The sequence below is a fragment of the Salinisphaera shabanensis E1L3A genome (assembly GCF_000215955.2).
GTDB classification, from domain to species: domain Bacteria; phylum Pseudomonadota; class Gammaproteobacteria; order Nevskiales; family Salinisphaeraceae; genus Salinisphaera; species Salinisphaera shabanensis.
On sequence record NZ_AFNV02000005.1, the window covers coordinates 57,672 to 157,202 of the forward strand.

Annotated in this window: 94 protein-coding genes; 39 read left to right on the forward strand and 55 right to left on the reverse strand. The window is 62.1% G+C overall.

The window, feature by feature from the left end; genetic code table 11:
• Positions 1–90 precede the first annotated feature (90 nt).
• The 3 genes from SSPSH_RS04315 (at position 91) to SSPSH_RS18680 (ending at position 2,557) form a co-directional block, all read left to right on the forward strand.
• The gene (locus SSPSH_RS04315) at positions 91–1,716 is read left to right on the forward strand and encodes an alkaline phosphatase family protein (protein WP_021031408.1); all 1,626 of its coding nucleotides are present in this window, start codon (positions 91–93) and stop codon (positions 1,714–1,716) included.
• Positions 1,717–1,988: 272 nt separating this feature from the next.
• Complete coding sequence (locus tag SSPSH_RS04320; RefSeq protein ID WP_006913883.1) at positions 1,989–2,252, forward strand: ArsR/SmtB family transcription factor; 264 nt, start codon at positions 1,989–1,991, stop codon at positions 2,250–2,252.
• A 44-nt stretch (positions 2,253–2,296) separates the two neighbouring features.
• On the forward strand, positions 2,297–2,557 hold the full coding sequence (locus SSPSH_RS18680) for a hypothetical protein (RefSeq protein WP_021031409.1): 261 nt from the start codon (positions 2,297–2,299) through the stop codon (positions 2,555–2,557).
• Between the two features lie 169 nt (positions 2,558–2,726).
• On the opposite strand, the gene SSPSH_RS04325 is transcribed toward SSPSH_RS18680, so the two are convergent.
• The 3 genes from SSPSH_RS04325 to SSPSH_RS04335 all read right to left on the reverse strand — a co-directional run bounded on the left by SSPSH_RS04325 (position 2,727) and on the right by SSPSH_RS04335 (position 5,590).
• Positions 2,727–4,613: a TonB-dependent receptor plug domain-containing protein gene (locus tag SSPSH_RS04325; RefSeq protein ID WP_006913884.1), complete on the reverse strand. Its 1,887-nt coding sequence runs from the start codon at positions 4,611–4,613 to the stop codon at positions 2,727–2,729.
• Positions 4,610–4,855 carry a hypothetical protein gene (locus tag SSPSH_RS19150; protein WP_006913885.1) on the reverse strand — a complete coding sequence of 82 codons (246 nt, stop codon included), beginning with the start codon at positions 4,853–4,855 and terminating at the stop codon, positions 4,610–4,612. The genes SSPSH_RS04325 and SSPSH_RS19150 overlap by 4 nt, the downstream gene beginning before the upstream one ends.
• A 132-nt stretch (positions 4,856–4,987) precedes the next feature.
• Entirely contained in the window at positions 4,988–5,590 is a 603-nt protein-coding gene (locus SSPSH_RS04335) for a TetR/AcrR family transcriptional regulator (protein ID WP_006913886.1), read from the reverse strand.
• 95 nt (positions 5,591–5,685) lie between these two features.
• Here SSPSH_RS04335 and SSPSH_RS04340 point away from each other — a divergent pair, with 95 nt between their 5' ends.
• Together SSPSH_RS04340 and SSPSH_RS18945 are read left to right on the forward strand one after the other, a co-directional pair.
• Positions 5,686–6,018: a DMT family transporter gene (locus SSPSH_RS04340; protein ID WP_006913887.1), complete on the forward strand. Its 333-nt coding sequence runs from the start codon at positions 5,686–5,688 to the stop codon at positions 6,016–6,018.
• Complete coding sequence (locus tag SSPSH_RS18945; RefSeq protein WP_006913888.1) at positions 6,015–6,329, forward strand: DMT family transporter; 315 nt, start codon at positions 6,015–6,017, stop codon at positions 6,327–6,329. Before SSPSH_RS04340 ends, SSPSH_RS18945 begins: the two co-directional genes overlap by 4 nt.
• 36 nt (positions 6,330–6,365) lie before the next feature.
• Here SSPSH_RS18945 and SSPSH_RS04350 read toward each other — a convergent pair whose 3' ends face one another.
• On the reverse strand, positions 6,366–7,916 hold the full coding sequence (locus tag SSPSH_RS04350) for a methyl-accepting chemotaxis protein (protein WP_006913889.1): 1,551 nt from the start codon (positions 7,914–7,916) through the stop codon (positions 6,366–6,368).
• Between the two features lie 172 nt (positions 7,917–8,088).
• On the opposite strand from SSPSH_RS04350, the gene SSPSH_RS04355 reads away from it, so the two are divergent.
• The 4 genes from SSPSH_RS04355 to sat all read left to right on the forward strand — a co-directional run bounded on the left by SSPSH_RS04355 (position 8,089) and on the right by sat (position 11,672).
• A complete protein-coding gene (locus SSPSH_RS04355) occupies positions 8,089–8,343 on the forward strand; it encodes a Trm112 family protein (RefSeq protein WP_006913890.1) in 255 nt (84 codons plus the stop codon).
• Between the two features lie 77 nt (positions 8,344–8,420).
• The gene (locus tag SSPSH_RS04360) at positions 8,421–9,767 is read left to right on the forward strand and encodes a dihydroorotase (protein WP_006913891.1); all 1,347 of its coding nucleotides are present in this window, start codon (positions 8,421–8,423) and stop codon (positions 9,765–9,767) included.
• A gap of 88 nt (positions 9,768–9,855) precedes the next feature.
• The gene (fur, locus tag SSPSH_RS04365) at positions 9,856–10,290 is read left to right on the forward strand and encodes a ferric iron uptake transcriptional regulator (RefSeq protein ID WP_006913892.1); all 435 of its coding nucleotides are present in this window, start codon (positions 9,856–9,858) and stop codon (positions 10,288–10,290) included.
• Positions 10,291–10,487: 197 nt separating this feature from the next.
• Positions 10,488–11,672 carry a sulfate adenylyltransferase gene (gene sat, locus SSPSH_RS04370; RefSeq protein ID WP_006913893.1) on the forward strand — a complete coding sequence of 395 codons (1,185 nt, stop codon included), beginning with the start codon at positions 10,488–10,490 and terminating at the stop codon, positions 11,670–11,672.
• A 115-nt stretch (positions 11,673–11,787) separates the two neighbouring features.
• Here sat and SSPSH_RS04375 read toward each other — a convergent pair whose 3' ends face one another.
• From SSPSH_RS04375 to SSPSH_RS04390, 4 genes are read right to left on the reverse strand one after another with little or no spacing between them, the layout of a single operon-like run.
• The gene (locus tag SSPSH_RS04375) at positions 11,788–12,000 is read right to left on the reverse strand and encodes a hypothetical protein (RefSeq protein ID WP_006913894.1); all 213 of its coding nucleotides are present in this window, start codon (positions 11,998–12,000) and stop codon (positions 11,788–11,790) included.
• Positions 11,975–12,349: a DUF488 domain-containing protein gene (locus SSPSH_RS04380; RefSeq protein WP_006913895.1), complete on the reverse strand. Its 375-nt coding sequence runs from the start codon at positions 12,347–12,349 to the stop codon at positions 11,975–11,977. The genes SSPSH_RS04375 and SSPSH_RS04380 overlap by 26 nt, the downstream gene beginning before the upstream one ends.
• Positions 12,350–12,385: 36 nt before the next feature.
• Positions 12,386–13,345 carry a cation diffusion facilitator family transporter gene (locus SSPSH_RS04385; protein WP_006913896.1) on the reverse strand — a complete coding sequence of 320 codons (960 nt, stop codon included), beginning with the start codon at positions 13,343–13,345 and terminating at the stop codon, positions 12,386–12,388.
• 5 nt (positions 13,346–13,350) lie between these two features.
• Positions 13,351–13,665 carry an ArsR/SmtB family transcription factor gene (locus SSPSH_RS04390; protein ID WP_006913898.1) on the reverse strand — a complete coding sequence of 105 codons (315 nt, stop codon included), beginning with the start codon at positions 13,663–13,665 and terminating at the stop codon, positions 13,351–13,353.
• 85 nt (positions 13,666–13,750) lie between these two features.
• Between SSPSH_RS04390 and SSPSH_RS17745 the strand changes: the two genes are divergently transcribed.
• Positions 13,751–14,440, forward strand: coding sequence for an HAD family hydrolase (locus SSPSH_RS17745; protein WP_161627802.1), 690 nt, complete (start codon positions 13,751–13,753; stop codon positions 14,438–14,440).
• Between the two features lie 10 nt (positions 14,441–14,450).
• Here SSPSH_RS17745 and gltX read toward each other — a convergent pair whose 3' ends face one another.
• The gene (gene gltX, locus SSPSH_RS04400; RefSeq protein ID WP_006913900.1) at positions 14,451–15,881 is read right to left on the reverse strand and encodes a glutamate--tRNA ligase; all 1,431 of its coding nucleotides are present in this window, start codon (positions 15,879–15,881) and stop codon (positions 14,451–14,453) included.
• A gap of 147 nt (positions 15,882–16,028) precedes the next feature.
• On the opposite strand from gltX, the gene SSPSH_RS04405 reads away from it, so the two are divergent.
• The 3 genes from SSPSH_RS04405 to SSPSH_RS04415 are packed head-to-tail and all read left to right on the forward strand — an operon-like array spanning position 16,029 to position 17,702.
• Positions 16,029–16,466 carry a MarR family winged helix-turn-helix transcriptional regulator gene (locus SSPSH_RS04405; RefSeq protein WP_006913901.1) on the forward strand — a complete coding sequence of 146 codons (438 nt, stop codon included), beginning with the start codon at positions 16,029–16,031 and terminating at the stop codon, positions 16,464–16,466.
• Positions 16,463–17,209, forward strand: coding sequence for a siderophore-interacting protein (locus tag SSPSH_RS04410; protein WP_006913902.1), 747 nt, complete (start codon positions 16,463–16,465; stop codon positions 17,207–17,209). The genes SSPSH_RS04405 and SSPSH_RS04410 overlap by 4 nt, the downstream gene beginning before the upstream one ends.
• Positions 17,210–17,231: 22 nt before the next feature.
• Entirely contained in the window at positions 17,232–17,702 is a 471-nt protein-coding gene (locus tag SSPSH_RS04415) for a GNAT family N-acetyltransferase (protein ID WP_006913903.1), read from the forward strand.
• A gap of 9 nt (positions 17,703–17,711) precedes the next feature.
• Here the strand turns inward: SSPSH_RS04415 and SSPSH_RS04420 are convergent, their stop codons facing one another.
• Positions 17,712–18,587 carry a LysR family transcriptional regulator gene (locus SSPSH_RS04420; RefSeq protein WP_006913904.1) on the reverse strand — a complete coding sequence of 292 codons (876 nt, stop codon included), beginning with the start codon at positions 18,585–18,587 and terminating at the stop codon, positions 17,712–17,714.
• Positions 18,588–18,675: 88 nt separating this feature from the next.
• Here SSPSH_RS04420 and SSPSH_RS04425 point away from each other — a divergent pair, with 88 nt between their 5' ends.
• The 8 genes from SSPSH_RS04425 to SSPSH_RS04465 all read left to right on the forward strand — a co-directional run bounded on the left by SSPSH_RS04425 (position 18,676) and on the right by SSPSH_RS04465 (position 29,923).
• Positions 18,676–19,422: an NAD(P)H-dependent oxidoreductase gene (locus tag SSPSH_RS04425; RefSeq protein ID WP_006913905.1), complete on the forward strand. Its 747-nt coding sequence runs from the start codon at positions 18,676–18,678 to the stop codon at positions 19,420–19,422.
• An 87-nt stretch (positions 19,423–19,509) separates the two neighbouring features.
• Positions 19,510–21,066 carry a class I SAM-dependent DNA methyltransferase gene (locus SSPSH_RS04430; protein ID WP_006913906.1) on the forward strand — a complete coding sequence of 519 codons (1,557 nt, stop codon included), beginning with the start codon at positions 19,510–19,512 and terminating at the stop codon, positions 21,064–21,066.
• A 98-nt stretch (positions 21,067–21,164) separates the two neighbouring features.
• Positions 21,165–22,370 (forward strand): restriction endonuclease subunit S, encoded by a 1,206-nt coding sequence (locus SSPSH_RS18950; protein WP_202962122.1) that lies wholly within the window; start codon positions 21,165–21,167, stop codon positions 22,368–22,370.
• Positions 22,367–23,506, forward strand: a complete 1,140-nt coding sequence (locus SSPSH_RS04445) for an XRE family transcriptional regulator (protein WP_021031415.1) — start codon at positions 22,367–22,369, stop codon at positions 23,504–23,506. The genes SSPSH_RS18950 and SSPSH_RS04445 overlap by 4 nt, the downstream gene beginning before the upstream one ends.
• Before the next feature lie 81 nt (positions 23,507–23,587).
• Entirely contained in the window at positions 23,588–25,351 is a 1,764-nt protein-coding gene (locus tag SSPSH_RS04450; RefSeq protein WP_006913909.1) for a GmrSD restriction endonuclease domain-containing protein, read from the forward strand.
• A complete protein-coding gene (locus SSPSH_RS04455) occupies positions 25,351–28,563 on the forward strand; it encodes a type I restriction endonuclease subunit R (protein ID WP_006913910.1) in 3,213 nt (1,070 codons plus the stop codon). Before SSPSH_RS04450 ends, SSPSH_RS04455 begins: the two co-directional genes overlap by 1 nt.
• 24 nt (positions 28,564–28,587) lie before the next feature.
• Complete coding sequence (locus SSPSH_RS04460) at positions 28,588–29,217, forward strand: hypothetical protein (protein WP_202962123.1); 630 nt, start codon at positions 28,588–28,590, stop codon at positions 29,215–29,217.
• Between the two features lies 1 nt (position 29,218).
• Entirely contained in the window at positions 29,219–29,923 is a 705-nt protein-coding gene (locus SSPSH_RS04465) for a hypothetical protein (protein ID WP_006913912.1), read from the forward strand.
• A 166-nt stretch (positions 29,924–30,089) separates the two neighbouring features.
• Here the strand turns inward: SSPSH_RS04465 and metE are convergent, their stop codons facing one another.
• On the reverse strand, positions 30,090–32,363 hold the full coding sequence (gene metE / locus SSPSH_RS04470; RefSeq protein WP_006913913.1) for a 5-methyltetrahydropteroyltriglutamate--homocysteine S-methyltransferase: 2,274 nt from the start codon (positions 32,361–32,363) through the stop codon (positions 30,090–30,092).
• A gap of 143 nt (positions 32,364–32,506) precedes the next feature.
• On the opposite strand from metE, the gene SSPSH_RS04475 reads away from it, so the two are divergent.
• Positions 32,507–33,424 carry a LysR family transcriptional regulator gene (locus SSPSH_RS04475; protein ID WP_006913914.1) on the forward strand — a complete coding sequence of 306 codons (918 nt, stop codon included), beginning with the start codon at positions 32,507–32,509 and terminating at the stop codon, positions 33,422–33,424.
• Positions 33,425–34,546: 1,122 nt separating this feature from the next.
• Here the strand turns inward: SSPSH_RS04475 and SSPSH_RS04480 are convergent.
• From SSPSH_RS04480 to SSPSH_RS04555, 16 genes are all read right to left on the reverse strand, one after another.
• Positions 34,547–34,810, reverse strand: coding sequence for a type B 50S ribosomal protein L31 (locus SSPSH_RS04480; protein ID WP_006913829.1), 264 nt, complete (start codon positions 34,808–34,810; stop codon positions 34,547–34,549).
• Between the two features lie 58 nt (positions 34,811–34,868).
• Positions 34,869–38,054, reverse strand: coding sequence for an isoleucine--tRNA ligase (gene ileS, locus SSPSH_RS04485; protein ID WP_006913828.1), 3,186 nt, complete (start codon positions 38,052–38,054; stop codon positions 34,869–34,871).
• A gap of 88 nt (positions 38,055–38,142) precedes the next feature.
• Positions 38,143–38,421, reverse strand: a complete 279-nt coding sequence (gene yidD, locus SSPSH_RS04490; RefSeq protein ID WP_006913827.1) for a membrane protein insertion efficiency factor YidD — start codon at positions 38,419–38,421, stop codon at positions 38,143–38,145.
• Between the two features lie 12 nt (positions 38,422–38,433).
• On the reverse strand, positions 38,434–39,774 hold the full coding sequence (locus SSPSH_RS04495) for a histidine kinase (protein WP_161627803.1): 1,341 nt from the start codon (positions 39,772–39,774) through the stop codon (positions 38,434–38,436).
• A gap of 215 nt (positions 39,775–39,989) precedes the next feature.
• Complete coding sequence (locus tag SSPSH_RS04500) at positions 39,990–40,928, reverse strand: YncE family protein (protein ID WP_006913825.1); 939 nt, start codon at positions 40,926–40,928, stop codon at positions 39,990–39,992.
• Positions 40,928–41,491, reverse strand: a complete 564-nt coding sequence (locus tag SSPSH_RS04505) for an SRPBCC family protein (protein WP_006913824.1) — start codon at positions 41,489–41,491, stop codon at positions 40,928–40,930. The genes SSPSH_RS04500 and SSPSH_RS04505 overlap by 1 nt, the downstream gene beginning before the upstream one ends.
• Positions 41,488–42,570 (reverse strand): vWA domain-containing protein, encoded by a 1,083-nt coding sequence (locus tag SSPSH_RS04510; protein ID WP_006913823.1) that lies wholly within the window; start codon positions 42,568–42,570, stop codon positions 41,488–41,490. Before SSPSH_RS04510 ends, SSPSH_RS04505 begins: the two co-directional genes overlap by 4 nt.
• Positions 42,567–43,145 carry a hypothetical protein gene (locus SSPSH_RS17750; RefSeq protein WP_006913822.1) on the reverse strand — a complete coding sequence of 193 codons (579 nt, stop codon included), beginning with the start codon at positions 43,143–43,145 and terminating at the stop codon, positions 42,567–42,569. Before SSPSH_RS17750 ends, SSPSH_RS04510 begins: the two co-directional genes overlap by 4 nt.
• Positions 43,142–44,128 (reverse strand): vWA domain-containing protein, encoded by a 987-nt coding sequence (locus tag SSPSH_RS04520; RefSeq protein WP_006913821.1) that lies wholly within the window; start codon positions 44,126–44,128, stop codon positions 43,142–43,144. Before SSPSH_RS04520 ends, SSPSH_RS17750 begins: the two co-directional genes overlap by 4 nt.
• Positions 44,125–45,054, reverse strand: a complete 930-nt coding sequence (locus tag SSPSH_RS04525; protein ID WP_006913820.1) for a hypothetical protein — start codon at positions 45,052–45,054, stop codon at positions 44,125–44,127. The genes SSPSH_RS04520 and SSPSH_RS04525 overlap by 4 nt, the downstream gene beginning before the upstream one ends.
• Positions 45,051–45,935 carry a DUF58 domain-containing protein gene (locus tag SSPSH_RS04530; protein WP_006913819.1) on the reverse strand — a complete coding sequence of 295 codons (885 nt, stop codon included), beginning with the start codon at positions 45,933–45,935 and terminating at the stop codon, positions 45,051–45,053. Before SSPSH_RS04530 ends, SSPSH_RS04525 begins: the two co-directional genes overlap by 4 nt.
• Complete coding sequence (locus SSPSH_RS04535) at positions 45,932–46,951, reverse strand: AAA family ATPase (protein WP_006913818.1); 1,020 nt, start codon at positions 46,949–46,951, stop codon at positions 45,932–45,934. Before SSPSH_RS04535 ends, SSPSH_RS04530 begins: the two co-directional genes overlap by 4 nt.
• Positions 46,952–47,052: 101 nt before the next feature.
• Positions 47,053–47,382, reverse strand: coding sequence for a methanol dehydrogenase [cytochrome c] subunit (locus SSPSH_RS04540; RefSeq protein ID WP_006913817.1), 330 nt, complete (start codon positions 47,380–47,382; stop codon positions 47,053–47,055).
• A 51-nt stretch (positions 47,383–47,433) separates the two neighbouring features.
• Complete coding sequence (moxG, locus tag SSPSH_RS04545) at positions 47,434–47,979, reverse strand: cytochrome c(L), periplasmic (RefSeq protein WP_021031417.1); 546 nt, start codon at positions 47,977–47,979, stop codon at positions 47,434–47,436.
• Positions 47,979–48,857: a methanol oxidation system protein MoxJ gene (gene moxJ / locus SSPSH_RS04550; RefSeq protein WP_006913815.1), complete on the reverse strand. Its 879-nt coding sequence runs from the start codon at positions 48,855–48,857 to the stop codon at positions 47,979–47,981. The genes moxG and moxJ overlap by 1 nt, the downstream gene beginning before the upstream one ends.
• 77 nt (positions 48,858–48,934) lie before the next feature.
• A complete protein-coding gene (locus SSPSH_RS04555; RefSeq protein ID WP_021031418.1) occupies positions 48,935–50,866 on the reverse strand; it encodes a methanol/ethanol family PQQ-dependent dehydrogenase in 1,932 nt (643 codons plus the stop codon).
• Between the two features lie 411 nt (positions 50,867–51,277).
• Between SSPSH_RS04555 and SSPSH_RS04560 the strand changes: the two genes are divergently transcribed.
• The 3 genes from SSPSH_RS04560 to SSPSH_RS04570 all read left to right on the forward strand — a co-directional run bounded on the left by SSPSH_RS04560 (position 51,278) and on the right by SSPSH_RS04570 (position 53,308).
• The gene (locus SSPSH_RS04560) at positions 51,278–51,973 is read left to right on the forward strand and encodes a response regulator (protein WP_006913813.1); all 696 of its coding nucleotides are present in this window, start codon (positions 51,278–51,280) and stop codon (positions 51,971–51,973) included.
• 59 nt (positions 51,974–52,032) lie between these two features.
• The gene (locus tag SSPSH_RS04565; RefSeq protein WP_006913812.1) at positions 52,033–52,449 is read left to right on the forward strand and encodes a SufE family protein; all 417 of its coding nucleotides are present in this window, start codon (positions 52,033–52,035) and stop codon (positions 52,447–52,449) included.
• Positions 52,450–52,537: 88 nt separating this feature from the next.
• Positions 52,538–53,308, forward strand: a complete 771-nt coding sequence (locus SSPSH_RS04570; protein WP_006913811.1) for an SDR family NAD(P)-dependent oxidoreductase — start codon at positions 52,538–52,540, stop codon at positions 53,306–53,308.
• A 4-nt stretch (positions 53,309–53,312) separates the two neighbouring features.
• On the opposite strand, the gene SSPSH_RS04575 is transcribed toward SSPSH_RS04570, so the two are convergent.
• The 4 genes from SSPSH_RS04575 to SSPSH_RS04590 all read right to left on the reverse strand — a co-directional run bounded on the left by SSPSH_RS04575 (position 53,313) and on the right by SSPSH_RS04590 (position 56,825).
• Positions 53,313–54,488, reverse strand: a complete 1,176-nt coding sequence (locus tag SSPSH_RS04575; RefSeq protein WP_006913810.1) for an alpha-hydroxy-acid oxidizing protein — start codon at positions 54,486–54,488, stop codon at positions 53,313–53,315.
• Positions 54,489–54,622: 134 nt separating this feature from the next.
• Positions 54,623–55,321 carry a Z-ring associated ZapG family protein gene (locus SSPSH_RS04580; RefSeq protein WP_006913809.1) on the reverse strand — a complete coding sequence of 233 codons (699 nt, stop codon included), beginning with the start codon at positions 55,319–55,321 and terminating at the stop codon, positions 54,623–54,625.
• Positions 55,322–55,559: 238 nt separating this feature from the next.
• Complete coding sequence (locus SSPSH_RS04585) at positions 55,560–55,973, reverse strand: CoA-binding protein (protein ID WP_021031419.1); 414 nt, start codon at positions 55,971–55,973, stop codon at positions 55,560–55,562.
• A gap of 9 nt (positions 55,974–55,982) precedes the next feature.
• Positions 55,983–56,825 (reverse strand): hypothetical protein, encoded by an 843-nt coding sequence (locus SSPSH_RS04590; RefSeq protein WP_006913807.1) that lies wholly within the window; start codon positions 56,823–56,825, stop codon positions 55,983–55,985.
• Positions 56,826–56,878: 53 nt separating this feature from the next.
• On the opposite strand from SSPSH_RS04590, the gene SSPSH_RS04595 reads away from it, so the two are divergent.
• The gene (locus SSPSH_RS04595; protein ID WP_021031420.1) at positions 56,879–57,382 is read left to right on the forward strand and encodes a hypothetical protein; all 504 of its coding nucleotides are present in this window, start codon (positions 56,879–56,881) and stop codon (positions 57,380–57,382) included.
• A gap of 61 nt (positions 57,383–57,443) precedes the next feature.
• On the opposite strand, the gene gpmA is transcribed toward SSPSH_RS04595, so the two are convergent.
• Genes gpmA through gorA form a run of 4 tightly spaced genes read right to left on the reverse strand, consistent with a single transcriptional unit; the run spans position 57,444 to position 60,935 of the window.
• A complete protein-coding gene (gene gpmA / locus SSPSH_RS04600; protein ID WP_006913805.1) occupies positions 57,444–58,205 on the reverse strand; it encodes a 2,3-diphosphoglycerate-dependent phosphoglycerate mutase in 762 nt (253 codons plus the stop codon).
• A 50-nt stretch (positions 58,206–58,255) separates the two neighbouring features.
• Complete coding sequence (locus SSPSH_RS04605; RefSeq protein WP_021031421.1) at positions 58,256–58,666, reverse strand: 3D domain-containing protein; 411 nt, start codon at positions 58,664–58,666, stop codon at positions 58,256–58,258.
• 47 nt (positions 58,667–58,713) lie between these two features.
• Positions 58,714–59,556 (reverse strand): alpha/beta hydrolase, encoded by an 843-nt coding sequence (locus SSPSH_RS04610; RefSeq protein ID WP_006913803.1) that lies wholly within the window; start codon positions 59,554–59,556, stop codon positions 58,714–58,716.
• Positions 59,557–59,588: 32 nt separating this feature from the next.
• A complete protein-coding gene (gene gorA / locus SSPSH_RS04615) occupies positions 59,589–60,935 on the reverse strand; it encodes a glutathione-disulfide reductase (protein WP_006913802.1) in 1,347 nt (448 codons plus the stop codon).
• 148 nt (positions 60,936–61,083) lie between these two features.
• Here gorA and SSPSH_RS04620 point away from each other — a divergent pair, with 148 nt between their 5' ends.
• Positions 61,084–63,156, forward strand: a complete 2,073-nt coding sequence (locus tag SSPSH_RS04620) for a M3 family metallopeptidase (RefSeq protein ID WP_021031422.1) — start codon at positions 61,084–61,086, stop codon at positions 63,154–63,156.
• Between the two features lie 12 nt (positions 63,157–63,168).
• Here the strand turns inward: SSPSH_RS04620 and SSPSH_RS04625 are convergent, their stop codons facing one another.
• Complete coding sequence (locus SSPSH_RS04625; RefSeq protein ID WP_152522735.1) at positions 63,169–63,639, reverse strand: DUF1499 domain-containing protein; 471 nt, start codon at positions 63,637–63,639, stop codon at positions 63,169–63,171.
• Between the two features lie 80 nt (positions 63,640–63,719).
• Here SSPSH_RS04625 and xth point away from each other — a divergent pair, with 80 nt between their 5' ends.
• Positions 63,720–64,493, forward strand: coding sequence for an exodeoxyribonuclease III (xth, locus tag SSPSH_RS04630; protein WP_006913799.1), 774 nt, complete (start codon positions 63,720–63,722; stop codon positions 64,491–64,493).
• 1 nt (position 64,494) lies between these two features.
• Here the strand turns inward: xth and SSPSH_RS04635 are convergent, their stop codons facing one another.
• Both SSPSH_RS04635 and SSPSH_RS04640 read right to left on the reverse strand, forming a co-directional pair.
• Positions 64,495–65,364, reverse strand: a complete 870-nt coding sequence (locus SSPSH_RS04635; RefSeq protein WP_006913798.1) for a bile acid:sodium symporter family protein — start codon at positions 65,362–65,364, stop codon at positions 64,495–64,497.
• A 168-nt stretch (positions 65,365–65,532) separates the two neighbouring features.
• The gene (locus SSPSH_RS04640) at positions 65,533–66,486 is read right to left on the reverse strand and encodes a Gfo/Idh/MocA family protein (protein ID WP_021031423.1); all 954 of its coding nucleotides are present in this window, start codon (positions 66,484–66,486) and stop codon (positions 65,533–65,535) included.
• A gap of 309 nt (positions 66,487–66,795) precedes the next feature.
• Between SSPSH_RS04640 and SSPSH_RS04645 the strand changes: the two genes are divergently transcribed.
• The 4 genes from SSPSH_RS04645 to SSPSH_RS04660 all read left to right on the forward strand — a co-directional run bounded on the left by SSPSH_RS04645 (position 66,796) and on the right by SSPSH_RS04660 (position 70,800).
• On the forward strand, positions 66,796–67,236 hold the full coding sequence (locus tag SSPSH_RS04645) for a DUF411 domain-containing protein (protein WP_006913796.1): 441 nt from the start codon (positions 66,796–66,798) through the stop codon (positions 67,234–67,236).
• Between the two features lie 176 nt (positions 67,237–67,412).
• Entirely contained in the window at positions 67,413–67,832 is a 420-nt protein-coding gene (locus SSPSH_RS04650) for a MerR family transcriptional regulator (RefSeq protein WP_006913795.1), read from the forward strand.
• Positions 67,825–70,245 carry a heavy metal translocating P-type ATPase gene (locus SSPSH_RS04655; RefSeq protein ID WP_006913794.1) on the forward strand — a complete coding sequence of 807 codons (2,421 nt, stop codon included), beginning with the start codon at positions 67,825–67,827 and terminating at the stop codon, positions 70,243–70,245. The genes SSPSH_RS04650 and SSPSH_RS04655 overlap by 8 nt, the downstream gene beginning before the upstream one ends.
• Positions 70,246–70,410: 165 nt before the next feature.
• On the forward strand, positions 70,411–70,800 hold the full coding sequence (locus SSPSH_RS04660) for a DUF2267 domain-containing protein (RefSeq protein WP_006913793.1): 390 nt from the start codon (positions 70,411–70,413) through the stop codon (positions 70,798–70,800).
• 58 nt (positions 70,801–70,858) lie between these two features.
• On the opposite strand, the gene SSPSH_RS04665 is transcribed toward SSPSH_RS04660, so the two are convergent.
• On the reverse strand, positions 70,859–72,100 hold the full coding sequence (locus SSPSH_RS04665) for an MFS transporter (RefSeq protein WP_006913792.1): 1,242 nt from the start codon (positions 72,098–72,100) through the stop codon (positions 70,859–70,861).
• A 292-nt stretch (positions 72,101–72,392) separates the two neighbouring features.
• Here SSPSH_RS04665 and SSPSH_RS04670 point away from each other — a divergent pair, with 292 nt between their 5' ends.
• From SSPSH_RS04670 to SSPSH_RS04680, 3 genes are all read left to right on the forward strand, one after another.
• Positions 72,393–73,793 carry a bifunctional diguanylate cyclase/phosphodiesterase gene (locus tag SSPSH_RS04670; protein ID WP_006913791.1) on the forward strand — a complete coding sequence of 467 codons (1,401 nt, stop codon included), beginning with the start codon at positions 72,393–72,395 and terminating at the stop codon, positions 73,791–73,793.
• Positions 73,794–73,917: 124 nt separating this feature from the next.
• Entirely contained in the window at positions 73,918–75,534 is a 1,617-nt protein-coding gene (locus tag SSPSH_RS04675) for a putative bifunctional diguanylate cyclase/phosphodiesterase (RefSeq protein ID WP_006913790.1), read from the forward strand.
• 14 nt (positions 75,535–75,548) lie between these two features.
• The gene (locus SSPSH_RS04680) at positions 75,549–75,977 is read left to right on the forward strand and encodes a BLUF domain-containing protein (RefSeq protein ID WP_006913789.1); all 429 of its coding nucleotides are present in this window, start codon (positions 75,549–75,551) and stop codon (positions 75,975–75,977) included.
• 44 nt (positions 75,978–76,021) lie between these two features.
• Here SSPSH_RS04680 and SSPSH_RS04685 read toward each other — a convergent pair whose 3' ends face one another.
• The 16 genes from SSPSH_RS04685 to SSPSH_RS04760 all read right to left on the reverse strand — a co-directional run bounded on the left by SSPSH_RS04685 (position 76,022) and on the right by SSPSH_RS04760 (position 93,854).
• Entirely contained in the window at positions 76,022–77,056 is a 1,035-nt protein-coding gene (locus tag SSPSH_RS04685; RefSeq protein WP_006913788.1) for an oligopeptide/dipeptide ABC transporter ATP-binding protein, read from the reverse strand.
• Positions 77,057–77,061: 5 nt separating this feature from the next.
• Positions 77,062–78,030, reverse strand: coding sequence for an ABC transporter ATP-binding protein (locus SSPSH_RS04690; RefSeq protein ID WP_006913787.1), 969 nt, complete (start codon positions 78,028–78,030; stop codon positions 77,062–77,064).
• Positions 78,027–78,878 carry an ABC transporter permease gene (locus SSPSH_RS04695; protein ID WP_006913786.1) on the reverse strand — a complete coding sequence of 284 codons (852 nt, stop codon included), beginning with the start codon at positions 78,876–78,878 and terminating at the stop codon, positions 78,027–78,029. The genes SSPSH_RS04690 and SSPSH_RS04695 overlap by 4 nt, the downstream gene beginning before the upstream one ends.
• A complete protein-coding gene (locus tag SSPSH_RS04700; protein WP_006913785.1) occupies positions 78,878–79,897 on the reverse strand; it encodes an ABC transporter permease in 1,020 nt (339 codons plus the stop codon). The genes SSPSH_RS04695 and SSPSH_RS04700 overlap by 1 nt, the downstream gene beginning before the upstream one ends.
• A gap of 3 nt (positions 79,898–79,900) precedes the next feature.
• Positions 79,901–81,520, reverse strand: a complete 1,620-nt coding sequence (locus tag SSPSH_RS04705; protein WP_006913784.1) for an ABC transporter substrate-binding protein — start codon at positions 81,518–81,520, stop codon at positions 79,901–79,903.
• 321 nt (positions 81,521–81,841) lie between these two features.
• Positions 81,842–82,663, reverse strand: a complete 822-nt coding sequence (locus tag SSPSH_RS04710; protein ID WP_006913783.1) for an ABC transporter substrate-binding protein — start codon at positions 82,661–82,663, stop codon at positions 81,842–81,844.
• Between the two features lie 3 nt (positions 82,664–82,666).
• A complete protein-coding gene (locus tag SSPSH_RS04715; RefSeq protein WP_006913782.1) occupies positions 82,667–84,313 on the reverse strand; it encodes an amino acid ABC transporter permease/ATP-binding protein in 1,647 nt (548 codons plus the stop codon).
• Between the two features lie 245 nt (positions 84,314–84,558).
• Positions 84,559–85,668, reverse strand: a complete 1,110-nt coding sequence (locus SSPSH_RS04720; protein WP_021031427.1) for an oxamate carbamoyltransferase subunit AllG family protein — start codon at positions 85,666–85,668, stop codon at positions 84,559–84,561.
• Positions 85,665–86,309, reverse strand: coding sequence for an SRPBCC family protein (locus SSPSH_RS04725; protein ID WP_006913780.1), 645 nt, complete (start codon positions 86,307–86,309; stop codon positions 85,665–85,667). Before SSPSH_RS04725 ends, SSPSH_RS04720 begins: the two co-directional genes overlap by 4 nt.
• Positions 86,299–86,817, reverse strand: coding sequence for a (2Fe-2S)-binding protein (locus SSPSH_RS04730; protein ID WP_006913779.1), 519 nt, complete (start codon positions 86,815–86,817; stop codon positions 86,299–86,301). Before SSPSH_RS04730 ends, SSPSH_RS04725 begins: the two co-directional genes overlap by 11 nt.
• Positions 86,814–87,629: an FAD binding domain-containing protein gene (locus SSPSH_RS04735; RefSeq protein ID WP_006913778.1), complete on the reverse strand. Its 816-nt coding sequence runs from the start codon at positions 87,627–87,629 to the stop codon at positions 86,814–86,816. The genes SSPSH_RS04730 and SSPSH_RS04735 overlap by 4 nt, the downstream gene beginning before the upstream one ends.
• Positions 87,616–89,973, reverse strand: coding sequence for a xanthine dehydrogenase family protein molybdopterin-binding subunit (locus SSPSH_RS04740; RefSeq protein WP_006913777.1), 2,358 nt, complete (start codon positions 89,971–89,973; stop codon positions 87,616–87,618). The genes SSPSH_RS04735 and SSPSH_RS04740 overlap by 14 nt, the downstream gene beginning before the upstream one ends.
• A complete protein-coding gene (locus SSPSH_RS04745; RefSeq protein ID WP_006913776.1) occupies positions 89,970–91,241 on the reverse strand; it encodes an amidohydrolase/deacetylase family metallohydrolase in 1,272 nt (423 codons plus the stop codon). The genes SSPSH_RS04740 and SSPSH_RS04745 overlap by 4 nt, the downstream gene beginning before the upstream one ends.
• Before the next feature lie 359 nt (positions 91,242–91,600).
• Complete coding sequence (locus tag SSPSH_RS04750; protein WP_006913775.1) at positions 91,601–92,101, reverse strand: MarR family winged helix-turn-helix transcriptional regulator; 501 nt, start codon at positions 92,099–92,101, stop codon at positions 91,601–91,603.
• 140 nt (positions 92,102–92,241) lie between these two features.
• Positions 92,242–92,643, reverse strand: a complete 402-nt coding sequence (hpxZ, locus tag SSPSH_RS04755; RefSeq protein WP_006913774.1) for an oxalurate catabolism protein HpxZ — start codon at positions 92,641–92,643, stop codon at positions 92,242–92,244.
• Entirely contained in the window at positions 92,640–93,854 is a 1,215-nt protein-coding gene (locus SSPSH_RS04760) for an amidase (RefSeq protein ID WP_006913773.1), read from the reverse strand. Before SSPSH_RS04760 ends, hpxZ begins: the two co-directional genes overlap by 4 nt.
• A 366-nt stretch (positions 93,855–94,220) precedes the next feature.
• Between SSPSH_RS04760 and SSPSH_RS04765 the strand changes: the two genes are divergently transcribed.
• From SSPSH_RS04765 to SSPSH_RS04780, 4 genes are all read left to right on the forward strand, one after another.
• Entirely contained in the window at positions 94,221–95,804 is a 1,584-nt protein-coding gene (locus tag SSPSH_RS04765; protein WP_006913772.1) for a gamma-glutamyltransferase family protein, read from the forward strand.
• Between the two features lie 65 nt (positions 95,805–95,869).
• Entirely contained in the window at positions 95,870–96,691 is an 822-nt protein-coding gene (murI, locus tag SSPSH_RS04770; protein ID WP_006913771.1) for a glutamate racemase, read from the forward strand.
• Between the two features lie 425 nt (positions 96,692–97,116).
• Positions 97,117–98,175, forward strand: a complete 1,059-nt coding sequence (locus SSPSH_RS04775) for a ferredoxin reductase (protein WP_006913770.1) — start codon at positions 97,117–97,119, stop codon at positions 98,173–98,175.
• A 50-nt stretch (positions 98,176–98,225) separates the two neighbouring features.
• A complete protein-coding gene (locus tag SSPSH_RS04780; protein WP_006913769.1) occupies positions 98,226–99,398 on the forward strand; it encodes a fatty acid desaturase family protein in 1,173 nt (390 codons plus the stop codon).
• The last annotated feature ends 133 nt before the right edge of the window (positions 99,399–99,531 follow it).

Sequence of the window (99,531 nt, forward strand, 5' to 3'; positions counted from 1 at the left end):
CGCACCGTTGTCGAAATCACCCCGCACCAGCTACCCGCCCGGGTAAGCTCGCAACCGTCCAGTGACTGCCATTAACCGGGACGTATCGTTTTGCCTGTTTCTCGTTTGACCACCGCCGTCCGCGTACTGGTCGCGCCACTGCTGCTTTATGCGCTGGCCGCCCTGCCGCTGCGCCCGGGTGGCAGCGTTACCTGCATGCCCATCGAGCCGGCGCTGGTACTGGCCGCCATGCTATGTGTGCCGCGCCGTGCCGAACGGGGGCTGCGCGTGCTCGTCGTTCTGGGGTATGGCCTGTTACTGGCGCTCACGGCCGCGGACTGGGGCACCGGGCTTGCCTTCGGTCGTTCGTTCGAGCTGGCCCGCGATTACCGCCTGCCCGTCTTCGGCTGGAATGTGTTCGCCCATGTCGTGGGTTACGGGCTGGCCGTGGTGGCGCTCGTTGCGGCAATCGTTGTTATCGGCCTGCTGCTCTACCTGCTGTTTCGTGGCCTCGCGGTCTGGACGCGTACAGCCGGGCCGCACCGCCTGCGCTACGCAGCGCTCGTCGCGGCATTGCTGATTGCGCCACTGACAGTCAGCCTGACGCGTTCGCAAACCGCTGCCCCGGTTTACGAGCGCATCGCCCTGCATGCGCATCAGTACCTTGCGCGTCGCACCGAGCGCCGGGCGTTCCAGCGCAGCCTGCAAACGCCAGCAGTAGACGCCGGTACCGACCTCGCCCGGCTCGCCGGCAAAAACGTATTGTTCGTTTTCGTGGAGTCCTACGGGCGTACGGTCTTCGAGCGCGCACTCTATGCCGAGACCATCGGCCCGCGGCTGCGCGCCTTCGAACACACCATTGCCGCCGCCGGATTTCGCGCACGCAGCGGCTGGCTCACCTCGCCGACGGTCGGGGGCCAGAGCTGGCTGGCCCATGCCACGCTGTTGTCCGGTCTCTGGATCGACAGCCAGCCGCGCTACGAGGCGCTGATCGCCAGCGATCGCATCTCGCTGAACCGACGCTTTCGTCAGGCCGGCTGGCGCACGGTCGCGGTCATGCCCGCCATTACCCGTGCCTGGCCGGAGTCCGCCTGGTTCAGCTACGACCGCGTCTATGCCAGCGACGATCTGGGCTATGAAGGCGAGCCGTTCAACTGGGTGACTATGCCCGACCAATACACCTTGGCCGCGTTGCAGCGCGCCGAACTCGATCCGGCCGGCACACAGCCGGTGATGATCGAAGCCGCACTGATTTCCAGCCATGCGCCCTGGGTGCCAATTCCACCACTAATGGAGTGGTCGCGTATCGGCAACGGCGCGGTTTTCAACGACTACGCACGCGCGGGCGATCCGCCGGTGGAAGTATGGAAAGACGCCGACCGGGTGCGCACGCAATACCGCAAGGCCATCGATTATTCGCTGGCAACGCTGGCCTCGTTCATTGCCGAACGCGCCGACGACAATCTGGTGCTGGTGATTCTGGGCGATCATCAGCCGGCGCCGATCATCACCGGCAACAACGCCTCACGCGACGTCCCGATGCATATCGTATCGGCGGATCCTGCAGTGCTTGAGGCAGTCGAGGGTTGGGGCTGGAAACACGGCATGACACCGGATGCCAATACACCGGTCTGGCGGATGGATACCTTCTACGACCGATTTTTGAGCGCTTTCGATAGCAATGCCGACGCCGGTCAACCTCCATCCCCGGCCGGAACGCCAGCTCAGCCCAAGTAGAACGCGCCCTGCGAACACGCGGCATCGGTCGGCGCGATACGCCGCAGCGCAATGCGGCGAGTGCCGCGCCGGCAGGCTATTCACCGCGGGTGGGGAATAGCCAGCTGGAATATCGGAAGCGCTTGCACATGGCGCAAGCTGGATCTATCATTCTTTCATTTCATGGAATGACAGAATAAACGATGCCTTCAGCGCACAGCCCATGTGAACACTCGACCGATCCAAAGCCGCCGCGACTACCGGCGGACGCTGACCTGTCGCTAGCCGCGGAGATGTTCAAGGCGCTCGCCGACCCGGACCGCCTGCGCCTGCTCGCACGGCTGGCCGACGGCGAAACCTGTGTCACCGAGCTCGCCGCGCTGGAAGATCAGAAGGTGACCACCGTCTCGGCCCGACTGAAGCTGCTGCTTACCGCACGACTGGTCAGCCGCCGACGCGAAGCCAAGCATATGTATTACCGCCTGACCGACGATCACGTACTGCAGATCGTCATCACTGCCCTCGAACATTCAGCCGAGGATGCCCTCTCGCGTTGAACGCGCAGATGTCTCCATCACTATCCAACCCAAGGAGCCACACAATGAGCGAATGCAATCACGACCATCATCAGCCCCATCCGCATACCCATGGCCCGGAGTGCGACCACACTTTTTTCGGATGCAAACAGGCCGGCTATGTTGATCGAATATTGAGCCATGGCCGGCAGACCGGCACGAAAATAGCGCGCGCCGGCTACCCAGCGCGCCAGGACGACGGATTGCCGCCCTTTCCGGACTTTCCAAGCCTGCTCTTTTCAAGCCGTAATACCCTTCAAAAACAAAACCAACGCGCTGCGACCTGAAAAAATCGCGATCGTGGCTCGCAGCGATCCGCGCGGCGTGCACACATACGACTTCGTGGATACGTCCGAATGACGGCATCCGCGGCAAGAGCCATAGCCAACACAACCATGCCGCTTGCCCAAAGTAGCGCGCTGCCGTAATCGCACCCGCGCCGTCTTGAACCGTCGATCAACCCCCGAATGGAATACGCGCGGTCAGCCGGATATCGCGACCGGGCGAGAGCGCGTAGCCTTTATAGGTATCCAGAAAACCGCGATAGTCGGTATCGAGCAGGTTGTGTACGGCCGCATCCAGATGCACGGTCTGGCCAGCGATCTGCGGCGAGAAGCCGGCGCCGAGATCGACCAGAAAATAGCCGTCGGTCGAGGCGGTGCCGAACGGCGCGCCATCGAACTGCGCGAACAGTTCACCCGGTGCGGCGTCCTTGGCAGCGTAGTAGCGCACCGTCACCGAGCCGCGCGGGGCGCGAAGCCAGCCATCGCTGGCTGGCGTGAACGTCGCGCCCAGACGTACGTTGTCGGCCGGCAATAGCGGCAATTCGTCGTCGTTATCGCGCCGCTCGCCGTTGACGGTCTCGGCCGCGGCGTTGAGCGTCAGCCAGGCGTTAACGTCTTTTTCGATCGACAGTTCGGCGCCAATCAGCTCGGCGTCGGCCTGATCGTAGGCCAGTACCGGCAAGCCGTTCATGGCCTGGCCGGTATCCCGCAGGAAGGTATAGTTGTCGATCACGTTGCGATAAATCGTGGCCTTGGCCCGCAGCGATTCCGAGACCCAGCGCAGCGACAGATCGGTGTTCAGCGAGGTCTCTTCTTCGAGGCTCGAATCGCCGCGCTGGAATGCAGCCACACCGCCATGCTGACCGGCCACATACAGCTCGAACAAAGTGGGCGCGCGAAAACCGCGCCCCACGTTAGCCGCAACCGAGAGCCGATCGGTCAGGCTATAGATGCCGCCGAGCGACCCGGTGACCACATCGAAATGATGCGGCTCCGCGTCGATCACGCTTTGCGAAGGATTAGCCGTTTTGGAGGCCTCGCCTTCAATTTCGTGATGGTCATAGCGCAGTCCCGCTTGCAACAACAGGCCGCCGAGCTGTTTCTCCTCGAAAGCAAAGATCGCCGCGTTGTCGATCGTACCGCCGGGCGACAACTGCGTGGTGCCGCGCGATACCTGGTCCTTGGTCACATACTCGATACCGACCGTACCGCCATCGAGCCCCAGCACCGGCCCGTGCTGGGCTTCCAGGCGTGCCGTGTACTGATCGAACTCGATATCGATCGCGTGATCGAAGCCCGCGACTCGCGGCGTGCCAGCAGCATTCGAACGCCGACGGTTGTTCTGCCAGAGCAGGTTCGGCTTCCAGGTGATATTGCCGGCTTGTTTTTCGCCTGCAAGTTCGATCTGTTCGTTATCGATGTATTGACCGATACCCTCTTCGCCGGCGGCCGGCGGTAGGTTACCGCCCGGCGGTGGCAACAGAAAATTATGTTCGTCGCTGTAGCGCGCGTAACGGGCGGTCCATTCGCCGCCCGAGTCGTCACGATAGCCCAGAGCAAAGTCGCCGTTGACCTGTTCGAAGCCGGTAAAGCCGAGACGGCCGGTATAAGCCGGGGCATCCCGGAACTGTTCAGCCGGCGGCGGCGGGAAATAGGTCGGCTCGTCGGGCGTTTCGATATTGCCCGCGCTACGCCGTATAATGCCGAAGGAATAACCCAGCGTGCCATTGCCGCCAGAGGCCTTGACGCCGGGATCCCACTGGCCGTTGTTGGTCGAATAACGCGTGAGCGTTTCGCCCTCGAGCGGCCTACCCCAAGCAATCCCGGGCGGCAGAAGATTGATCGCGCCGCCCAGCGCGCTCGAACCATAGAGCACGCTGGAAGCGCCGCGTACAACCTCGGCACGATCGATCAGAAACGTATCGGTGGTCGGCATATGGCGCACGCCGTACTGCTGGTGGTCCACGCCCACGCCGTTCGACAGGATCTTGATACGTTCACCCGACAGCCCGCGTATCACCGGCTTGCCCACACTGTTGCCGGTGCTGATCGAATTCACCCCGCAAGGGCGTCGAGCGCCTCGCCCAGATTGGTCGCCCCCTTGGCTTCGATTGCGTCGGAGTCGACCACATCGACATCGGCTGCCTGGGATAGCGGACTGCCGGGCAATGGCACTCCGGTTACCGAAATCGCCCCAAGCTCATGCCTTGCCCTATCGGCCGGCAACGATAACGTTTCGACATCGCTGTACTGCGCGAATGCCGACAGCGGCAGGCACAACGCGACGACGCCCCACGGCACGCCCCGATATTGCCCCGTCGTACTGCAAGACCGACGCCGTTCAGTATTCCGGTTTTCAAACGCATTCATGGCTCTATTAATATTATGTAATAACATTAATAGAGCATTCGCGTCAAGAGCCTTCAGGCCATTTCAAGCGTCGACGTGAACCAGACCCGCCCAGAACACCCGCCAGCTCGACGCCAAGCGGCGTTCGTACTCGGCGTGAGAATAGATGAAACGCTGGCTATAGAGCCCGTCCATTAGGCAATAGAACGCATCGAGGAAAGCGCGTTCGTCGAGCCTATGCCAATAGCCTTCGTTACGCCCCTGGATATACAGCGCGCGCAGCGCCTCGTCGATCCGGGCTTCGTTCTGGGCATTGATGGCACGTATCTGGGCATCGAGCGGTTCGGGGGGGAACAACAGACAACGTTTGTAGAACGCGCCCTGCGACTCGGTAAAAATAAACGTACTCAGGTCCTCGACCAGTGCGTGCAGGCGTTCTTCCGTACACGCCAACTCATAGCGCGCCAGGCTCGCATCCTGGATCGCGAAAAACGCGGCTTCGACCTGTCCGACGAGATACAGGAACAGGCTTTCCTTGCTCTCTATATGGTTGTAGAGCGAAGGTTTTCGAATGCCAACACCCTCGGCGATCTGCGCAAGAGTAGTTGCTTCGTAGCCCTGACGCGCGAACAGCGCGAGGGCCGTCGTTTCAATACGTTCGGCGGTAGAAGCAGCGGCGTCATTCATCGTTCCCATTCTAGCGCGGCCGGCGTGGCCAGGCCTGCCTTGCAGTCCAACCGTATTCGCTTATACTAACGACCGTTAGTTAGTAGGACCGCATCATGTGGAACATTGCCTGGCTGATTCTGGCTGCGGCCGCTGAAGTCGGCTGGATTTCGGGCCTTAACGCCGCCGACAGTCCGCTCGACTGGTGCGCGACCGCGGTTTGTGTGATCGCCAGTTTCAGCCTAGCGCTGGTTGCTGCCCGTCGGCTGCCGGCAACCACGGTCTATATCCTGTTTGTCGGCCTCGGCACGGCCGGCACTGCCCTGCTCGACCATCTGCTGTTCGATATGGGGTTGGAGCCCACCGCCATGGCCTGGCTGGCGCTGCTGCTTGCCGCGATCTTCGGGCTCAAGCTCACAGCCACGTCGGCGCCGAGCGCGTCGTCGTGAACTGGCTCGTTCTGATCTGTGCCGGCGGCTTCGAAATCGTGGGCGTGGCCGGTTTCGAGCGACTGACACGGAGGATTTATATCTCCGGTCTGCTGCTCGGCGTGGGCGGTTTCGGGCTGGGACTGGCCTGCTTGCACTACGCCATGCAAAGCATTCCGATGGCAGTCGCCTACGGCGTTTTTACCGGTGTCGGCGCGGTGGGCAGCACGGCATTGGGCATCTTTTTCTGGGGCGATTCGGCACGCCCCGCGCGCCTGTTTTGTATTGCCCTGATCGTAATCGCGGTCATCGGACTCAAAACCAGCTACTGACCGCAGGCGGCTTCGAACGACACTAGCTATCGCCGCTTAGGTCGGCAGCACACCCTGGCGCACCGACTCCGTTACCGATTCCTTGGGTGGACGCTGGCGATGTCGGCGTTCGCGTGGCCCGGCGGGGCCGGCAGTGTCGGTGGAGGCGGCTGTTTCGATACGAAAATAGCCGATGGCTTCGCCCAGCATATCGGCCTCATGGTTCAAGCGATCAGCGACTTCACGCGTACTTTCAATCGATTGCGCCGATAACGCCAGCGCGTGCTGCATGGCGAGAATGCCCTCGTTGAGAATCTCGATGCCCTGATGCTGTTGCTGGCTCGATGTGCTGATTTCGAGCATGCGCATCTGGATCTGCTCGAATACCGCGACGACCTCCTGCATCCGTTGTGCCGCGCTCTCGACATCAGCCACACCGGTTTCGACATGACCGATCGAGCGCTCGACACGATCGCGAATCGCCTTGGCGATAGCGGTACTGCGCTGCGACAGGGCGCGTACCTCGCCGGCAACCACCGCAAAGCCGCGGCCTTGTTCGCCCGCACGGGCTGCCTCGACCGAGGCATTGAGCGCGAGCAGGTTGGTCTGAAAGCTGATTTCGTCGATCTCGCCGAGCAGGCGCGCGATATCGCGCGCGCTCTCATCGACCCGTGCCATCGTATCGTCCAGGCGCTGAACGCTCTGCGCGCTTTGATCAAGCGCGCCACCCACGGTCAGTGCCAGTTCACGGGTTCGTTCGGCTTCGGCGGCGCTCTGCCGTGTCGTACTGGATAGCTGTTCCGCGCTGCTTACGATTCGTTCGATCTGCTCACCGCTGCGCTCGGCCTGCGACTGCAACTGCTGTTGCGCCTGCGCGGTATCGCCTCCGAGCCGGCGTATCGCATGCGCCGCCTTGCGGGCGTCGGCGAGCACGCCGGACAGTCGGGTCTGTAATCGCGCGACCGCCGCAATCGCCGGTCGCGCAAGGCGTGCGGGCGAAAACATATGGTCCAGACCGCCACGCTCCGCTCTTTCGGCAAAGGCCTGGATATCGAGGCTGTCCACAACCTGCCGACGCAGCGACTCGGCCAGATAGACGAGCACTATTGCCTGGCCCACAACCGCGCCTGCATGCATGCCCAGACAAGCCAGCAACATGGCCGGGTCGGCCGGTATTTGCGCTGACTGCGCATACAATTCGACTACGCCGAGATACTGCAGATAAGTGAATACGGCGTGATGAACCGCAATGATCGCCGCACCGGCAACATTGACCCGCCAGTCGCAGTACAGAATGAGGGCCGACAGCATGATAAATATGCTGAAATGCGCCTCGACCAACCCGCCGGTCTGCTCGATGAGCAACGCCGATAGCGTCATGAACTGCGCAGCCATGGCGATCGCGCTTGCGATAGTTCCAGGGGCCAGACGTGTCACGAGCGCAGTTGCGCCGGCCGCCAGCACGATCACGCCGACCGCCAAAAACCAGCCGCCGGTGAATAAACCCACCCCCAGACACAGCAACATATGCACAATCGCCGGGCGCCACATGAGCCTGTCGATACGCTGCCGATAGGTGGTGGTGATCGTGCCGGTCGATTCTTTCATGCCGTGGTTCTCGTCGCGCCATAACCAAGACACGCGAAGCGTGTTATCGCCTTGATCGAAGCGTTATATGCTGAGAACGAATAGCGGCAGGAGGTCGGCATTCTTGAGCAACGCGCGGCGTACCGGGCGGCGATGCTAGACTTCGCGCACTGGATTGCAACGAGTGGCGTTCGTGGACAAGAAACTGCTGGATATTCTGGTCTGCCCGGTTTCGGGTTCGGCCGTGACACTCGCTGACCAAGACACGCTGACCCAGCTTAACGAGCGCGTGAGCGCCGGAAAGGCTCGTTATGCGGATGAAAGTACGGTCGACGCCCCGCTCGAACAGGCATTGATCACTGCCGATCGTCATACCGCCTATCGTGTCGACGACGGCATCCCGGTCATGCTGCCCGAGCGCGGAATCGACCTGTCGAGCCCCGCTTAAACGCCTCGAAGGCTGCATGTACTTCACGTCGCGCCGCGAACGACTAGACTAGGCGCAAATTCATACCGCGCCGACGCATGACCGATTACCTGATTGCGAACGCCCGTCTCGTTAACGAAGGCCAGCGCAGCGAAGCCGATGTGCTGATCCGCGACGGGCGTATCGAAAAGATCGCCCGCCATATCGCTGCCCCGTCCGATGTCGAAGTCATCGATGCCCAAGGGCACTACCTGTTGCCCGGCATGATCGACGATCAGGTGCATTTTCGTGAGCCGGGCCTGACTGACAAGGCCGATCTGGCCAGCGAATCGGCCGCAGCCGTGGCCGGGGGCATCACCAGCTTCATGGACATGCCCAACGTCAAGCCGCCGACCGTCGACCACGACGCGATGGTGGCCAAGCACGCGCTGGCGAAGGGCCGCTGTACGGCGAACTACGGTTTTCACTTCGGCGCGACCAACGACAACATCGAAGAAATCAAGAAGCTCGATACGCGCCTGTCGGCTGGCGTGAAGATCTTCATGGGCGCCTCGACAGGCCGCATGCTCGTCGACGACGACACCGCGCTCGAACAGATCTTCGAACATTCGCCGTTGACGATCCTTACGCACTGTGAGGACACGCCGATGATCGAGGCCAACGCACAGCGTGCGCGCGATCTGTACGGCGACGATGTGCCGATGAGCGAACATCCCATTATCCGCTCACGCGAAGCCTGCTATGCCTCATCGTCCAAGGCGATCGATCTCGCCCGGCGCCACGGCGCGCGACTGCATATCCTGCATATCACCACCGCCGACGAACTGGATCTGTTCGAAGCCGGTGTGATGGGCCCCAAGCAGATCACCGCCGAGGCCTGTGCGCATCATCTATTCTTTGAAGACAGCGATTACGCGGCGCGCGGCACGCTGATCAAGTGCAATCCGGCCATCAAGACCCATGCCGATCGCATGGCCCTGTTGAAAGCCGTCGCCGACGACCGCATCGATGTATTGGCCACGGATCATGCCCCGCATCAGCTATCGGAGAAGGATCAGCCTTATTTCGCGGCGCCGGCCGGCTTGCCGCTGGTTCAGCATGCCATGCCCTCGCTGCTCGACCACGTGAGCGCCGGGCATTTCAGCTTGGAACAGCTGGTTACCAAGAGCGCGCACAACGTGGCGGATCGTTTCGATATCGCCGAGCGGGGTTATATTCGGGAAGGCTACTGGGCCGATCTGGTGATTGCGGATATCAGCGGCCAGACGGTGGTCGACCACGAACCGATCCTGGCCAAATGCGGCTGGTCGCCGTTCGCCGGCTATACGTTCCAAAGCCGCATCATGAGCACTTTCGTGTCTGGCCAACTGGCCTATCATGAAGGTAAACTTAGCCAAGGCTGTATCGGCCGAGCGCTGACCTACGATCGCGATTACGCGCGCTAGGCTGCGCCCCGACCGGGCTGAATCATTCAGCGCCCGGACGGTCCCAATCAACAGCGGGCCGTTCTGCGATCTATCGAGGTGCCGACGCATGGAAACCAGCGATCTACGCAAAGCCGGACTCAAGGCGACACTGCCCCGCCTGAAGATCCTGGAAGTGCTGCAAAACAATCGAGAGGATCACCTCTCGGCCGAAGACGTCTATCGTCGGCTCATGGCCGAGGACGAGGACATCGGCCTGGCCACGATTTATCGCGTACTGTCCCAGTTCGAGGACGCGGGCTTGGTGATTCGCCACCATTTCGAGGACGGCCATGCCCTGTTCGAACTCGAGCAGGGCCCGCATGACCACCTGATCTGTGTGAAATGCGGCAAGATCGAGGAATTCTTCGATACCGAGATCCAGGAGCGCCAGCGCGACGTGGCCCAGAAGTCCGGCTTCGACCTCTCCAAGCACACGCTCGTGCTCTACGGCGAATGCCGCGCGGACAACTGCGAAAACGACACCAGCAAGAAGAGCTCGTAGTCACGACCGCCCGCGCATAGCGTGCGCTCGTATCGCGATCTACCCTTGCATCGCGGGAGTTACGTCCGCAATACGTTAGAATCTGCAAAATTCTGAATAGCGAAAACGCGTCAAGCAGCCGCGTTTTCTATTGCGCGTGGCACGCGTACCGAGCCACGCGATCTGTTTTGCCATTCGACAACGCAAGGCGCGACGACATGATCAAACCGCACGGTTCCGATACGCTCAACCCGCTGTATGTGGCCGATGAGGCCGATCGCGAGCAACTCATGCAGGAAGCCCGCGAACTGCCGGCCATCACGGTGAGTTCGGCCGCCGCGGCCAATGCCGTGATGCTGGGCGCGGGCTATTTCAACCCGCTGACCGGCTTCATGAGCAAGGCCGACGCGCTATCCGTGGGCGAAAACCTGCGCACCGCTGACGGCCTGTTCTGGCCGGTGCCGGTGCTCAACCTCGTCGACGATATCGAGCCGATCAAAGGGGCGGCCCGTATCGCCCTGCGCGACCCGAACGTCGAGGGCAACCCGGTGATCGCGGTGCAGGATATCGAGGGCGTCGATGAATTCAGCGACGATGAGCTGAACACCCTGCTCGAGCAGATCTTCACCACGACCGACGACGAACACCCCGGCGTGGCGACGTTCAAATCGCTCGGCCGTCATGTCATCCACGGGCCGATCCAGGTTCTGAACTTCAGCTATTTCGAGAAGGACTTCCCCGACACCTTCCGCACTGCGCAGTCGATTCGCGACGAGTTCGCCGAACGCGGTTGGGAAAAGGTCGTCGCCTTTCAGACGCGCAACCCCATGCACCGCGCGCATGAAGAGCTTTGCAAGATGGCCATGGAAGCCACCGGCGCCGACGGCATCCTGGTGCACATGCTGCTGGGCAAGCTCAAGCCGGGCGATATTCCGGCCAACGTGCGCGATGCCGCCATCCGTACGATGGTAGACCACTATTTCCCGAAGAATTCGGTGATGATCACCGGCTACGGCTTCGACATGCTTTATGCCGGCCCCCGAGAGGCCGTGCTGCATGCCGTATTCCGCCAGAACGCCGGCTGCTCCTATCTCATCGTCGGCCGCGACCATGCCGGCGTAGGCGATTATTTCGGCCCCTTCGATGCGCAAACGATCTTCGAGGAACGCGTACCTGACGACGCGCTGGATATCGAGATCTTCGCCGCCGACCACACCGCCTTTTCGAAAAAGCTCGGCAAGGTGGTGATGATGCGCGACGTGCCCGATCATACCAAGGAAGACTTCGTCATTCTGTCCGGCACCAAGGTGCGCGAAATGCTGGGCAACGGTATCGCCCCGCCAGAAGAGTTCTCGCGTCCCGAAGTGGCCGAGATTCTCATGCAGTACTACCAGAGCAAATAGCTCGGCCGGCAGGTCACGCCTACATCAAGGCCCGGGCGCATGGCGCGACCCGGGCTTTTTTATACCCGCTGTTTGCCACGCCGACAGCACGTGCGGGCATCGAAATGACAGGGCGTTACCGAGCGGGATCTGCTTCGCCGTCAGGCGACGCCTGGCCGTCGGCGATCACTTCGGCCAGGTCGAGCCGTCGTATCGAACTGATGGCCATTTCCAGCGCGCCTTCACCGCATAACCCCGCGATCGCCGCCTCCTCATAGCCGGCCAGCGCCGCTTCTATGCAGGCCGCCCGAATGCGTTCGGCTTCATCGATGGGCCGCGCTTCGCTCATGTGCCCCCTCCAGCCAAGACTTGAGTACGACCGCGTGATTGCACTCGGTATCACGGGCCGCGAAAAGCAGCGTTACGTCCTGGTCGGCGACGATCTCGCGTAGCGCCACGAGATCGTCATTGTCGGATGCGTCGAGTTCGGCGCGATAACAGTCGCAGAATTTCTTCCAGCGGTCGCGATCATGCCCGAACCAGCGCCGCAAATCGCTCGACGGGGCCACCGATTTGTACCAGTCGTCCAAAGCCGCATCGGCCTTTTTTACGCCACGCGGCCACATGCCGTCGACCAGCACGCGCCGCCCGTCGTTATCGGCTACCGGATCGTAGATACGCTTGAGTTGTATCGACATAGCCAACCTCTGCCCGTTCTCTCCCGGGCACTGTCTTCAAGTGGCCACGCCGCAGTCCGAATCCATCGCACAGGTCATGGCGGTCTGACGGTCTTCCGGCTGCAGCGTGGTATGCGTGATCGAGAATCGTTCGGCCAACAGCGCCTGCAGACGCGGCAGAATCGTCTGCCAGTCGCTCATCCGACCGATCTCGATATGCGCAGCCAAGGCGCGCTGGCTCGATGACAGACTCCAGATATGCAGATCGTGCACCGAATGCACGCCTTCGACGCCGGCGAGCTCGTCGCTGACTTTTGCTGCATCCACGCCCTTGGGCACGCCTTCCATGAGCACGTGGACCACCTCCTTAAGCAATCGCCACGCGGAAACCAGGATCAGCGCGCTCACCGCTAGTGACAGCAGCGGATCGATCGGCATCCAGCCAGTCAGAAGAATGACCGCGCCGGCCACGATCGCCGCAACGGAGCCGAGCAGATCCCCGAGCACATGAATCAGCGCGCCGCGTACGTTCATGGTCTGTTCGCCGCGCATGAGAATGGCGGCCACCACAATATTCATCACCAGACCGATGGTGGCGATCACCATCACCGGCACGCCCGCGACCTCACGCGGTTCGGCAAAACGCTGTATCGCCGAAAAGGCAATCGCCACTACAACGACGATCATCAGCACGGCGTTGATGAGCGCGCCCAGCACCTCGGCGCGCTGCAGACCGAAGGAATGCACCTTGGAGGCTGGCCGCTTGGCCATCCAGGCAGCAAGTGCGCCGATCGCCAGCGACGAACTGTCGGTGAGCATATGTCCGGCGTCGGACATCAACGCCAGCGAGTCGGCCCACCAACCGCCGATGGCTTCGACAAACGCAAAGGCGAGTGTCAGACAAAGCGAGAAGACGAGCGCCCGTCCCGTACCGCCATGGTGATGACCACCCAACCCATGATCGTGACTGTGATCATGATTGTGGTCAGCATGCGAATGATCGTGCATATGGACCATGGCAGCTACTCCTGGGCGCTGTGTTCGACCATGTCGCGCAGCACGCGTTGTACATGGGCATCGGCGGCGACATAGAACACCTGTTTGCCACGCCGCTCGGCGCGCAGCAGACGTGCCGCGCGCAGCAAGCGCAGATGGTGGCTCGCCAGCGACATGGAGATATCGATATCGGCCGCCAGCGTCTGCACGCTCTGCGGCTCTTCCAGGCAGGCATAGACAAGCGACAGCCGGTTCGGCTCACCGAGCAGGCGGAACATCTCGGCCAGGCGCGAGGTCTGGCCCGTGCTCAGAACCTGCAGTTCAAGATAGGTGGTGGTCATGCGAACCTCGACAATTGAACAAGCATTGTATCGAGCACGCGGCTGTTATGGTATTTCGCACCATACGAACCCTGCGAAACGTCCGTTGCGATCGCGATACAAGCTGCTCAGCTTCGACGGCGATATGACGCTGTGGGACTTCGAGGCCGGCATGCGCGCCGCGCTCCACAACACTCGTACGTTGCTGATCGAGCGCCGGCCGCATATGGCGACATCGCTTGCCGATATCGAACCGATGATCGCCGTGCGCGATCGTATCCTCGCCGAACCAAGTGCGGCAGATCTGTCGTTTGCCGAAATTCGCCGCCGTGCGTTTCATACGCTGCTCGCCGAGCATGACCAGCCCGACGACGCGCTCGCCAACGAGCTGTACGCCGCCTATCTACAGCATCGACTCAACGCGACTGCGTTGTATGCCGATGCGGCCCCGCTTTTCGCCAGCCTTGATCCGACGCTGCGGCTCGCCCTGCTCTCGAACGGCAATACCCATCCAGAGCATTTAGGTATTGCCGATCGCTTCGACGTGATCGCGTTCGCGGGCGACGACTATCGTGCCAAACCGGCACCCGACTTATTCGCGCAGGCACTGGGACATACCGATTGCCGCGCGGCCGACATGATCCATGTCGGCGACGCGCTGGAAACCGACGTTGCCGGCGCCAATGCCATCGGCGCCACCTCGGTCTGGCTCAATCGCGATCACCGACCCAATGAGACGGCAATCGTCCCGGATTACACAATCAGCACGCTGACCGAGCTGGACACTCTGCTTTAGCCGTTCGCGTTTAGCCCGGTTCCGAGGCAAACGCAGCGACCGCCGCATCCAGGCGTGCCAACGTTTCGTCGCGGCCCAACAACACGAGGGTATCGTCAATCGACGGCGACACCGGCCCGCCGGTTACCGCGATACGAATCGGCTGGGCGACCTTACCCATGCCGACTTCGTTATCCGCCGATACCTGCTTGACCACCGCACTCGCGGCTTCGCCGGTCCATTCATCCAGCTTTGCCAGGCCATCGCGTACCTGCGCGAGCAGATCGGGCGTGGCGGCCTTGACATGTTTCTTGACCGCCTTGGGTTCGTATTCGGTGACCGGCTGGAACACAAACAGTGTCTGCTCGGCCATTTCCAGTACCGTTTTGCAACGGCCTTTCTGGATCGCGGCAATTTCGGCCAGACGCGTATCGTCCACGTCTTCAATGCCAAGCCGCGCGAGATGCCAACGCAACTCGCCGACCAGATCCTCAGGCGCGGCCATCTTCAGGTGTTCCTGATTCACCCACAGCAGCTTGTCGGGGTCGAAGGTCGAAGCCCCGCCCTGGACATGCTCAATATCGAAGTGCTCGAGCATCTGTTCGCGAGTGAAGATTTCCTGATCGCCGTGTGCCCAGCCCAGACGCACCAGGTAGTTGAGCAGCGCTTCGGGCAGAAAGCCTTCTTCGCGGTAGCGCATCACGCCTACCGCGCCATGGCGCTTGGACAGGCGCTTGCCGTCGGGCCCTAGGATCATGGGCACATGGGCATAAACCGGCAGCTCTGCGAAATCGCCGATCAACGCCTTGAGAATATTGATCTGACGCGGCGTGTTGTTGACGTGATCGTCGCCGCGAATGATATGACTGATCGCCATGTCCATATCGTCGACGACTACACAGAAGTTGTAGGTCGGCGTGCCGTCGGCGCGGGCAATCACCAGATCGTCCAGCTCGGTATTCGAGATGGTGATATCACCCTTGACCAGGTCGTGGATAACGGTCTCACCGTCCAGCGGCGTGGCAAAGCGGATGACCGGATCAACGCCTTCCGGCGGCTCCGGCAGCGTCTTGCCCGGCATCGGCCGCCAGGTGCCGTCGTACTTCGGCTTCTCGCCCTTGGCCCGCGCGGCTTCACGCATGGCTTCGACTTCCTCGGCGGTCGAATAACAGCGATAGGCCTTGCCTTCGGCCAGCAGCCAGTCGATGACTTCGGCGTATCGATCGAAGCGCTTCGTCTGATAATAGATCTCGCCGTCGTGCTCGAGATCCAGCCATTCCATGGCATCCAGAATCGCCTGCACGGCTTCGTCGGTCGAGCGCTCGCGGTCGGTGTCTTCGATACGCAGTACGAAGCGACCACCACTGGCTTTCGCATGCAGCCAGGAATACAGCGCGGTACGCGCGCCACCGATATGCAGATAACCGGTCGGCGAAGGCGCAAAACGGGTGGTGATGGTCATAGGAGCAGGCCGAGCAGGGAATGACAGGCGGCGTAGTTTAACAATCCGCCAAGCTGGGGGTGGCAAGACTAAGCGCTGCGGCCCAATTAGTTGACTAAATCAACCAACACGACGACCATTAGTTGCCTCAGTCAACTACCACGCGTCATGCATACTCCGATCGGCGAGACTCTGCACCGGCTTTTGCACGCCTACAAACGCGCCATGCGCGACGGCTACACAACCGCCGGCATCGAGCTCACCGGTGCCCAGATCCGCATGATCAAAGGCATTGCCAGCGATCCCGATGCCTCGGCCCAGGCTATCGCCAAGCGCACACGCCAGGACAAGGGCCATATCGCGCGCCTGATCAAGGATCTGGAAGGCGAAGACCTCATCACACGACGTCCGCACCCGAGCGACAGTCGCTACCGCCAACTCAAACTGACGGCAGCGGGTCATGCCCTGGCCACGCGTATTGCCGAGGTCGAAGCCGAAGCCGGCGCGCGCATGGCCCGCCACCTGCCCGATCCCGATATCGAACGCTTCGTCGAACTGGCCGAAGCGATGATCGCCAACCTCGAGTCCAGCGAGAACCCTCTATGAGCCGTCGCGCCCCGCCCCGCACCTTCACCGTTCTGGATAAAACCGAACTTACGCCGAACATGCTGCGCATCACGCTCGGCGGCGAGGCCATGAACGATTTTCCCGCCGACCAGCCCAGCGCCTATGTGAAGCTCCATCTCACCGATCCGACGCGCGAGCGACCGCTGCTACGCACCTACACCATTCGTGCCCAGCGCCCGGACTCGGTCGATATCGACTTCGTCCGTCATAGCGACGACGGCCCGGCCGCGCGCTGGGCCGAACACGCACAAGCCGGCGACACCATCGATCTCAGCGGCCCTGGGCCGAAGAAACGCGTCGATGCCAGCGCCGACTGGCTGCTGCTCATCGGCGACATGACCGCGCTGCCGGCCATCGGCGCCAACCTCGAACAGCTGCCGGCAGACAGTCGTGGTCATGCAGTGATCGAAGTGCTCGACGAACGCGATATTCAGCCGTTGGCCGCGCCGCCACACCTGCAACTGCACTGGGTGATCAACCCCGCCCCCGGCGAAAACAGCGACGCCCTTTTCGATGCCGTCCGCGCAATCGACTGGCTCGAAGGCCGGGTAGCGGTATGGTGTGCCTGCGAATTCCAGACCATGCGCCGGCTGCGCACCCACCTCAAGCAGGAACGCGAGGTTGCCCGCGAAGACATGTACATCTCCAGCTACTGGCAACACGGGGCAAACGAAGAAAGCCACAAACAGGCCAAGAGCGCCGATGCCGAGCGCACAGGCTGACCGCTTTCAACAAATACAGGGAATGACCATGGCCGACCCCGTTTTTCGTACGGCCCGGGCCGAGGATCTCGACGCGCTCGTGCAGCTGCTTGCCGACGATGCGCTGGGCGCTACACGCGAATGCCCTTCCTATCCTTTGCCGACGAGCTACAACCGGGCGTTTGCGGCGATCGACGCCGACGCCAACAACGAGCTCATCGTCGCCGAGCAGGACGGCGAGATCGCGGGCATGCTGCAGCTGACGTATATCCCTTATCTCACGTATCGAGGCAGCTGGCGCGCACTTGTCGAAGGCGTGCGGGTCGCCGACAGCCGGCGCGGCCAGGGCCTGGGCCGAAAGCTGTTCGAATGGGCGATCGAACGTTCAAGGGAACGCGGCTGCCGACTGATACAGCTGACCACCGACAAGCAGCGCCCCGATGCCCTGCGCTTTTATGAAAGCCTGGGTTTCGTCGCGTCCCATGAAGGGCTTAAACGCACGCTCGCAAACTGAATCGGCCGCCTATCCGCCCGCCAGTCGCGAACGCACACTCGCCGTATCGAATGCATCGATAAGCGCCTGTCTAAGCGCACGCACACGCGCCGTGCGCCGCATGTCCGGATGCACCAGCAGCCAGACCGGCGTCGCCAATGCCGGTATGACCGTGCCAACACGCACGAGCTGAGGATCCGTATCGGCGAGATAACAGGGCAACAACGCATCACCCATGCCATCAGCCGCGGCCCGCTGCATGGCCACCAGGCTGTCGACGCGCAGCGCGTAGTCGCTGTTATCAACGTGGGCCGCCATCCAGCGGTGCAAGGCGGTAAACGGCACCGTTTCGCTCAAGCCGATCCAGGCACTCGGTAGCGACACCGACGCGGCCGCGCGATAGCGGGCCATGGCGATGTCGCCGAGCGCGTGAGCGATCAGCGGGTCCGGCGGTTCGGCCGCTGCACGAATCGCAAGATCGGCATCGCGACGTGCCAGATCGAGCGGCGCATGCGATATACGCAAGTCCAGGTCGATTGCCGGAAAGCGCTCGCGAAACGTCGCCAGCATCGACGATACCAGCCCCTGCAGCAGCGTATCGGCCAGGGTCAGCTGAACCGTGCCCGCTGGCATGAAATCACGACCGGCAATCCGCCGGCTCGCATCGGCAACTGCGCCGTCCATATCGTCGGCCACCGCCACCCACTCCGCGCCGGCTGCGGTCGGCACATGGTGGCCCCGGTCGCGCTCGAACAGCCGCACGCCCAGACTGCGTTCGCAGGCGATCAGGCGGCGATAGACCGTCGCGTGGTGAAGGCCAAGCGTGCGCCCCGCGCCGGCCAGCGTTTGTGCACGTGCGATGGCCAGGACAAGGCGTAGATCGTCCCAGGCGACATTCGTTTGCATGAATGCAAAATCTCATTGCTCGTATGTCTATTTATTGACGATAACGCAAACCCCAGACTGGCGACCTGACTTCCTACCGACATATGCAATGCACGCCCATATCGTATTCGCCCATCCCGAGGCTCGATCGTTCAACGGCGCACTTGCCGATATCGCCGAGGAAACGCTTGCCGCGCAAGGGATAACGGTTACCCGCTCGGACCTGTACGGCGAGCTCTTCGATACAGTCGAAGGGCCGGCTCACTATGGCGAGCGGGCGGACGAGGCCTATTTCTCGGCGCTGGCCGAACAACGCCACGCCGGCAATGCGCGCACGCGCCCGGCCGACGTACAGCGCGAGATCGATCGCCTGACCGCAGCCGATCTGGTCATTCTGCAATTCCCGTTGTGGTGGCATGCCCAGCCGGCCATCCTCAAGGGCTGGTTCGACCGCGTATTCGTCTACGGCGAACTTTATACCGGGCGTCGGCGCTACGACGAAGGCCATTTTCGTGGCAAACGCGCGTTGCTGTCCGTAACGACGGGCGGCCCGGCTGCCACGTTTTCGCCCTACGGGCGCGGCGGGCCAATCGAACGACTGCTCTGGCCTATCCACTACTCTTTGCACTACATGGGCTTCGACGTATTGCCGCCGTTCGTCGCCCACGGTATTCAGGGCGGCGGCATCGCCTATGAACAACGCGACGTGTTCGAACAGCATCTCGACGGCCTGAAACGGGGCTGGGCCGAGCGCCTCAACACGCTCGACTCGGCCCGACCGATCCCGTTCACCGGCTGGCAGGATTGGGACGACCACGGCGTACTACGCGCCGATCATCCGCTGCGCTGGGCCTAAGACAGTGACGTAACCTCGGCCGAACGGATGCGTTCACCCGACGTTATCGGCGATAGTAGCGGCCTGCGACTTATCTCCAGGTAGACGATGGCAAAACGCACACCCACCGGCGGCGGCGATCTCGGCTTCGAAGCCGAGTTATTCCAGGCCGCCGACAAGCTGCGCAGCAACATGGAGCCCAGCGATTACAAGCACATCGTACTCGGGCTGATCTTCCTCAAGCATATTTCCGACGGCTTCATGGCCAAGCGCGCGGAACTGGAAGCCGATTATCCCGAAGAAGTCGAAGACGAAGACGCCTACCGCCAGGACAACGTGTTCTGGGTACCCAAGGCCGCACGCTGGCCGGCGCTTAAGGCCAACGCCAAGCAATCGAACATCGGCAAGCGCATCGACGATGCCATGCTCGAAATCGAGAAGGTCAATCCGTCGCTCAAGGGGGTACTGCCCAAGGACTATGCCCGCCCGGCGCTGGACCCGACCAATCTGGGCGAGCTGATCGACCTGATCTCCGGCATCGGCTTCAAGACCGACGACGGCTCAAGCCGCGACGTGCTCGGGCGCGTGTATGAATACTTCCTCGCCGAGTTCGCCGGCGCGGAGGGCAAACGCGGCGGCGAGTTCTATACGCCGCGCTCGGTCGTACGCACCATGGTGGAAATGCTCGAACCCTACGAAGGGCGTGTTTACGACCCCTGCTGCGGCTCCGGCGGCATGTTCGTGCAATCCGAAAAATTCGTGGAAAACCACGGCGGGCGTTTAGGGGATATCGCCATCTACGGCCAGGAGTCCAACCACACCACGTGGCGGCTGTGCATGATGAACCTCGCCGTGCGCGGTATCGATGCCGACATTAAGTGGAACACGGAAGGCAGCTTCCACCGCGACGAACACCCGGACCTGCGCGCGCATACGATACTGGCCAACCCGCCCTTCAACGTCTCCGACTGGGGCGGCAAGCGCCTGCGCGAAGACCAACGCTGGCAGTACGGCACCCCGCCCGCCGGTAACGCCAACTTCGCCTGGTTGCAACATATTCTCCACCACTTGTCGCCCACCGGCACGGCCGGCGTGGTACTGGCCAACGGCTCCATGTCCTCCACCCAAAGCGGCGAAGGCCAGATTCGCCAAGCCATGGTCGAGGGCGACGTGGTCGACTGCCTTATCGCCATGCCCGGCCAGCTCTTCTACTCCACACAGATCCCGGTCTGTCTCTGGTTTCTGGCCAAGGACAAGGCCAACGGCCTGGCCGGCGATACGCGCCTGCGCGACCGACGCGGGGAAATTCTGTTCATCGACGCCCGCAAGCTCGGGCATATGGTCGATCGGACGCGGCGTGAGTTTTCGGACGAGGACATCGCGCGAATCGCCGATACGTATCACGCGTGGCGCGAAGGCAGAGGCTACGAGGACACGCCGGGTTTTGCTTATTCAGCTAACCATGAGGAGGTCGCGCAACACGGCTATGTTTTGACGCCAGGGCGCTACGTGGGAGCCGAACAAACGGTGGACGACGATATGCCGTTTACTGAAAGAGTTGCGTCTTTAACAGCTAAACTCGATGAGCAATTTAGTGAAAGCGATAAATTAGCCAACGTTATTCGGAAAAGCATTTCCAGTCTTATCATCAAAGAGGAGGGCTAATGAGACCCCTCCGGCTTGGCAATTACTGTTGGAAAATTGGCAGCGGTGCGACACCTCGCGGTGGTAGAGACACTTATTTAGCGAGCGGACCCTACTCGTTGATACGCAGTCAAAACGTATACAACGATCGATTCTCTAAAGATGGACTCGTTTATATTTCGGAGCATCAAGCTGCAGCACTGGCTAACGTCAACGTTGAATGTGGCGACGTGTTGGTGAATATAACTGGCGATAGCGTAGCGCGCGCCTGCCAAGTTAATTCGGAAGTCTTGCCGGCGCGAGTAAACCAGCATGTCGCAATTATTCGGCCTGACCCCGAAGTAATTGATCCCGGTTATTTACGCTACTGGCTCATAACCGAACAGACACAGAATCATTTACTAGCTTTAGCGTCCGCAGGTGCGACTCGTCCGGCGCTCACGAAAGGAATGCTCGAAACGCTTTCGTTCCCAGACGTTAATATCGCTTCACAACGAGCGATTGCCCGTACTCTCGCCGCGCTCGACAATAAGATCGAGCTAAACCGCCAGATGAACGAAACGCTGGAAGCGAGCGCACGGGCGCTGTTTCGCGACTGGTTCGTCGACTTCGGGCCGACGAAAGCCAAGATGGCCGGTGACGCGCCCTATCTTGCCCCTGACCTGTGGTCCCTTTTCCCTCACCGGCTCGACGACAATGGGGTGCCAGAAGGTTGGGCCACCGGAGCCCTCAAAGACACCACAGAGTTGCAAAGTGGCTTCGCGTTTAAAAGTAAAGACTGGCGAGACAGTGGCATACCAGTAATAAAAATTGGCTCGGTAAAACCACAAATGGTAGACATGTCACAAGTCAGTTATGTTGCGAAAGAGATAGCAGAAGCAAGTTCGCGCTTCGAGCTTTGTCCGGGAGATATGGTTGTAGGAATGACGGGATACGTCGGCGAGACTGGCCGCATTCCTCCTACTTCACACCGCCCCTTGCTCAATCAGCGCGTGGGGCGATTTAAGCCCAAAAAACATTTTTCTAGCTATGTTTTTGCTTGCGTCAGAGGAGAACAATTCAAGAACTTCGCCATATCTAAGGCGCATGGGTCAGCGCAACCTAACGTAAGCGCCAAAAGCCTGTTGGAATGCCCAGTGATCATCCCATCTGAAGGTGTTTTAAAAGACTTCGATGCATTAACGTCAAAATATTGGCAGCTGTCGCTAGCCAACATGGCTAACAACCACACACTCGCCCAAACTCGCGACCTTCTTCTCCCCAAACTCATCTCCGGCGAAATCCGCGTCGGCGATGCCGAACAGGCCGTAAGTAAAGCCGTATGAATCGAGCACCCGTGCAACCCGAACTGCTGATCTGGGCGCGTGAGCGTGCGGGGATGGCGTCGGCTGATCTGGCGCATCGCTTTCCAAGGATTGGCGAATGGGAAGCCGGCGAAGTCGCGCCGACACTCAAGCAGTTGCAGTCCTTCGCGAACGCGGTGCATGTGCCGATCGGCTATCTGTTCCTGCCGAAGCCACCGGAAGAGGCACTGCCGATTCCGGACTTTCGTACGATGGATGGCGCGGGTGTTCAACGCCCCAGCCCGGACCTTCTGGACGTGATCTACAGTTGTCAGGAGCGCCAGGGCTGGTATCGCGAGTATGCGCGCGCCCACCGGTTGCCGGACCTCGGTTTCGTCGGCAGTGCGAGTACGGACGATGCGCCGGACACCGTTGCGGCCACCATCGCCGCGACGCTTGGCGTCGACGTTGCGGCACGTGCGGCCTGCCGGAACTGGGAAGAAGCCCGTCGGCAGATGATCGCCCAGGCCGAAGAGGCTGGCGTACTGGTGATGGTCAGCGGCGTGGTGCTATCCAACAACAACCGCAAGCTCGACCCGGGAGAATTCCGTGGCTTTGCCCTGGCCGATACGAGGGCACCGCTGGTGTTCATCAACGGCGCGGATAGCAAATCCGCTCAGATGTTCACACTCGCCCACGAACTGGCGCATCTCTGGCTGGGCGCAACGGCCGTGTCCGACGCAGGGGCCGCGCCCGTGCCGAATGCCCGGCGGGAAGAAGTCTGGTGCAACGCCGTGGCCGCCGAACTGCTGGTACCGCTCGCCGCAATCGAAAGCGACCTAACCACCGACGAGGACTTGCCCGGGCTCACCGCACGACTGACGCGCAAGTACAAGGTGAGCACGCTCGTCATTCTGCGCCGCCTGCTGGATGCGGAGTGGCTCAGCCGTGACGAGTTCGCCCGTGCCTGGGCCGCGGAGCGTGCTCGCCTTCGGCAGTTGGCCGAGCGCAGTGCGAGTGACGGCGGCAATTTCTACTACACCACGCTCACGCGTGTGAGCCGCCGCTTCGCTCGTGCGCTGGTCGAAAGCACGCTGGAAGGCCAGACGCTGTATCGAGACGCGTACCGCATGCTGGGCTCGCATAATGCTGCGATATTTGAGCGACCCACGCAGTAAACGATCAGTTATACGGGCTCCGGCGAAGAGTACCTACGACTATATTTCGATATTAAATTAAGGCTTCGAGGGGAACGCGGGATGAGCGATTTGAAGACATGCTTCAAACGCGTCGATTACGACCTATCGAGTTTGTTGCATTTCATCGATGTCGGCGATATCGGCCTGCCCGATATTCAGCGACCATTTGTATGGAAAAACGCAAAAGTCCGCGATCTATTCGACTCGATGTATCGAGGCTTCCCGGTGGGCTATCTTCTGTTCTGGGAAAACGTCGCCCAGAACGGCTCGAAACAGATCGGCACGGATAATAAGCAACGCGAGGTACCTGCGCGTCTCATCGTCGATGGCCAGCAACGGCTGACTTCACTGTATGCCGTGTTCCGTGGAAAAACCGTACTTGATGCCAATTACGTGGAACGACAGATCGAAATTGCGTTTCGTCCACGCGACGGAAAGTTCGATGTCGCAGACGCTGCAATTCGTCGTGACCCGGAATGGATTCCAAACATTTCGGATTTATGGTGCTCAGGTGCGTCTAGCTGGCGAATGGTCAATAATTTCATCGCTAAACTCGAGGAGAAAACCGCTCTCTCAGAGGAAGACGAAGAGCGTATTGCGCATAACCTAGACCGACTTTTTGACTTACAGAAGTACCCGTTTACAGCCCTTGAGATCGCGCAGTCGGTCGACGAGGAACAGGTCGCCGATATATTCGTACGCATCAACAGTGAAGGGGTAACGCTCAATCAGGCCGACTTCATCCTGACGCTTCTATCCGTTTTCTGGGATGAAGGTCGCGCGCAGCTTGAGCGCTTCTGTAGAGACGCGAGGGTACCCTCCAAAGGTTGGGCGGCCTCGCCGTACAATCATTTCCTCGAACCGGATCCGGATCAGCTACTCCGCGTTGCGGTAGCACTCGCTTTCAATCGCGGTCGACTGAAAAGCGTCTATCAGATCCTGCGCGGCAAGGACCCCGAGACAAACGAATATGACGCCGAGCGCCGCACCCAGCAATTCGAGCGCCTTAAGGTAGCGCAAGAGCAGGTGCTCGATATCACCCACTGGCATCAGTTCTTCAAAGCGCTTATTGGCGCAGGGTTCCGTAGCGGAGAATTGGTGTCTTCAAACAACGCACTGCTTTTTGCTTACGCGTTTTATCTCATCGGAAGGGTTCGGTTCGATATTTCCGAGCACTCCTTACAAAAAGCGATCGGGCGTTGGTTCTTTTTCTCGACGCTGACTGGCCGCTACACGAGTTCACCGGAAACCGTTATGGATGGCGACCTGGCTCGAATTCGGAGTTTGCAAACGGGCGACGCGTTCGTCAGTTGGCTTGACTCAGAGATGGCGAGCGTCCTCACCAACGATTTTTGGCAAATCACATTGCCAACAGAGTTTGATAGCTCATCAGCGCGCAACCCGCAGCTATTCGCATTCTTCGCCGCACAGAGCAGACTCGGCGCGCCGGCATTATTCTCGGACCGAAGCGTAGCCGATATGCTCGATCCGACAGTAAAAGCGAAGAAAAAAGCTCTGGAGCGCCACCATCTCTTTCCTAAAGCCTGGCTAGAAGCACAAGGTGTTGTTGATCAGCGAACGCGTAATCAGATGGCTAACTATGCGCTGGTTGAATGGCCCGACAACATCGATATCAGCAATAAGGCACCCGATGTTTATGTGCCCGAGATCCGGTCTCGGTTCGACGAAAATGACTGGCAACGCATGCTGTATCTCCACGCCCTTCCGCATGGTTGGGAAAACATGGCATACGACCAATTTCTTGATAAGCGGCGCGAGGCCATGGCGCAAATCGTGCGAGAAGGATTTGAGAAACTCAGCTAATGACTGGACTCTCCGAATCCCACGTCGAAGAAGCCGCGCTCGAATGGCTAGAGGCGCTGGGCTGGACAGTCACTGCCGGCATCGACGCCGCACCGGATGGCAACGCACCGCTGCGCGCCGCCTATGTGGACGTGATTCTGGAAGATCGCCTGCGTGCGGCGATCGCCCGATTGAACCCGCACTTGCCGGCCGAACCGCGCGACGAGGCATTGCGGCGTGTACTGGCCAGCGAAACGCCGGCACTCGTCGAGGAGAACCGGCGGCTGCATAAATATCTCGTGGACGGCGTTCCGGTGGAATTTCACGATGGCGAATCGGTGCGTGGCGATTCGGTTGCGCTCGCCGATTTCGACGCGATCGAGAACAACGACTGGTCGGCGGTCAACCAGTTTACGGTGGTCGAGAACGGGCATACGCGCCGGCCGGATATCGTGCTGTTCGTCAACGGTCTCCCGCTGGGCGTGGTCGAGCTGAAAAACCCCGGCAGCGAAAATGCCACGCTGCATTCGGCCTATAACCAGGTGCAAAACTACAAGGCACAAATTCCCTCGCTGTTTCGCACCAATGCGCTGCTGGTGACCTCGGATGGCATCAAGGCACGGGTGGGCTCGCTCACGGCGGATGAAGAACGCTTCATGCCCTGGCGTTCGACCGATGGCGACACCATCGCACCCGCCGGCGATCCGCAGCTGGAGACTCTGTTAAACGGCGTATTCGATCGCGCCACACTGCTGCGCTTAATACGCGATTTCACCGTCTTCGCCAACAACGGGCGCGATATCGCCAAGATCGTAGCTGGTTATCATCAATTCTATGCCGCACAGAACGCGCTCGCGGCAACGCTGCATGCCCTGCCCTATGCCGGCGCCCGAGCCTCGAGCACGACATCGGCCGTGGCCGAAGACCCGCGCCAATACGGCCTGAAAAGCGCTCGGGATCATAGCGCGGGCGACAAACGCATTGGCGTGATCTGGCATACGCAGGGTTCGGGCAAGAGCCTGCTCATGGCGTTCTACGCAGGCTTGCTGGTGCGCGAGCCAAGGCTCGAAAATCCCACCATCGTCGTGCTGACCGATCGCAACGATCTGGACGACCAGCTTTTCGGCACCTTTGCCAGTTGTCGCGACCTGATCCGCCAGACGCCGGTGCAGGCCGAAAGCCGCGACGACCTGCGCGCCCAGCTTGATCGCGCGTCAGGCGGGGTGATCTTCACCACGATTCAGAAGTTCGCGGCCACGGACGAAGACCACGCCGCGTCGGTCAGTGAACGCGAGAACATTGTGGTGATCGCCGACGAGGCGCATCGCTCCCAGTACGGCTTCAAGGCGCGTATCGACAAGAATACGGGCCAACTCAGCTATGGCCACGCGAAGTATCTGCGCGATGCGTTGCCCAACGCCTCGTTCATCGGCTTTACCGGCACGCCAATCGAACAGGACGACGTCAACACGCCGGCCGTGTTCGGCCATTACGTGGATATCTACGACATCAGCCGTGCGGTCGAAGACGGCGCCACGGTGCCGATCTATTACGAAAGCCGACTGGCGCGCATTGAGCTATCCGACGAGGCGCTGCCCGAAATCGACAGCGAAATCGACGCGCTGACCGAAGACGAAGACGCCACTGAACAGGAAAAACTCAAGGCGCGCTGGGCGGCCACCGAGCGACTGGTGGGCTCGAAGAAGCGGCTGGCGATGGTGGCTGCCGATCTGGTCGAACATCTGGAACGCCGTATCGAAGCGCTGGACGGCCGGGCGATGGCGATCTGCATGAGCCGACGCATTTGTGTGGCGCTCTACGACGAAATTATCGCGCAACGGCCGAACTGGCATTCGCAGGATGATGCCGCGGGTGCCGTGAAGATCGTGATGACCGGCAGCGCCTCGGACCCGGAAAGCTGGCAGCCGCATATCGGCGGCAAAGCCCGCCGTGACGCCTTGGCAAAACGAGCCAAGGCGCCGGACGACCCGCTCAAACTCGTAATCGTTTGTGACATGTGGCTGACCGGTTTCGACGCCCCGCCGATGCACACCCTGTATATCGACAAACCCATGCGCGGGCATGGGTTGATGCAGGCCATTGCACGCGTGAACCGTGTTTTCCGGGACAAGGAAGCCGGGCTTGTGGTGGACTACATCGGCATCGCCCAGAACCTGAAAGCCGCGCTCGGCGTTTATTCGCCGTCCGACCAGGCCCAGACCGGCATCGACAAAAAATTGGCCATCCGGCTGATGCTGGAGAAGTTCGACATCGTGCAATCCATGTTCGATGGCTTCGATTGCACGCCAGGTGTATCGGGGACGCCGGGCCAGCGCCTGAAATGTCTGGCGAACGCGATTCAGTGGATACTCGAACGCCAGCATGCCGAGGCCCAGCGCCAGGAAACGGATGACGCCAAAAAAGCTGCGCGAAGACGTTTTCAGGACGCAGTGCTTGCACTGAGTAAGGCGTTCGCATTGGCCGCTGCGAGCGACGAGGCCAGGGCGATACGCGACGAAGTGGCGTCCTACCAGACTGTACGCGCCGCATTGGTCAAAAGTAGCGCGCGGAACATTTCGAAGCGCGAGCGCGAGTTCGCGGTGCAGCAACTTATCGACCGCGCCGTGGTATCGACCGATATCGTGGATATCCTCAAAGCCGCGGGGATGAAAAGTCCGGATATTTCCATTCTTTCGGACGAGTTTTTGGCCGAGATCAAGGACAGCCAGCGCCCCAATCTCGCTCTGGAAGCGCTGAAAAAACTGCTCAACGATCGTATCCGTGCCCGCTCGCAGGCGCATATGGTGGAAAGCCGCAAATATTCCGAACGGCTGGCCGATGCAATTGCCCGCTATCACGCCAATGCGATCAGCACGCTCGAGGTCATTCAGGAGCTGATTGATCTCGCGAAGGACATGCAGGCGCGAATATTGGCCGGCGAGCAGGAAGGGCTGTCCTCCGAAGAAATTGCGTTCTATCGCGCCTTGGCCGAAAACGAGAGCGCGGTGGATGTAATGGGCGATGCCAACCTCAAGGTGATTGCGGCAGAGCTGGTGAACCAACTGCGCGCGAACGCGACCGTGGACTGGGCGCACCGTGAATCGGCGCGAGCGCGCATGCGTGTGCTCGTCAAACGCACCTTGCGCAGATATGGTTACCCCCCCGATCTCCAAGACGCTGCAGTGCGTACAGTCATCGAACAGGCGGAGCGGCTTGCCGCTGGATGGCAATAGCCTCGGCAAATATAGCCTGGGACCGTGGGTCTTCATTGTAGTCAGCTTTGCATCGCGGCGAGCTCTGCTTGCGAGGTCAATAAATTATCGACTATATTCGTAATTCGCGAATCGCGAATTACGAATATGATATTAAAACCACAAGATGTTTTGATCACGCTCAAGCTGGTCGCCTCGGGCAAAGCCATCCAATGGCGTTTCAACGATCTCGCAATCGAACTGGATATGAGCGTGTCCGAGACCCACGCGGGCGTGAAGCGCGCTCAACGGGCTGGCTTGGTACACGTTTTTGACGGTCGACTGCAGGTCAGCCTTCGTGCGCTTGAGGAATTTCTCCTACACGGTTTGCGCTATGTATTCGTGCCAGACCGCGGCGAAATAACACGCGGGCTGCCGACCGCGCACGCCGCACGGCCGATCGCCTCGCACGTCGTGACAAATGAAGAACCGCCGCCCGTATGGCCCTCTAGCGAGGGTCCCGTGCGTGGCTTGGCCTTCTCCCCGCTATACAAGTCTGCGCCGCAGGCGGCGCTTCGGGACGCAACACTTTACGAATTACTGGTGATCGTCGATACGCTGCGCGGTGGGCGCGCGCGCGAACGAAAGATCGCCGCCTCCGAATTGAGCCGGCGCCTGGCCGACTACGAGCGATAACATGCATCCCAACCGACGTATCCTTGAAGAAACCGTCCTGCATCTTGGCCCTTTGGCCGACGACATGGTTTTCCTCGGCGGTTGTGCGACCAATCTTCTAATCACCGATCCAGCTGCGGCGGACGTACGCCAAACTTTCGATGTCGATGTGATTACCGAAGTGGCGGGCTACCTGGAGTACCACTCATTGGGTGAAAAGCTTCGCGTGCAGGGCTTTCGCGAAGATCCCGGCGACGGCGAGACCGCAGTCATATGCCGTTGGCGGCGTGGCCCGCTAATCCTTGATGTCATGCCCACCGACGAACAGGTTTTAGGCTTCGGCAACCAATGGTATGCACCAGCTGCTCACGCCGCGATGCCCTATGCGCTGACGCCGGATCGCACAATACGGCTTATCGCACCTGCTCATTTCCTGGCAACCAAACTGGAAGCATTTGATGGACGCGGCGAGGGCGATTTCCTGGCAAGCCACGATATCGAGGATATTGTGTCTGTGCTCGACGGCCGGTCAACACTACCTACGGAAGTCGCGACCGCCGATCTGTCTCTTCGCCGCTACCTAGCCGAGCGCTTCTACGCGCTCCTCGAAACGCCGGACTTCATCGCGGCAACAGCCGGGCATTTACCACCCGATTCCACGAACCAAGAACGCGTAGCGCTTGTCATCCAGCGTATGCGCGATCTAGTGGAGGCGGGGAACGCGTAATGGCCATTCCGTGGCGACAACATACGCTTGAAGCTTTACCGGCAGACGACGTCCTCGACGCCAGGCCTCCACGGTGCTAGCCGCCCCCACCCTAAAAACCGCCCCGGCGAACCGGGGCGGGGGCCACTACGGCTGACCAAGGCCGCAGCGACGGGGAAAATCTTATTCAGGCGGCCTTGGCGCGCAGTTCGCGGGCGGCATCGACCATATGCTCGAGCGCGGGCCGCACTTCGGCCCAGCCGCGGGTCTTGAGGCCGCAATCGGGGTTCACCCAGATACGCTCGGGCGGTAGCACTTCGGTCGCTTTTTCCAGCAGCGCGATCATCTCGGCCTTGGCCGGCACGCGCGGGCTGTGAATGTCGTACACGCCGGGGCCGATCTCGTTCGGGTACTGGAATTTCACGAAGGCATCGAGCAGCTCCATCTGCGAGCGCGAGGTTTCGATCGAAATACAGTCGGCGTCCATCGCCGCGATCGCCTCGATGATGTCGTTGAACTCCGAATAGCACATATGGGTATGCACCTGGGTGTCGTCGGCGACCCCGCCTGCGGTCAGGCGAAAGCTCGCGCTCGCCCAGTCCAGATACTCGGCCCAGTCGGAGCGGCGTAGCGGCAGGCCTTCACGAAAAGCGGCCTCGTCGACCTGGATGGCGGCCAGTCCGGCGGCTTCCAGGTCGCAGACTTCGTCGCGAATGGCCAGGGCCACCTGTTTGACCGTTTCGGATCGCGGCTGGTCGTCGCGCACGAACGCCCACTGCACCATGGTGACCGGGCCGGTGAGCATGCCTTTCATGGGTTTGTCGGTGAGCGACTGGGCATATTGCGACCATTTCACGGTCATGGGTTCGGGCCGCGACACATCCCCGAAGATGATCGGCGGCTTCACATAGCGCGAGCCATAGCTTTGTACCCAGCCGAACTTGGTGAAGGCATAGCCGGCGAGCTTTTCGCCGAAATATTCCACCATGTCGTTACGCTCGAATTCGCCGTGCACGAGCATGTCGAACCCCATGGCCTCCTGCATTTGCACGGCCTCGGCGATCTGCTTTTTGAGAAAGGCATCGTATTGGGCATCCGTCAGATCACCGCGTTTGTGGGCCGCGCGCTGTTTGCGCACTTCGGCGGTCTGTGGAAACGAGCCGATCGTGGTGGTCGGAAAAGCCGGCAGGTCGAGCTTGGCCTGCTGCTTCGTGGCCCGTTCGGGATAGGCGGAAAAACGTTTGTAGTCGGCCTCACTCACGCCGGACACCCGACTTTTGACCGCGCTGTCGTGAATACGCGCGGAGTTGGCGCGATCGGCCATCGCAGCGCCATTGGCGGCCAGCATTTCCTTGTCGAGGTCGTTGTCCATGGCCCGCGCCAGGAACACGATTTCGTCGAGCTTTTCTTCCGCAAAGGCCAGCCAGTTAAGAAACTCGTCGTCGAGCTTGCGTTCGCTGCGCAGCGTGACCGGGCAGTGCAGCAGGGAGCAACTCGGGGCTACGATCAAACGTTCGCTGCCCAGCTCGCCCAGCACGGGTTGCAGCGTGTCGATCGCCCGTGTGAGATCGGTTTTCCAGATATTACGGCCGTCGACGATGCCGACCGAGAGCTGCTTGTCGTCGGACAAACGCGTTGCCACCGCCTCGATTTCTTCGCGAGCGCGTACGCCATCGATATGCAGGGCGGCGACCGGCAGCGAAGTAAACAGCTCACGGTTGTCGGCCAGCGCACCGAAATAGTTGGCCACCATGATCTTGATGCCCCGCACACCGGCCAGGGCGTCGTAGGCCTTGCGAATGACTTCGCGTTGGACGTCGTCCAGATCCAGCGAGAATATCGGCTCGTCGATCTGCAGCCATTCGGCACCCTGCGCGGCTAGCCGTTCGGCGATCTGGACATAAACCTTAATCAGCTCGTCGGCCAGATCGAACTTGTTCAAATCCGAGCCGTCTGTGACCTTGCCGAGGGTCAGATACGTCCCCGGACCCACGATCACCGGCTTGGTGATAATCCCCTGGGCCTTGGCTTCTTCGAACTCGTCGAAGATTTTCGTGCCGACCAGCGCGAACGCCGTGTCGCGCGTGAATTCCGGCACGATGTAGTGGTAGTTGGTATCGAACCACTTGGTCATTTCGCAGGCGATGGCTGTATCGGTGCCGCGGGCCATGTCGAAGGCCACATCGATGTTCATGTCGCCGCCGTTCCAGCCGAAGCGTTCGGGCACGTTGCCAATCAGGCAGGACAGCCCCAGCACCTGATCGTAGAAAGAGAAATCGTTCGACGGGATCAAGTCGATGCCGGCGGCCTGCTGCTTGGCCCAGTTGGCGCGACGCAGCTCGGCCCCGGTGGCTTCCAGCCCGGCGTAATCCAGATCGCCTTTCCAGTAGGCCTCGGTGGCCTTCTTGAGTTCGCGGCGTTCGCCGATACGCGGGAAACCGAGGTTCTGGGAAATCGTCATGGTCGCTCCGATTGGGTGTGGGCAGGCTTACGACAACACGCAGGCTGCACACAGGGATTCGAGGCCGGAAACTCTATAGCGCCTTTTCGATGAATAAAATTGGTATATTTGCATTAACCAATTCATTTAATTCATATAATGCAATGATCGAGCGTATTCACCTGAGCATTCTTCGAGCGATCGACCGGGAAGGGTCGCTTACCGCGGCCGCCCGGACCCTGCACTTGAGCCAATCCGCCCTGAGTCATGCGATCCGCAAGCTCGAACGGCGCTCGGGTACCGCGATCTGGAGCCGGGAGGGTCGGCGGGTGCGGCTTACCGCCGCCGGCGAACACCTGCTGGCCGCCGCCAACCGGCTATTGCCCCAACTCGAACGGGTAGACGACATGCTGGCCGACTATGCCAGCGGCACGTATGGCTCGCTGCGTATCGGTATGGAATGCCACCCCTGCTATCGCTGGCTGCTCAAGGTGGTCGAGCCCTATCTGAGCGTGTGGCCGGGGGTGGATGTCGACGTGGTCCAGCAGTTCCAGTTCGGCGGCATGGCCGCTCTGTTCAACCACGAGATCGATATCCTGGTCACGCCCGACCCGCTCAAGAAGAAAGGCGTGCAGTTCGAGCCGGTGTTCGACTACGAGCAGGTGCTGGCCGTTTCGGCCGATCATCCGCTGGCGTCGCACGACGCGGTACAGGCCGAAGATCTGGCCGGGGAGACGTTGCTGTCCTATCCCGTCGACCCGAGCCGGCTGGATGTGTACGTATCGCTGCTCACCCCGGCCGGCGTTACGCCGCATCGCCACAAGACGGTCGAGTCGACTGACATCATGCTGCAGATGGTGGCCGCCAGGCGTGGCGTGGCGGCCCTGCCGCGCTGGCTGATCGAGGAATACCAACCCCAGCTTGCGATCGTTGCGCGGCCACTGGGCGATTCCGGCATTGCCAAGCAGATTCATCTGGGCGTTCGGCGTGGTGATCGCGGACTGCCGGCACTCGAGGGGTTTCTTGAGCTTGCCGCTGCGCACAGGGGAGGGTTTGATTGGGGGGCCGCCCTAAAGAGCTAAACCTTCGGCCCTCGACGCGAATTAAAGAAGGGAAAGGTTCGAGCTATCGGGCTTTCGGCGCTCACGAGTTCGTCGGACCTTTGGTTTCGCACTGCTGTGCGAAAACCCAAGCCAAAATTCACCTGCTCGGTTCATCCAGGAAACGAGCGGTTCGAGCCATAAGCCTTTCAGCACTCACGAGTTTATCGAACCCCTGGTTTCGCACTGCTGTGCGACTCCCTTTCGTTTGCTCGTCCAAACGAAAGGAAGCAAAGGAAAAGACGCCCGGGTTGCGCGTCGGCGCGAAGCGCGCCGAACCACTGCGATGCGCGGGCCGAAGGGTGCGGCCCTAGTCAATCAATATGGCTCGGATCGCTTTGGCGATCCTCAGACAGCCTGGCCACACCGGCGCTGTGCGCCGGAAACCCTTCGGCCCTGTGCTTCTCGTTCGCTTCACACGGGGCCGGAATACAGCAGGTAGCCCATAGCCGTGAGTCGGTGCAGCTACATACCGGAACCGAGGCCGTTGGCTGCGTTCTTGTCGGCTTACGCTTCGCTAGGCGACCTACACAAATCGTGACCTTGAGCGAGCGCCAGCGAGCTTGCCTGTATTCGGCCCCTTGGGCGTAGCGCCGAGCAGCACGAATCGTGAGCGGAATAAGACGGCCGGATGTTTGAGCGCAGCGAGTTTCCGGCCGGCCCGCTCGCGATTCGTGATGGGAGGGAACCGATGCGTAGCATCGGCGCAAGACAGGGTGTCCTTTGCTTTGGTTACTTTCATTTGGACAAGCAAATGAAAGTCACTCGCGCTGCAGCGCGAAACCCCAAGCCGAAATTCACCCGTGCAGTTGATTCAGACAGCGAACGATTTGAGCCACACGTCTTTCAATACTCACGAGTTTATCGAACCCTCGGTTTCGCACTGCTGTGCGACTCCCTTTCGTTTGCTCGTCCAAACGAAAGGAAGCAAAGGAAAACACGCCCGGGTGGGGGCCATGCGTTGACACAACCCAGGCCACCCAAGTGGCCATCTAAAAACGCGAATGGCGGACACGCAAAAGCCGGCCGGCGTATTTCACGCCGGCCGGCTTGAATGCATCACGCGCCGCGCCCGAATGCGATCGAACGCGGGGGCCAGAAGCCTTACTGCTTCTTGGCGCCCTTCATCATGCCAAAGCGGCGGTTGAAGCGCTCGACCTTGCCGGTCGTGTCCATGATGTTCTGCTTGCCGGTATAGAACGGGTGCGTCGCACTCGTGACTTCCAGCTTCACGAGCGGGTACTCGTTGCCATCTTCCCATTCGATGGTTTCGTTGGACTCGATGGTCGAGCGCGTGAGAAACGCGAAATCGCCGCCCATATCCTTGAATACGACGGGGCGATAGTTGGGGTGGATGTCTTTCTGCATGGCCTGCTGTCTCGACTGTCGATCGTTAAAAAGTAAAACCGTTGCGATTCGCGCGTTGTTAAACGCGCGCCAGGGCTAGCGTGATCTGCGCGCCGTCGATATCGAAGGCCTGTTCGACCTCGCCCGACGGCTGCGCGTTCGGTTCGTACGCTTCGGCCAGGGTTTCACGTGCGATCACCGTCCTGTGGCTTTCGATCGCCTTCGCCAGTTCGTCGTCGGCGCGATATTGCACGCGAATCCGATCGGCGACATGAAAATCAGCCTGTTTGCGCAACCGCTGTACGCGATTGATCACTTCGCGCGCCAGCCCGCGTTCGCGTAGTGAATCCGTCAGTGTACTATCAAGTGCGACCGTAACGCCATCTTCTCGCCCAACGAGCCAGCCTTCCACGCCTTCGGCGGATACCAGCAGGTCGCCTTCGCCGAGTTCGATGTCTTCGCCGTCGGCGGTAACGATGAGCCGCATATCGCGCATATAGCGGGCAATGGCCTCGTCGTCGAGCGCCGCGACCGCGCCGGCAACCGCCTTCATCTTCTTGCCCAGACGCTTGCCCAGGGTCTTGAAGTTGGGCTTGGCGCTGCGCTTGACCAGGTCACCCTCGCCGGCCACGAATTCGATGGCATCGACGTTGATCTCGTCGCGCACGATGGCGGCAATGGCATCGACATCGGCGCGTGCTACGTCGGCTTCTTCCACCACCAGAATACGCGCCAGCGGCTGGCGCACATTCAACCCGGCTTCGTTACGCAAGGCGAGTGCGTTGGCCACGATCGCGCGTGCCAGCGCCATGCGCCGTTCCAGGTCGGCATCGATGAGCGCGGCGTCGGCGGCGGGGAAATCAGCCAGATGGACCGAGGCGCGGGCGCCGCTTTCGTTGACCAGCTGGCCGTAGAGCCAGTCGGCAAAGAAGGGCGCAATCGGCGCCATCATGGCTGCGACATCGCGCAGACAGGTCAGCGTGGTGTGATAGGCCGCGCGCTTGTCCGCAACTTCCGCTTCACTGGCATCGCCACCGGCATCGGCGCGCGCGCCGGCCCAGAAACGGGCCCGCGAACGGCGGATATACCAGTTCGACAAGGCATCGATAAAACGCTCGACCGCACGTGCCGCACGCGTGGGGTTGTATTCGTCCAGCGCGGCCGAGGCTTCGGCAGCCGTGGATTGCAGCCGGGAAAGAATCCAGCGATCCAGTTCGGGACGCTCTGCCACGGCCGGTGCCGGCGTATCGGCGGTGAAACCGTCGATATTGGCGTAGGTGGCAAAGAACGAATAGACGTTTTCCAGCGTACCGAACACCTTGGTGCGTGTTTCGCGCAGACCACGATCGGCGTATTTGGTGTTATCCCACGGCGGGCTGTTGGCCAGCATGTACCAACGGATGACGTCGGCGCCGTGTTCATCCAGGGCTTCGAACGGGTCGACCGTATTGCCCTTCGACTTGGACATCTTCTCGCCGTTGGCATCCAGCAGCAGGCCGTTGACGACCACGTTCTTGTAGGCCGGCGAGTCCTTGATGAGCGTGCCGATGGCATGCAGCGAATAGAACCAGCCACGGGTCTGATCGACGCCTTCGCAGATGAAATCGGCGGGGAAGTTGGCTTCGAAGCGCTCCTGGTTTTCGAACGGGTAATGCCACTGGGCGAACGGCATGGCGCCCGAGTCGAACCAGACGTCGATGATTTCCGGAACACGGCGCATGGTGCCGCCGTCTTCGGCTGTCCAGGTGATGGCATCGACCTGCGGCTTGTGCAGATCCAGGGTGTCGTCGTCGGCGACCTGATCGCCCGCGTACTCGCGCAGCTCGGCGATGGAGCCGATGACCACGATCTCGTCCGGGTTGTTGTCGTTGACCCAAATGGGCAGCGGCGTGCCCCAGAAGCGATGCCGGGACAGCGCCCAGTCGACGTTGTTTTCCAGCCAGTCGCCGAAGCGACCGGTGCCGACATGGGCCGGGAACCAGTTGATACGGTCGTTGTAGGCGACCAGCTTGTCCTTGTTCTGCTGGGTGGCGACGAACCAGGACTCGACCGGGTAGTTCATCAAGGGGGTGCCCTTGCGCCAGTCGTGCGGGTAGTTGTGCACGGTCACCTGTTGCGAGAACAGCAGGCCGCGATCCTTGAGATCGCGTGCGACCGGCTTGTCGGCGTCCTTGAACCACAGCCCGCCGACCAACGGGAAGTCGGCCTGAAAATGGCCATTGCGCTCGATCGGGTTGAATACCGGCATGCCTTCAGCCGACGTCACACGGAAATCGTCCGCACCGAAGGCCGGGGCTTCGTGGGCAATGCCGGTGCCGTCGTCGGTGGTGATGAAATCGGCCGCGATCACGCGCCAGGCCTGATCGGCCTCGGGATGATCGGCAAAACAGTCGTAGGGGGGCTTGTAGCGCTTGCCGATGAGGGCATCGGCGCCAAAGGTTTCGAGGATTTCGGCGTTCTCGCCCAGCGTGGCGGCCACACAGGCCTTGGCCACGATGTAGACCGAGCCGTCTTCGGCGCGTGCCTTGGCATATTCGATATTCGGGCCGACCGCGAGGGCTACGTTCGAGGGCATGGTCCAGGGCGTGGTGGTCCACGCGAGTATCGCCACGTCCGGCTCGTCTTCGAGGAAGAACTTCACCGTGATCGACGGATCTTGTACTTCCTTGTAGCCGAGGCTGACCTCGTGCGAGGACAGCACCGTGCCCGAGCCCGGTGAATACCAGTGAATCTTGTGGCCCTTGTAGAGCAGACCCTGCTCGTGGAGCTGCTTGAGCAGCCACCAGACCGATTCGATATATTCGTTGGAGAAGGTGACGTAGGGCGCATCCAGATCGGCCCAGAAGCCGATCCGCCGGGTCAGATCGTCCCACTGGGTCTTGTAGCGCAGCACCGATTCGCGACAGGCCGCATTGTATTCGGCGATGCCGTAGTTCTCGATATCCTCGCGCGACTTCAGGCCCAGTTCCTTCTCGACCTCGATCTCGACCGGCAGGCCGTGGGTATCCCAGCCGGCCTTGCGATCGACCCGATAGCCGCACATCGTCTTGTAGCGACAGAAGGTGTCCTTGATCGTGCGCCCGAGCACATGATGAATACCCGGCCGGCCGTTGGCCGTGGGCGGGCCTTCATAGAAGGTGAAGGTCGGGCCATCGGCACGCGCGGCGGTGCTGGCCTCGAATACCTCCTCCTGATCCCACCAGCGGCGGATATCGCCGTCCAGTGCAGACAGGTCAAGCGGCTTGTGTTCGGTGAAACCGGTCATGGGCGTGACGTCGATCCAGGCAGGCGTGGCAATCAAAGCGCGACATCATAAACCCTGCGTGCGCCCCACGCATCGGGCTCGGGCTTTGTCAACGCTTGTCGCGAGCCGGTGGCACCGGGTCGAAACCGCCTTCGCGCAGCGGATGACAGCGCGTGATGCGTCGAAACGCCAGCCAAGAGCCGCGAATCGGCCCGTGTACTTGCAGCGCTTCCAGCGCATAGGCCGAACAACTGGGCATGTAGCGACAGCGCGGGCCCAGCAGGGGCGAGAGCGTATAGCGATATATCACGATCGGCAGCTGCAATAGCCGGACGAACAACCAGCGTATGGCCGCACGAATCGATGTCATAGCGCTCTGCTGTGTCATGGCGTATCCAGTCTAGCGTGCGTCGATCTCTGCCGGCGACGCGACCAGCGGTACGAACAGCGACAACGTCACGCCGCGACCAGCGTTTCGCAACAATCTGAAGCGTCCGCCGAGCGCAGCGACGCGTTCCTGCAGCCCCGTCAGCCCCAGCCCGAGCGGCGTGTCTTCGCCCATGCCACGACCATCGTCCACAACCTCGATCGCCAGACCGCGATCGCCCCCCGCACCGACCACCTGCAGGCTTATCTGCACGCATCGCGCCTGGGCATGGCGCGCGACATTGGTCAGACATTCCTGTACAGCGCGATAGACCGTCACGCGCACGGCGTCATCCAGATCGTCGTCCAGCCCGTCCATATCGAGCTGCCAGTCGATCTCGGGCAGACGGGTTTGCCAGTCCTCGACCAGATAAGACAACGAATCGCGCAGGCCGAAGTCGTCGAGCACGGCCGGGCGCAGGCGATTGAGCAAACGCTTGATACGCTGCTGAAGCAGGCCCACATGCGCCTGAATCGCGGTCACACGCTGCAGGGCACTGTCCTTGTCGTCGCGCCCGAGCGCCCAGGTGATCGCCTGCACATCACTGCGAATGCCAAACAGATAGGGCGCCATCTCGTCATGCAACTCGCGCGCGATCGCACGGCGTTCTTCTTCCTGCATGCCGACCAGTTTCTGGGTGAGCAGCCGCCGCTGTCGGGTGGCATCGCGCAACACAGCCACTACATGATTGAACTTGACCTGCGTATCCGCGAGTTCGGCCACGGCCGGGCCACAGACCGGCGCACTGAAGTCCCCTGCTTCGAGGCGCTCGAAACCGGCATGCAGATCGCGCAATGGCTTGAGTCCGAACCATAGTCCCAGATAGGTCAGCACACAGACACTCGCGAGAATCCAGACCGCGAGCCAGAACAGATCGAAGACATCGCGCCACACCTCGGCGATTTCGTCTTCGATGCGGGCAGTAATACGGATACGCCCGAGGTCGCTGCCGCTGGCAAAAAGAATGGTGGCGAATTCATGGGTCGGCGGCACGATGAGCCGCTCGAACCAGTCCGGCGCAGGATCCGCTGGCATGGTGGGTGTGAGCGTGTGCCATTGGCCCGCGTCCGTTTCGATCTCGACCTGGACATGGCGCAAATCCTCGAACGCACGAGACAAGACCGCCAGCGCATCCGATGTGCGCGGACCGCTCAGATCGGCCATGAGAAAGCCGACCAGGCGCTGACTGAAATCCAGATTGGCCTGGATCTCCTCGACCGTGGCCTGGCGTGCGTTATGCAGAATAATGGCTGCGCCGCCCACCAGGCCCAGGCCCAGAATGCCGACAACGATCGCCAGAAGTCGTCCTTTCAAGGAAATACGCCGGGTACGGATCACGCTGGCCCCCTATGACTCGAATGCGCACGAGGCCTGCTGACCGGCCCGTCTGCGCCTGCAAGCAAACATGCCGGCCAGCCGGCGCCCAATCCTCGCACGCACAACAGTCGACGCAAACGTCTGCCGCGTCGGGCGGCCATGCGCGCAGGCCCGGCACCTGCGCGCATGCACGAGCGCGAGTGCGTGCCGTATCAATGGATGAAGCGGCCAAAGCCGCGTGGTCCCGAGCCGACGTCAAGCACGATCTGCTCGTTCGTGTCGGCCAGATCGACCACCGAGACGGTATCGTCAAACCAGTTCGCGACCACGGCCCGGCCGGTCTGCGAATCGACCGCGACACCATCCGGCTGGCGGCCCACTTCGGCCTCGCCCAGACGCCTGCCCGTGGCCACATCGAAGCGTGCCAGCACGCCCGCTCTCTGCTCGCTGACCAGCAAGCTGCGCCCGTCGTCTGCCAGTGCCAGACCGTAAGGAAAAAGGCCGGTCGCGATACGTGCGGTGGTCGCGCCCGCGGCGATATCGATCACGCTGATATCGTCGCTACGCACGTTAGCTACATAGGCGCGTTTGCCCTGCGGGCCGACGATCAGTGCAAATGGTGCCGTGCCCACATCGACAGTGGCATGTACCGTATTCGTGGCTGTATCGATGATCGACACGCTATCGCTTTCCCGATTGGCGGTGAGCAAATGGCCGCCATCCGGCGTGACCGCGACCCCGGCCGGCGCCGTGCCGACCGCCACGCGGGCGATGCGCTCGCCCTGTGCCGCGTCATAGACATCGACACAATCGGCTGCCCAGTCGGCCACATAGACACGACCGCTGGCCGGCGCAAGGGCCACGCCAAACGGCTCGCCGCCTATCGACCACACATCGACGACCGCGTCGCGGCTGCTGTCGATGACGGTCAACTGGCCGCTTTCCGGGTGCGTCACATAGACGTTATCTGTACCCACGGCCACGCCCACCGGCCCGTCCGCCACCGCGATCCGGGCCGCGATACGGCGTGTTTGCGTATCGATACGCACCACGGTGTTGGCAACCTGCACGGTCATCCAGGCATCGGCGGCCCATAACGGGCCGGGCAGCAACACCCCGGCAGCAAGCACCAGCGCCGCGATCACGCGCATCAGCCGTTACCTTCGACCTGGGCTTTCAGCGCTTGCAGGCCTTGCTTGAAAAAGTCGTGGATGGCTTTTTGGGCGGCCTCGTCGTTCTGATCCTCAGCCGGAAAATTACCGGTATCGCCGCGATAAAAACGCGCCAGCCAAGTCACATCGCTACCGCCGTCAGCCGCGGTGATATCGATGGTGGCGGTATAGAAACTGACCGGGAAAACCGCTGGATCTTCCTTGAGCAGACGATAGCCGAGATAGTGTTCCTCGGGCTTGTATTCATCCATGCTTTCGGTGATCTCGCCGCCGCCGTCGGCGAATACAAGCACGCGCTCGGCGCCGACCTTATCGGCGATTTCGTCATTGCCTTCGCTGGCCTGTACGGCCGAGAGTTGCGGCTGCCAGTCGGCGAAGGCGGATATGTCGCCCACCACTTTCCACACCTCGGCCGGCGCGGCGTCGATATGGATCGTCTCCTGGGCCTTTTGTGGCGTCGGCCCATGCGCCAGGGCCGCGATCGGAAACGCCAGAGCCAATACGACCAACAGGCCATGCAGCAATTGTTTGGATCGAATCATCGGTCATTCCTTCTCTTCGTTTGAGTCAGGGTTCTGAAAAAGCGGGCAGAGCGCGGGCGCCGGCGCAGATCGCCCACCAGCGTGGCCAGCGGTACGCATACCGCCAGTACCAGCGCGGCGACGCCGAACAGCCAGCGGACATCACTCGCGCGGGTCTGGATCTCGGCCCAGTCGGGCGGCGTGATCAATGGGTACAACGCCGAATCGGCGTCGAGATGGACATAGCCGAAATCGGCTTTTTCGGCCATGTCCTGCAGGTGTGTTTCACGCACCGCCGACAAATGTTCGGTGCCGTTCTTGGCCGCTCGCCCCCACGGCGCGTTGCGGGGCACATAGCCTTCGATGGCTTCGGGGTTGGCCGGCTGGCCGAAGTTGGCGGCCTGCGGGACGTCGTCCTCGTCGTAAACGCCTATCCGTTCGCCCTCGGGGCTGTACTTGGGAATCGGCACCGGCGTATAGCCGCCCACACCCACGATCAGGCCATGCAACGGCGCGCTGTCGGCCGGTGGCGCGCCCGGTTCGTCTTTTTTCTTGCCGGGCACCAGCAACGCCGGGTCCGGCTCGTAGCGCGAATTCACCGGCGGCGCTTCATGGCCGTCCGTGAGCATGACCAGGCTGGTGGTGTCGTCGATTCCGGCCTGGCCGCGCAATGCCCGCAGCTTTTCCATGCCGTCCACCAGCGCCCGATTGACGTTGCTGTCGGCCGCCCAGGCCATGCGCCAATCGATCTGGTCGATGCTGGCTTGCAGACTGTTGAAATGGGCACAGACCTCGAGCGGCATCAGGGTGATATTGACCGTGCGCTCGGTAAACAACGCCAACCCGGCCTGCGAGCCACAGGGCAGACGCGCAATCGTTGCGGCCACCGCGGCCTTGGCCTGGGCCAGACGCGTCACCGGCTCGCCTGCTACCCGGTAGTCGGCGACATTCATGCTGCGGGTGATATCGATCACGAACAGCGTGCTGTAGACCCGCTGCTGCAACGGCCAGCGCGGCACCACGAAGGTAGCCGTGGCCAGCGCCAAGGCACACAGCAGCGCCCAGAAGCGCCAATCCGCCAGACACGCCCGCTCGATCACGGCAACCCTCGTGGAAAGCCGGGCATCTGCGACCACACATCCGGCTTGGCCTCGGGGTCAGTCGACGCTTCGCCATCATGCGTCGGCAAGTCACGCACGAGCCGCTGCGCCGCTTCGAAATTGTGTTTTGCCGGCCAGTAGTCCGGCGCGGCGCGTAGCGCATCGCGATAGGCCTGCTTGGCCAACTCGGCCATGGTGCGTGCGCTGTCGATGTCATAACTCTCGGCTGCAGCCACGGAACGCCGCGCATAGAGATTGCCCAGGTTATAGCGGCTACGCGCGGCCAGCCCGTCCGGGTCGCTCCCATCGGCGCCGTAAGTCCGATTCCAGACCGCCCTATATGCGGCGCTTGCCTCGCGATAACGCTGCAACCGCGCCTGGCCGTAGCCCCGAGCAAACAGTACCCGGAGCCCGGTGTCCGGCGTGATCGCAACCTCCTGGTGCGCCAACGCCGCCGTAATGCGGCGTTGATCGCGTGCATGGTCATACCAGATCATCCCCTGCCAGACGGCAACGCCGACAGCGCAGCTCGCCACCGTCAACGCCAGCCATCGCAACTTACGCAGCCGGCTCATACGGCGAGCCTGCGTTCCGCGGCCTTGGCGAATACCCCGACCAGCAGCAATACGGCGGCCGCGCCATACGCCCAGCCACTCAGATCCCAGCGCGGAATACGTTCGCTATAGACCAGCGGCTGGGTTTCCAGACGGTCGATATCGGCAATCGCCTGCGCCAGGGCGGCCGGATTGTCGGCCTCGTATGGCGTATACGGCACCTGCAGTGTCTGGAAGAACTTGTGCAGATAGCGCTCGGGCATCGCCTTGGCGTTGTCGTTACGGGCGTCCTTGGGCTTATCGAAAAGCCCAGGACTGCCGGCAGTGCGCAGAAATATCCAGTACAGCGATGCGTCGTATGTGGCGAACTGGGCACGCAGCCGTTCCGCGCTACGGAAATCGATTTCAGCCGCCCCATCGGAGATGAGCACGATCGCGCGCGATGCGCTGGCGCGCCGCTCGCTGAAATACGACAGCGCCATGAACAGCCCCTCGGCCACATTCGTGAACGCCAACCCCGGCGTGGCCGCGGCTTCGACCGCAGCCCGGGCTGCGACCCGGTCGTCGGACAGCGGCACCACCGCCATCGGCCGGGTACTGAAAGCCACCACGCCGAACAGATCATGCTCGCGTTCATCGATGAACGCGCTCAGCAGACGGCGCGCGGTTTCGCTCTTGGACGCGTCGCCGCCGCGCGGGTTACGCCCGGCAAAGGTCTGATCCATGCTCAGGCTGCGATCGAGCGTGAGCACGATATGCGCACCGCGCGCGACCTTTTCGACGCGCTGTGCGCCGATGAACGGGCGGGCGAGCGCGAACACCAACGCCGCGATCGCCAACGAGGCCAAGGCACGCAGTGCCCAATCCAATAGCACAGACACACGATCGGCCGGCAGCATGGCCAACGATGCCGCCTCGCTGTCGGCCAGCGGCTGGCGCCACCATGGCAGTAGCGCCAACACCAGCGCCAACAGCACGACCGGCATATCGACACCGATATTCATGCGTTGAGCTCACGCTTTCGACAGCGCCGAACCAGGCGTTCGAGACCTGCCAGCAGTTCGCCGTTATCACAATCTGCAGGCTGTGTCGCGGCAAAGAAATAACGGCGCGAAAAATCGAAGAACGTGGCGATGTCGTCGACCAGATCGGCAAAGACCGGGTGCGCAGCGATAAACGCGTCGAGATCGTCGGCGAATACAGCCTGGCCGGCCGTTTCGTCGAAGGCCCTGTGTACCGTGCGCAGGGCTTGGGCCGCGGCCGGCGCACGGCGCTGGCGGCGCAGGCTCAGCCACGCTTTGGCAAACGGCCCGCGTGCACGTGCCGACAGATACCCGGCCGCCCAGGCCCAAATCAGCAGCGCCGATAACGCGATCGTCAGGCCGGCAAAGGTCGCCCACCGCGGCCCGGCCACGGCTGGACGCATGGGCACGGCATCGGCAAGCAACAGGTCATTTTCGGCATCGCCGAACCGGGCATCCGGGTTCAGTTCCAGAATGGGCGACATGGTGAACACGAACGCCGGCACGCTGCGCGTGATGCGTTCACCCCCGGTATTGACGGCCGCCAGATCTAGGCCCGGCAACTCGCGACGCGTGGCCTGCAACGGTGCATAGAACAATTGATAGTCGAGACGCACGCTGACCGCACCGCCAGACGCTTGCGCCGTGCGAATATCCACGGCGGCCAGATCGAGCCAGTACGACTGCTCGCCGCTCCGGGGCAGCGATGCGCGTTCGAGCCGAAACCCAGGCGGCAACTGCAAATGCAGCGCCCGCTGGACACGATCGCCCACGACATGCCCATAAGCGCGCGGCTCGTCGATGGATAGCCCGATCTCGGGCCTTGTTTGAGCAGCGACATCGCCCCAAATCAACAGCGCACAAATCAGCGACAGCACGCCAACGATCGAACGCTGCCGAACGCTCATGCCGTGCGCAGGAAGTAATCGGTAAACGTGCTGGCGACAAAGTGCGGGCCGGCAAAAAGCGGTGGGCGCCCGCTACGGGTAAAACGCCGAGTGAGCTCGGCTCGGCGGCCGGCATAGGCCGCGCGCCATTGTTCGGCCAAGGCCTGACGCATCCATAGCGTACGGCGACGGCCCGTTTCGGGATCGACCAGATGCACCAAGCCACGCCGCGGCAAATCGGCATATTCGCGTGCATCCCATACCACCACCGGCACCACATCGTGGCGCGCCAGATGCGCGAGAATGCGCGCGAGGCGTCCTGTCGGCCAATGAAAATCCGACACCAGAAACACCAGCGCGCGACGCTGCGGCAACCGTTCGGCCAGGGCGGGCTCGTCGTCCACGGTGCCGCCCAGCGGTAACGGATCGGCCAGCCGGCGCAGCAGGTCGTCGACCCCACCGCGGCGAAAACTCGCGGGCAAATAGAACGCATCGCGACGGTTACGATCGTCGCTTGTGCCACGCATGCTGCCCTGGCCTATACCGATAAACCCGAAGGCATCACCGCCGCCATGCGCCGAGCGCGCCACGGCCGCGACACAGTCGCTCAGAAAGCGTTGCTTGTCGGCAAAACGCATCGAGGCGGACAGATCCGCCACCATGATCACGTTGATCGCACTACGCTGGCGATACACTCGCGTATACAGCATGCCAAACGGGTCGCGCACACTGGCGCGCACGTCCAGGCGACGCGGATCCGGATAATCCAGCAACGAGGCATAGCCCGAAAACAGCTGGCCCATGCCGGCACGGCGACTGGTATGCATGCCGGGGCGCATGCCGCGTGCCGGCCAGGACACCCGGTAGATGAACTCTTCTGCGCGCTGGCAGGAATCGCTCACGGCGCAGCCACACGCGCGACGGCGGCCTCGATCAGCCGGCCAATGATTTCGTCGCGACGGATTTCATAGACCGGATTGAAGAAGATGCGATGACCGGTGGTTTCGAGCAAGACGGCCCGAATATCCTCCGGCACGACCATGTCGCGCTCGGCCAGCCAGGCGTTCACCCGCGCAGCGCGAACCATCATGCTCATACCGCGCGGGCTGCCGCCGCCGGCGACCAGCGCCTCGATGTCCACATCGTCGAGCTCGATACCGTGGGCTGCCGGTGCGCGTACCACCTGCCACAGATCAAGCGCATAGTTCTGCAGGGTCTCGCTGACCGTTACCGAATCCTGGAGCGTCTGCGAGAACGCGTTCAGTGCGGTGTAGTCGACCAAGCCCGGTTCGACCTGGTCGATCAGCGTATCGGCATCGTGATAGCGGGTATCGAACATGAGCGACCGCAGTGCGTCACGCTCGGTCGGTGCAGCGATACCGATTTCCATGAAAAAACGATCGCGCGCGGCTGCCGGCAGCTCGAAGGTTTCTTCGCGCTCGATCCGGTTGCGGTCGGCAAACACGAGCAAATGCGGGAAACGGTATTCGCGATTGAAGGCATGCATGGTGCGCTCGGCCATGAGCCGTAGCAGCAGCGAATGCACCTGCGGGCGGGCACGGTTGATCTCGTTGAAAAAGAAGGTCGCCAGCGCCTCACCATGGCGTAGCACCGGCCCCGGCTCGACGCGTGGGCGCCCTTGTTCATCGATGAAGGTGTGATAAGCCATGTCCGACGGCATCAGGTCGACGGTGCCTTCGAGACGTTCGTAGCCACCGCCCAGACCACGTGCCATCGCCCTTAACAACGTGGTCTTGCCTACGCCGACGTCGCCTTCGAGCAATACATGGCCACGTGCGAACACGGCGATGAGCATCAGGTGAACCGCGCGCTGCTGGCCCACCATGACCGAATTGACCTGGTGGGCCAGACGCAGCGCACGCGCACGCCAGTCGGCGAGCTGGTTGTCGTTATCCATCACTAGCGTTCCAATACGCAGCGGCGGCGCCCCGCAACTGTCAGAAAGTCGCCGCACCCGCCGGTCTTGTCGAAGGCTGCGGCTCGGTCATAGACGTCACGCTAGCTCTGCTCGTCTTCGCTCATCGCTTGCTGGAGTTCCAACTCATCCGTGTCGTTGACCCATTCGCCGGTTTTCTTGAAATGCTCGACGCGCATGGCGTTGCGTTTCTCCATGCCCTGAATGGACTCCTGCTGCTTGTTGAGCTCGCTATCGCTGTGCTTCGGGTCGTACTTGCTGCCTTCGATCTTGTCCGGATACCCGGGCTTGGGCTCCCAGCACACACCGGGCTCACTGCAGTTCGTGCCGTCGTAGGCAAGGGCGGCGCCCGCCCCCATTCCGCCGCCGATTGTTACGAGCACCGTGCCGATGATCAGATTGCGTTTACGCATGTTGATATCTCCTTTGTTATCGCCTTGGCTTTTTGTTGTTATGCGCCTTGATCAGCCCGCGTCGTCGCCGGCGTCGGGTTTTGCCTTGCGCTTTTTGAGCAATGCCTTCTTTTCTTCCAACGTCAGCCACTTGGCCTTGGAAGCCTTGCCTTCATAGATGCTGCGGATATAGGCCATCGACTCGAGCATTTCGGTCTTGGTCATCGACATGTAGTGCGGACCCATCTGGGCCCGGGCGCCACCGAAGATGGTGGAAAACAGGCCGGCATCGGTCATGTTGGTTTCGTAGGTCCAATAGTCGTCGACGAGCGACGGGCCGATCTTGCCCTTGCCGTAATGACCATGGCAGCCGGCACAGGCGACCAGAAATTCATCCTTGCCTTTCTGCACGGCCGCTTCGTCGCCGTTGAGCGGGTTCTTGCCGGTCTTTTCGAACTGCTTGACCGCATCCGGGTTTTCGCCCACTTCGGCCTTGGAAAGATCGAGAACCTCGCCGTTGAGCGTGTTACGAAACGTTTCCGCCGCCCCAGCGAGTGTCGCGATCGAGGCCAACACCAGCGCTGCCACAGCAAGATTCCTAGGTTTGCCATACCGCATCAGGACGATTCTCCGTTGGCTCGAGACTCGCTCTGCGCCGAGGCCGCCGCCTTCTGGCCAACTAACGGAAAGCCCTCCTCTTCCAATACCGCTTGAATCTCGTCGCGACGGGCCGTCAAGGCCTTGTCGAGCGCATCGCGAAGCTCTGTGTCGTCGCTGCGCGTTGCCATGGCCTGGGCATAGCTGAACTCCAGCGTTTCGTCGCGGCGCGTGCGTGTATCCGGCACGCTGTTCATGGTCAGCGGTTCATCGCTGGCCTCGACATAACGGGCCGCCTCCGGACCCCAGAGAATGGCGATATCGGCTTCGCCATCGACGACCTCGGAAATCATTTTCTCGGGGTCGTAACGCACGTATTCGTTTCGTCGCGACTTGAAGCCAATTAGCGAATACATGTAGTTGAGGTTGTCGTCCCACTTGTTCATGTCGCGCAGCTTCGGCTCGACCGGGCTGTATGGCGATACCGCAAAGCGCGTCATCTTGGCCAGATCGGGACTGTCCCAATCGGTGACGGTCACGTCCTCATCCGCGGGATAGATGAACACATAGCTCGAGCGGTAATAGGCCTCGGTGGTGGCCACACGTGGGTCGCCCGAATCCACCCCGGTGATCACATCGCACTTGTCTTCCTTGAGATAGTTGGGCACCAGATAGATGCCCGGGTCGTCGGCCCATACGAATTCGGCCTCACGGCCCATTTCATCTGCCACGATCCGGGCAATATGGTTTTCGAAACCACTGCCGTCACTCGCGGAAAAGGGCAATTCGTTCTTGGCCGCACAGATACGCAGCGGCTCGGCCGCGGATACCTGCGCGGACGCTGTGACCACGATGGCGGACGCCGCGGCCAGACTCAGCAACTTGCCTGTAGCTGTCATGCTCGAAAACTCCGATCGATAAGAGATAAAGACGGCGGGCTGTGTAGCCCGCCGCCCCGATAGTCATCGGGCCAGAATCAGTTGCTGGCTTGTCGATCGTTGCCGGCAGAAGCACTCTGGGACTGGTACTCGCCAGTCTGGATGTCCTTCGTATACGGGCTCTCGCCGTCGAGCGAGAAGGCAATGAAGCCGCCGCCCATCTGGGTATGGTTGGCCAGTTCCTTGAACGCGCCCACCGCACCGAGACCGGCCGACGGGTCGTTCAGATCGAAGACCAGGCCCACACCCGGCCAGCCGCCGACGCCGTAGTTGATGCCGACGTACTGAGTGCCGTCATGCATGTAGGTAATCGGGTGCCCGATCACGCCGGACGGCAGCTTGAACTTCCATAGCAGTTCGCCGGTACGCGAGTCGCGCGCCTTGATGAAGCCATCCAGCGTGCCGTAGAACACGAGGTTGCCAGCGGTCGCCGTAGTGCCGCCCCAGACCGCAAAGCGCTCCATGACTTCCCATTTGAAGTCGCCGGTCTTGGCGTCATACGCCTTGACCTGCCCCGAACCGGTGCCTTCTTCGCGATTGCCCTTCGGGCCCGGATAGGTCCACACATTGGCGCCCACGAAGAACTGACCGGCACGGTAGGGCAGCATGTAGGGCTCCCAGTCCATGCACAGGTGGTTCATGCCGATGAAGAACAGCTGCTGATTGGGGTCGTAGGAGTCTACGCCCTGGTTGTGATAGCCCATCGCCGAGGGGCAGATATCCTTCGAGCGATGATCCATACGGGTGCCGTATTCCGGGTCGCGTACCGGCTGGCCGGATTCCATATCGACATGCTTCACCCAGTTGACGGTATCGTCCATCTTGTCGGCACGCACCAGGTCGCCGTTGGTCCGGTCGAGGCTATAGAGAATGCCGTTGCGATCCGGATGGGTCAGCAGCTTGCGCTTCTCGCCGTCGATCTCCTGTTCGGAGAGCATCATCACGTTGACGCCGGCATAGTCCCATTCGTCGTGTGGCGTCTTCTGATAGCCGAACTTCGCTTCGCCGGTTTCCAGATCGCGACCGAAAATGGTCATCGTCCACTTGTTGTCGCCCGGACGCATGGTCTCGTTCCAGGGCGCCGGGTTGCCGGAACCGTAATAGAACAGCTCTTCTTCCGGATCATAGGCGTACCAGCCCCAGTTGGTGCCGCCGCCGATCTTCCAGGCGTCGCCTTCCCAGGTCTTGGTGCCGAGGCCCTCCTGACCATATTGGGGATTATTGATGTTGAAATCGTCGGCAAGCAGCAGATCCTCGTCCGGGCCGGTGGCATAGGCACGCCACTCCTGTTCGCCGGTTTTGACGTTAAAAGCTGTGACCACGCCGCGAACACCGAGCTCCGCGCCGGAGGAACCGACGATCACCTTGTCCTTGACCACATACGGCGACTGGGTGAGCGTCTGGCCGACCGACGGGTCCATGACTTCCAGCTTCCAATACTGCTCGCCGGTCTCGGCGTTGAGGGCCAGCAGATGGCCGTCGAGCAGCGTTTCGATCACCAGCGGCGGCGTATCGCCGTCGCCCGGATAGTAGGCCAACCCGCGGTTGACCACGTCACAGCAGGCCACCGAGCGTGCGGCCGGATCCTGCTTGGGCTTGTACTGCCATACGATCCGGTTGGGGTCGTCCAGGTCAAGCGCGAACACGTTGTTCGGATACGGCCCGTTGATGTACATCATGCCGTCGACAACGATCGGCGCGCCTTCATGGCCGTTGAGCACACCGGTGGAAAACGACCAGGCCGGCGTCAGATTCTGAACGTTCTCTGCGTTGACCTGGGTGGATTCGCTGAAATGGTTGCAGTCGTAGTTCTTACACTGCATGACCCAGTTTTCTTCGCTCTGGGACAGTTCGTTTAGCTTGTCGCCTTGGCTTTGCTGTGCTGTCGCGGGTACCGCCGCCAGACAGACTGAAACCGTAGCCAGAGCAAAACAACCCTGACGTATCGACGTACGCCTTGCTCGTGCCATGTGCTGATCTCCTCTTTGCGCTTATTGTTTTGTTTTGTTTTTTTCATCTCGCGATGACCGCGACGACGCTCTAATAGGTATAGAGCAACACCCGATTCGCCGATACGGCCGAAAACCACCGATCTACTTGAGTCGTTTCCCATTTCTCGCGTCTTTATTTCTTGCACGATTGGGACATATTCCCGACTGGAGCCGGCACGCAAAGGCTGCGGAGGCAATACGGCAGCCGACGCAGGCCGATATCGGGCGAGGATAAATCCGACGCACGGGTTTACCGCCCGGACAGCACCGCAACATCGGGATCGCGCAGCGACTTCATTACGGGAGAAAGTCCCGGCGACCTATTGGCTAGCATTGTGGCCAACAGACGTAGCCGCGACGGCTACCCTCACTGCAACCCGAAGTTCGCCTATGAATACATCGATACTGCTGGTGGACGACCACGAAATCGTGCGGCGTGGGTGCCGCGAACTGCTCGCGCACGGCGACTACCACGTAACCCATGAAGCCGCGTCCGGCGAAAAGGCATGGCGGCTGTTCCTGTCCGAGTCCCCGCGCGTGATCGTGCTGGATCTGTCGATGGACAATATGGGTGGTCTCGAAATCGTCCGACGCGTACACGCCCACGACACGCGTACCGCGGTGCTGGTGTTCACCATGCACGATGATCCAACCTATGCCACGCGTGCGCTCAAGGCCGGCGCCATGGGCTATATCACCAAGACCAGCCCGCCGGAGAGCCTGCTGGAAGGCATCGAGAAAGTACTCAAGGGCTCGATCTATCTCAGCCAGGACATCGCCCAGGCGATCGCGTTGAGCGAGCTGTCGATACACGACAACCCCGTCAAGGCGCTTTCGGCACGCGAGTTCGAGGTATTCCAGCTTCTTGTCGACGGCCACAGCAATCCGCAGATTGCGCAGACCTTGTCGTTAAGCCATAAGTCGGTATCGAACTACGTGCTTCGCATAAAGCACAAGCTGGCGGCCGACAGCATTGCCGACCTCGTGCGACTGGCCATCAATCAGGGGCTGACCAAGCATAACGTGGTGCCCGACCGACGCCCGAGCCGGTCGCGTTCCGGGCGCCACCCTTCATCCATGGCTTGACTGAACGCCGTGCAGACCCAACCTTGGGAATAACACTCATACCGGCGCGCCCCAAGGCCATGGATACACAGATCGAGCAACTCAAGGCCACGTTCGAGATGCTGCCCGACTGGGAGGAACGCTATCGCTTCATCATCGATCTGGGTCGCAAGCTCGAGCCGCTAGACGACGAAGAGCGCAACGAGGCCACCCGTGTGCGCGGCTGCATGAGCCAGGTATGGCTCGTGGCCGACGAAAGCGAGGACGACCGGCTGCATTTTCGCGGCGACTCGGATGCGCATATCGTGCGCGGCCTGATCGGCGTTCTGTTGATGATCTATTCCGACAAGACGCCGCGCGAGATCGCCGAGATCGATATCAACCAGATATTCACCGATCTCAATCTCGAACAGCACATCACCATGAACCGGCGCAACGGCCTTTATTCGATGGTAGAAACCATCCAGCGTACCGCCAATCGGCAGCTCGATTCCTAATCTTCGCTACGATCGGCTATGCTGCGGCGTCGATTCACGCCGCGCCTTGTTCTAGGCTTTCATGCGCGGCCTGCGCAGGAAATAGGCCATGTCCAAGAATCGCCCCGTCGCTCTGATTACCGGCTCGTCTTCCGGCATTGGTGCGGCCACCGCCCGCCTGCTCGCCGAACGCGGCTACAACGTGGTCATCAACTATTCACGCAGCGCGGATGCCGCCGAACAGGTCGCCAAAGAATGCGAAGCGCTGGGCGCCGACACGATCGTGCAGCAGGCCAATGTCGCCGAAGATGCAGACTGTCGTGCGCTGGCCCAGAGCGCGCTCGATCGCTGGGGCCGTATCGATGCGCTGGTCAACAATGCTGGCACGACACGTTTTTGCGCGCACGAAAATCTCGAAGGCCTGAGCGCCGAAGATTTCCATACACTCTACGGCGTCAATACCATCGGCGCGTTTCAAATGGTGCGCGCGGTGACACCTACGATGCAGCAATCCGGCCAGGGCAGCATCGTAAATGTCGCATCCATTGCCGGCGTAATGGGCTTCGGCAGCTCGATCGCCTATGCCGCTTCCAAGGGCGCGCTGATCACGATGACCAAATCGCTGGCCCGCGCGCTTGGCCCGGCCATTCGCGTGAATGCGGTATGTCCCGGTTTCGTGCGCGGCAGCTGGCTCGCCGAAGGCCTGGGTGAAAAGCGCTATAACGCGATGATCGCGCGCTTGGAAGCCAATACGCCGCTCGCGCGCGTGTGTACACCGGAAGATGTCGCTGAATCGATCGCCTATTTCACAACAGGCGCCGGCATCACAACCGGGGAAACACTACTGCTGGACGGCGGCACCCATCTTGGCCGAATGTAAGCGCCTAATAACGCGTTGACGCCAATGCAGCGCGTGTAAGCCTGTCGATACGGTCATGACCGGTCAGCGCCAGGGTGAGATCAATATCGGCGAGCAGACGGCGTAGTACCTCGGCCACGCCTTGTTCGCCGGCACAGGCCAGCCCCCAAGCGAATGGCCGCCCGACGAGCACTGCATCCGCGCCGAGGGCAACGGCCTTGAGCACGTCCGCGCCGCGCCGAATGCCGCTATCGAAGAGCACGCTCATATGGTCGCCCACGGCATCGACCACGCCAGCCAACGCGTCGATGGCGGCAATACTGCCGTCGACCTGACGCCCGCCGTGATTCGATACGATCACACCGTCCATGCCGGCCCGCCGCGCGGCCAGCGCGTCTTCGGGGTGCAACACGCCCTTGAGAATGAGCGGCAGGTTGGTGGCGGCACGCAGTTTGGCCAGATCCGACCAGCTGCGTTCGGGCGAGGCATAGACCTGGGACCAGTGCTTGACGGTGGCCACCACGTCTTCATCCGGCGCTTTGTCGAGCCCGGCACAGAACACCGGATCGCTGGTGTAGTTGGCCAACCCCTTGCCCTGTAAAAACGGCAGGTAAGCGCCTTCGAGATCGCGCTCACGCCAGGCTAGCATCTTGGTATCCAGCGTGATGACAATCGCTTCGTAACCGGCCTTCTCGGCGCGTTGTACGAGGCTGGTCGCCAGCTCGTCGTCGTTGGGCCAGTACAGCTGATACCAGCCGGTGGTATCACCCAGTTCGCTCTTGACCTGCTCCATCGGATACGACGACACCGTGGACAGAGTCATCGGCACACCGACGTCGGCCGCGGCGCGCGCGACCGCAAGCTCGGCATCCGGGTGCAGTATTTCCTGTACGCCCAGCGGCGCGAGCATCAGCGGGGTTGCGTGCTTCTTGCCGAGAACCGTCGTACTCAGATCCCGTTCGCTGACGTCGGTAAGCATGCGCGGAAACAGCGGGTAACGATCAAAGCTGTGGCGGTTGGCCGCCATCGACGCCTCGCCTGCGCCGCCGGCCACATACCAGTACGCCGCCGGGTCGAGCACTTCGCGCGCCCGCGCTTCCAGATCTTCATAACGCAACGGCAAGATGGGCAATTCGCCCTTGAGCCCGGCGCTGTAAATACCGAACTGATGATTGCCGTAAGGGGTGTTCGTCCGATCCACCGGCGTGCTCCTCGATCATTGTTTTATTTCGTATGCACCGGCCGTTCCATACAAAAACAGCCGGCACAAGGCCGGCTGAATCAGAACAGCATTTCGTTTTTCACGCAAGCGCGCAGCGCGCCTGCGTGAGGCAGCTATTCGAGGCCGTAGCGCTTGCCGTCCTTTCCTTTCTGTTCCTTATTCCAGGGTCGGTCGTTGGAGGAATCACTGTTCATCACGGTAGCGCGATTGGGCGCGTCCTTAGCCTCGGCTTTTGCGGCTTCACCAGCTTTATCATCAGCCTTTACCTGGGTACCGGCGGCCCCAGCTTTATCGCTGGTTTTGGCCTGAGTGCCAGCGGCTTCAGCCGTCTTTGCCGGCTCCGACGGTTGCGTGTCGGCCGGGGTGGCGCGCTGACCCGTACTCTCGGCCGCCGCAGCCGCCGGCTTCGCTTCGGCCGTGCTTTTGGCGCTTTTATCGCCACCCTGCTTGGATTGCGCTGCCTGCGTATTTGTCGACGACTTGTCGACCGAGGTGTCGCGCGTAATCGCTTCCGGGGCGGGCGGCGGGGTCACGAGCTTCTCGGGATGCATCTCCGCGAGTTTTTCGGCGCCATCCGCCATGTGCTGATACATATCGCGATAGTCATCGACCATGCGGGACATGATCGCCGACGTCTGCTCGAAGTGCTCACGCACGTCGTTCTTGTAGCTGTCGTGCTTTTCCGTGGCCTCCTTCATGGCGACGGATTTCTTGCCACCGAAACGGCTACCGAGGAAGTAACCAACGATGAGCGCAACGACGGCGCACACGACAACGATCAGAATGAATGCGATAGGGCTCAGATTGGCCATGAAGCGGTTTCTCCCGGTGCAAAGCGTAAATCGTACTTGCGCCCATACTGTGTCGTCGCGCCGCTAACGGCAAGTCATCGCCATGCAACCTTGGTCGGGGTTCAGCGGTGGACACAACATGACTTTCCATAGCGGGACCCGTTAAATGCGGGCGCGTCGCAGGCAGGACGCAAGCCCACCGCTGCACGCCGATTGAGCGCCAGCGATGGGCCTGTTTCAGTCGGGGCGTTGCGGCATATCAGCCCAACAGGCGGCGGTATTCCTTGAGCATGCAGCGGTCCATGACCACCTCGATGCCGGCGTCCACGGCCTTCTGCGCGGCTTCGTGGTGAATCACGCCTTCCTGGAGCCAGAGCGTGCGCACCCCACGTTCGATGCAGGCATCCACGATCTGGGGCACATGCTCAGACGCGCGAAACACATCGACCACGTCGACCATGCCGGTCACGTGCCTCAAGTCCGGAAATGCATTCTCGCCAAGTACCTTGTCTTCGTTCGGATTGACCGGAACGATATCGAAGCCTTCGCTCTGCAATGCCTCGGCAACACCATACGACGCTCGATCGGGATTGGAGGACAGGCCAATCACAGCCACGCGCCGCGTCTGCGTCAGGATCTCTCGGATACGGCTATCTTCAGTGATTATCGACATCGGGTTGAACTAGGAAGCGGAATTGAAGTTGTCGGTCACCCGATCGCTGGCCGCGGCCAACGTATCGATGATCGCTTTCTTGAGCGCCTGGTTGGTCCAGATCAGTTCAGGCTGGCCCTGGAGTGCCGCGTATTCACTCAGCGTGCTGTCCTCGACATTGCGATAGACGAACAACAGCATCAGCGGCACGCGCTGCTCCAGTTTGGCCGAAATATTGGTGCGCGTTTCTGCCACCATCTGTTCGACACGGCTGTTCTCGACCTGGTACTCGGCGGCCGAGGCCGCGTTGCGCGCACGAATCATGGCTTCGAGCAGGGTGACGTTGAACTCGGTCTGCAACTGGACCACCTGCATGTTCTCGGCCAGCAGATCGATCTGCCGCAACCGCTGTTTGCGGTCGTCGGTCGCGGGCTGATCGACGAACGCCTTGAAGTTGTCAGCGAAGTTCGGATCACCCGTGGCCGATTCCAAACCGATCATGCGTGTAGCCAGCGGTGTGTGCAGGGCATCGGCCGCTACCGTCAGCGACCGCTGCTGGTCGTCTTCGGCCGCTGCGTCCCGCAGACGGTCGAGCACATCCTGCTGCAGCGTTTGCGGATCGTAGGCTTCGTAGACCGCGTCGCGTAGCGCGCTGCGCGTCGCGGTGTCCACGTCCTCGGGCAGATTCTGATTGAGCGACTGGGTCACGGCCGGCGCGGCCTGCGCAAGCAGGTCCGGCACGTCATACGCAGCCATGACACGGTCGGCGGCGCTTTCCTGCGCGGCTCTGTCGGCCGGGCCGGTCGCACAACCGGCCAACACGGCAGCAGTCATCAATACGCCAATAAGATAGGATTTCGCTTGCGGTTTCACGTTTCACCTGTGCATTGAGCAATTTGCATACTGTACGCCAAAGCCCCGACCCCGTGCCCGTAACGCAAGGCGTGCTCGCTGTCGAAGCGCTGGGTTTCGACACTCTTGGCTCGTTTTTCGCCCGCCTGGGTCTGACCCTTGCGCGTGTAAATCCCGGCCAAAGTATCCCCGGCAGCTTCTGGGGCGACGAGGAAGCCGGCCTGATCGGCGACACGATCTACGTGCGCGACGACACGCCGGTCCACTCGGCCATGCATGAGGCCGGCCACTATGTGTGTATGGACCAGACGCGACGCGACGGCCTGCATACCAACGCCGGCGGCACCTACGACGAGGAAAACGCGGTTTGCTATTGGCAGATCCTTGCCAGCGCGCATCTCGACGGTATGGACCACGAGCGCATGTGTGCCGATATGGATCGCTGGGGCTATACGTTTCGTCTGGGCAGCGCCGCCGCTTGGTTTGCGCAAGACGCCGAAGACGCGCACGCCTGGCTCGTATCCGCCGGCCTGATCGATGCCGAGAGCGGCGCGCTCATTATTGGCGTACGCCACTGAGCGCGCGTAAGAAGCTCTGATCTATCCATACAAAGCGCCGGCGTAACCGGAGGCGAATAGATCAGAGGTTCCCCAACTTCGACTTCGCCTGATCAGCCACCGCTTTCGCGGCCGCCTCGGCCGCGTCGGCGTCGCCGAGGTAACGCGACTCGATGACGTTGAGTTCGCCGTCGAGCGTGTACAGCTGCGGAATACCGGTCGGGATGTTCACGCCGGTGATCACATCGTCGGCGATGCCGTCGAGATACTTCACCAGCGCGCGCAGGCTGTTGCCGTGCGCCGTGACCAGTACCGTTTCGCCCGCCTTCAGGCGCGGCGCGATCGCGTCGTGCCAGTACGGGAGCACCCGCTCAAGCGTGAGCGCGAGCGATTCGGTGCCGGGCAGTACGCGTGCGTCCAGATGCCGATAGCGCACGTCGTTGCGCGGATGGCCCGGATCGTCAGCGGCCATTTCCGGCGGCGGAATATCGTAGCTGCGGCGCCAGATATGCACCTGCTCCTCGCCGTGCTTGGCCGCGGTTTCGGCCTTGTCGAGGCCTTGCAGACCGCCGTAGTGGCGTTCATTCAAGCGCCAGTGGCGGACCACATCGACCCACGGCTGCTCCAGCTCTTCGAGCGCAAGCCACATCGTCTTGATCGCGCGCTGAAGCATCGACGTGAACACGATATCGAACCGAATACCTTCTTCGGCGAGCAGTCGACCGGCGGCACGCGCCTCGGCCCGGCCTTGGTCAGTGAGATCAACGTCGACCCAGCCGGTGAATCGATTTTCGAGGTTCCACTGGCTCTGGCCGTGGCGTAGCAGTACGAGCTTGCCGGGCATCGTTTCTCCTTGTTCTGGTCGGCCGGCGCCCAACCGACGCCGGGGAACGATCAGCTGCCCGGTTCGGCCCAGCTGATCCGAAGATCGTGTTGTATCCCGAATTCACGGGCGGCGTCGATATCCTTGCCCATATAGATATCGATCTTGTTGCTCCAACGGCTGTTCATTTTGTCGCGTACAACATAGACGCCGGGCATGCCTTCGATCTTAACGCGAGCGCCATGAGTCAGCCCTTGCCGGATCAAATCACGAGAGACAGCAATGGCGCGCATCCCTGGGCGCAGTTCATCGCCCCATGCAGCGATCGACGGCTTCTTGGCCGTTGTCTGCCAAGGCACGGAATTATACGCTGTAGCCGACACGCTCAGCTCTTTCCATTCGACCGATTCGGCCGCGGCTGTAGAGAGTGACGCGCACAACAGTACGAGCACGCTTATCGTTGTTATGACAAAACGACGCATGAAAACGTAGGCGACTAAATTAAGCCGCGCAGGATACACTGCCTAGCTTAACGTGGGCTGTCCGAGACGACTTTTTTCACGAACGCTGCAAAGTCATCAAGCTCGCTGCCGGTCGAACGCAACGGCGCCGCAAGCGGCGCGACCAGCCCAATATGACTGGTTTTGGGATAGATTTCCAATTCGACCGTTCCGCCCACATCATTCATGCGCGCGGCCATGTTTCGGCTGTTTTTCGGATACACCGTCGTGTCTGCCGCACCGTGCATGAGCAGCATCGGCGGCTCGTCGCCGTCGACGAACTCGATCGGCTGACTTTCAGGCCAGCTGCTGCGCGGCGCGAAAATCTCCTGCAGCACCGGGTCGCGTATCGGCAGGAAATCATACGGCCCGGCCATGCCGACAAAGCCGGCCAGGTCCGTGATCGATGAGCCAGCCGCGTTTAGATAACGCCCGTCCGTGGCGAGCATGGCCGCGATATGCGCGCCTGCCGAATGCCCTGACACGAACAGATGCGTTGGGTCGCCGCCATAGTCGACCGCATGATTTTGCGCCCAGGCAACGGCCCTGGCCCCATCTTCCACAAATCCGGGAAACGTGGTTTCCGGATAGAGACGGTAATCGGGCAATACGGCAATGAAGCCACGCGAAGCCAGGGCCTGCCCCACAAAACGATAGCCGTTCTTGTCGCCGCTCTGCCAGCTGCCGCCATAGAAGAACACGACGACCGGCGCGCCAGCGGCGTGTTCGTTGGGCACATAGACATCGAGCGTCTGGCGCTCGAGATCGCCATAGGCAATATCCGCATGCCGCTCGTAGCCCCAGCGCGGGGTCAGCGCATTGGCCCAGAACTGACCCGAACAGGCGGTGGCCAATAGCGAGATCGCACCCATCAGCAACGCACCAGCGGTCCGCGTACCACGCCTCACGTCATGGTGACGAATTCTTCCGCACTAGTCGGATGAATCGCCACGGTATCGTCGAAATCGGTCTTGGTCGCGCCCATTTTCACGGCGACCGCAAAGCCCTGCAGCATCTCGTCGGCGCCATCGCCAATCACATGCGCGCCGACGATTTTTTCGTCATCGCCCACGCATACGAGCTTCATATCGCTGGGGATCTTGTGTTCGAGCACGCCGTGATACAGCGCGACATAGTGGCTGGTGTAGATCTTCACCGCATCGTCGCCGTACTGCGCGCGGGCATCCGCTTCGGAAAGGCCGACACTGCCGATGGGCGGGTGCGTGAACACCACGGTCGGGATGTTGTGGTAATCGAGCTTGCGATCCGGCTGGCCGCCAAACAAACGGTCCGACAGCCGTCGGCCCGCGGCGATGGCGACCGGGGTGAGCTCGATCGCGCCGGTGACGTCGCCCAGCGCATGCACGCCGTCGATGGACGTGTCCTGCCATTCGTCCACGACGGTCGTGCCGTCGGACGCCAGCGCCACGCCTGAAGCCTCTATATCGAGATTATCGGTATTCGGCAGCCGTCCGATCGCCCAGATGAGCTTATCGACGGTCACCGAACCGCCGTCTTCGAAGTCGACCCGGATCTGCTCGCCGGCTTCGCTGAGCTCGGCGGCACTGCGATGCATCTGTACATCGATACCGGCGTCTTTCATGCGTTCGATGAGCGTATTGCCCAGCATCGAATCGAACTCCTTGATGACATGGTCCTTTCGCAGCAGCAGCTTGACCTCGCTGCCGAGCGCATTGAGCACGCCCGCAAGTTCCACCGCGATATAACCGCTGCCCACGATCGCCACGCTGTCCGGGCGTTCGCGCCAGGTAAAGAAGCCGTCCGAGTCGGTGCCCAGGGCCGCGCCGGGGATATCCGGCCAGTGCGGCTTGCCGCCGGTGGCAATCACCACATGTTCGGCTTCGAGCTCGCGCTCGCCGACGGCAATCCGGCGCTCGCCGACAAAACGCGCATCGCCGGCAATGAACTCGACCTCGTCCTTGTCGAGATTGCGCGCGTAAATGCCGTTGAGACGCTGGATATAGGTTTCGCGGTTATCGACGAGTTTGGCCCAGTCGTGCTCGGGCACGCCGGTGGCGAAGCCATAGTGCGTCGCATCGCGCGCGTGCTGGGCGAATTCCGCCGCATGCCACATAACCTTCTTCGGCACACAGCCCACGTTTACGCAGGTGCCGCCGAGCCGGCCGCGCTCGATCAACGCCACTTTCTTGCCATAACTGGCCGCCCGGCGCGCGGTCGCCATGCCGCCGCTGCCACCGCCGATTACGACCAGATCGAAATGTTCACTCATAATCGTTCGCTCACCATATGATGGTGCCCATTGTATTCACCGCAACGCGGTACGTCGTCGCACGCTCTTGATCGCGCGACGGCGGACCGCACATTCGCTGCTACTGACGGCGCCGCAGCGCCCGCTTCGTTTTCCATACGAGATGATCATGACCGATACGCAAATCAACCCGCTGGTGGCCATGCTCGACGGCGGCCAGCTACCGGATTTCGACTCCATCAAGCCCGAACATGCCGAGCCCGCCGTTGAACAGATGATTGCCGACGCCCGGCGCGCGGTGGATCGCGCCATCGCCGAAAGCGTCGACCCGAGCTGGAACAATCTCGTCGCGCCGCTGGACGCAGCCGAGGATCGCATCGGCCGTGCCTTCTCGCCGGTATCGCATCTGCATTCGGTGATGGATTCACCGGCATGGCGCGAGGCCTATCAGGCCTGCCTGCCCAAGCTCACCGCCTTCTCTTCCGAACTGGGCCAGAACACGGCCCTGTTCGAAGCAGTGCAGCGCCTGCGCGAGTCCGACGAGTTCGACACCCTCGACGCCGCCCAGCAGCGCGTCGTCACCGACATGCTGCGCGATTTCCGTCTTTCCGGTGTGGCACTAGACGACGAGAAAAAGAAGCGCTATGCCGAGATCGCCCAGCGTCTGAGCGAACTATCGACCACCTTCCAGCAGAACGTGCTCGATGCCACCCAGGCCTGGCGCAAGCACCTCACCGACGAAGCACGGCTGAGCGGCCTGCCCGACTCGGCGCGCTCGCTGCTGGCCCAGAACGCGGCCAACAAGGAGCTCGACGGCTGGCTGGTCACCCTCGATGCGCCAAGCTTCATCGCCATCATGACCCATGCCGACGATCGCGCGCTGCGCGCCGAAGTCTACGAGGCATTCTCCAGCCGTGCGTCGGAAGTCGGCCCCAATGCCGACGAATTCGATAACAGCGCGATCATGGACGAGATTCTGGCATTGCGGCACGAGGCCGCAGGCCTGCTCGGCTTCGACAACTATGCCGAGAAATCGCTGGCCACCAAGATGGCCGAAACGCCGGACGAGATCGAAGCCTTCCTGCTCGATCTGGCCGCACGCAGCCGCGGCCCGGCGGAAGCCGAGCTGGCCGAGCTCAAGGCGCTCGCCGCCGATGACGGCATCGAGGACTTTGCTGCCTGGGACGTCGGCTACTACGGCGAAAAACTCAAGGAACAGCGCTACGATTATTCCGCCGAGGACCTGCGCCCCTATTTCCAGGCGCCGAAGGTGATCGACGGCCTGTTCAAGGTCGTGGAAAAGCTCTACGGCATTCGGATCGCCGCGCTTGAGGGCGTGTCCACCTGGCATGAGGACGTCACCGTCTATGAAATTCGCGATGAGGCCGACGAGCGCCGTGGCGTGTTCTATCTCGACCCCTATGCCCGCGAAGGCAAGCGCGGCGGTGCCTGGATGGACGGCTTCCAGAGCCGGCGGGCCGGCGACGAGGGCCTGCAGCTGCCGGTCGCGTTTCTGACCTGCAACTTCTCGCCGCCCATCGGTGGCGAACCGGCGCTGCTCACCCACGACGAGGTCACCACGCTGTTCCACGAATTCGGTCACGGCCTGCACCACATGCTCACGCGTGTGGACTACGGCCCGATTTCCGGTATCGCCGGCGTGGAATGGGACGCGGTCGAGCTCCCCAGCCAGTTCATGGAAAACTGGTGCTGGGAGCGCGAATCTCTGGATCTGTTCGCTGCCCACTACGAGACCGGCGAGGCCCTGCCGCAGGACCTGTTCGACAAGCTCTATGCCTCGCGCAACCACATGGCCGGCTGGCAGATGCTGCGTCAGGTGGAAATCTCCTTGTTCGATCTGCGCCTGCATCGGGACTACGACGCCAACACCGCCAGCCAGGTGATGGATACCCTGTCCAAAGTGCGTGCCGAAGTGGCCGTGCTCACGCCGCCGGCGGTCAACCGCTTTCCGCACAGTTTCCAGCACGTATTCGCAGGCGGCTATGCAGCCGGCTACTACAGCTACAAATGGGCCGAAGTGCTTTCGGCGGACGCCTTTGCCGCCTTCGAAGAAACCGACCTGTTCGATGCCGACACCGGCCAGCGGTTTCTCACCGAAGTGCTCGAGCGCGGCGGCACCCGCGATGCGATGGACAACTTCGTGGCTTTTCGCGGCCGCGAACCGTCGATCGATGCGCTGCTGCGCCACAGCGGGCTCGACGGCAACGAGCGTGCCGCCTAGCGCGGCTCCGGATCAGGCCTTGGCCGACAGCTGCGCGTTAAAACGAGCGCGCAGCTGTTCCACCCGTTTTCGATTGACGCTGAAATCGTAGTAGCCCAGACGCGAGGACGATTTCACATCGATGATTTCGGCCTCCGGTCGCACGATAAACGTCACGTCATCGACAAAACCCAGCGTGCTGCGAAAGGTGGCATGGATGAAACGCTCTTCAGCGCGCTCTACGGTCGCGCCCTCGCTGGCGGCAAGGATATCCAACAGGGTCTGGCGGGCAGCCGCGGCCGTCGCCTGCTTGTAGGCAAACGGCGCGACGTATTTCGATCCGCCCTTGTCGGCCTGGGAAGACACGCAATGGGGCGCGCTCGAACAAGGCGTGAATTCGTCCGCCGAACGGGTGAACTGCTTGGGCGGCGGACTCGCACAGCCGATCACGCCCGAGGTCATTACAATAGCGGCCGCAAACGGCTTGGATAGAAGTCGACGCACGGTGTGATCCGCGAGGGCAAAAGCGAGCCCAGGTATATCGCGCCCACCGCGTCGTACGCAACGCAAAGGAACTCTGTCTCATGCAGATCGCCACCTGGAACGTCAATTCGCTCAACGTGCGCCTGGAGCATGTCCTCGCCTGGCTGGAAAAGCACCCGGTCGATGCGCTCGCGCTGCAGGAAACCAAGCTCACCGACGACAAGTTCCCGCGCGACGCCATCCGTGAGGCCGGCTACGAAACCGTATTCACCGGCCAGAAAACCTACAACGGCGTCGCCCTGCTCACGAAAACGCCGGCCGAAGACATCGCTTATGCGCTGCCCGGCTTCGAGGACGACCATAAGCGCGTGATCGCCGCGACCGTCAACGGCGTACGCGTGATCGGCGTGTATTGCCCCAACGGCCAGGCGCTGGATTCGCCCAAGTTTGAATACAAACTGGCCTGGTTCGAAGCGCTGGCCAGCTGGCTGAATACCGAACTGCAGAACCACGACAAGCTGGTGCTCACCGGCGATTTCAATATCGCCCCGCGCCCGGAAGACACCTACGACCCGGAAAGATGGGAAGGTCGCATTCTGTGCTCGCCGCCCGAGCGCGCGGCCTTGCAGACCCTGCTCGACGCCGGGCTTGCGGACTGCTGGCGGCTGTTCGACGAGCGTGAAGGCCGCCACCGTTTCACCTGGTGGGACTATCGCAACGGCGGCTGGGCCCGAAACGCCGGCCTGCGTATCGACCACGTGCTCGCCACGCCGGCGCTGGTGGACGTCTGTCGCGAGTGCAAGGCCCATGTCGGCGAGCGCGGGCGCAAGCGCCCGTCGGATCACGTACCGGTGGTTGCTGAGTTCGACGTCTAGACTAGTCAGGTGCGCGCTGAGTGATACGGCCGACACCGATAAGCCCCAGCCCGAACAAAAACATCAGCACGCCGTACACGGCCGACGGCACCGACATCTCGCTGGAATCCAGCAACGTGAGGGTGACGAGCAGGCCAAGCGTGGCGTTCTTGATGCCGAGTTCGATCGCGACGGTGAGCGCATCCCGCGACGGCAGACCGGTAAGCCGACCGCCGAGAAACCCCAGGGCGATCCCGGCGATATTGAGCGCGGCCGCGGCCGCGCCGGCCGTTTGCAGCAGGGTCCAGAACTCGTCGCGTACCTGCATCACGATCGCCGCGATGAGTGCGGCCAGCACGAGCATGCCGAACAGGCTGACCAGACTCTCCGAGCGTTTCGCAAAACCCGGAGCAATACGGCGTATGCCCATGCCCAGCGATACGGGAATCAGGATGATGACCACCAGCGTGGCGATCGTGCGCAGCACCGGCAGCGAGATGCGCTCGCTGGTATCCATATAGAGCTGCATCGCCAGATTCGTGAACAGCGGCAGCGTGAGGATAGTCACCAGACTTGCCAGTACCGTCAGCACGATCGAGAGCGCGACATTGCCACGGGCGAGAAACGTGAACAGGTTGGACGTGGTGCCACCCGGACAGGCGGCAATGATTACGAGCCCCACGGCAATGGGGCCGGGCAAACCCAGAAGCATCGCGATCGCAAAAGCCGCGACCGGCAGCAAAAGAATCTGGGCGATGGCGCCTATGATCGTCGCCCGAGGATAGATCACCACATTGCGAAAATCGCGCGGTGCGAGCGTCAGCCCCATCCCGAGCATGATGATGAACAACGAAACCGGCAAACCGATCTGAATCAGTGGGCCCTGTTCCATGCGCGCGCTCCCCGTTTTTGGCGCCGGTTGTCGTTGACGCCTGGTTATTATTATTCGAGGATCGCCGCCGGCGACCCGCTACGCAGAATATGTCCCGTATCGACTTTTCGGGCAAACAAAAACGGCGCCTCGCGGGCGCCGTCGTTGAGCAGCGAGCGTCAGCTATGGCTAGTAGCGGCTGGACTCCTGGACCGCTGCATTGATGCGCTCGAGCGTTTCCACCACCGCCAGCGCGCTTTCGCCGTCGGAGCGGGCGGGTTCGCGGTCGACGATACGATCGAGGAAATGCTGCAGTTCGAGTTTGAGCGGCTGGCCGTCGCCGCGGTGGACGACCTCACTGCCTTCGTCGTGGTTCTGCAATTCGGCATCAATCCAGCGACGGTGCAGGGTCACCGTCTGGGCGACTTCGTCATAGACGAGCATGCCGCGCGAGCCACGCAGGATCGTGCGGCGATCGGTCTCTGGCCACAGCCAGGACGTATGGATATTGCCGCGCACACCGTTGCCGAATTCCAGATGCACGTGCACTTCATCTTCCACGCCGAGGCCGAGCATGCGATGGCCGGTACCGCGCACCCGCTCGGGCGCCTCGCCCACCAGATAAAGCATGACTGCCATGTCATGAACGCCGATATCCCAGATCACGTTCTCGGCACTGCGCGCCCGACCGAGATTGAGCCGTTCGTGGCGAATCGAGAACAGCTCTCCGATCTCGCCGGACGCCACGTAATCGCGTATCCAGGCGATCGCCGGCTGATAGATCAACAGATGGCCGACCATGAGAATCGCGTTATTGTGCCGGGCGGCATCCACCAGCTGACGGGCTTCGCCCGAGCTGTGCGTAAGCGGTTTTTCGACGAACACGTCCTTGCCGGCTTCGATGGCCGCCATGGCGATCTCGAAGTGCGACGGCGTAGGTGTGGCGATGGTCACCGCATCGCAGTCGGCGGATTCCAGGGCAGCACGCCAGTCCTCGAACAGCGACACGCCCGGATACTGTTCGCCGTAGCCGTTCAGCCGTTCCGTGTTGCCTTCCGCGATCCCGGCCAACACGCCGAGTTCGTCGAGATTGCGGATAATGTTCTTGCCCCAGGCGCCGGCCCCAATCGCCACTACTCGCATACGTCGTCGTCCTGTCACCGGTTCGTAACGCGCCGTAGTGTACGCGCTTGTTTTGCTGCAAGCCCGATCCGCACGCGCCAGGGCCGATGCGCGCCCGGCCAGACTGCGCGAATCGCGAGCTCAGCGTGGGTTGCCAACACCTCTGCCCGATATTTCCCCGCGCACCGCCAGGCCTTGGCCGCATTGGTCCTGCGCGCAATAACACGCACAAACTCCGTACCCGGGTCCACGTTGTGCAGCTACCGCGTACATGCCTATATTCGGTCGACCCTCTGCCGCGTTCAGCCCTCTATCTGTCGGAGCATCACCATGACCGCCTCTCGCTTTCGCTCGCTATCGCGATTTGCTGCCACCCTGCTGCTATGGGCGCTCGCCAGCGCGGCGATCGCCGCGCCAGTGAGCGCGACACTGTATCGCGATGCAAGCTGCGGCTGCTGTCACAAATACGTCGATCATCTGCGGGTCGCTGGCTTCGACGTCACCGTCGCCGATATGGGCAATCGCGCCGAGCGGTTTGGCGCCGCGGGCGTACCGCCCGAGCTGAGTTCCTGCCACATGATGCGTATCGGCGGTTATACCGTCGTAGGGCATGTGCCACTCGAAATCGTTGCAAGACTGCTGCGAGAACAACCCGATATCGACGGCATCGCGCTGCCCGGCATGCCCATCGGCACCCCCGGTATGCCCGGCGAGAAAACACAGACGTTCGTCGTGCGTACGTTGCAAGGCGATGTCTATGCGCGGCTTTAGCCTCGTTTGATCTGACGCGCGCAGGGCCGCTGATTCGGCCGACCCATGGCCTCAAAACTGAGCCAACCCTGCGCCGTTTACCTTGTAGATAGATACGCTCGACATTCCTGGGCACCTGCGCTCGATGACGGCAGCCGTCGCCGCTTGACACCGTAGTCGAGTACGGACTTAACCTCATGCCATATCCACCGGATGTCGATATGGCTTACTCCATCGGACAACTCGCCCGCGCTGCCGATACCGGCGTGGAAACCATTCGCTACTACGAACGGCGCGGCCTGATGCCGGAACCACCGCGCGCGGCCAGCGGCTATCGACGCTATCCGGACGATGCCGCGCAGCGACTGCATTTCATTCGGCGCGCCAAACGCCTGGGCTTCACGCTCGATGAAATATCGGCCTTGCTGCAACTGCAGGCCGGCGGCCAGCGCGCGGACATCAAGGCGATTGCCGAAGCCAAGCTCGAAGAAATCGAAACCCGCCTGGACGATCTGCAGCGCATGCGCGCCACGCTTCAAGACATGACTCAGCGCTGCTCGGGCCACGGTCCGGTCGAGGGCTGCCCCATCATCGAAACGTTGAACGATAATGACTGACTGCTGCCACCAAGACGCGGATCACGACGATACGGTCAAGGACCCGGTCTGCGGCATGAGCGTCGTGCCCGGCGAAAAACCGCAGTACGACTACAACGGCCAGACCTATCATTTCTGCTGTGCGCGCTGTCGCGACCGCTTCGCCACCGACCCGGAATCGTTTCTGAACCCGGTGAAGGACGACACACCCGCGCCACCCGGCACGCGCTATATCTGCCCGATGTGCCCGGGCGTGGAAAGCGATGGCCCGGCCGAATGCCCGAAGTGCGGCATGGCACTGGAACCGGCCAAGCCGCCGAAACGCCAGACCCAGTACACCTGCCCCATGCATCCGGAAATCGTCGAAGACAAACCCGGCGACTGTCCGAAATGCGGTATGGCACTGGAGCCGACCACGGTCAGCCCCGACACCGAAGATCCGGAACTCAAGGCCATGCAGCGCCGATTCTGGATCAGCCTGCCGCTGGCCGGCGCGGTTTTCATATTGGCCATGGGCGACATGATTCCCGGGCTCGACTTGCATAGCTGGCTCGGCGCGGGCTTTGGCTGGTTGCAGTTCGCGCTCGCGACACCCGTGGTCTTCTATTGCGGCGGCTTTGCGTTCAAGCGCGCCTGGCAGTCGGTGGTCAACGCCAGCCCCAATATGTGGACGCTGATCGCGCTGGGCGTGGGCGCGGCCTACGGCTTTTCGCTATTCGCGCTATTGCTGCCCGGCCTACTGCCCGACGCCTTCATTCAGGACGGACACACGCCGCTGTATTTCGAAGCCGCTGCCGTAATCATCACGTTGATCCTGCTTGGACAGGTCATGGAAGCTCGCGCCCGCGGCGCCACCTCACGCGCGCTGTCCGCCCTGCTCGATCTGGCCCCGCCCAGCGCGCATCGCCTCGATGACGAGGGCAATGAAACCGATGTCGCGCTCGACGATCTGACCCAGGGCGATCGCCTGCGCGTACGACCGGGCGAAAAGGTGCCGGTCGACGGCGTGATCGTCGACGGCCGATCCACGCTCGATGAATCCATGATTACCGGTGAGCCGGAGCCGCAGAGCAAGCAGCCTGGCGACACGGTCACCGGCGGCACGGTCAATCAGACCGGCGGCTTCGTGATGCAGGCCGAGTCGGTGGGCGACGACACGGTGCTCTCGCGCATCGTGGACATGGTCGCTGCGGCCCAGCGCTCGCGCGCGCCTATTCAAGGCATGGCCGACAAGGTCGCGAGCGTATTCGTGCCCGCCGTGGTGCTCTGCGCCGTTGCCGCGTTCGCGGTCTGGGCGCTGGTGGGGCCGGAACCCGCGCTTTCCCATGCGCTGGTTGCGGCGATTTCGGTACTCATCATTGCCTGCCCCTGCGCGCTAGGTCTGGCCACCCCGATGTCAGTGATGGTGGGCATTGGCCGCGGCGCGCGCGAAGGCGTGCTTATCCGTGACGCCGAGGCGCTCGAGCGCATGCAGGACGTCGATGTGCTGCTCATGGACAAGACCGGCACGCTCACCGAAGGCGCACCGCGTCTGGTCGGCATCGAAACCGCGGCCGATTTCGACGAAACCGAGTTGTTGCGTCTGGCCGCCACCCTCGAACGCGCCAGCGAACATCCGCTCGCCCGCGCGATTTGTAATGCCGCAAGCGAGCAGGAATTGTCGCTCGGCGAGGCGGCGGAGTTCGAATCGGTGACCGGTCAAGGTGTGGGCGGCCGTATCGACTATCATGATGTGCAGATCGGCAATGCCGCGCTGATGAAAGACAAGTCCATCGATACCGGCGCCTTGGATACACGTGCCGAGGAACGCCGCGGCCGCGGCGAGACAGTGATGTGGGTGGCCGTCGATGGCGCCCTGGCCGGCTTTGTTGCCGTGGCCGATCCGATCAAGGCAAACACGCGCGATGCCGTGGCCATTCTTCACGAGGCCGGTTTACGATTGGTGATGCTCACCGGCGATAGCGAAGCCACCGCCCAGGCGGTCGCACGCGAGTTGGGCATCGACGAAGTGCATGCCGGCGCGCTGCCCGAAGACAAGCACGCCCTGGTCGAAAAGCTTCAGCAGCAAGGCCACCGCGTCGCCATGGCCGGCGACGGCGTCAACGACGCCCCCGCGCTCGCCCAGGCCGATGTGGGCATCGCCATGGGCACCGGCACCGATATCGCCATGGAAAGCGCGCCGATTACGCTGGTCAAAGGCGACCTGCGCGGTATTGCCAAGGCTCAACAGCTTTCGGCCCAGAGCATGCGCAATATCCGCCAAAATCTGTTCTTTGCCTTTGCCTACAACGGCGCCGGCGTACCGATCGCGGCAGGCGTGCTCTATCCGCTGCTGGGCACCATGCTCTCGCCGATGCTCGCTGCGGCGGCCATGAGTCTTTCGTCGGTTTCGGTGATCACGAACGCGTTGCGTCTGCGCCGGGCATCGCTGTAATAAGTCGAAGCCGTTCGCCGCGGGATGTTCCTTCGTGCAGGACGCTGTCTTTAGGGATTACGTGGTTGTCCTGATAGCCGCGCCCCGGTCTTGTAGGCACAGTCGCCAGTCTGTCGATACGCCGCCTAGGCGTCGACGAATCAAACAACAGCAAGGGATTGCATCATGCAGACCGAAGACTTCATTGCCCGCGTAGAGCAGGCCGAAGGCGTCAACGACCGCACCGTGGCGACGAACGTGACCTATGCGACCATCGAATCGCTATGCCTGCACTTGCCGCAGGAAGAGATTCGTCAGCTCACCTCGCAGCTGCCGGCAGAGCTTTCGCAATCCGCACTCAAGGGCGGCCAGCAGCAGACCGGTGACGCCCAGAGCACCGTCGCGCTCGATGACTTTTATAGCGAAGTCGCCACTCGCGCCAACATGGATGCGAACGATGTGCGCGAACCCGTGCGTGCCGTGATCAACACCCTGAAACAGGCCGTGACCACGGGCGAATTCGTCGACGTCACGTTCGACCTGCCGCCCGAGCTGAATACCCTTCTGGCCAGCTAACGACTGAACGCGATTACGCCCGGGCGGCGGATAGGCGCCAGCGGTTCCAAGCCGTGCGTCAATCATCGTCTAAAAGTGCCCGGGCGTGCGCTTTTTCGATGCCGGCCAGTTTCTGCATCGCTATGGTGCCGACCACTGGCCCGAGCGCAAGCACAGCGAAGGCATACGACCAGCCCAGTGCTTCATGCACGATGGGAATGAGCCAAATCGTGGGTATCGTCAGGACATAGCCGATAGCCTGCTGCAGCGTAAGTGCGGTCCCGACATACCGTTGATCACCCAGTTCCGTGATCACGGTCGAGAACTGGGCCGAATCCGCGACCACCCAGAACCCCCAGATCAGGCCCACGATCATAATCACGGGCCAGGCGCTTACCGAGATCAAACCGATAAGCAGCGCACAGCTGCCGGATACGATCATGGCCAGCGATGTGGCCCGTCCGCGTCCCCAGCGATCGCCCAGAATGCCGCCGACCCAGCAACCCACAGCGCCCACGCCGATCACGGCGAAAGTCGCCACGGCGCTCATCGCCAGGGGTGCCTGAAACGCATGCGCACTGAGCACATCGCCGAAGAACACGCCGAACCACGCCCACATGGCATACAGCTCCCACATGTGCCCGAAATAGCCGATACAGGCCAGCCGCACGGGCCGATCGGCGAACACCTGCCACGCCTTGCGCGGGTCGAACACGGCGCGCGGAAAGTCGAACGGGCCATCGCGCCCCAGATACTGGGCGATCGCGCCGCCGGCGAGCGACATGATCGAACTCGCTACGATCACGACCTGCCAGTCCACCCCGCCCAGACCGTTGATCAGATGCGGGGCAGCCGAACCGACGGTCAGTGCGCCAACCATGATGCCGAGCGCCGTGCCCCGCTTTACCTTGAACCAGGTCGCCATTACTTTCATGGCTGGCGGATAGACGCTGGCCAGACCGAATCCGGTCAGCATGCGCAGCACGACCGCCAGAGCGATCGGCGGCGTCAACAGCAACAGCGCATTCGACAATGCAGCGAGCGTTGCACCGTAGAACATCAGCCGGCGCGGCGCGACACGATCGGCGATATTGAAGATCGCACTGGCTAGCGCCCCGGCCACGAAGCCGATCTGTACCGCAATGGTCATCCATGCCGCTGCGCCCGCGGATAGCGCCCAGGTTTCGCGCAGCTGTGGCACCACGGCCGTAGCGGAAAACCAGCTTGTCATACCCAGAAGCAGCGCAACGGCAAGAATCACGAGCGCCTGCCAGCGACCCGCCGGATCCCGGATGGCGGCGTTCGGCTGCGCCGGCATCATCGTGTGCGCTTTAACATAACCGCATTGCCCAGGCACCGCGAGCGGGCTTTCTCGTATATCGCCATGGTCTGTTCTCCGGTTCGCGAATAAAGCGGTCTTGGCGCCGCCTTGTGGTGACATACCACAGTCCTCATCCTGCAATAAATGCCGAAATCCCCCACGAGGTTGCGATCGGTTTGCGGTAGGCTGCTCAATCGAGGGCATCGTGCGCGCCGATCCGACATCGAAAACCGCTTCGAAACACGGCTTAGCGCGCGTAAGGGGGAGAGTCTTGAAGCGTAAAAGAGCAGATGTGAAAGAAGACGAAACATTGACGCTCGATACGCAATCGTTGCGCTTGATACTGGCCGGGGTGTTCGCCGACGTCAGCGAGGCCGTCATCGTCACGGACGTCGACCGCCGAGTGGTGATGACCAACACGGCCGCCAATAATCTCTTTCGTTATTCCGCCGCCGAATTCGCCGGTCTTTTCACCGCCGAGTTATACGAGCGACAGCAGGATTTCGAAGAGCTCGGGGCAACCCGATACAACGCCCAGGCCGACGACGTCCACCGTACTTATCTCATGCGCTATCGTCGTCGCGACGGCAGTGTATTCGAAGGCGAGACCACGGGTGGCGTCATTCGCGACAGCGAGCAGGGCAGCCCGATGTTTCTGGGTATCGTTCGCGATGTCTCGTCGCGGATCGCCACCGACAAGGTCCTGCACGCACTCCACCAGATCACATCCGATCCCACGCGCGGTTTCGAACAACGCCAGCGCGAGATCATCGAACTGGGCGCACAGCATTTCGGCCTGCCTTATGGCGTGGTCGCTCAAATCGTCGATCAGCGCTACGAGATCATGGAGGCGCTATCACCCGACGGCAGCATGGCTGCCGGTGAGGTCTACGACGTATCCGATACGTATTGCTGGCATGTGCTGGCGCAGCGCGGCCCATTCGGGGTTCATCACGCCGCCGAAAGCCAGCTGTGTGCGCACCCGTGCTACGAGAAATTCAAACTCGAGGCCTATCTCGGCGCGCCGATTGCAGTCGACGGCCGTGTTTATGGCGTGCTCAGCTTTTCCAGCTCGCTGCCTACGACGGCCTTCGGCCAACGCGACTATGACCTGATGGGCATGTTCGCGCAGTGGCTGGGCCATGAAATCGCTCGCGAACAGGATCTCACCGCCCTTCGCGTTGCACACGAGCGGCTGCACCGGCTCGCCACCCATGACGAATTGACGGGCCTGGGCAACCGCCGGCTGCTTGTAGAGCAGTTCGACCATGAACTCGATCGTGGCCACCGCTATGCCCATAGCCTGAGCGTCGCCTTGATCGACTTCGACCATTTCAAGCAGCTCAACGATCGCTATGGTCACGCCGCCGGGGATGCCGCGCTCAAACTGTTCGCCCGTCTTGCCCGCCAGACGCTGCGCACCAGCGATACCATCGGACGTTGGGGCGGTGAGGAATTTCTCGCTCTGTTACCAGAGACGCCGCTGTCCGCAGCCGCTGGTACGCTCGAACGGCTCATCGCAGCCATGCGGGATACACCACTCGAAATCGATGGCGAGACGATTCCGTTGACCGTATCCGCCGGTGTGACGAGTACACGTGGCGACGAAGCGCCGGAGCAGGTGCTCAAGCGTGCCGACGAGGCGCTCTATCGCGCCAAGGACGACGGCCGCGACCGCGTCCACTGCCGCTAGCCCGCCTCGCCCCGCTCAAGTTGGCAGGATAACCGCCGATCAACCGTCGTACTACCGATTTGAATCGCGCGGACCGGCGTCGCCGGTCTGCCCAGTGTCGCTGTGCGGCAAACGGGTCCTGAGCATGATCGACAGCGTGCCGCAGCTTGAGGCGCTTGCTACAGGCATTGCCATCATCAATGGCGACAACGTCATCGTGCACGCGAACACCGCTTTCGCCCGTCGGCTGAACGTCGATGCGCTTCCCTATCGTTTGACCGATATCGATCTGCCCGAGGCACGCTCCCGAGATCTGCTCGAGTGGCAGCTACGCGATATCGGCGAATCAGCGCTCACGGTTGCTATCGCGCCGGGGCGTTCACTGACGTTTTATATCGGCGCCCAACGCGAGGGGCAGCGGCTGATCATCGCGGCCAGCGGCTGGCCGCACCGCGACGAATCCACGCGCGACCTCGCCGCGCAACTCGACCCGTTGACCGGCTTCGGCAACCGTCTGATGTATGCCGAACGCCTGCGCGAATTCGAAGCCATGGGCACCAAGGCGGCCGCGGTGCTCATCATCGATCTCGATCATTTCAAACAGGTCAACGATACGCTCGGCCATGGCACGGGCGACGAACTGCTGGGGCTCGTCGCTCAGCGTATTCGTGCGTCGACTCGCGGCAACGACACGCTGATCCGCCTTGGCGGCGACGAGTTCGTGGTTCTTATACCGGAAGAAAAACATTGCGAAGGGCTCGAGGCCCTGGCCGGCCGGCTGGTCAATCTGCTCGGTCGCCCGTTTCTGGTCAACGGGCATCAGATCAATATCGGCGCCAGCATCGGAGTCGCCACCCTCGTCGGTGACAGCGACCAGCTACAGGATTTGCTGCGTCACGCCGACCTCGCACTTTACGAGGCCAAACATCGCGGCCGCGCGGGCCACTACGTGTTTCAGTCACCCCTAGAACAACGTGCGTTCGACCGGCGCGAGTTCGAAGTCGATCTGCGGCGCGCCCTCGGACTGAGACAGTTCACCCTCCACTACCAGCCACAGACCTCGATCGCGGATCGACGCGTCACCGGTTTCGAAGCATTGATTCGTTGGGAACATCCCACGCGCGGACGCGTGTCGCCGCTGGATTTCATCCCGCTCGCCGAGGAGATCGGCGAAATTGCCGCCATCGGCCGCTGGGTGATCCGGTGCGCCTGCGAGGAGGCCATGGCCTGGCAAGACGAGCGTCTGAGCGTGGCGGTGAACGTCTCGCCAGCCCAGTTCGCCGACGACACAATCGTCGATGCCGTTCGCGATGCACTCGATCACAGCGGGCTCGCACCGGCGCGGCTCGAGCTGGAAATCACCGAGGGACTCTTTCTCGAGGAATCGGAATCGATCATGCGCCGGCTATGGGCCATCAAGGAGCTGGGCGTGGCCGTCGCGATCGACGATTTCGGCACCGGCTACGCATCGCTGGGTTACCTCAACAGCTTCCCGTTCTCCAAGATCAAGATCGACAAGTCGTTCATTCAGGCCGAACCGTCGCCGCGCGCGAAGGCCCTGATCAGCGGCATTCTGGCCATGGGCTCGAACCTCGGCATGGCGACCACCGCCGAGGGCATCGAAACCCTAGAGCAATACACGCAGCTCGAACACGATGGCTGCAGCCTGGCCCAGGGCTACTACATCGCCCGACCGATGCCGGCCGGTCAGATTGCCGATTTTCTCGAACGTTTCTGCCCGCCTACGGCAAGAGCCAGCTGATTTCAGGAGACCTCATGACCGCTGTGTTGTACCGCCTCGTCTATATGAGCCGCAATGATATTACCGACGAGATCGATACCCAGATCGACGGCATCCTGAAAACTTCGCGCGAAAACAACCGCCTCGCGGAAGTCACCGGCGCACTGATGTTCAATACGGGCTGCTTCGCCCAGGTGCTCGAAGGCCCGCACAACGCGATCCAGGCAACGTTCGAGCGCATCCAGTGCGACGAGCGCCATTCCGACGTGACGGTGTTGCTGTTCGAGCCATCGAACAAACGCTCCTTTTCCAGCTGGGCGATGGCCTACGTTGGCGCGCAAGAATCCGCTCTGGAACGTTTTGGAAATCTTGGCGACGAATCCGGCTTCGAGTTCACTGCACTTGACGGCGATGACATCTACAACGTGCTGCTCGATAACCTGCACGATGCCGAAGCACAGTAAAGCCAACGCGGCAGTGACACGTCGAAAAGCCTAAGTCGAGGCTCTCAGCCCTGGGCGAGCGCGCTCTCCTGAACCTCTTCGGCGAAATGACAGGCCGCCGAGTGCTCGGGTGCCATGCTCAGCAGGCGCGGTTCGGATTCCTGGCAGAGGTCGACGCCGCGCGGGCAGCGGCCATAGAAACGACACACGTTCGGGTCCGGATTGACCGGGCTGCGCGGATCGCCCGGCAGGTGAATCCGTTCGACCGGACTTTCCTCGATCGTGCGCGGGATGGCCGAGATCAGCGCGCGCGTGTACGGATGCGCGGCCTGTTCGAAGACCTGCTCGGCGGTGCCGGTTTCCACGATACGGCCCAGATACATCACGATCACGCGGTCGCAGAGCAGCCGCACCACGTTCAGATCGTGGGACACGAACAGATAGCTGATGCCCAGGCGCGTACGCAGATCGTCCAGCAGCTTGAGAATCACCGCCTGTACCGACACATCGAGCGCCGAGGTGGGCTCGTCGAGCACCAGCAGGCGTGGTTCGGGCGCAAGTGCCCGGGCAATGTTCACGCGCGCTTTCTGGCCGCCCGACAGCTGGTGCGGCAGCCGGTCCAGCAGCTCTTCCGGAAAACCCACATCGCGGGCCAGTTCGGCCACGCGCGGCCGGCATTCCGCTGTTGATCGTTTCTTGAGACGCCGCAACGGTTCGGCAATCGCATCGAAGGCGCTATGCCGCGGGTTGAGGCTGTCGTGCGGGTCCTGAAAGACGACCTGGATCGCACCGCGCTCGGGGGTGCGCGCGAACGCGCGGGTATTGATGGCAGCAATATCCTTACCTTCGAACAGGATCGTGCCCGCACTGGGCTCGATCAGCCGCGTGATCAGACTCACCAGCGTCGATTTGCCACAGCCGGACTCGCCGACCAGGCCGACGCTTTCGCCCGTGCCGATGGTGAAGCTCACATCATCGACCGCATGCAGCTTCGGCGCCGGGCGCGGCTGGTGGCGGGCCCAACCGCGCAATGCACGCATGGGCGCCGACTCGCCGTCGGAAACCGGATACAGCTTGGACAAGCCCTGGATGTCGAGCAACGGTTTTATAGCGGCCTCCGACAAGCGAAATAATGATCGGGCGCCTGCACATCGGCGTCGAAGCGCGGGCCGGGGTCGTCGCACTCGGCGACCCGGCGCGGGCAGCGCTCGGCAAACCGACAGACGGGCAGATCGGCATTGAGCGGCGGAATACGCCCGGGCACCGATTCCAGCGCATCGAGTGACGTAGTGCTGGTCGGCGTCGCCGCCATCAGGCCAGCGGTATAGGGATGTCGCGGCGCGGCAAACAAGGACGCCGTCGGCGCGGTTTCGACGACCTGACCGGCATGCATGACCGCAATTCGGTCGGCGTACTGCGAGGCCAGGGCCAGATCATGGGTAATCAACAGCGTAGCCAGCCCGGTCTCGCGGCCAAGCTCGGCGAGCAGATCCATGATCGTGGCCTGGGTGGTCACATCCAGACCCGTGATGGGCTCGTCAGCGATCAGCAGGCGCGGCTTGCAGCACAGGGCGATCGCGATCATCACGCGCTGACACAGCCCGCCCGACAACTCGAACGGGTAGGCATCGTAGCGGCGCGCCGGGTCGGGAATACGCACCTGTTCGAGCGCTTCGATTGCGCGCCGTTTCGCGTCGCCCCGGGCGACCGGGCCATGCCGGCGCAGCACGTCTTCAATCTGGTGGCCGACCTTGCGAATGGGGTTGAGCGCAGTCCGCGGGCTTTGAAAGATCATCGCCATTTCGCGCCCGCGTACTTCATCCAGATCGCGGCGGTTGGCGTTGAGCAGATCCATACCGCCGAACTGCACCTGTCCGTTCGGAATCCGCGCCGCATCGTCGAGAATGCCCATGATCGAAAACGCCGCGACCGACTTGCCGGAGCCGCTTTCGCCCACCACGGCCAGGGTTTCGCCGCGTGCGATCGACAGCGCCACATGGTCGAGCACATGCACCGTACCCGCCCGGCTACGAAACTCCACGCTCAGATCGGAGACCTCCAGCAACGCGCTCATGTGCGTCGCCTCGGGTCGATCAGATCGCGCAGCCCGTCGCCCATCATGTTGAAGCAGAACACGGCAATCATCAGCGATACGCCGGGGAAAACCGCCAGCCACCATTCGCCGGAGACGATGAACTGGGCGCCTTCGGCGACCATGATCCCCCACTCCGGTGTCGGCGGGCGCACGCCCAGACCGATGAACGACAGCCCGGCCGCGTTCAATATCGCCCAGCCCATGTTCAACGACAGCTGCACCATCATAGCCGGCAGAATATTCGGATAGAGATGGCGCGCGAGCACGCCGATATTGCCGTTGCCGGCCACCTTGGCAGCGGCTGCGAAACCCGATTCACGGCGCACGCCGATTTCGGCACGGGCCACACGCGCATAAAACGGCAGGTTGATCACCGCGGTGGCGTAGACGATGTTCTCGACACTGTTACCCAGCACCGCGACGATGCCCATCGCCAGCACGAACAAGGGAAATGCCATCACCGTATCGATGACGCGGCCGATCACGCGATCAGTCCAGCCGCCGTAGTAGCCAGCGAGGCTACCCAGCACGCTGCCGCCAAAAAACGCGAGCGCGACGGCCGAGAGGGCAATCATCAAGTCGAGCCGGGTGGCCACGATCACGCGGCTGAGCACATCGCGGCCCAGATGATCGGTGCCGAACCAGTGCTCGGCGGACGGCGCCATGAGCTTGATCGCGGTATCGCTGGCCAGCGGGTCGTAGGGGGCAATCCATGGGCCGAAAGCCGCCAGCAGCACCAGAACAAAGAACATCGCAAAAGCAACAACCGTCAGCGGGTTCTCGCCGAGCACATAGCGGGCATGGGTGAATGTCGAGGCGGCAGCCATCAGGATGCGGCCCTAATTCTGGGATCAATCACCGCGTACAGCAGGTCGATAGTCAGGTTGAGCGTAACGAACAGCAGCGCCATCGCCAGGACGAAGCCTTGGACCGCCGCGTAGTCCGATGCCACGAGCGCATCGATCGCAAACGAGCCGATACCCGGCCAGGAAAAGACTTTCTCCACCAGCACATTCGCGCCCAGCAAAAACGAAAACACCATGCCCAGCGTCGTGAGCACCGACAGCAGCGCATTACGCAGCGCATAGGTGAACAACACCGTGCGCGTGGCCAGCCCGCTGGCACGGGCGGTGCGAATATAGTCGCTCGACAACACATCCAGCATGGCGGCCCGGGTCATGCGCGCGATCGGGGCGAGCGCGAAGATGCCGAGTGTGAGCGCGGGCAGAAATATATGCGCCAGGCTGGCCCGGAAAACCTCGACATCCCCCGCGATGAGGCTATCGACCAGATAGAGCCCGGTGACCCGATCCGGGGCGATATGCATGAAATCCAGCCGCCCGAGCGGTGCCGGTGCCCAGCCGAGCAGGTAGTAGAAGACATAAACCAATAACAGGCCGGTGAAGAACACCGGCATGGATACGCCGGTGGTCACAATAATCCGACAGATATGATCGACCCAGCTGTTCGGTCGCGTTGCAGCCAGTACCCCCAACGGAATTGCGACCACGATCGCGATCAGCAGACCGAGCAGGGTCAATTCGAGCGATGCCGGCAGGCGCCGGCTCAGCTCTTCGGTGACATCGCGACCCGTGCTGAGCGACACGCCCCAGTCGCCCGCAGCCAGGCCTTCCACATAGCTTGCAAACTGCACCGGCAAGCTGCGATCCAGCCCCATCGCATGGCGCACCTGGGCAATGGATTCGGCATCCGCAGCCGGGCCCGCGTAGAACACCGCCGGATCGCCCGGCAGTGCACGCGTGAGCATAAACGTTACCAGAATCACGCCGAACAGCGTCGGCAGTGCTTCGAGCAGACGCTTGGCAATCGTGGCCAGACCGGACATGGATCAGACTTTCTTCAATGGCCGGCAATCGAGCTGGCGATGGAACCAGTACTCGTAGCCCTGCACGTTCTTCTGCATGGCCACGTCGAGGTTCGGCTGCCAAAGCGGTATCAACGGCACGTCCTCGAAAGCGATCGCGATCATCTGCTTGATGTTCGGCACATAGGCCGGATCGTCGACCGGGATATGCAGCGTCTCGTCGACCAACGTATCGATGGTCGGATTGCTGTAGTTCATCGAGTTGAACAGATGGCCTTTCACATAGGCCCAGAAGAAGTAGTAGTCGGGATAATTGAGCCAGCCGCCGAAGTTCTTCAGGTGCATGGCCAGGCTTTTCTCGACCAGCGCCTGGGTGCGCCAGTTCGCGCCGGGAATCTTGTCGATCGGCGTGCGTATGCCGATCTTGCCCAGGCTTTCCTGGATCAGCAGCGCGGTCGGCTCGGTCCATTGCGCCAGGCCCAGATTTATTGACAGCGGCACTTCGAAACCGTTGCCGTGGCCGGCTTCTTCAAGCAGCGCACGGGCCTTGTCGAGATCGGTGTCGTAGGGAAACGGCTGTGGCCAGTCTGCCGATGCCGGCGTAAACGACTGGCCACCGTGCATCATGCGCCCACGCCGGTAGGCCGCCGCATCGAAGATCTTTTCGTAGGGCAGCGCATAGGCAATGGCCTGGCGCACGCGCTTGTCGTCGAAAGGGGCCATTTCCACATTCAGGCCGAGCGCGTTGACACAGTTCTCGATGGGCACGCCGGCTACGTTGATCTTGTCGCTGGCATGCAGATCGGCTGCTTCCTTGGGCGGCAGATCGAGCGAGATATCGGTATCGCCGCGTTCGATGAGCGCACGGCGCGTGGACGCGGACGGCACTTCGCGGATGATTACCCGCTTGAGTGCCGGCACCTCGCCGTTCTGCCAGTCGTCGTAGCGTTCGTAGACGGTTTGCTCGCCCGGATCCCAGCGCAGCAGCTTGTAGGCGCCACCGCCGGCCGGCGTGCGGTGCAGATAATCGGTCGCCCAGGGGTCGTCATCGGTGGCATGGGCCTTGGCCACTTCCGAATTGATGATAATCGGCACTGGCACGGCCAGATCCGGCAGCGTGAGCTTGCTCGGACGCAGGAAATTGATCTTGAAGGTGTGCTCGTCGATCACTTCGAACTGCTCGGGCTTTTCCAGCGAGCCGGCTTTCATCTGCACGGTGGGAAAGCCGCCAACGGTGACTGCACGATCGAACGACCATTTCACGTCATGCGCGGTAATCGGCTTGCCATCCCAGAAGGTGGCTGTCTTGCGCAGATGAAATACCGCCGACATCTTGTCGTCGGCGACGTCCCAGCTTTCGGCCACTTCGGGCACGAGTGTTTCGTAGTCGTACGAGACGGTGCCGTCGTCCAGTGTTTTCGTGCCGTAGCTGAGCAATCGATCATAGAGATTGACTGCGATCGCATAGCTGGGCCGGTTCGTACCCTCGCGATGAATATCCATGCTGTTCGGGCCGGAACCCGTAACCACGATCAGCGTTTCGCGGTTGCCAGCCGCATGGGCCGGCATGAACTTGAACAACGGCAGGCTGCCGGCCGCGCCCGCGATCAGCGCGCTGTTCTTGAGAAAGGTTCTACGATCCATGACGGTCCCGTGTCGATTACCCGCAGCGCGCCTGTTGCGCCATAGCGGATTTCAAACCAGACCGGGGCTATCGCAATTTGTGTACCAGCTTGCATACATATTGATTACAGACGTGTTCGGGTCGTCGGAATGGCCAAACTGCAAGGCTTGAGCAATGGCGGGGAAGCGGATCTACCCTTGTGCCCCAAAAGTGTGCATACGCGGCGACGGCGCACCGCGAGCGGCTCGAACACGGGCCAACGCAAAAAAGCGGATACCGGCCGAAGCCCGTATCCGCTTTTTCATCTTCGCGACGCTGCAGGGGACAGCGTCTACAACCGGCTATTCGCTGTCGTTCTTGATCAGTGCTTCCACGGGAATATCCCATTTCTTGGCATTTTCGTCGGCCTTGCCCGAGCTCATGTACCAGGCCATGTCTTGCTTGATGTCATCGGCGAACTCGCTGTTCTTGCGAAGCGCGATACCCACTTTCGTGGTGTTCGGGTCGCGGAAGGCGATCTCGAACTTGCCTTCGTTCTGACTCTGGGCATAGGCGAGCGTGGTCAGCGTTTCAAGAATGCCGGATAGACGACCGTTGGCCAGCTGCGGAATTTCCTGGGCAACCGACGGATACGACTTCGGCTGGATGGCCGGTTTGCCCTGCGATTCGCAGTGTTTTTCGCTGGCCGCGGTCACAGCATCCATCTCCGGCGCGCTACCGGTGAGAATGCCGATATTCTTGCCGCACATATCGTCGTAGCTGGTCAAAGAATCGGCGTCTTCAGCTCGCACCATCACGGCAAAGCCGTTTTCGATGTAGTTGATGAAATCCACGCTCTTGCGCCGTTCGGCCGTGTTGTAGATATCGGATACCACCATATCCACGCGCCCGCTCTTGAGCGACGGCAGCAGGCCGTTGAAGGCACTGGTCTTGAGCTCGTAGTCCCAGCCGCCGTGCTCGGACATGGCTTCGATCATGTCCATCTCGAAGCCGATGATCTTCGAGGTATCTTCGGAATCGCGATAGCTCAACGGCGGAAAATCAGCCGAGGTGGCAATCGTGTAGGAATCACCGTCGGCGGCGAATGCCGGTGCTGCAGTCACGGCGGCAGCCAGCAGGGCGGACGCGGTCATCAGTTTCTTGAAGGGTGTGGTCTCGGTCATGGCTCATACCTCTTGAGTTTTGGATGGTCTACCTTCGGAACGTTGCTCGATCAGATGCACGAAATTCTTCGTGCGTGGGTTGTCCGGCGAGTTGAAGACCTCTTCCGGCGCGCCGTGCTGGACGATTTCGCCGTCTTCCATGAACACGACCTTGTCGGCCCAGTCGCGGGCGAACACGATCTCGTGGCTGACCACCACCATGGTCATGCCGGATTCGGCGAGCTTGCGCATGAGGTCGAGCACCTCGTTGACAAGCTCGGGATCAAGCGCAGAGGTCGGCTCATCGAACAGCAGCAGCTTGGGTCGCGTCGCCACCGCACGAATGATGGCGATACGCTGCTGCTGGCCACCGGACAGCTGATGCGGATAGTGGTTTTCGTATTCGGCCAGCCCGGCCCAGGCCAACAGCTCGCGAGCCTCGGCACGGGCCTGATCGCGTTTCGTGCCGTGAACGCGTACCGGCGCTTCGATCACGTTTTCGAGCACGGTCAGGTGGTCGAACAGATTGAAATGCTGAAACACCATGCCGACGCCGACCCTGGCGCGAGAGCGCGCCGCATCACGCAGGGGCACCGGACGACCGGCGGAGGCGCGATAGCCCACGAACTGGCCGCCCACGGTGATCTCGCCGTCGTCAACGGTTTCCAGACGGTTGATGGTGCGTAGCAGCGTGGTCTTGCCGGAGCCGCTGGGCCCGATCAGAAACACCACCTCGCCCGGGAAGATATTGAACGACACGTCGCGCAGCACGCGTTTGCCGTGGAAGGATTTGGCGACCTTGTTGATCACCACATACGGCCGGCGCGGGCCGTCGGCGCGTCTGCCGTCCTTGTTTGCAAGCGCCCGTCCGGGATTGAGAAATTTCTGCAGGGCCGGCGCTTCAGTATCGATTGTCTTGCCGCCACTCTCGGCACCGGCCGGCGCCGTCTCGCCGGTGAGCGGGTTCTCGCCGCGTTCACGCCCGGCCTGGGCCGCGATCGCAATAGCGTGCCCGCGCCGTTCGAGATCGAGATGGCGCTCGAGATAATTCTGGGCCAGCGCGATCAACGTGGTGGCGCCCAGATAGAGCACGCCGGCCGCCAGGAAGACCTCGACATACTGAAAATTGGTCGACACCACCTGCTCGCTGCTGAGCGTGAGCTCCTGCACGGTGATTACCGAGGCCAGCGAGGTGTGCTTGACGATGACCATGCCTTCGTTGGCCATCGCCGGGGCAATCGAGCGCATCGCCTGCGGCATGATCACGCGGTGCATGATCTGCCAGGAACTCAAACCCAGTGCACTGGCCGCATCGCGCTGGGTCTTCTTGATCGACTGCAGACCGCCGCGGATGATCTCCGACATGAAGGCGATCTCGTTGAGCATCAGGCCCAGAACCGCCGTCCAGAATGCACTCAGGCCGAGGCCGACCAGCGGCAGCACGTTGTACCAGAACAACAGCTGCAACAGGATCGGCGTGCCGCGCATGACCCAGATAAAGGGAATGGGCAACAGCCGCACGATCCGGTAGTGCGACATGCGCATCATCGCCATGCCCAGCGAGAACGGCAGCGCCGCCGCGAACGCGAGCACGGCGATGATCATCGCTGTCTTCAACCCCTCCCACAGCAACGGCAAGGTCAGGTAATGCAGAAATGCGCTAGCGTCCATCGAACCCTCTTTTCGGTGACACGACCCGCCGCGGCGGATACGCCACCGGCAGTTATCGCGACATACGGTTGTCGTTTCGTCGGTCGGCGCCGGATATCGACGCCGTCGTCCTGCTTTCTTTGCGGCATGCCACGTCGCGCAGTCGACTACGTGCTGCGGCGCAGCATCGCGGGGTCGTTACTACGGCAACGACGCCGCCTCAGTTAAAAAAAGCGCGACTGCGCCGCCCCCACGACGCAGCCCCGCTATCCCCCAAACAAGGCCAGGTCTGGCGCGTAGAAACCGCGCCCGGCCAATCCACCGTCCGGCGTATCCGCAACCATGGCCAGATGCACAAGCGGCACCCGCCCGCTTGCCGCAATGCGATGACGACAGACCAAACCGGTCGCCGCATCGCAGACCGCCTCGGCCCGCGTGTCGGCATCTGTCGGTAACAGCTCGTGCCAGGCGTCAACTAGGGCGGGCGCGAAAGTGAGCGCCTGGCCGCCCAGACCACAAAAATCGATCACCGGACTGTCGCCAACCGCGCCCAGCACCGGTATTTGTTCGCAATCGGTCATACGGACGCCGGTCGGCGCGCCGGCGCCCGTCGTGCGCCAGGCTTTTTCGCCCGCGAAGCGCACGCCGAAGCAGCGGCCATTGCCACCCACCGACGCGATCGAGCCGCCGTGTTTGTGCATTGCCCAGGCACTTGCCGCCATCAGAATCGGCAAGACAAAGTTGGCGTTCGCGGCAATCGATTCGCGGTAGTCGTGCGGCAAGTCATTCAGCACGAACAGCAGGCGATCGTTGGCTACCGCAGTACGGGCATGGCATTCGTCGCCGGCCACCAGCGACACATCGATCCAGTCGCACACCGGCAACGGCACCGCGGCCAAACGGGGTGCCAGTACATCGAACGCCCATTCGGCCTGTTGACGCAGATGGCTCACACAGATGTCGTCTGCCGAACCAAAACGCAGCGCTGGCGGCGCGCTTTCGGCGATGGGCGCCAACATGTCGTGGCCGTCGTCGCCCACTTGAAAGACCGGCATCGCGGTCGACACCACCTGGGCCAGCGGCGTGACCACGCCGTGGTCCTGAGCCGGCGCCAGCTGAACCGCACCGGCGTCAATCGCTTCGGCGGCTTCGTCAGCCGTTCTGCCGGCATAGACGAGCGCGTGGATGGCCGCATTGCGTAACGGATACGACAGCGCGCGCGTATCAAGCGGCGGGCCGGCATGCAGCAGCACATCGTCGCCGAGCGCCGGGCGTACATCGCCGAGCCGCGCGACGCCACGCAGACGGGCGCCCTCGAAAAGCGCGGCCATCTGTGCGCGCTTGGCCTCAAGCCGGTTTGCGACAACAGCGCTCATGCCGACGATTTGCCCAGCAGCCGGCGCCACCAGTTCACGATCATCCGCCAGATCAGGCTCAGTGCATTGACCGAACTCGTATCCACCGATTTCAGCCGCGGGCGGGAGCCGGCCGGCATCTCGGCGCGTTCGGGCGTCGGGCGGGTTTCGTCCGCAGACACACATGCATCGGTTGCCGCTTGGGCCGGCTCGGGCTCGGATTGGAGCGCCTGCTGCAGGTTGTCGGCAAAGTCGCGTGTGAGCTGGTCGGCCAACGCCTTGACGATGCCCTCGCGGCTGAACTGGGCCAGCTTGCCGGTGATCGAGAAAGACACGTTCAGCTCGACCGCGGTTGCGGCCCCTTCGTCGAAAACAGCAAAGGCGGCTTCGCCTTTCACGCGGCTGTTGCTCTTGCGATCGGTACCGCAGCCCTGCAGGCCGCCGGTGCGCGCGGCGTCATCGAGACGCAACTCACCTTCGCCGGCAAACGCCGCCGAAATCGGACCGAGCTTGACCTGAAAGGTCAGCTTGAGCTGGTTGTCTTCGACCGGTTCACGCAGCGTGGCGCCGGGCAGGCAATCCACCAGCAACGCCGGATCCTGAAAGGCCTGCCAGACATCGTCGGCCGGGGCGGCGATCGTGAAGCGTTGTTTAACGTCCATCGGAACTCTCGTGGGGATAGGTTTCGAGCACGCGCTGAATCGCCCGCACGATGCCGCGATAGCCGGTACAACGGCACAGATTGCCGGCCAGCTCTTCGCGGATACGGGCCTCGTCGGCCTGCGGCAGGCGCTGCACGATGTCGCGCGCGGTAATGAGCATGCCGGGCGTGCAGTAACCGCATTGCAGGGCATGTTCTTCGCTGAAGGCACGGCGCAGGGCCGCGCCGAGCGGGTCGTTTTCGAAGGCCTCGAGGGTACGAATTTCGCGGCCTTCGAAGCGCGTGGCGGACTGTAGACAGGAACGCTGCGGCACACCGTCGATCTCGACCGTGCAGGCACCGCATACGCCCTGCTCGCAGCCCAGATGGGTCGCGGTCAGGCCACAGTGCTCGCGCAGCACATCGGCCAGGTGCGTGCGCGGTTCGGCGCTGACTTCGCGTTCCTCGCCATTCACATGCAGTCGGAACGTCACCGTATGGCTTTCGGGGAATTCGAGATGGGCGCTCATGCGGTACCTCGGATATCAGCAATCACGTCGGCGAGCAGGCCGGCATGCAGGGCGCGGCGATGGCCGCTGATTGATAAGGCGTCGTCGTCGAGCAAGACCTGGCGGGCGTCTGGCTCGGCCAGTTCGTCGAACAGGCCTGCGCGTTCGATCACCACGGGCGCGCCGTCGAGTGCGGAGAACACCAGCCGCTCGATGCCGGTCTGGCCGTCGACCACGCCGCTGACAATGGCCAGCGCGAATTCGCCGGTCTTGCGGCAGAACTTGCGATAGGACCAGCGCGCGGTGTCGCCGAGCGCCGGCACGCGGATCGCGGTGAGTACGTCGGCCTCGGCCAGTGTTGTCTCGAACGCCGAGGTCATGAAGTCGCGGGCGGCGACCTGACGGGTGCCATCCGGGCCCTGGATATCGAAAGTCGCACCCAGCGCGGCGGTCGCGGCTATCCAGTCGGCCGCCGGATCGGCATGACAGATGCTGCCGCCGATGGTGCCGCTGTTGCGTACGGCTCGGTAGGCAATACCGGCCGCCACATGCGCCAGCATGCCGCCCGTCGCATCGTCGTAACGGCCGTCTTCGAGCCTGGCATGCGTTACGAGCGGGCCGATGACCATCTCGTCGCTCTCAATACGCAGGCCCTTGAGCGCGTCCAGCCCGACGATATCGATCACGCATTCCGGCTGGGCCAGACGCAGATTGAGCATGGCCCCCAGCGACTGGCCGCCGGCGATCGGTTTGGCGAACGGGTCGGCCTGCAGCGCTTCGACTGCCCCGGCCACATCGGACGCGCGTTCGATGCGGTAATCAATCGCTTTCATGCGCCGCCTCCAATGCCGCGATCACCCGTTCGGGGCTGATCGGCACGCTATGAATCTCGGCGCCCAGGCCGCCCAGCGCATCGTTGACCGCATTGGTGATCGCCGCGGGCGGCGCAATCGCCCCGCCTTCGCCGATACCTTTCTGGCCGAACGTGCTGAACGGACTCGGCGTTTCCATATGCTCGATAGTGAGATGCGGCATTTCGGCCGCGCCCGGCACCATGTAGTCGGCCAGCGTCGAGGCCAATGGTTGGGCTTCGTCGTCGAAGGGTATTTCCTCGTAGAGCGCAGTACCGATGCCCTGGGCCAGGCCGCCGAGCAGCTGGCCTTCGACCACCATCGGGTTGAGCAGCACGCCGCCGTCTTCGCAGATGGCGTAGTCGAGCAGCTTGACCGCGCCGGTGACGGTATCCACCTCGACCGCGCACGCATGGGTGGCATAGCTGAATGTGCCCATATCCGGGCGCATCTTGTAGCCGGCAACGAGGCCGAGCCCGGCCGGGTCGACGTCGTCCGGCAACAGCTGCGGCGCGCGATACCAGGTATGCGCGATGTCGGCAAGCGTCATCGAACGGCTGCGATCGCCGCTGACCACACCGCCATTTTCGAAGATCAGATCGTCCGCTGCGACGTCCATCAAGTGGCTGGCCAGACGACGCACGCGATCGGCGAGTTTTTCACAGGCGGCAGCGACCGCGCCGCCTGACATCACGGCATTGCGCGAGCCCCAGGTCCCGGTGGAATACGGCGAACCGCCGGTATCGCCGTGCATGATGCGCACCTGTTCCGGGTCGATACCCAGCACGGTGTTCGCGACCTGGGCCATGGTTGTTTCCATGCTCTGGCCATGCGAATGCGCGCCGATCTGAAGTTCGAGAATGCCGTCGGTGGTCACGCGCGCATTGCACTGCTCGTAGCCGGGCACCATCGGAATGCCCCAGCCGTGGTAGACCGACGTGCCGTGGGCGCCCTGTTCACAGAACGTGGCCAGGCCCAGGCCGATCCGCTTGCGGCCATTGGTTTCGGCCTGGCGCGCGCGCCAGCCGGACCAGTCGAGCGCTTCGACCGCGCGATGCATGCAGGCGATATAGTCGCCGGAGTCGAACAGCTTGTTCGTGATGTTCGTATAGGGCATGTCGTCGGGGCCGACGAGACTGCGCTCGCGCAGCTCGAACGGCTCGATGCCCAGCTCGCGGGCGGCGATATCCAGCATCACCTCCAGCGCGAAACACACGCCGGTGCGGGCCACGCCGCGATACGGCAGGATCGGCGGCTTGTTGGTCGCCGCCGAGCGCGTATGACAGCTGTAGCTGTCCATCTTGTACGGCCCGGGGAGAATCGAGCCGATCTGGGCCGCTTCCAGACAGGCCGAAAACGGATATGACGAATAGGCGCCCGAATCCACGATAGCATCGCAGTCGATGCCGGCCAGCCGGCCGCTACGCTCGACGTGCACGCTGATGTCGTAGGCGTGTTCGCGACAGTTGGCATTGGCCGACAGATGCTCGTTTCGATCCTCGATCCACCGGATCGGGCGATCGAGCTTCATCGCCAGCCACGCACAACAGATTTCTTCGGGCAGCAGAATGCCCTTGTAGCCGAACCCGCCGCCCACGTCGGGCGAGACGACGCGTACCTGGCCTTCATCCAGGCCCAGGCATTCGGCCAGGCCGGTTCGGTTGATATGCGGCATCTGTGCCGCGCTGGTCATTTCCAGGCGATTGAGCCGATGGTCCCACCAACAGACGACGCCGCGGCCTTCCAGCGGCACCTGACACTGTCGCGAAGTGGACAATTGCCGGCGCACGCTCACGACGTCGTCAGCTATGCCCGCCTTATTGTCGACTTGGGTTTCCAGGAAAACGTTGGAATCCCAGTGCTCGTGCAGCTTGCCTTCGGCCGTCCCGTTGGCCGCGGCATGCATATCCGAAACGACCGGCAGGTCTTCGTAATCGACGAACACCTGCTCGGCCAGATCCTCGGCACGGGCGCGACTGGGTGCCACACACATGGCCACCATTTCGCCGACGAAACGGACCTTGTCCTTTGCCAGCGGATACTGCTCGGATTTCTGAAAGCCGGGCAGCTTGGAGGCGGCAACAATCGGCTTCACCTCGGCCATATCGGCCATGGTGTAGACCAGCGATTCCCAGCCTTCCGGTTTTTCGATGTCCACGATGCGGGCATGGGCCACCGGCGCACGTACGAACGCCACGTCCAACATGCCGGGGCGCCGGATATCGGCCACGAACTCGCCCCGGCCACTCAGAAAACGCGCATCTTCCTTGCGCGCGAGCCGGGCGCCGATGCCCTTGGCCTGGGTGTCGGGCGGGGCGCCGGTCATGCCGAGGCTTGGGCCGGCGTGAACTGGGGCAGCGTGGGCGCGTCGGCATCGAAACGCTCGCCCGCGCGCAGACAAAAGCGCGGCGTGAGCATGCGCTCGGCGCTCACGCGATGGCCTTCGTTATCGCGCAGCGTCCATTGGCCGCGCTCGTCGTTGAGTACCGACACGTCCGCGACCGCGCCCGGCTTGAGATGGCCGATCTCGTCGGCCATGCCGAGCAGGGCCGCCGCATTGGAGGTCACCATCGGCACGACCTGATCGAGCGTGAGCCCCAGCGCGAGCATGCTGGTCATCGCCGAGGTCAGCGAAAACCGTACCGCGCCCGCGAACATGTGATCGCCTTCTTCGGGGTCGGAATGGATATCCGGCGTGCCCGGCGGCGGCGCGATACGCGTGTTGTAGCCGTGCATGTCGGCGCCGAGGGTGTTGGGCACGATGCCGGCATCGAGCACCTTGCGAGCGACATCAAAGCTGAAGTGCGAGCCGTGGCCCACATCGATCTTCACGCCCTTTTCGATCACGTCGCGAATGAGCTCATGGACCTTGCCGTGCTTGTCCACAAAACCACCGGGATGACGGGTGAACGGATGCGCGAGCACGTCGCCCGGCTTCACCAGTTCGAGCACGCTCGGAAAGATGGTGTCCGGATCGATATCCATCGGATCTTCCGGCGACGGCCAGAGCTGGCCGAAGTGCAGATAGACCGGCATGCGCGACTGCCGCCCGATCTGGGCCGCGAGCTTGATCACATCCATGCCCCAGCGCTGGAAACCGCCCAACTCGGCGTGCGCCTTGATCCCCTTCACCAAATCAGGATTCGCGTCGACCGCCTTGGCGGTGGCATCGATATCCAGACACTCCGGCTGATAGAGCTGCGGGTAGTAGTGCCCTTCCAGCCCGCCAACGAGATAGGCCGAGATGAAGGCGAGCACACGCGTTTTCGCCGGCTCGGCGATGAAATGGCGAAAGCCCGGCAGCGTCATACAGCTCGGCCCGCCTTGGTCGACCAGCGTGGTCACGCCCGAGCGCACGCCAACCATATCCGGATCGAGACCGAAGCGGCCGGTCACATAGCGATAGATATGGGCATGCGTATCGATCATGCCCGGCAAAACGAGATTGCCCGTACAGTCGATAACCTCGGCGTCCGAAGCATAGGGTGCGTTCAGACCGGTAACAATACCGTTCTGTATGACCAGGTCGGCCTGTTCATCCGTACCCGTCACCGGGTCCACGACCCGACCGCCTTTCAACACCGTTGTCGACATTCTGGCTCCTGCATCTTGCGATCTGCGATACCCAGAGAGCGCAAGGCCTATGCCAATACACGACGTTGCATACAACATATGACACGTAAGTAACTAATATATATTGTTTTAAATATTTATAAATTAAGTGGCACACCCCTCACTAGGCGATGACTGGGCGCCGAACGCCAACTGCCTCGTGCTCTAAAAAAAAACGCTGCTGCACCAGCATGGGGAATTTATGTGGCGCACCTCACATATCGATGCGGCACGACCCGGGTCGCCGTACGCTCAGTGCATCGCCGGCAAACGATCGGGGGATTCGATGCCCGGCCCCGCCCCAACCACTGGTTGCGAGACGACGCGGCAGAACAGGCGTGCTAACGCAGCCGAAACGGGACGGTGCCCATCTCGTTGTTCGCCTCCACCAGGCGCGCCAGATACAGGACCAGCAGGTCGCGATCCGGCCCGGCGAGGGCTTCGACCGTGCGCTCGTGGGCGCGCTGTACCGCAGCGGTCATCTGCTGCACGTGCTGGCGCCCTTTATGGGTGGCGCGGGTCAGGCGTACGCGCCCGTCTTCAGTACTCTGCCGGCGTTCGACCAGTTCGCGCTGCTCAAGCCGACGCAGCACCTCGCCTACGCTCGTGCGTTCCAACCCGATCTCGTGGGCCAGCGTCATCTGATCCAACTCGCCGTGTTCGGCCAGCGCGGTGAGCACGCTGTATTGCACCGGGGTGATATTGAATCCCTCGGTTTCCTTGGTGAACAGCGCGCTATGAATCTGGTGCAGCCGACGAATCAGAAACCCGGGGCGAACCAGCAGCGGCGACCGCTCTTCGATAGCAGCCAGTTCTTCGGAAACATCGACAGGATCGGGCATGGCAATGGAACACGCGTGGGAAGGGGGCCGGCGATGCCGCGACAGTCCAAAAGCCCGAACCGGGGCCGGTGATCGCGAATCGACGGGCGGTCGGTCGGCGCTGCATCGGCGACCGACTCACCCGGCGTTTTACACACCCATCAATTCTTTGGCAACGCAGACACGTGCGCCGAGACCACTCGCCAGCCCGCCTCGAAGCGCACCCAGCACTGGCTTTGCCGGCCGATCGAGACGCCGTCCGCACCGTCGCGCTCGAATTCGACACTGGCGGTGGCGAAATCCTCGCCGAACGTCGTAATTGCGATATGCCGTATCCGGCGATCGAGATTCGCAGGACTGCGTGACTTGCGAAACGCCTGGATCTCGTCGTAACCATAGAGCATTTCGGTCGCCCCGAAGCGCACCGTGTGCTCGCTGGTCCAGAACAGTTCGTCGAGCGTATCGATATCGTTACCGGTGAGCGCGGCTTCATAGCGCATGAGCGCATCCGTGACTTCGGCGACCACATCGCGCCGGTTGACCTGTTCGAGCGACTGACTCATGCCGGCACCGCCTTGGGCGGCACCGGGGCCTGCGGACACACACGACGGGCCAGTTCAATCAGGCGCATATCGCCGTTTCGACGCGTCATGATCGATAGCCCCAACGGCAGACCGTCCTTCATCGCCAACGGCAGGTTCATCTGCGGCAAGCCGGCCAGCCCGGCGCTGCACAGCAACGACATCGCTTGGTAGCGATAGGTGGTTTCCAGTGCCTCATCCGTAGCGCCGCGCGGCGGCGCGGGACGCGGTGTCGTGGGCAGGACCACGACATCGTCTTCGCCGATCAGCGCGTCGAGCCGCTTAACAATCTCGGCGCGATGGGCCTGGGCTTCGCGCAGCTGCGCGGCGTTGATCTGCCCGGCCTGTTCGATACGCTCGCGCACACCGGGGCCAAGCGTGGGACGAGTTTGTGCGACCCAATCACCCAGCGCGTCCCAGACATCGGCGGCCTGGATGATACGAAAGGTCTCGAACCATTCGGCCAGGCCGTCTTCGGCCAGCTGTATTTCCTGCATTCGATCGGCCTGCGCACCGAGCGTTTCCAGCGCCGGCAAGAAGGCGGCCGCGATTTCCGTATCCACCGCTTCGAAGGCGTCGGTGGCAATCAATACACGCTTGAAAGCGCCCTGCTCCCGGGCATCCGGCAAGAGCACGCGCCCGACCCGTTCGAAGATATGGGCATCGCGGGCGAACCAGCCGATGCAATCGAACTGGCTGGCAAAGCGCAGCAAACCGCGCGTGGCGACCCGGCCATGGGTCGTGCGCAGGCCGAGCAGGCCGCAATAACTCGACGGCACCCGCACCGAACCACCGCAATCCGTACCCAGCGCGAAATCCACCAGCCCGGCACATACCGCCGCCGCCGAGCCACTGGAGGAGCCGCCGGCCAGGCGGCCGAGGCCCCAGCTGTTCGCCGGGGCACCGTAATGGATATTGTCACCCGTCAACGAGTAGCACAGCTCATCGGAAATCGTACGACCGACCAGTTCCCCGCCAGCCGCCAACAGGCGATCGATGCAATCGGCATTGGTATCCGCCGGCGGGTGCGAAGCCAGCCACTGCGGCTGGCCGAACCCGGTCCGCGTACCGGCAATATCGAATACATCCTTGACCGCAAAAAGCAGCCCACTGAGCACGCCCTCGCCCGTCGGTGCCAGGGCCGCCGGATTGTCGCGACAAAAGGCACCGACCGTATGGAGCGTAGTGCTCATCGCTGGCCTGCCCACGGCCGGCCGCAATAATCCGGCGCAGCGGCCACGATATTCGCGCCGTACGCGCGCTTCACCGTCGAAGTGGACCGTCTTCGCAAGCAGGTCGATGCCACAACACTCTCCTTTCGCCGTCACAAGCGAGCAGTTGAACGCGTCGTTGTATGCAACGCCTATGCCATGTAATGATCTGCGACCGAACGATGTCTCGACGCATTGCCTGGTGGTGCGGACAGGTGTCTGCAGGTCGAAAGCCACCAACTGAGGCCAGCATGCGCGCGTCGCATCCGTCATCATTTCGCGGCGACGCACTATCAACTCGGGCGTGAGCCGGTATGGCAACGCCGCTAGTCATTGAGGACGTTATCTATGCTGCAAAGCGCGAAAGGCCGTTACGGCTGTGTCACCGCCCCTCATCTATCCGCCGCGCTCGCCGGGCGCGACGTGCTCGCTGCTGGCGGCAATGCCATTGAAGCCATGGTGGCCAGCGCGGCAACTATCGCCGTGGTCTATCCGCATATGAATTCGATCGGCGGCGACGGCTTCTGGCTGATCAAGAAACCCGGTCAGGCGACGATCGGCATTTCCGCTTGCGGTCGGGCTGCGGCGCTGGCTACGCCGGACTGGTATGCCGAGCACGGTCATCGCGACCAGATCCCGGCGCGCGGCGCGCAGGCCGCGCTGACCGTACCGGCGACGATCGCCGGATGGCAGGCTGCGCTGAACCAGCTCGAACGCGAGCCGATGGCGCTGGAGACCCTGCTCGCGCCGGCGATCGCGCATGCCCGCGAGGGCTTTGTGACCACCGGCAATCAAGCTGCCTGCACCGCCGCCAAGGCGAACGAGCTGCGCGATGTGCCCGGTTTTGCGGGTATTTTTCTGCCCAACGGCCACGTCCCGCGCGAGGGCGACATCTTCGTTCAGAACGCGCTTGCCAATACGCTCGAGACGCTGGCGCGCGAAGGGCTCGACAGCTATTACACCGGTTCGCTGGCGGCAACGCATGGCGCCTATCTGGAGGCCATGGGGTCGCCGCTGCGTACATCCGACCTCGCACAATGCGCGGCCGAACTCGTCGCCCCGCTGTCGACGGAACTGTCGGTGGGCACGATCTACAATATGCCGCCGCCCACCCAGGGCGTGTCGTCGTTGATGATTCTGGCCCTGTTCGACCGTTTGAAGGTGGCCGAAGCCGAGGGCTTCGATCATCTGCACGGGCTGATCGAGGCGACCAAGCAGGCTTTCCTGATCCGCAACGCGGAACTGGGCGACCCCGACCATATGACGCGCCCGGCCGAATCGTGGCTGGAGGCCGCGTATCTCGATGAACTGCATGCCGCGATCGACCCGCGCAAGGCCCTGGACTGGCCCTACGAAGCCAAACGCGGCGATACCATCTGGATGGGTGCGACCGACCGCGACGGCACCATGGTGAGCTTCATTCAGAGCGTGTTCTGGGAGTTCGGCTCGGGGCTGACCTGTCCCGACACTGGCGTGGCGTTCCAGAATCGCGGTGCCGGTTTCTCCCTGGCCCCGGGCGCCAACCAGCTCGCGCCCGGCAAGCGCCCGTTCCATACCCTCAACCCCGCCATGGCCGAACTTAATGACGGGCGCGTGATGGCTTACGGCACCATGGGCGGCGAAGGTCAGCCGCAGACGCAGGCCGCAGTCTTCTCGCGCTATGCGATGTACGGTCAGGGCCTGCAACGCGCGGTGACCGCACCACGCTGGCTGCTCGGCAAGACCTGGGGCGATGCCACCACCAGCCTCAAGCTGGAGAATCGTTTCGATCCGGCGCTGGTGGAAGAACTCATCGCCACCGGCCATCAGGTCGAGATGATCGATGCGTTCTCCGATCTGGCTGGCCACGCGGGCGCGGTGGTGCGTCACCCCGAGGGCTATTGCGAAGGTGCGAGCGATCCGCGTGCCGATGGCGGCGCGGTCACGCTCTAGCCGCCAAACGACGATCGGCGCCGCCATGCCAGAATAGCGGGCTAGCTCAGGCAGCCCTACGACGCATGGCACGGCGCCCTATTCTGGTATTCGACTCGGGCATCGGTGGCCTGACGGTACTGCGCGAAATCCGGCGCGTACTGCCCGACCGCCGATTGATCTACGTGGCCGACGATGCCGGTTTTCCCTACGGCGATTGGGACGAAGATCGCCTGCGCGCTCGCCTCATAAGTCTGATTAGCGGTCTGCTGGCTGACTACACCCCGGAGATCACCGTCATCGCCTGTAATACCGCAGCGACTCTTGCCCTCGCTGATCTACGCGCGGCCTATCCGGGCGCGTGCTTCGTGGGCACCGTGCCGGCAATCAAACCGGCGGCCGAGCAAAGCCGTTCGGGCCTGATCTCGGTACTTGCCACACCGGCGACCGTGCGGCGCGACTACACGCGCCGATTGATCGCAACATTCGCCGCCCACTGCGATCTCAATCTCGTGGGCAGCCGACACCTGGCACGGCTGGCCGAAGCACATGTTCAAGGCACGCCGTACGACAGCAACACGGTTCGTACGGAGATCGCGCCCTGTTTCATCGAAAAGGCGAGTCGAAGAACCGATATCGTTGTACTCGCCTGCACCCATTACCCCTTTCTTACGAAGGTTTTCGAGCAACGCGCCCCCTGGCCGGTTACGTGGCTCGACCCGGCGCCCGCGATAGCACGCCATGTGCTCACGGTCTCCAAGGCTGGCCGCGACTTATCCGAAACGGAGCCAGCCCCGGTCGATGACACAGCGGATATCGCCATCGTGACGTCCGGCCGGGCGACACCGACCCTGCACGCACTGTTACGCCAATTCGATCTTGCATTGGCCGCCTCGACAACGAACTGAGTTACGTGTCGGCGCCTTCTGCCGGACGGCGTTTGAACGCTTGATCCGCTGCTGACTTGCGCGACGTTGCTCTTGTCTTAACCGCCCAGCGCTTGTGTCCGACATTCCCGTCTGCGGTTTTAAAATCGTCTCGTGACGCCGCTCGCGATCATTCGCCACCGCGCCAAGCGAATACGCGTTGCACAAGCGCCAAATCTAAACGGCTGATTTAGCGGAACTAAACTTAAAAGATAACGTTTCCGAACCTTACGCCTCGATTGATAAAGACGTTTTTATACGACGAGTACGATTCATGGCGGTGTAAGCGAAGAACAGCACGGGCATACCGGAAACAAAAAGAGCTGTGCTACAACAAACCAAAACAAGCAGTCGAAGCGCGCCCAAGCCAGCACGATTGCAACGGCCCCGCCGAGAGAGGAGAACCAATGAAGCCGATCGTGAAGAAGGTGCTGCAAAGCTCCCTGGCCGAGTCTTTGACGAGCCCGTTGTCGGTCGATCACTACCTGGGGCTGATCGACAGCAAGCTATCCATCAACGAGCCGCGCGGGCGTATTGCCGACGTCGAGCGCCAGACCGAAGACAGCGTGACGCTCACGATCGCCCCCAACGACAACTGGGTCACCCCGCGGCCGGGCCAGCATATTCTGTTCGGTATCGACCTCGACGGCGTTCGTCATCGCCGCTGCTTTTCCATCGCCAGCGCTGCAGGCGACAAGCGCGTGGAGATTACAGTCAAGCGCAACGGCGACGGCGTGGTGAGCAATTTCCTGGTCGACCATGCCGAGGAAGGGCAACTGGTCTATCTGAGCCATCCCGAAGGTGAGTTCTATCCCAACGTGGAGCCGCCGGCGCTGGCTTTTCTCCTCAGCGCGGGCAGCGGCATCACACCGGTGATGAGCATTCTGCGTTCCTGGATCGGCCAGGATTGTCTGCCGGACGTGGTGTTCATGCATTACGCCACGACGGCCGAAGACATGATCTATACCGACGAGCTCGCGGCACTGGCCGAAGAGCATTCGCGGCTTACGCTGATCATCCGCTATACCCAGAAGCACGGCCGTATCGACGGTGAAACGCTCGATCGCGAGGTGCCCGAGCTTGCCGAACGCATGACCTGGCTGTGCGGGCCGTCGGGCTTCATGGACGCCGCCCAGGAACTGCTCGATACGCGCACAACGAAACCGATCTTTCGCGAACAGTTCGAATCCACCCGCCGCGAGGCCGCCGAGGGCGAAGGCGAGGTGCATTTCATCAAATCCGACGTGGCCGCGTCCGGTGACGAAGGCTCGCTGCTGGAAGTCGCCGAAAACGCGGGGCTGAACCCGCCCTACGGCTGCCGCATGGGTATCTGCCATAGCTGCAAGTGCCGCGTGAGCGAGGGCACGGTACGCGACCTGCGCAACAACGAAGTCCACGAGATTCGCGATACCGATATCCAGATCTGTATCCACGCCGCGGCGGGCGACGTCGCGCTGGAAATCTAACAGGCGTTCTCAATGCAATAACGCCGTCATACCTATCCGAGGAGAACACCATGGGCCGACCGACACATTTAACCGACGCCGACGTCGAGCAACTCGGCGCCGAACTCGACGCGCTGCGCGACGAGGTGATGAATAGCCTCGGCAAGGACGACGCGCGCTATATCTATCGCGTGCTCAATACCCAACGCTTTTCCGAAGTGGCCGGCCGTGCGCTGCTATTCGCAGGCATCCTGCCGCCAGCCTGGCTGGCCGGCACGGCGCTGCTATCGCTCTCCAAGATTCTGGAGAACATGGAAATCGGCCATAACGCCATGCACGGTCAGTGGGACTGGATGCAGGACCCGGCGCTCGACTCGGCCACCTACGACTGGGACAACACCTGTCCGGGCCGCGAGTGGAAGCATTCGCACAACTACATGCACCACACCTACACCAATATCGTGGGCATGGATCGCGACTTGGGGTATTCCATCCTGCGCATGAGCGAAGATCAGAAATGGAATCCGGCCTTTCTGTTCCAGCCGTTCTATGTACTCGTTCTCGCCGCCTTCTTCCAGTGGGGCGTGGCCCTGCACGATCTCGAATGGGAACGCCTGGGCAAAGACAAGAGCTACGCCGAGGCGCTATCGCAGGGCCGCGATATCTGGCGCAAGGTCCGCCGGCAGGTGCTCAAGGACTATGTGCTGTTCCCGGTGCTGGCCGGGCCGATGGCGCCGTTCGTGTTTTCCGGCAACCTGGTGGCGAACTTCAATCGCAATGTCTGGTCGTTTCTGATCATCTTCTGCGGGCATTTCACCGAGCAGGCCGAGATGTTTCGTATCGAGGAAACCGAGAACGAAACCCAGGGCGAGTGGTATCTGCGCCAGATGCTGGCCTCGTCAAACGTGAACGGCTCGGTGCCCTTCCATGTGCTCACCGGTCATCTGGGCTACCAGATCGAGCACCATCTGTTCCCGGATATGCCGTCGAATCGCTATCGCGAAATCGGCCCGAAGATTCAGGCCATCGCCGAGCGCTACAACCTCAACTACAACACTGGCCCGTTCTCGAAACAGCTCGGCGGTGTGGCGAAAAGGATCCTGCGCATGGCGCTGCCCCACCGGCGCAAGCGCAAGGGCCCGATGCCTTCGAGCATCCACCACGAACGCCCGGCGCCGAAAACACAGGCGCAGCGGCGTACGCGCACAAACGGAGCGGCGGCCACCGCAGCGGCGACCCACTAAAACGCTGCGTCGCCCCGACTATGTCGCACGCACACGCCGTTAGCGAAACCGGCGCGCCCCGCTTCGGTGGCGCGCCGGTCATGCCTTGCCGTTGCCAAGACAGGCTGGCGCTAGGTGTGATCTTTCAGTAGGT

Bases quoted from the DNA above. Each gene is read 5' to 3' on its own strand.
- SSPSH_RS04320 (WP_006913883.1), top strand. From the start codon at position 1,989: ATGTTCAAGGCGCTCGCCGACCCGGACCGCCTGCGCCTGCTCGCACGG.
- SSPSH_RS18680 (WP_021031409.1), top strand. From the start codon at position 2,297: ATGAGCGAATGCAATCACGACCATCATCAGCCCCATCCGCATACCCAT.
- SSPSH_RS04335 (WP_006913886.1), bottom strand. From the start codon at position 5,590: ATGAATGACGCCGCTGCTTCTACCGCCGAACGTATTGAAACGACGGCC.
- SSPSH_RS04340 (WP_006913887.1), top strand. From the start codon at position 5,686: ATGTGGAACATTGCCTGGCTGATTCTGGCTGCGGCCGCTGAAGTCGGC.
- SSPSH_RS04350 (WP_006913889.1), bottom strand. From the start codon at position 7,916: ATGAAAGAATCGACCGGCACGATCACCACCACCTATCGGCAGCGTATC.
- SSPSH_RS04360 (WP_006913891.1), top strand. From the start codon at position 8,421: ATGACCGATTACCTGATTGCGAACGCCCGTCTCGTTAACGAAGGCCAG.
- fur (WP_006913892.1), top strand. From the start codon at position 9,856: ATGGAAACCAGCGATCTACGCAAAGCCGGACTCAAGGCGACACTGCCC.
- sat (WP_006913893.1), top strand. From the start codon at position 10,488: ATGATCAAACCGCACGGTTCCGATACGCTCAACCCGCTGTATGTGGCC.
- SSPSH_RS04375 (WP_006913894.1), bottom strand. From the start codon at position 12,000: ATGAGCGAAGCGCGGCCCATCGATGAAGCCGAACGCATTCGGGCGGCC.
- SSPSH_RS04380 (WP_006913895.1), bottom strand. From the start codon at position 12,349: ATGTCGATACAACTCAAGCGTATCTACGATCCGGTAGCCGATAACGAC.
- SSPSH_RS04385 (WP_006913896.1), bottom strand. From the start codon at position 13,345: ATGGTCCATATGCACGATCATTCGCATGCTGACCACAATCATGATCAC.
- SSPSH_RS04390 (WP_006913898.1), bottom strand. From the start codon at position 13,665: ATGACCACCACCTATCTTGAACTGCAGGTTCTGAGCACGGGCCAGACC.
- gltX (WP_006913900.1), bottom strand. From the start codon at position 15,881: ATGACCATCACCACCCGTTTTGCGCCTTCGCCGACCGGTTATCTGCAT.
- SSPSH_RS04405 (WP_006913901.1), top strand. From the start codon at position 16,029: ATGCATACTCCGATCGGCGAGACTCTGCACCGGCTTTTGCACGCCTAC.
- SSPSH_RS04410 (WP_006913902.1), top strand. From the start codon at position 16,463: ATGAGCCGTCGCGCCCCGCCCCGCACCTTCACCGTTCTGGATAAAACC.
- SSPSH_RS04415 (WP_006913903.1), top strand. From the start codon at position 17,232: ATGACCATGGCCGACCCCGTTTTTCGTACGGCCCGGGCCGAGGATCTC.
- SSPSH_RS04420 (WP_006913904.1), bottom strand. From the start codon at position 18,587: ATGCAAACGAATGTCGCCTGGGACGATCTACGCCTTGTCCTGGCCATC.
- SSPSH_RS04425 (WP_006913905.1), top strand. From the start codon at position 18,676: ATGCACGCCCATATCGTATTCGCCCATCCCGAGGCTCGATCGTTCAAC.
- SSPSH_RS04430 (WP_006913906.1), top strand. From the start codon at position 19,510: ATGGCAAAACGCACACCCACCGGCGGCGGCGATCTCGGCTTCGAAGCC.
- SSPSH_RS04445 (WP_021031415.1), top strand. From the start codon at position 22,367: ATGAATCGAGCACCCGTGCAACCCGAACTGCTGATCTGGGCGCGTGAG.
- SSPSH_RS04450 (WP_006913909.1), top strand. From the start codon at position 23,588: ATGAGCGATTTGAAGACATGCTTCAAACGCGTCGATTACGACCTATCG.
- SSPSH_RS04455 (WP_006913910.1), top strand. From the start codon at position 25,351: ATGACTGGACTCTCCGAATCCCACGTCGAAGAAGCCGCGCTCGAATGG.
- SSPSH_RS04465 (WP_006913912.1), top strand. From the start codon at position 29,219: ATGCATCCCAACCGACGTATCCTTGAAGAAACCGTCCTGCATCTTGGC.
- metE (WP_006913913.1), bottom strand. From the start codon at position 32,363: ATGACGATTTCCCAGAACCTCGGTTTCCCGCGTATCGGCGAACGCCGC.
- SSPSH_RS04475 (WP_006913914.1), top strand. From the start codon at position 32,507: ATGATCGAGCGTATTCACCTGAGCATTCTTCGAGCGATCGACCGGGAA.
- SSPSH_RS04480 (WP_006913829.1), bottom strand. From the start codon at position 34,810: ATGCAGAAAGACATCCACCCCAACTATCGCCCCGTCGTATTCAAGGAT.
- ileS (WP_006913828.1), bottom strand. From the start codon at position 38,054: ATGACCGGTTTCACCGAACACAAGCCGCTTGACCTGTCTGCACTGGAC.
- yidD (WP_006913827.1), bottom strand. From the start codon at position 38,421: ATGACACAGCAGAGCGCTATGACATCGATTCGTGCGGCCATACGCTGG.
- SSPSH_RS04500 (WP_006913825.1), bottom strand. From the start codon at position 40,928: ATGCGCGTGATCGCGGCGCTGGTGCTTGCTGCCGGGGTGTTGCTGCCC.
- SSPSH_RS04505 (WP_006913824.1), bottom strand. From the start codon at position 41,491: ATGATTCGATCCAAACAATTGCTGCATGGCCTGTTGGTCGTATTGGCT.
- SSPSH_RS17750 (WP_006913822.1), bottom strand. From the start codon at position 43,145: ATGAGCCGGCTGCGTAAGTTGCGATGGCTGGCGTTGACGGTGGCGAGC.
- SSPSH_RS04520 (WP_006913821.1), bottom strand. From the start codon at position 44,128: ATGAATATCGGTGTCGATATGCCGGTCGTGCTGTTGGCGCTGGTGTTG.
- SSPSH_RS04525 (WP_006913820.1), bottom strand. From the start codon at position 45,054: ATGAGCGTTCGGCAGCGTTCGATCGTTGGCGTGCTGTCGCTGATTTGT.
- SSPSH_RS04535 (WP_006913818.1), bottom strand. From the start codon at position 46,951: ATGGATAACGACAACCAGCTCGCCGACTGGCGTGCGCGTGCGCTGCGT.
- SSPSH_RS04540 (WP_006913817.1), bottom strand. From the start codon at position 47,382: ATGCGTAAACGCAATCTGATCATCGGCACGGTGCTCGTAACAATCGGC.
- moxG (WP_021031417.1), bottom strand. From the start codon at position 47,979: ATGCGGTATGGCAAACCTAGGAATCTTGCTGTGGCAGCGCTGGTGTTG.
- moxJ (WP_006913815.1), bottom strand. From the start codon at position 48,857: ATGACAGCTACAGGCAAGTTGCTGAGTCTGGCCGCGGCGTCCGCCATC.
- SSPSH_RS04555 (WP_021031418.1), bottom strand. From the start codon at position 50,866: ATGGCACGAGCAAGGCGTACGTCGATACGTCAGGGTTGTTTTGCTCTG.
- SSPSH_RS04560 (WP_006913813.1), top strand. From the start codon at position 51,278: ATGAATACATCGATACTGCTGGTGGACGACCACGAAATCGTGCGGCGT.
- SSPSH_RS04565 (WP_006913812.1), top strand. From the start codon at position 52,033: ATGGATACACAGATCGAGCAACTCAAGGCCACGTTCGAGATGCTGCCC.
- SSPSH_RS04570 (WP_006913811.1), top strand. From the start codon at position 52,538: ATGTCCAAGAATCGCCCCGTCGCTCTGATTACCGGCTCGTCTTCCGGC.
- SSPSH_RS04580 (WP_006913809.1), bottom strand. From the start codon at position 55,321: ATGGCCAATCTGAGCCCTATCGCATTCATTCTGATCGTTGTCGTGTGC.
- SSPSH_RS04585 (WP_021031419.1), bottom strand. From the start codon at position 55,973: ATGTCGATAATCACTGAAGATAGCCGTATCCGAGAGATCCTGACGCAG.
- gpmA (WP_006913805.1), bottom strand. From the start codon at position 58,205: ATGCCCGGCAAGCTCGTACTGCTACGCCACGGCCAGAGCCAGTGGAAC.
- SSPSH_RS04605 (WP_021031421.1), bottom strand. From the start codon at position 58,666: ATGCGTCGTTTTGTCATAACAACGATAAGCGTGCTCGTACTGTTGTGC.
- SSPSH_RS04610 (WP_006913803.1), bottom strand. From the start codon at position 59,556: ATGGGTGCGATCTCGCTATTGGCCACCGCCTGTTCGGGTCAGTTCTGG.
- gorA (WP_006913802.1), bottom strand. From the start codon at position 60,935: ATGAGTGAACATTTCGATCTGGTCGTAATCGGCGGTGGCAGCGGCGGC.
- SSPSH_RS04620 (WP_021031422.1), top strand. From the start codon at position 61,084: ATGACCGATACGCAAATCAACCCGCTGGTGGCCATGCTCGACGGCGGC.
- xth (WP_006913799.1), top strand. From the start codon at position 63,720: ATGCAGATCGCCACCTGGAACGTCAATTCGCTCAACGTGCGCCTGGAG.
- SSPSH_RS04635 (WP_006913798.1), bottom strand. From the start codon at position 65,364: ATGGAACAGGGCCCACTGATTCAGATCGGTTTGCCGGTTTCGTTGTTC.
- SSPSH_RS04640 (WP_021031423.1), bottom strand. From the start codon at position 66,486: ATGCGAGTAGTGGCGATTGGGGCCGGCGCCTGGGGCAAGAACATTATC.
- SSPSH_RS04645 (WP_006913796.1), top strand. From the start codon at position 66,796: ATGACCGCCTCTCGCTTTCGCTCGCTATCGCGATTTGCTGCCACCCTG.
- SSPSH_RS04650 (WP_006913795.1), top strand. From the start codon at position 67,413: ATGCCATATCCACCGGATGTCGATATGGCTTACTCCATCGGACAACTC.
- SSPSH_RS04655 (WP_006913794.1), top strand. From the start codon at position 67,825: ATGACTGACTGCTGCCACCAAGACGCGGATCACGACGATACGGTCAAG.
- SSPSH_RS04660 (WP_006913793.1), top strand. From the start codon at position 70,411: ATGCAGACCGAAGACTTCATTGCCCGCGTAGAGCAGGCCGAAGGCGTC.
- SSPSH_RS04665 (WP_006913792.1), bottom strand. From the start codon at position 72,100: ATGATGCCGGCGCAGCCGAACGCCGCCATCCGGGATCCGGCGGGTCGC.
- SSPSH_RS04675 (WP_006913790.1), top strand. From the start codon at position 73,918: ATGATCGACAGCGTGCCGCAGCTTGAGGCGCTTGCTACAGGCATTGCC.
- SSPSH_RS04680 (WP_006913789.1), top strand. From the start codon at position 75,549: ATGACCGCTGTGTTGTACCGCCTCGTCTATATGAGCCGCAATGATATT.
- SSPSH_RS04690 (WP_006913787.1), bottom strand. From the start codon at position 78,030: ATGAGCGCGTTGCTGGAGGTCTCCGATCTGAGCGTGGAGTTTCGTAGC.
- SSPSH_RS04695 (WP_006913786.1), bottom strand. From the start codon at position 78,878: ATGGCTGCCGCCTCGACATTCACCCATGCCCGCTATGTGCTCGGCGAG.
- SSPSH_RS04700 (WP_006913785.1), bottom strand. From the start codon at position 79,897: ATGTCCGGTCTGGCCACGATTGCCAAGCGTCTGCTCGAAGCACTGCCG.
- SSPSH_RS04705 (WP_006913784.1), bottom strand. From the start codon at position 81,520: ATGGATCGTAGAACCTTTCTCAAGAACAGCGCGCTGATCGCGGGCGCG.
- SSPSH_RS04710 (WP_006913783.1), bottom strand. From the start codon at position 82,663: ATGACCGAGACCACACCCTTCAAGAAACTGATGACCGCGTCCGCCCTG.
- SSPSH_RS04715 (WP_006913782.1), bottom strand. From the start codon at position 84,313: ATGGACGCTAGCGCATTTCTGCATTACCTGACCTTGCCGTTGCTGTGG.
- SSPSH_RS04720 (WP_021031427.1), bottom strand. From the start codon at position 85,668: ATGAGCGCTGTTGTCGCAAACCGGCTTGAGGCCAAGCGCGCACAGATG.
- SSPSH_RS04725 (WP_006913780.1), bottom strand. From the start codon at position 86,309: ATGGACGTTAAACAACGCTTCACGATCGCCGCCCCGGCCGACGATGTC.
- SSPSH_RS04730 (WP_006913779.1), bottom strand. From the start codon at position 86,817: ATGAGCGCCCATCTCGAATTCCCCGAAAGCCATACGGTGACGTTCCGA.
- SSPSH_RS04735 (WP_006913778.1), bottom strand. From the start codon at position 87,629: ATGAAAGCGATTGATTACCGCATCGAACGCGCGTCCGATGTGGCCGGG.
- SSPSH_RS04740 (WP_006913777.1), bottom strand. From the start codon at position 89,973: ATGACCGGCGCCCCGCCCGACACCCAGGCCAAGGGCATCGGCGCCCGG.
- SSPSH_RS04745 (WP_006913776.1), bottom strand. From the start codon at position 91,241: ATGTCGACAACGGTGTTGAAAGGCGGTCGGGTCGTGGACCCGGTGACG.
- SSPSH_RS04750 (WP_006913775.1), bottom strand. From the start codon at position 92,101: ATGCCCGATCCTGTCGATGTTTCCGAAGAACTGGCTGCTATCGAAGAG.
- hpxZ (WP_006913774.1), bottom strand. From the start codon at position 92,643: ATGAGTCAGTCGCTCGAACAGGTCAACCGGCGCGATGTGGTCGCCGAA.
- SSPSH_RS04760 (WP_006913773.1), bottom strand. From the start codon at position 93,854: ATGAGCACTACGCTCCATACGGTCGGTGCCTTTTGTCGCGACAATCCG.
- SSPSH_RS04765 (WP_006913772.1), top strand. From the start codon at position 94,221: ATGCTGCAAAGCGCGAAAGGCCGTTACGGCTGTGTCACCGCCCCTCAT.
- murI (WP_006913771.1), top strand. From the start codon at position 95,870: ATGGCACGGCGCCCTATTCTGGTATTCGACTCGGGCATCGGTGGCCTG.
- SSPSH_RS04775 (WP_006913770.1), top strand. From the start codon at position 97,117: ATGAAGCCGATCGTGAAGAAGGTGCTGCAAAGCTCCCTGGCCGAGTCT.
- SSPSH_RS04780 (WP_006913769.1), top strand. From the start codon at position 98,226: ATGGGCCGACCGACACATTTAACCGACGCCGACGTCGAGCAACTCGGC.